General features: G+C 35.3%; 98 protein-coding genes, 1 tRNA gene, 1 other RNA gene, 1 pseudogene and 1 riboswitch (2 of these 102 cut by a window edge). Of the genes and pseudogenes, 20 read left to right on the top strand and 81 right to left on the bottom strand.

Annotation, left to right across the window (positions count from 1 at the left end):
- Window positions 1-981, bottom strand: the 5' portion of a protein-coding gene (locus tag ACIQ4I_RS15530; RefSeq protein WP_403097592.1) for a glutamate synthase subunit beta. 501 nt of this gene lie to the left of the window's left edge; 981 of the gene's 1,482 nt are visible here — the first part of the coding sequence; it begins with the start codon at window positions 979-981; its stop codon lies off the left edge, out of view.
- Between the two features lie 14 nt (window positions 982-995).
- Complete coding sequence (gltB, locus tag ACIQ4I_RS15535; RefSeq protein ID WP_403097594.1) at window positions 996-5,513, bottom strand: glutamate synthase large subunit; 4,518 nt, start codon at window positions 5,511-5,513, stop codon at window positions 996-998.
- Between the two features lie 123 nt (window positions 5,514-5,636).
- Between gltB and gltC the strand changes: the two genes are divergently transcribed.
- Window positions 5,637-6,539 carry a glutamate biosynthesis transcriptional regulator GltC gene (gltC, locus tag ACIQ4I_RS15540; RefSeq protein ID WP_403097597.1) on the top strand — a complete coding sequence of 301 codons (903 nt, stop codon included), beginning with the start codon at window positions 5,637-5,639 and terminating at the stop codon, window positions 6,537-6,539.
- 91 nt (window positions 6,540-6,630) lie between these two features.
- Here gltC and ACIQ4I_RS15545 read toward each other — a convergent pair whose 3' ends face one another.
- The 10 genes from ACIQ4I_RS15545 to ACIQ4I_RS15590 all read right to left on the bottom strand — a co-directional run bounded on the left by ACIQ4I_RS15545 (window position 6,631) and on the right by ACIQ4I_RS15590 (window position 16,917).
- Entirely contained in the window at window positions 6,631-7,464 is an 834-nt protein-coding gene (locus ACIQ4I_RS15545) for a MetQ/NlpA family ABC transporter substrate-binding protein (protein ID WP_403097599.1), read from the bottom strand.
- 53 nt (window positions 7,465-7,517) lie between these two features.
- Window positions 7,518-8,186 carry a methionine ABC transporter permease gene (locus tag ACIQ4I_RS15550; protein ID WP_403097602.1) on the bottom strand — a complete coding sequence of 223 codons (669 nt, stop codon included), beginning with the start codon at window positions 8,184-8,186 and terminating at the stop codon, window positions 7,518-7,520.
- A complete protein-coding gene (locus tag ACIQ4I_RS15555; protein WP_403097604.1) occupies window positions 8,179-9,204 on the bottom strand; it encodes a methionine ABC transporter ATP-binding protein in 1,026 nt (341 codons plus the stop codon). Before ACIQ4I_RS15555 ends, ACIQ4I_RS15550 begins: the two co-directional genes overlap by 8 nt.
- A 404-nt stretch (window positions 9,205-9,608) precedes the next feature.
- A riboswitch (SAM riboswitch) is annotated at window positions 9,609-9,713 on the bottom strand.
- A gap of 57 nt (window positions 9,714-9,770) precedes the next feature.
- Window positions 9,771-10,079: a thioredoxin family protein gene (locus ACIQ4I_RS15560; protein WP_403097607.1), complete on the bottom strand. Its 309-nt coding sequence runs from the start codon at window positions 10,077-10,079 to the stop codon at window positions 9,771-9,773.
- 12 nt (window positions 10,080-10,091) lie between these two features.
- On the bottom strand, window positions 10,092-10,433 hold the full coding sequence (locus ACIQ4I_RS15565) for a toprim domain-containing protein (protein WP_403097610.1): 342 nt from the start codon (window positions 10,431-10,433) through the stop codon (window positions 10,092-10,094).
- A 135-nt stretch (window positions 10,434-10,568) separates the two neighbouring features.
- Window positions 10,569-10,949: a glycine cleavage system protein GcvH gene (gene gcvH, locus ACIQ4I_RS15570; protein WP_403097612.1), complete on the bottom strand. Its 381-nt coding sequence runs from the start codon at window positions 10,947-10,949 to the stop codon at window positions 10,569-10,571.
- A gap of 80 nt (window positions 10,950-11,029) precedes the next feature.
- On the bottom strand, window positions 11,030-11,386 hold the full coding sequence (locus tag ACIQ4I_RS15575) for an arsenate reductase family protein (RefSeq protein ID WP_403097615.1): 357 nt from the start codon (window positions 11,384-11,386) through the stop codon (window positions 11,030-11,032).
- 125 nt (window positions 11,387-11,511) lie between these two features.
- On the bottom strand, window positions 11,512-13,296 hold the full coding sequence (locus tag ACIQ4I_RS15580; protein WP_403097617.1) for an acyl-CoA dehydrogenase family protein: 1,785 nt from the start codon (window positions 13,294-13,296) through the stop codon (window positions 11,512-11,514).
- Window positions 13,297-13,323: 27 nt separating this feature from the next.
- Window positions 13,324-14,499, bottom strand: a complete 1,176-nt coding sequence (locus ACIQ4I_RS15585) for an acetyl-CoA C-acetyltransferase (RefSeq protein WP_403097618.1) — start codon at window positions 14,497-14,499, stop codon at window positions 13,324-13,326.
- 30 nt (window positions 14,500-14,529) lie between these two features.
- Window positions 14,530-16,917 (bottom strand): 3-hydroxyacyl-CoA dehydrogenase/enoyl-CoA hydratase family protein, encoded by a 2,388-nt coding sequence (locus ACIQ4I_RS15590; RefSeq protein ID WP_403097621.1) that lies wholly within the window; start codon window positions 16,915-16,917, stop codon window positions 14,530-14,532.
- A 266-nt stretch (window positions 16,918-17,183) separates the two neighbouring features.
- On the opposite strand from ACIQ4I_RS15590, the gene ACIQ4I_RS15595 reads away from it, so the two are divergent.
- Together ACIQ4I_RS15595 and ACIQ4I_RS15600 are read left to right on the top strand one after the other, a co-directional pair.
- The gene (locus ACIQ4I_RS15595; RefSeq protein ID WP_403097622.1) at window positions 17,184-17,501 is read left to right on the top strand and encodes a thioredoxin family protein; all 318 of its coding nucleotides are present in this window, start codon (window positions 17,184-17,186) and stop codon (window positions 17,499-17,501) included.
- A gap of 416 nt (window positions 17,502-17,917) precedes the next feature.
- Window positions 17,918-18,439 (top strand): C39 family peptidase, encoded by a 522-nt coding sequence (locus ACIQ4I_RS15600; protein ID WP_403097623.1) that lies wholly within the window; start codon window positions 17,918-17,920, stop codon window positions 18,437-18,439.
- Here ACIQ4I_RS15600 and ACIQ4I_RS15605 read toward each other — a convergent pair.
- The 6 genes from ACIQ4I_RS15605 to ACIQ4I_RS15630 form a co-directional block, all read right to left on the bottom strand.
- On the bottom strand, window positions 18,428-19,270 hold the full coding sequence (locus ACIQ4I_RS15605) for a 5'-3' exonuclease (protein ID WP_403097995.1): 843 nt from the start codon (window positions 19,268-19,270) through the stop codon (window positions 18,428-18,430). The two genes, ACIQ4I_RS15600 and ACIQ4I_RS15605, sit on opposite strands and share 12 nt — an antisense overlap.
- Before the next feature lie 195 nt (window positions 19,271-19,465).
- Window positions 19,466-20,944, bottom strand: coding sequence for a histidine ammonia-lyase (hutH, locus tag ACIQ4I_RS15610; RefSeq protein WP_403097624.1), 1,479 nt, complete (start codon window positions 20,942-20,944; stop codon window positions 19,466-19,468).
- Between the two features lie 380 nt (window positions 20,945-21,324).
- The gene (gene hutI, locus ACIQ4I_RS15615) at window positions 21,325-22,587 is read right to left on the bottom strand and encodes an imidazolonepropionase (protein ID WP_403097626.1); all 1,263 of its coding nucleotides are present in this window, start codon (window positions 22,585-22,587) and stop codon (window positions 21,325-21,327) included.
- 3 nt (window positions 22,588-22,590) lie between these two features.
- Window positions 22,591-24,258: a urocanate hydratase gene (gene hutU, locus ACIQ4I_RS15620; RefSeq protein ID WP_403097627.1), complete on the bottom strand. Its 1,668-nt coding sequence runs from the start codon at window positions 24,256-24,258 to the stop codon at window positions 22,591-22,593.
- Between the two features lie 263 nt (window positions 24,259-24,521).
- Window positions 24,522-24,968, bottom strand: a complete 447-nt coding sequence (locus tag ACIQ4I_RS15625; protein WP_403097630.1) for an OsmC family protein — start codon at window positions 24,966-24,968, stop codon at window positions 24,522-24,524.
- Window positions 24,969-24,983: 15 nt separating this feature from the next.
- Entirely contained in the window at window positions 24,984-25,445 is a 462-nt protein-coding gene (locus ACIQ4I_RS15630) for a hypothetical protein (RefSeq protein WP_403097632.1), read from the bottom strand.
- A gap of 718 nt (window positions 25,446-26,163) precedes the next feature.
- Here ACIQ4I_RS15630 and ACIQ4I_RS15635 point away from each other — a divergent pair.
- From ACIQ4I_RS15635 to ACIQ4I_RS15645, 3 genes are all read left to right on the top strand, one after another.
- Window positions 26,164-26,793 (top strand): DUF2238 domain-containing protein, encoded by a 630-nt coding sequence (locus ACIQ4I_RS15635; RefSeq protein ID WP_403097634.1) that lies wholly within the window; start codon window positions 26,164-26,166, stop codon window positions 26,791-26,793.
- 110 nt (window positions 26,794-26,903) lie between these two features.
- Window positions 26,904-27,077 carry a Zn-dependent hydrolase gene (locus ACIQ4I_RS15640; protein WP_397539801.1) on the top strand — a complete coding sequence of 58 codons (174 nt, stop codon included), beginning with the start codon at window positions 26,904-26,906 and terminating at the stop codon, window positions 27,075-27,077.
- Entirely contained in the window at window positions 27,064-27,642 is a 579-nt protein-coding gene (locus tag ACIQ4I_RS15645) for a Fic/DOC family protein (RefSeq protein WP_403097637.1), read from the top strand. Before ACIQ4I_RS15640 ends, ACIQ4I_RS15645 begins: the two co-directional genes overlap by 14 nt.
- Before the next feature lie 41 nt (window positions 27,643-27,683).
- Here the strand turns inward: ACIQ4I_RS15645 and ACIQ4I_RS15650 are convergent, their stop codons facing one another.
- Together ACIQ4I_RS15650 and ACIQ4I_RS15655 are read right to left on the bottom strand one after the other, a co-directional pair.
- Window positions 27,684-29,246: a putative bifunctional diguanylate cyclase/phosphodiesterase gene (locus ACIQ4I_RS15650; RefSeq protein WP_403097640.1), complete on the bottom strand. Its 1,563-nt coding sequence runs from the start codon at window positions 29,244-29,246 to the stop codon at window positions 27,684-27,686.
- Between the two features lie 145 nt (window positions 29,247-29,391).
- The gene (locus ACIQ4I_RS15655) at window positions 29,392-30,270 is read right to left on the bottom strand and encodes a helix-turn-helix domain-containing protein (protein ID WP_403097642.1); all 879 of its coding nucleotides are present in this window, start codon (window positions 30,268-30,270) and stop codon (window positions 29,392-29,394) included.
- Between the two features lie 617 nt (window positions 30,271-30,887).
- Here ACIQ4I_RS15655 and ACIQ4I_RS15660 point away from each other — a divergent pair.
- Window positions 30,888-31,979, top strand: a complete 1,092-nt coding sequence (locus tag ACIQ4I_RS15660; protein WP_403097644.1) for a low temperature requirement protein A — start codon at window positions 30,888-30,890, stop codon at window positions 31,977-31,979.
- A gap of 580 nt (window positions 31,980-32,559) precedes the next feature.
- On the opposite strand, the gene ACIQ4I_RS15665 is transcribed toward ACIQ4I_RS15660, so the two are convergent.
- Entirely contained in the window at window positions 32,560-33,267 is a 708-nt protein-coding gene (locus tag ACIQ4I_RS15665; protein ID WP_403097997.1) for a DNA alkylation repair protein, read from the bottom strand.
- Between the two features lie 790 nt (window positions 33,268-34,057).
- Between ACIQ4I_RS15665 and ACIQ4I_RS15670 the strand changes: the two genes are divergently transcribed.
- The gene (locus tag ACIQ4I_RS15670; RefSeq protein WP_403097647.1) at window positions 34,058-34,552 is read left to right on the top strand and encodes a restriction endonuclease; all 495 of its coding nucleotides are present in this window, start codon (window positions 34,058-34,060) and stop codon (window positions 34,550-34,552) included.
- Window positions 34,553-34,622: 70 nt separating this feature from the next.
- On the opposite strand, the gene ACIQ4I_RS15675 is transcribed toward ACIQ4I_RS15670, so the two are convergent.
- The 7 genes from ACIQ4I_RS15675 to ACIQ4I_RS15705 form a co-directional block, all read right to left on the bottom strand.
- Window positions 34,623-37,817: an Eco57I restriction-modification methylase domain-containing protein gene (locus ACIQ4I_RS15675; RefSeq protein WP_403097650.1), complete on the bottom strand. Its 3,195-nt coding sequence runs from the start codon at window positions 37,815-37,817 to the stop codon at window positions 34,623-34,625.
- 11 nt (window positions 37,818-37,828) lie between these two features.
- Window positions 37,829-41,161 carry a helicase-related protein gene (locus ACIQ4I_RS15680; RefSeq protein WP_403097653.1) on the bottom strand — a complete coding sequence of 1,111 codons (3,333 nt, stop codon included), beginning with the start codon at window positions 41,159-41,161 and terminating at the stop codon, window positions 37,829-37,831.
- A 61-nt stretch (window positions 41,162-41,222) separates the two neighbouring features.
- The gene (locus tag ACIQ4I_RS15685; protein ID WP_403097655.1) at window positions 41,223-41,897 is read right to left on the bottom strand and encodes a hypothetical protein; all 675 of its coding nucleotides are present in this window, start codon (window positions 41,895-41,897) and stop codon (window positions 41,223-41,225) included.
- A gap of 750 nt (window positions 41,898-42,647) precedes the next feature.
- Window positions 42,648-43,931, bottom strand: a complete 1,284-nt coding sequence (locus tag ACIQ4I_RS15690; RefSeq protein WP_403097657.1) for an McrC family protein — start codon at window positions 43,929-43,931, stop codon at window positions 42,648-42,650.
- The gene (locus ACIQ4I_RS15695) at window positions 43,915-46,533 is read right to left on the bottom strand and encodes an AAA family ATPase (RefSeq protein ID WP_403097658.1); all 2,619 of its coding nucleotides are present in this window, start codon (window positions 46,531-46,533) and stop codon (window positions 43,915-43,917) included. Before ACIQ4I_RS15695 ends, ACIQ4I_RS15690 begins: the two co-directional genes overlap by 17 nt.
- A 482-nt stretch (window positions 46,534-47,015) precedes the next feature.
- Complete coding sequence (locus ACIQ4I_RS15700) at window positions 47,016-47,222, bottom strand: hypothetical protein (protein WP_403097660.1); 207 nt, start codon at window positions 47,220-47,222, stop codon at window positions 47,016-47,018.
- A gap of 21 nt (window positions 47,223-47,243) precedes the next feature.
- The gene (locus ACIQ4I_RS15705) at window positions 47,244-48,623 is read right to left on the bottom strand and encodes an MrcB family domain-containing protein (RefSeq protein ID WP_403097661.1); all 1,380 of its coding nucleotides are present in this window, start codon (window positions 48,621-48,623) and stop codon (window positions 47,244-47,246) included.
- Window positions 48,624-48,975: 352 nt separating this feature from the next.
- Between ACIQ4I_RS15705 and ACIQ4I_RS15710 the strand changes: the two genes are divergently transcribed.
- The 4 genes and pseudogenes from ACIQ4I_RS15710 (at window position 48,976) to radC (ending at window position 51,176) form a co-directional block, all read left to right on the top strand.
- The gene (locus ACIQ4I_RS15710) at window positions 48,976-49,179 is read left to right on the top strand and encodes a hypothetical protein (RefSeq protein WP_403097663.1); all 204 of its coding nucleotides are present in this window, start codon (window positions 48,976-48,978) and stop codon (window positions 49,177-49,179) included.
- Window positions 49,180-49,221: 42 nt separating this feature from the next.
- Window positions 49,222-49,614 (top strand): hypothetical protein, encoded by a 393-nt coding sequence (locus ACIQ4I_RS15715; RefSeq protein WP_403097665.1) that lies wholly within the window; start codon window positions 49,222-49,224, stop codon window positions 49,612-49,614.
- 7 nt (window positions 49,615-49,621) lie between these two features.
- On the top strand, window positions 49,622-50,392 hold the full coding sequence (locus ACIQ4I_RS15720; RefSeq protein WP_403097667.1) for a hypothetical protein: 771 nt from the start codon (window positions 49,622-49,624) through the stop codon (window positions 50,390-50,392).
- A 180-nt stretch (window positions 50,393-50,572) separates the two neighbouring features.
- Window positions 50,573-51,176 (top strand): annotated as a pseudogene (gene radC / locus ACIQ4I_RS15725) (RadC family protein).
- A 338-nt stretch (window positions 51,177-51,514) separates the two neighbouring features.
- Here radC and ACIQ4I_RS15730 read toward each other — a convergent pair.
- Window positions 51,515-52,288, bottom strand: a complete 774-nt coding sequence (locus tag ACIQ4I_RS15730; RefSeq protein ID WP_403097670.1) for a hypothetical protein — start codon at window positions 52,286-52,288, stop codon at window positions 51,515-51,517.
- Entirely contained in the window at window positions 52,285-53,109 is an 825-nt protein-coding gene (locus ACIQ4I_RS15735; protein ID WP_403097672.1) for a hypothetical protein, read from the bottom strand. Before ACIQ4I_RS15735 ends, ACIQ4I_RS15730 begins: the two co-directional genes overlap by 4 nt.
- Before the next feature lie 89 nt (window positions 53,110-53,198).
- On the opposite strand from ACIQ4I_RS15735, the gene ACIQ4I_RS15740 reads away from it, so the two are divergent.
- From ACIQ4I_RS15740 to ACIQ4I_RS15750, 3 genes are all read left to right on the top strand, one after another.
- Window positions 53,199-53,870, top strand: a complete 672-nt coding sequence (locus tag ACIQ4I_RS15740; protein ID WP_403097675.1) for a helix-turn-helix domain-containing protein — start codon at window positions 53,199-53,201, stop codon at window positions 53,868-53,870.
- A 54-nt stretch (window positions 53,871-53,924) separates the two neighbouring features.
- The gene (locus ACIQ4I_RS15745) at window positions 53,925-54,179 is read left to right on the top strand and encodes a helix-turn-helix domain-containing protein (protein WP_403097678.1); all 255 of its coding nucleotides are present in this window, start codon (window positions 53,925-53,927) and stop codon (window positions 54,177-54,179) included.
- 106 nt (window positions 54,180-54,285) lie between these two features.
- Window positions 54,286-55,455 (top strand): site-specific integrase, encoded by a 1,170-nt coding sequence (locus ACIQ4I_RS15750; protein WP_403097680.1) that lies wholly within the window; start codon window positions 54,286-54,288, stop codon window positions 55,453-55,455.
- Window positions 55,456-55,585: 130 nt separating this feature from the next.
- On the opposite strand, the gene ssrA is transcribed toward ACIQ4I_RS15750, so the two are convergent.
- The 5 genes from ssrA to secG form a co-directional block, all read right to left on the bottom strand.
- Window positions 55,586-55,943: a transfer-messenger RNA gene (gene ssrA / locus ACIQ4I_RS15755) on the bottom strand.
- 193 nt (window positions 55,944-56,136) lie between these two features.
- Window positions 56,137-56,604, bottom strand: a complete 468-nt coding sequence (gene smpB, locus ACIQ4I_RS15760) for an SsrA-binding protein SmpB (RefSeq protein WP_397539845.1) — start codon at window positions 56,602-56,604, stop codon at window positions 56,137-56,139.
- A 49-nt stretch (window positions 56,605-56,653) separates the two neighbouring features.
- On the bottom strand, window positions 56,654-59,044 hold the full coding sequence (rnr, locus tag ACIQ4I_RS15765; RefSeq protein ID WP_403097682.1) for a ribonuclease R: 2,391 nt from the start codon (window positions 59,042-59,044) through the stop codon (window positions 56,654-56,656).
- Window positions 59,045-59,086: 42 nt separating this feature from the next.
- Entirely contained in the window at window positions 59,087-59,833 is a 747-nt protein-coding gene (locus ACIQ4I_RS15770) for an alpha/beta hydrolase (protein ID WP_403097685.1), read from the bottom strand.
- Window positions 59,834-59,972: 139 nt separating this feature from the next.
- Window positions 59,973-60,200, bottom strand: coding sequence for a preprotein translocase subunit SecG (gene secG / locus ACIQ4I_RS15775; RefSeq protein ID WP_397539848.1), 228 nt, complete (start codon window positions 60,198-60,200; stop codon window positions 59,973-59,975).
- Window positions 60,201-60,500: 300 nt separating this feature from the next.
- On the opposite strand from secG, the gene ACIQ4I_RS15780 reads away from it, so the two are divergent.
- Window positions 60,501-61,154 carry an O-methyltransferase gene (locus tag ACIQ4I_RS15780; RefSeq protein ID WP_403097688.1) on the top strand — a complete coding sequence of 218 codons (654 nt, stop codon included), beginning with the start codon at window positions 60,501-60,503 and terminating at the stop codon, window positions 61,152-61,154.
- 164 nt (window positions 61,155-61,318) lie between these two features.
- On the opposite strand, the gene eno is transcribed toward ACIQ4I_RS15780, so the two are convergent.
- From eno to ACIQ4I_RS15840, 12 genes are all read right to left on the bottom strand, one after another.
- Window positions 61,319-62,614: a phosphopyruvate hydratase gene (gene eno, locus ACIQ4I_RS15785; RefSeq protein ID WP_403097690.1), complete on the bottom strand. Its 1,296-nt coding sequence runs from the start codon at window positions 62,612-62,614 to the stop codon at window positions 61,319-61,321.
- 19 nt (window positions 62,615-62,633) lie between these two features.
- A complete protein-coding gene (gpmI, locus tag ACIQ4I_RS15790; protein WP_403097692.1) occupies window positions 62,634-64,160 on the bottom strand; it encodes a 2,3-bisphosphoglycerate-independent phosphoglycerate mutase in 1,527 nt (508 codons plus the stop codon).
- Window positions 64,153-64,914, bottom strand: a complete 762-nt coding sequence (tpiA, locus tag ACIQ4I_RS15795) for a triose-phosphate isomerase (protein ID WP_403097694.1) — start codon at window positions 64,912-64,914, stop codon at window positions 64,153-64,155. Before tpiA ends, gpmI begins: the two co-directional genes overlap by 8 nt.
- Before the next feature lie 25 nt (window positions 64,915-64,939).
- Window positions 64,940-66,124 (bottom strand): phosphoglycerate kinase, encoded by a 1,185-nt coding sequence (locus ACIQ4I_RS15800; RefSeq protein WP_403097696.1) that lies wholly within the window; start codon window positions 66,122-66,124, stop codon window positions 64,940-64,942.
- Between the two features lie 574 nt (window positions 66,125-66,698).
- Entirely contained in the window at window positions 66,699-67,703 is a 1,005-nt protein-coding gene (gene gap / locus ACIQ4I_RS15805; RefSeq protein WP_403097698.1) for a type I glyceraldehyde-3-phosphate dehydrogenase, read from the bottom strand.
- Window positions 67,704-67,727: 24 nt separating this feature from the next.
- Entirely contained in the window at window positions 67,728-68,756 is a 1,029-nt protein-coding gene (locus ACIQ4I_RS15810; protein WP_403097701.1) for a sugar-binding transcriptional regulator, read from the bottom strand.
- Window positions 68,757-68,922: 166 nt separating this feature from the next.
- On the bottom strand, window positions 68,923-69,159 hold the full coding sequence (locus tag ACIQ4I_RS15815; protein ID WP_403097703.1) for a glutaredoxin family protein: 237 nt from the start codon (window positions 69,157-69,159) through the stop codon (window positions 68,923-68,925).
- 135 nt (window positions 69,160-69,294) lie between these two features.
- Window positions 69,295-69,990 carry a response regulator transcription factor gene (locus tag ACIQ4I_RS15820; RefSeq protein WP_403097706.1) on the bottom strand — a complete coding sequence of 232 codons (696 nt, stop codon included), beginning with the start codon at window positions 69,988-69,990 and terminating at the stop codon, window positions 69,295-69,297.
- A 13-nt stretch (window positions 69,991-70,003) separates the two neighbouring features.
- Window positions 70,004-71,434, bottom strand: a complete 1,431-nt coding sequence (locus tag ACIQ4I_RS15825; RefSeq protein ID WP_403097708.1) for a HAMP domain-containing sensor histidine kinase — start codon at window positions 71,432-71,434, stop codon at window positions 70,004-70,006.
- Between the two features lie 26 nt (window positions 71,435-71,460).
- Entirely contained in the window at window positions 71,461-74,043 is a 2,583-nt protein-coding gene (locus ACIQ4I_RS15830) for a YfhO family protein (protein WP_403097710.1), read from the bottom strand.
- Window positions 74,024-74,401, bottom strand: a complete 378-nt coding sequence (locus ACIQ4I_RS15835; RefSeq protein WP_403097712.1) for a GtrA family protein — start codon at window positions 74,399-74,401, stop codon at window positions 74,024-74,026. Before ACIQ4I_RS15835 ends, ACIQ4I_RS15830 begins: the two co-directional genes overlap by 20 nt.
- Complete coding sequence (locus ACIQ4I_RS15840) at window positions 74,398-75,420, bottom strand: glycosyltransferase family 2 protein (protein ID WP_403097715.1); 1,023 nt, start codon at window positions 75,418-75,420, stop codon at window positions 74,398-74,400. The genes ACIQ4I_RS15835 and ACIQ4I_RS15840 overlap by 4 nt, the downstream gene beginning before the upstream one ends.
- Window positions 75,421-75,871: 451 nt before the next feature.
- Between ACIQ4I_RS15840 and ACIQ4I_RS15845 the strand changes: the two genes are divergently transcribed.
- The gene (locus ACIQ4I_RS15845; protein ID WP_403097718.1) at window positions 75,872-76,513 is read left to right on the top strand and encodes a spore coat protein; all 642 of its coding nucleotides are present in this window, start codon (window positions 75,872-75,874) and stop codon (window positions 76,511-76,513) included.
- A 58-nt stretch (window positions 76,514-76,571) separates the two neighbouring features.
- On the opposite strand, the gene ACIQ4I_RS15850 is transcribed toward ACIQ4I_RS15845, so the two are convergent.
- The gene (locus tag ACIQ4I_RS15850) at window positions 76,572-78,098 is read right to left on the bottom strand and encodes an MDR family MFS transporter (RefSeq protein ID WP_403097720.1); all 1,527 of its coding nucleotides are present in this window, start codon (window positions 78,096-78,098) and stop codon (window positions 76,572-76,574) included.
- A gap of 166 nt (window positions 78,099-78,264) precedes the next feature.
- Here ACIQ4I_RS15850 and ACIQ4I_RS15855 point away from each other — a divergent pair, with 166 nt between their 5' ends.
- On the top strand, window positions 78,265-79,164 hold the full coding sequence (locus ACIQ4I_RS15855; RefSeq protein ID WP_403097723.1) for a TetR/AcrR family transcriptional regulator: 900 nt from the start codon (window positions 78,265-78,267) through the stop codon (window positions 79,162-79,164).
- Between the two features lie 96 nt (window positions 79,165-79,260).
- On the opposite strand, the gene ACIQ4I_RS15860 is transcribed toward ACIQ4I_RS15855, so the two are convergent.
- The 4 genes from ACIQ4I_RS15860 to ACIQ4I_RS15875 form a co-directional block, all read right to left on the bottom strand.
- Window positions 79,261-80,415, bottom strand: coding sequence for a Ger(x)C family spore germination protein (locus tag ACIQ4I_RS15860; RefSeq protein WP_403097726.1), 1,155 nt, complete (start codon window positions 80,413-80,415; stop codon window positions 79,261-79,263).
- Window positions 80,408-82,750: a spore germination protein gene (locus tag ACIQ4I_RS15865; protein ID WP_403097728.1), complete on the bottom strand. Its 2,343-nt coding sequence runs from the start codon at window positions 82,748-82,750 to the stop codon at window positions 80,408-80,410. The genes ACIQ4I_RS15860 and ACIQ4I_RS15865 overlap by 8 nt, the downstream gene beginning before the upstream one ends.
- Window positions 82,747-83,892, bottom strand: a complete 1,146-nt coding sequence (locus tag ACIQ4I_RS15870) for a GerAB/ArcD/ProY family transporter (protein ID WP_403097731.1) — start codon at window positions 83,890-83,892, stop codon at window positions 82,747-82,749. The genes ACIQ4I_RS15865 and ACIQ4I_RS15870 overlap by 4 nt, the downstream gene beginning before the upstream one ends.
- 262 nt (window positions 83,893-84,154) lie before the next feature.
- Window positions 84,155-84,226 (bottom strand) — tRNA-Arg (locus ACIQ4I_RS15875).
- 188 nt (window positions 84,227-84,414) lie between these two features.
- On the opposite strand from ACIQ4I_RS15875, the gene clpP reads away from it, so the two are divergent.
- On the top strand, window positions 84,415-85,008 hold the full coding sequence (gene clpP / locus ACIQ4I_RS15880; protein ID WP_403097734.1) for an ATP-dependent Clp endopeptidase proteolytic subunit ClpP: 594 nt from the start codon (window positions 84,415-84,417) through the stop codon (window positions 85,006-85,008).
- A 161-nt stretch (window positions 85,009-85,169) separates the two neighbouring features.
- Here the strand turns inward: clpP and ACIQ4I_RS15885 are convergent, their stop codons facing one another.
- The 23 genes from ACIQ4I_RS15885 to ACIQ4I_RS15995 form a co-directional block, all read right to left on the bottom strand.
- Window positions 85,170-85,427: an HPr family phosphocarrier protein gene (locus ACIQ4I_RS15885; protein WP_403097737.1), complete on the bottom strand. Its 258-nt coding sequence runs from the start codon at window positions 85,425-85,427 to the stop codon at window positions 85,170-85,172.
- A gap of 157 nt (window positions 85,428-85,584) precedes the next feature.
- A complete protein-coding gene (whiA, locus tag ACIQ4I_RS15890; RefSeq protein ID WP_403097739.1) occupies window positions 85,585-86,532 on the bottom strand; it encodes a DNA-binding protein WhiA in 948 nt (315 codons plus the stop codon).
- 36 nt (window positions 86,533-86,568) lie between these two features.
- Complete coding sequence (locus ACIQ4I_RS15895) at window positions 86,569-87,555, bottom strand: gluconeogenesis factor YvcK family protein (RefSeq protein ID WP_403097742.1); 987 nt, start codon at window positions 87,553-87,555, stop codon at window positions 86,569-86,571.
- A gap of 4 nt (window positions 87,556-87,559) precedes the next feature.
- Window positions 87,560-88,441, bottom strand: a complete 882-nt coding sequence (gene rapZ / locus ACIQ4I_RS15900) for an RNase adapter RapZ (RefSeq protein WP_403097745.1) — start codon at window positions 88,439-88,441, stop codon at window positions 87,560-87,562.
- Window positions 88,434-88,916: an NUDIX domain-containing protein gene (locus ACIQ4I_RS15905; protein ID WP_403097748.1), complete on the bottom strand. Its 483-nt coding sequence runs from the start codon at window positions 88,914-88,916 to the stop codon at window positions 88,434-88,436. Before ACIQ4I_RS15905 ends, rapZ begins: the two co-directional genes overlap by 8 nt.
- 445 nt (window positions 88,917-89,361) lie before the next feature.
- The gene (gene trxB, locus ACIQ4I_RS15910; protein WP_403097750.1) at window positions 89,362-90,309 is read right to left on the bottom strand and encodes a thioredoxin-disulfide reductase; all 948 of its coding nucleotides are present in this window, start codon (window positions 90,307-90,309) and stop codon (window positions 89,362-89,364) included.
- A gap of 92 nt (window positions 90,310-90,401) precedes the next feature.
- Window positions 90,402-91,922 carry a tetratricopeptide repeat protein gene (locus ACIQ4I_RS15915; RefSeq protein WP_403097752.1) on the bottom strand — a complete coding sequence of 507 codons (1,521 nt, stop codon included), beginning with the start codon at window positions 91,920-91,922 and terminating at the stop codon, window positions 90,402-90,404.
- An 81-nt stretch (window positions 91,923-92,003) separates the two neighbouring features.
- A complete protein-coding gene (gene hisIE / locus ACIQ4I_RS15920) occupies window positions 92,004-92,624 on the bottom strand; it encodes a bifunctional phosphoribosyl-AMP cyclohydrolase/phosphoribosyl-ATP diphosphatase HisIE (RefSeq protein WP_403097755.1) in 621 nt (206 codons plus the stop codon).
- Window positions 92,621-93,379 carry an imidazole glycerol phosphate synthase subunit HisF gene (gene hisF / locus ACIQ4I_RS15925; RefSeq protein WP_403097757.1) on the bottom strand — a complete coding sequence of 253 codons (759 nt, stop codon included), beginning with the start codon at window positions 93,377-93,379 and terminating at the stop codon, window positions 92,621-92,623. Before hisF ends, hisIE begins: the two co-directional genes overlap by 4 nt.
- Window positions 93,379-94,116, bottom strand: coding sequence for a 1-(5-phosphoribosyl)-5-[(5-phosphoribosylamino)methylideneamino]imidazole-4-carboxamide isomerase (gene hisA / locus ACIQ4I_RS15930; RefSeq protein ID WP_403097760.1), 738 nt, complete (start codon window positions 94,114-94,116; stop codon window positions 93,379-93,381). Before hisA ends, hisF begins: the two co-directional genes overlap by 1 nt.
- Window positions 94,113-94,760, bottom strand: a complete 648-nt coding sequence (gene hisH / locus ACIQ4I_RS15935) for an imidazole glycerol phosphate synthase subunit HisH (protein WP_403097761.1) — start codon at window positions 94,758-94,760, stop codon at window positions 94,113-94,115. The genes hisA and hisH overlap by 4 nt, the downstream gene beginning before the upstream one ends.
- The gene (gene hisB / locus ACIQ4I_RS15940) at window positions 94,757-95,347 is read right to left on the bottom strand and encodes an imidazoleglycerol-phosphate dehydratase HisB (protein WP_403097763.1); all 591 of its coding nucleotides are present in this window, start codon (window positions 95,345-95,347) and stop codon (window positions 94,757-94,759) included. Before hisB ends, hisH begins: the two co-directional genes overlap by 4 nt.
- Before the next feature lies 1 nt (window position 95,348).
- Complete coding sequence (gene hisD / locus ACIQ4I_RS15945; protein WP_403097764.1) at window positions 95,349-96,629, bottom strand: histidinol dehydrogenase; 1,281 nt, start codon at window positions 96,627-96,629, stop codon at window positions 95,349-95,351.
- Window positions 96,630-96,643: 14 nt separating this feature from the next.
- Entirely contained in the window at window positions 96,644-97,267 is a 624-nt protein-coding gene (hisG, locus tag ACIQ4I_RS15950) for an ATP phosphoribosyltransferase (RefSeq protein ID WP_403097765.1), read from the bottom strand.
- Window positions 97,260-98,429: an ATP phosphoribosyltransferase regulatory subunit gene (locus ACIQ4I_RS15955; RefSeq protein ID WP_403097766.1), complete on the bottom strand. Its 1,170-nt coding sequence runs from the start codon at window positions 98,427-98,429 to the stop codon at window positions 97,260-97,262. The genes hisG and ACIQ4I_RS15955 overlap by 8 nt, the downstream gene beginning before the upstream one ends.
- Window positions 98,430-98,548: 119 nt before the next feature.
- Window positions 98,549-99,073: an acyltransferase gene (locus ACIQ4I_RS15960; protein ID WP_403097768.1), complete on the bottom strand. Its 525-nt coding sequence runs from the start codon at window positions 99,071-99,073 to the stop codon at window positions 98,549-98,551.
- A complete protein-coding gene (ppaX, locus tag ACIQ4I_RS15965; RefSeq protein ID WP_403097770.1) occupies window positions 99,066-99,725 on the bottom strand; it encodes a pyrophosphatase PpaX in 660 nt (219 codons plus the stop codon). The genes ACIQ4I_RS15960 and ppaX overlap by 8 nt, the downstream gene beginning before the upstream one ends.
- Before the next feature lie 430 nt (window positions 99,726-100,155).
- Entirely contained in the window at window positions 100,156-100,965 is an 810-nt protein-coding gene (gene lgt, locus ACIQ4I_RS15970) for a prolipoprotein diacylglyceryl transferase (protein WP_403097772.1), read from the bottom strand.
- 45 nt (window positions 100,966-101,010) lie between these two features.
- Entirely contained in the window at window positions 101,011-101,940 is a 930-nt protein-coding gene (gene hprK, locus ACIQ4I_RS15975) for an HPr(Ser) kinase/phosphatase (RefSeq protein ID WP_403097999.1), read from the bottom strand.
- Window positions 101,941-102,341: 401 nt separating this feature from the next.
- Entirely contained in the window at window positions 102,342-102,701 is a 360-nt protein-coding gene (gene cccB, locus ACIQ4I_RS15980) for a cytochrome c551 (protein ID WP_403097775.1), read from the bottom strand.
- Between the two features lie 266 nt (window positions 102,702-102,967).
- Complete coding sequence (locus ACIQ4I_RS15985; RefSeq protein ID WP_403097777.1) at window positions 102,968-104,200, bottom strand: EAL and HDOD domain-containing protein; 1,233 nt, start codon at window positions 104,198-104,200, stop codon at window positions 102,968-102,970.
- 563 nt (window positions 104,201-104,763) lie between these two features.
- Window positions 104,764-105,411, bottom strand: a complete 648-nt coding sequence (locus ACIQ4I_RS15990; protein WP_403097780.1) for a DedA family protein — start codon at window positions 105,409-105,411, stop codon at window positions 104,764-104,766.
- A 156-nt stretch (window positions 105,412-105,567) separates the two neighbouring features.
- Window positions 105,568-107,541 (bottom strand): S9 family peptidase, encoded by a 1,974-nt coding sequence (locus tag ACIQ4I_RS15995; protein ID WP_403097783.1) that lies wholly within the window; start codon window positions 107,539-107,541, stop codon window positions 105,568-105,570.
- Window positions 107,542-107,749: 208 nt separating this feature from the next.
- On the opposite strand from ACIQ4I_RS15995, the gene ACIQ4I_RS16000 reads away from it, so the two are divergent.
- Window positions 107,750-109,099 carry an amino acid permease gene (locus ACIQ4I_RS16000; protein ID WP_403097785.1) on the top strand — a complete coding sequence of 450 codons (1,350 nt, stop codon included), beginning with the start codon at window positions 107,750-107,752 and terminating at the stop codon, window positions 109,097-109,099.
- 101 nt (window positions 109,100-109,200) lie between these two features.
- On the opposite strand, the gene ACIQ4I_RS16005 is transcribed toward ACIQ4I_RS16000, so the two are convergent.
- The 6 genes from ACIQ4I_RS16005 to lplA all read right to left on the bottom strand — a co-directional run.
- Window positions 109,201-110,757: a fatty acid--CoA ligase family protein gene (locus tag ACIQ4I_RS16005; protein WP_403097787.1), complete on the bottom strand. Its 1,557-nt coding sequence runs from the start codon at window positions 110,755-110,757 to the stop codon at window positions 109,201-109,203.
- A gap of 122 nt (window positions 110,758-110,879) precedes the next feature.
- Window positions 110,880-112,817, bottom strand: a complete 1,938-nt coding sequence (locus tag ACIQ4I_RS16010; protein ID WP_403097789.1) for an ABC transporter permease — start codon at window positions 112,815-112,817, stop codon at window positions 110,880-110,882.
- Window positions 112,789-113,562, bottom strand: coding sequence for an ABC transporter ATP-binding protein (locus ACIQ4I_RS16015; RefSeq protein ID WP_397539897.1), 774 nt, complete (start codon window positions 113,560-113,562; stop codon window positions 112,789-112,791). Before ACIQ4I_RS16015 ends, ACIQ4I_RS16010 begins: the two co-directional genes overlap by 29 nt.
- Window positions 113,563-113,582: 20 nt before the next feature.
- On the bottom strand, window positions 113,583-114,572 hold the full coding sequence (locus tag ACIQ4I_RS16020) for a sensor histidine kinase (RefSeq protein WP_403097792.1): 990 nt from the start codon (window positions 114,570-114,572) through the stop codon (window positions 113,583-113,585).
- Window positions 114,573-114,575: 3 nt separating this feature from the next.
- The gene (locus ACIQ4I_RS16025; protein WP_403097794.1) at window positions 114,576-115,280 is read right to left on the bottom strand and encodes a response regulator transcription factor; all 705 of its coding nucleotides are present in this window, start codon (window positions 115,278-115,280) and stop codon (window positions 114,576-114,578) included.
- Window positions 115,281-115,322: 42 nt separating this feature from the next.
- Window positions 115,323-115,343: the 3' end of a lipoate--protein ligase gene (gene lplA, locus ACIQ4I_RS16030; RefSeq protein WP_403097796.1), read on the bottom strand. 972 nt of this gene lie beyond the right edge of the window; the window shows 21 of its 993 coding nt (coding positions 973-993); its start codon lies off the right edge, out of view — the gene reads right to left on this strand; it ends in the stop codon at window positions 115,323-115,325.

Consider the following 115,343-nt stretch of genomic DNA (forward strand, 5'->3'; position numbering starts at 1 on the left):
TTGTGGATGCTTCCCAAATTGGAAGACCGTTTTACAATTTTGTCGAATAGCCGTTGCCACGCAGTCAGCACCTGTATCACCGCCACCAATGACAATGACATTCTTGCCTTTCATATCCAAGAATTGACCATCTTCAAAATTAGAATCTAGTAAACTTTTAGTTGTAGAAGTTAAATAATCCATTGCAAGAACAACACCTTTTGACTCACTCCCTTCCATACGAAGGTGGCGTTGTTTTGTAGCTCCTGTGCAAAGAATGACTGCATCAAATTGTGCTTTCAATTCATCCGCTGTTACGTCTTTACCGATTTCTGTATTTAAGACAAAGTGAATACCTTCATCTGATAGTAATTGTACACGTCTTGCTACAACTTCTTTTTCTAATTTCATATTCGGAATCCCGTAAGTGAGTAAACCACCAGCGCGGTCTGATCTTTCGTAGACTGTTACGGAATGTCCTTGCTGATTAAGTTGGTCTGCTGCTGCTAAACCTGCAGGACCAGAACCAACCACAGCTACTTTTTTTCCTGTTCGGTGTGCTGGAATACGAGGTGTAACCCAGCCATTTTCAAATCCTTTATCAATAATTGCACGCTCAATACTTTTAATTGCAACTGCAGGATCAGAAATAGCTAAAGTACAGGAGCCTTCACACGGTGCAGGACAAACTCTTCCTGTAAATTCCGGGAAGTTATTTGTTAAAAGAAGACGATCAAGAGCTTCTTTCCATTTCCCATGGTAGACTAAATCATTCCATTCAGGAATTACATTATGAATCGGGCAACCCGCAGCAGAACCACGAATCTCCATTCCCATATGGCAAAACGGTGTACCACAATCCATACAACGAGCACCTTGGATTTGAAGAGCTTCATCTGTCAAACGCGAAGCATATTCTTTCCAATTTTTTATACGCTCTAGTGGTGGCTGTTCCTTCCCTTTTTCTCGACTATATTCCATAAATCCAGTAGGTTTCCCCATCTAGAACCCCTCCTTTACTTATTGGAAAGCACTAAATCCTTTTTAGGAGAATTTGCTAAAAATGCTTTCATCGTTGCTTGGTCTTCTGATAATCCTTGTGCTTCAAATTCATTAATACGGTCTAACATTTTTTTATAATCTGTAGGAACTACTTTAATAAAGCGGCCTACATATTGTGACCAGCTATTTAAAATTTGTTTCGCTTTTGTACTTTCTGTGTAGTGAACATGTTGTTCTAGGATTTGGTGAACAATTGCCTCATCCTCTTTAGAATGAACACCTTCGAAACCAATCATTTCTGGGTTACATTTTGCTTTAAATTCTTGAATATTTTCTGGTAATACATAAGCAATACCGCCTGACATACCAGCTCCAAAGTTTTTACCTACATCACCTAAGATAACAACACGGCCACCTGTCATATATTCACAGCCATGATCTCCGATACCTTCAACTACTACATTTGCACCACTATTACGAACTGCAAAACGTTCTCCAGCACGCCCATTAATGTAAGCTTCACCACTTGTTGCACCATATAAGCACACATTCCCAGCAATAACATTCGTTTCTGCTTTTCCACGTAATGGTGAGCTAACAACGACTTTACCGCCCGATAAACCTTTTCCGAAGTAATCATTTGCATCTCCGTCAACATGCATTAACATTCCTCTTGGGATAAATGCTCCAAAGCTTTGACCGGCAGAACCCGTAAAGTTAAGTGTAATGGTATCGTCGGCAAGTCCTCTAGCTCCATAACGTTTCGAAATTTCACTTCCAACAATTGTACCAACAACGCGGTCAGTATTTTTGATTGGATAGTGTAGTGAAATTGGCTTTTCCTCAACAATTGCTTCTTCTGCTTTGCCAAGGAGCTCACGTAAATCAAGTGACTGATCAAGTTTGTGATTTTGTTCAGCTTGTTTTGTTCTTGGCCCTTCAACTTGATGTAAAATCGCTGTTAAATCCAATTGACCAGCTTTCCAATGTTTTTTCGCACGATTACTTACTTCTAATACATCCGTTCGTCCAACCATTTCTTCGAATGTTCTAAAGCCAAGTAGCGCCATATATTCACGTACTTCTTCTGCTACAAACATCATGAAGTTTACAACATGATCAGCTGTACCTATGAATTTTTTTCGAAGTTCAGGGTTTTGTGTAGCAATACCAACTGGACAAGTATCTAAATGGCAAGCTCTCATCATAACACAGCCAAGTACGATTAACGGAGCAGTTGCAAAGCCGAATTCTTCTGCACCAAATAGCGCTGCCATGACAACGTCTTTCCCTGTCATTAATTTACCATCCGTTTCAAGTGTTACACGATCACGAAGCCCATTTAGCATCAATGTTTGATGAGCTTCAGATAATCCTAATTCCCAAGGAAGACCTGTGTGCTTAATACTTGTTTTTGGAGAAGCACCAGTACCACCGTCATAACCACTAATCACAATGACATCAGCTGCACCTTTCGCTACACCAGCTGCAATTGTACCTACTCCTGATTTCGAAACAAGTTTAACGCTGATTCTTGCATCTCGATTGGCATTTTTTAAATCATGAATTAATTCAGCCATGTCTTCAATTGAGTAAATATCATGATGTGGTGGTGGTGAAATTAGACCAACACCCGTTGTTGAACCACGAACATCAGCAACCCAAGGATAAACCTTGTTACCTGGGAGTTGACCACCTTCACCCGGTTTTGCTCCTTGTGCCATTTTAATTTGTAACTCATCTGCATTGACTAAATAGTGGCTATTCACACCAAATCGACCAGAAGCAATTTGCTTAATTGAACTTCTGCGATTATCGCCATTTTCGTCAATTACATAGCGACTTGGATGTTCTCCACCTTCACCACTATTACTTTTACCACCAATTCTATTCATCGCAATTGCTAGTGTTTCATGTGCTTCCTGACTGATTGAGCCAAAAGACATAGCACCAGTTTTAAAGCGATTGACGATAGATTCTACTGATTCTACTTCTTCTAAAGGAATCGTATGTTCAGACTTTTTAAAGGTTAATAGATTTCTTAAGAAACCAATTTGTTCTTCATTTGCCATTTCAGCGTATTGATGATACAAACCAAAGTCTCCATTACGTGTTGCTTGTTGCAATGTGTGGATTGTTTTTGGATTGAACGCATGATGTTCACCTTTGCTACGCCACTGGAAGCTACTACCTGCTGGTAATACACGATCAATCGATATAACAGCTTCGTCATGCTTTTTCAAAGCTTCTTTTGCAATCGTTAGTAAGTCGATACCGCCTAGTTTAGATTCAGTTCCTGTAAAGTACTTTTCAATAACTTCTTTACTAATACCAACTGCTTCGAAGATTTGAGCTCCACGATAACTTTGGACTGTTGAAATCCCCATTTTGGACATTACTTTTACAACGCCCTCTGATGTTGCCTTTACATAACGTTTGACAGCTTCTTCATAGCTATAGTTGATATGTCCATCTTCAATTGCTTTCGCCAATGTGGCAAATGCTAAATATGGATAAATCGCATCAACGCCAAAACCAATTAATGCCGCAAAGTGATGTACTTCTCTTGTTTCTCCAGTTTCAACAATGATACTCGCCTTAGTACGTTGACCCGTTTGAACAAGATGTTGATGAACGCTACTCGCCGCAAGTAAAATTGGAATCATTGGCGTATTAACACTTAAAGCTTTATCTGATAAAACTAGCAATTGAACCCCTTTTGCAATTGCTTCATCCACTTCTTTCGCGATTCTAGCTAAATCTTTTTCCAAATCTTCTGACATCACGAGGTCTATAACTGCCATACCGAATTGATTCTGTGTTTTTAGCTTTTGGAATTGACTATTCGTCAACACAGGTGTTTCCAAAAAGATTCGATGACAATTTTCTTCGCTTGGATGTAGTAAGTCCCCTTCTGCCCCAAGAAAAGTCATCGTTGAAGTCACAATATGCTCACGAATCGAATCAATTGGTGGATTCGTTACCTGTGCAAATAATTGTTTGAAGTAATTAAATAACGATTGTGGCTGATCAGATAAGACTGCAAGTGGCGCATCATTCCCCATTGAGCCAAGCGGGTCTTTTCCTCCTGCCACCATTGGTACAATATATTTTTGTACATCCTCATGTGTATAACCGAACACCTTTTGTCTGAATAGTAAGTTATCTACAGCTTCTGGTTGTTCTTCTGAAGGCTCAACTACAACTAGGTTTTCTTCTAACCACCCAGCATAAGGTTTTGCCTGTGCCATTTCAGATTTTAATTCATCATCTGAAATAATCCGTCCTTGTTCTAAATCAACAAGCAACATTTTCCCCGGACTTAGTCGTTCTTTGTAAACAATATTCTCTTCCTCTATATCAACTACACCAACTTCTGAAGAGAAGATAATGTAATCATCCTTTGTGACATAATAGCGTGCAGGTCGTAAACCATTACGATCTAATATCGCACCAATTTGTTTGCCATCTGTGAAGCAAATAGCTGTTGGCCCATCCCAAGGTTCCATTAAACAGCTTTGGTATTGATAAAACGCCTTTTTCTCATCCGAAATATGTGGATTCTCTGTCCATGGCTCTGGAATCATCATCATTGCTGTTTGTGCAGGTGTACGACCCGCTAATACGAAAAATTCAAACGCATTATCTAACATTGATGAATCACTACCATTTTGGTCTACAATTGGCAACACTTTATCTAGGTCTTCCCCAAAGGCCTCAGAGATAAATTGTTGCTCACGTGCTTTCATCCAGTTAATATTACCTCGTAATGTATTAATCTCACCATTATGAATAATATAACGATTCGGATGTGCACGTTCCCAAGATGGAAATGTATTTGTACTGTAACGTGAGTGTACCATCGAAAAAGCAGAAGTGAATCGCTCATCTTGTAAATCTAGATAAAACTCAACCACTTCTTCTGGTGCCAATAACCCCTTAAACACCATTGTTCGACTTGACATGCTTGCACAGTAAAAGTCTTTGTCATTATTTTTTGCCCATAATTCTGTTTGTTTACGAATCAGATACAGTTTTCTTTCAAAAGCAAGAGAATCATTTGTATTCACAGCCTTGATAAACACTTGACGAACAACTGGTGCAGTTTCCTTCGCAATGTCGCTTAAAGGCTCAGGATTAGTCGGTACAGTACGCCAGCCAAGTAATTCTTGACCTTCTGCTGCGATGAAATCGTTTAGTTTATTTTCAATTTTCTGTTGTACTTGATCATCTCTGTCGAAAAATAACATCCCTACTCCATATTGCCCTACAGCAGGTAATGTCCAATTTATGCAAACGTCACGGAAAAAAGCATCTGGAATTTGGACCATTAATCCTGATCCATCTCCAGTTTTACCATCACTTCCGCGACCAGCTCTATGATCTAATCTACATAACATTTCCAAGCCTTTCATCACGATGTCATGTGTTGCTTTACCCTGCAATTGTGCGTAAAGACCGATACCGCATGCATCGTGTTCTAATTGTGGAGAGTATAAACCTTGCGCTGTTGGAATTTGGTGAAATGTCATATGATTCCCTCCTTATTAAATAAAAAATGACTTAAATATATTTTAGATTTCCAAATTGATATTAACAATATATAATTTGGATAGTATTAATCTATAAATTAGATAAGTGGGAGATGACATGACGTGGAATTACGACAACTGCGGTACTTTGTTGCTGTTGCAGAGAGAGAGCATATATCTGATGCTGCGGAAAATTTGCATGTAGCACAATCAGCAATAAGCCGTCAAATTGCCAATTTAGAGGAAGAATTAGGCATTGAATTATTTGAAAGGGTCGGACGGAACGTAAAACTGACACCGATTGGTAAGAATTTCCTTGAATATACAATTGCTGCGTTACAAGCAATTGATTTTGCAAAAAAACAAGTTGATGAATATTTGGATCCTGAAAAAGGAACAATTAAAATCGGGTTTCCAACAAGTCTTGCAAATTTTCTATTACCTACTGTCATTTCAGCATTTAAAAAAGAACACCCTAATGTTTCTTTTCATTTACGACAAGGTTCCTATCGTTATCTCATTAATGCCGTCAAAGAACGTGAATTGAATTTAGCATTCTTAGGCCCTGTTCCTAAAAAAAATGATTACATTAATACGAAAGTTCTTTTTACAGAAAATATCGCGGCACTTGTACCAGCTACTCACCCATTTGCAGACAGAGATGAAATCCAGTTAACTGAGTTGCGTAACGAAGGCTTCGTATTGTTTCCAGAAGGTTTCATTTTAAACAAAGTTGCGGTAGAAGCTTGTAAATCTGTTGGCTTTACACCAAAAATCAGCTCAGAAGGAGAAGATATGGATGCTCTAAAAGGTTTAGTAGCAGCGGGTATAGGGGTTAGTCTTTTACCAGAAAGTGCATTCTATGATGCCACACCACGTCGTACATCAAAGTTAACATTAATCGAACCGCCGTTAACACGTAACGTGGGTATTATTTATCCGATTAATCGCGAACTATCCCCTTCTGAACAAATTTTCTTGGATTTTGTTAGTAGTTTCTTTTCTAGATTAACTCAATTTAAATAAATCCGATTCGGGGCATTCACCTCCACTTTATTCACAGAAAAAGACGTTAGAGCAAATTTCCGCTCTAACGTCTTTTGTTTATAATTATCAATTATTTTGATACTGGAACGACTGAACCTTTCCATTCTTTGTTGATGAAATCTTGAATTTCTTTAGAGTGTAGTACATCAACTAATTTTTTCACAGCTTTGTTATCTTTGTTTTCTTTTTTAACTGCAACGACATTTACATAAGGAGAATTGCTATCTTCAAGAGCAATTGCATCTTTTGTTGGTGTTAGGCCTGCATCAATCGCGAAGTTAGAGTTGATAACAACTGCATCTCCTTCTTTGTGTTCATACATTTGTACTAACATTTCTGGTGTAGTTTTTGCATCGATTTTTAAGTGTTTAGGATTTTTGTCGATATCTTTAACTTCAGCAGCTGCTTTATCCACACCTTTTTTCAATGTGATTAAGCCTTTCGCTTCTAACAATGTAAGAATACGTCCTTGGTCTGATACAGAGTTACTAATTAGGATTGTTGCTCCATCTGGAAGTTTATCTAGAGATTTATATTTTTTAGAGTAGATACCGATTGGTTCGATATGGACTCCACCTGCACTAACGAAGTCATAGCCATTGTCTTTAATTTGTTGTTCTAGATATGGTTTATGTTGGAAAAAGTTTGCATCTAAACGGTCCGCTTCAAGGTCTTTGTTTGGTAATATATAATCTTGGTATTTTTCGATTTCTAAATCGACGCCTTCTTTTTCTAGAATTGGTTTTGCTTTTTCTAAGATTTCTGCGTGCGGTACATTAGAAGCACCTACTACTAATTTTGTTTCTTTTGAATCACCATTTGAAGTTGATTTATCACCAGTTCCGCAAGCTGCTAAGCTAAATGCTAGTGATGCTGTTAGAATTCCTGCTACAAGTTTCTTCATGTCTTTTGCCCCTTTTCTTTTCTTTATGTGAACGTTAAAACGTATACACCAAATTATCGTTTATCGGTTTTCGCTGATATGAAGTCTCCGATAAATTGAATGATAAATACAATAACTAACACTAATACTGTTGCGACAAATGTTACATCGTTACGACTTCGTTGGAAGCCATCCATGAACGCTAAATTCCCTAAACCACCTGCACCAATTACACCCGCCATAGCCGTGTAACCGACTAATGCTACAGCTGTTACGGTAATACCTGAAATTAACGCTGGTAATGACTCTGGAATTAAAACCTTCCAAATGATTGTCCAAGTTTTAGCACCCATAGAACGTGCCGCTTCAATAACACCTTTATCAATTTCGCGTAAAGCAATCAGAACCATTCGAGCATAGAATGGAGCAGCACCGATTATTAATGCTGGCAATGCTGCGTTTGCCCCACGAATAGAACCTAACAAAAATTCTGTAAATGGAATTAAAAGAATAACTAAAATGATAAATGGAATTGATCGGAAAATATTCACAACGGAGCCTGTTAATAAGTTAACAAGTTTATTGGCCCAAAGTTGTGTTGGACTTGTAAGGAATAACAAGATTCCTAGTAATAATCCAATGATAAATGTAAGAGCTGTTGAAACAGTTGTCATATAGATTGTTTCTCTGGTTGCTTCCCACATTAGTTCCCAATCTACATTCGGAAAGAGATCATTAAGCATTCTTGATCACCTCCGTTTTAATACCTTGCTCATCTAAAAATTGCACAGCCTTTGCAACATTTTCATCGCTTCCTTTAATTCGAACAATTAATGTACCGTATGGACCGCTTTTTGTAGGGGAGATATTCCCGTGAACGATATTAATATCTACACCAAACTGTCGAATGAGATGCGAAATGACAGGTTGTTCTGTTTTTGAACCGACAAAGAATAATTTAATTAGTTGATCATTTGGATAATTGTCAATCATCTGAGAAATCGACTCCTTATGACCCGCTGTTTCTGTCACTTGAGAAACGAATTTCTTCGTAACATCTGCTTTAGGAGATTGGAAAACTTCTAAAACATTACCTTGTTCTACTATTTTCCCAGATTCCATCACTGCAACGCGGTGACAAATTTTGCGAATTACATGCATTTCATGGGTAATTAAAACGATTGTTAGTCCAAGTTTTTCATTGATACTAACAAGTAAATCTAAAATGGCATCCGTTGTTTCGGGATCAAGCGCTGAAGTCGCTTCATCACAAAGTAACACTTCTGGGTTATTCGCTAATGCACGAGCAATCCCTACTCGTTGTTTTTGACCGCCTGAAAGTTGTGAAGGATACGCTTTTTCTCGTCCTCTCAAACCAACTAACTCTATTAATTCAAGCACTCGCTTTTCTCTTTCTGCTTTACTAATACCTGCAATTTCTAGTGGAAAAGCGATATTCTCCTCAACCGTTCTCGACCATAATAAGTTGAAGTGTTGGAATATCATACTGATCTTATGACGAGCATTTCTTAAGCTTTTTCCCTTAATCGCTGAAATATTCTGTCCATTTACTGTAACCGTACCTGATGAAGGTTTTTCTAAACCATTTAGTAAACGGATCATAGTACTTTTACCTGCGCCACTATAACCGATAATGCCAAAAATCTCGCCATCATTTATTGATAAATTAACATCATTAACTGCAGTTAGAGATCCATTAGCGGTCTTGTATTTCTTTACTACATTTTCTAGTTGAATCATTGTCAAAACCACCTTCTATATTAAATTCTATGTCAACTTTTTATAGTACAAATATGCTATAACATGAAGTGGAATCAGCTTCGCTTTCCGTGGGCGAACCGGCGAGCCTCCTCGCTTGTGCTCCTGCATCGCTTCGCTAGCTTCGTCGCAGAGACAATCTCGCTGTGGGGTCTCCCTGGCTCGCTTTCCCGCAGGAGTCTTCACTGATTCCACTTCAACAAATTTGCATAAAAAAATTTTATTATTAAAATTCATGCATTTTGCTAAATTGTGAGAACACCCCAACAAATTGGGTAGAGCCTATTTTCACACCACTACTAATCAACCATAATTGCCTGCAACGAACAAAAGACCCTTCTGCAAGATTCGCAGAAGGGTCTACCGTACAATATACGAAAACCGTTCTCTCATCTTCCAAAGTTAAACTTTGCGTGAATTGGCACCGTGTCACACACTGTGACGGTTGCCGGGCTTCATAGGGCACTTCCCTCCACCTCTCTAAATAAGAGCGACTTAAATATTTATTTAATTTATGTTTGATACTTTACCACTCTATGTGAGTATCGTCAATCCTTTTTATGAAATTTTTCGAATAAATAAGAAACGGATTGAAATGCATAAATCTTATCTCGAATTTTTCCGTCTTCAGCAATCAGTAAACATGGGACGCTTTCAATTTTGTAATCATATGCTATTTGTTCAACATAATTTAAGTTAGCTTTTCCCATTGGAATATCCGGTAATGTCTGATCCACCACTTCCATCATTTTGGAGGCGACCATACATGTACCACACATTGGGGTGTATAAATAAAATGCGCATAATTGCTCACTTTCCTTCATATTCTCCCATTGTTCTATTGTCCATTCTTGCATAAATTGTCATTCCTATTCTATAAGATACACTGGATGAATCTTGAAATCTGCAGCTAATAATATTCTAGCCAAATATTTTCTAGGCGTGGCCTCTACTTGCTTATATAAAGAAAGCGTACGTAAATGACACGCTTCTGGATATTCTTTTTTCATTAAAGCACGTAAACAGTCACCCGAATAATCTTCGTCAAAAAATGCATATAAATCATATTCTTCGTAGGGGTAAATCAGCTCTTCTAATTTACTCGCACTAATTGTCCCATTCGTACAAAGGATTGGAATATTTTCTGCTAATAGGGGTTGGATTTGCAATTTATCTTGCCTGCCTTCAACAATGAGCACTTTGTCAGACATGCCGATTCCTCCTTACAGTTAATCCCGAATTAACGGGCAGTAATACCCCCACTGATGGAAGTTTCACTTTATCCAAATCAAGGCATATATACATAAAAACGCCAACACAAAAGTGTGGCGCTTTTACTAGTATCGTTATTCTTCGATTAGTTCTGCGTATTTTTCAGCTGTAAGTAATTTTTCGATTTGAGAAGCATCAGTAGGTTCAAGAACGACCATCCAAGCTTTCTCATATGGAGATTCGTTAACGAATTCTGGGCTGTCTTCTAATTCTTCGTTGATTTCCACAACTTTACCTGAAATTGGTGCATAAAGTTCTGAAACTGTTTTTACAGATTCAACACTACCAAATGGCTCATCTGCTACTAATTCGTCTCCTACTTGAGGTAGTTCAACGAATACGATATCACCAAGTTCAGATTGTGCAAATTCTGTAATACCAATGCGTACTTTGCCATCTTCTGTTTTAACCCATTCGTGTTCTTCTGAGTAACGTAATTCTGCTGGTATGCTCATCAATTAACCCTCCAAATATGTATTAATATACACTTCAATTTTGACATATTCTTAATATAAAAACAAGTCATTCAATTCTCTTATTTCCACGTATTTTCAAATTCATTTTCTTTAAATCCCAATGTTATTTTTTGACCATCTGTGACAATCGGTCTTTTTATTAACATGCCATCTGAAGCAAGTAAATCTAACTGTTCATCATCAGACATTTCATTTAGGCGATCTTTTAATTGCAGTTCACGGTACTTCATCCCTGATGTATTAAAGAATTTTTTTAATGGTAAACCACTCATTTTCCAATAGTTTGCCAGTTCTTCTTTTGTTGGGGTTTCTTCTACAATATGCTGTAGAGTGAATTCAACGTCATTTTCTTTTAGCCAAGCTTGTGCTTTTCTACAAGTCGTGCATTTTGGATATTGAATTATTTTAATCGTCATCTAAAAGCTCCTTTTAAACTGGATTTCTTTCTCACTCAATTGTAGAGAGTCTTCCGTTTACACGCAAGAAATCCGATCACTATTTATAATGACCGGATATCTCTTTTTTATTCAAATTTTATTCATTAGACAGTATATTTTTCTGAAGCAATAAGTTTTACAGATGCTTGACGCTTTTTCGCAATCAAGTTATATGGAGTGAAGCGTGTAAGTTTGCGTAATGCAGATAACAACATACGTGCATCGTCGCCTTCTACCGAACCAATAATTGTTTCTTTCGCTTCTTTTTCAATTTCCGCAAATGCTTCTTGTACGAAGATTTCTGTATAAAGGACTTTTTGTGCCGATTTATCGAAACCATCACGAGCAATTGCTTTTTCTGTACGTAGAACTACTGACTCCATCGCGAATAATTGATTTGCAATATTAGCAATATTGACTAATATTTCTTGTTCTACTTCTAATTTTGGGCCAAATCGTTGTACAGCAGTTCCAGCTGCAAGTAATGCAATTTTCTTTGCCATTTTCACTAAATATTTTTCTTGTGCTAATGGTTCATCACTAATTTCTTCTGGCATCATCGATAACAATTCCGATTGTAAGCTTTGTGCTTGTTGTAGAAGTGGTAGCTCGCCTTTCATCGCTTTTTTCACGAAAGTACCCGGAACTATTAGACGGTTGATTTCATTTGTTCCTTCGAAAATACGGTTAATACGAGAATCACGATAAATACGTTCTACTTCGTATTCTTGCATATATCCATAACCACCGTGTAATTGTACTGCTTCGTCCGCGATATAATCTAATGTTTCAGAACCAAATACTTTGTTAATAGAGCATTCAATTGCATATTCAGCGATTGATGCTGCAATTGCTTTGCCATCATTTTTGTCTTCTTCACTTAATTGACTCATACGATCTTCAAAGTAGCCAACTGTACGATAGATCAAAGATTCTGAAGCATATAATTTAGAAGCCATTGTCGCTAGTTTTTCTTTTGTTAAATTGAATGATGAAATTGGTGTATTAAATTGTTGACGTTGGTTTGAATAAGAAATAGCCAATTCAAGTGCACGTTTTGAAGCACCGATTGAACCTACACCTAATTTGTAACGACCGATATTGAGAATATTGAAGGCAATGACATGGCCACGTCCTACTTCACCCAATAAGTTTTCAACAGGTACTGCTACATCTTCTAAAATTAGAGTACGTGTTGAAGATGATTTTATCCCCATTTTCTTTTCTTCTGCACCAGTTGATACACCTGGATATGCACGTTCAACGATAAATGCTGAGAATTTATCGCCATCGATTTTGGCATACACTACAAAGACATCCGCAAACCCTGAGTTAGTAATCCATTGTTTTTCACCATTTAAAATATAGTGAGTACCCTCTGCATTCAGTTTTGCAGTTGTTTTCGCACCCAAAGCATCAGACCCTGAACCTGGTTCTGTAAGAGCATAAGCTGCAATCAGTTCACCAGACGCTAATTTTGGTAGGTATTTTTGTTTTTGATCTTCATTACCGAATAATACGATTGGTAATGAACCAATTCCTACGTGTGCACCATGAGTGATTGAGAAGCCACCTGCTACAGACATTTTTTCAGCAATTAGAGCTGAAGAAACTTTGTCTAGACCAAGCCCTTCATATTCTTCTGGTACATCAGCTGCTAATAATCCAAGCTCACCTGCTTTTTTCAATAGACGAACTGAATTTTCAAATTCATGATTTTCTAATTTATCAACTACTGGTAAGACTTCGTTTTGTACATAATCTTCAGTCGTTTTCGCAATCATTTTATGTTCATCTGTGAAATCTTCTGGAGTAAATACCCGCCCAGGATTAATATCCTCTGTTAAAAAGCTACCACCTTTAATTAGGTTCAATGTATTTTCTGTCATATTATTTTCTCCCCTTTGTTTGAATGATTATGAAAGAATTTCAAATACCCCTGCTGCACCCATGCCGCCACCGATACACATTGTGACAACTCCATACTTTTTACCTTGTCGTTTTAACTCATGAATCAGTTTTAATGTTAAGATTGTACCGGTTGCACCTAGCGGATGTCCTACAGCAATCGCTCCACCATTGACATTAACCTTTTCTAAATCGATGCCTAGTTCACGTACGACTTGGATTGATTGTGATGCAAAGGCTTCGTTTATCTCCCATAAATCGATATCTTCAATTGATAGTCCTGCAATTTTCAACGCTTTCGGTACTGCAACAGTTGGTCCTATTCCCATAATTTCTGGTGGTACTCCACCTACTGCAAAGCCTAGGAATTTTGCCATTGGCTTCAACCCTTGTTTTTCCGCTTCTTCACGGTCCATAACAAGCACTGCACCTGCACCATCTGAAGTTTGCGAAGAATTTCCAGCTGTAACACTGCCTGTTACAGAAAAAGCTGGACGTAATTTAGCAAGTGTTTCTGTAGATGTACCTACTCGAACCCCTTCATCCATAGCAAAAATAAATTTCTTCGTTTGTGGTTTATTGTTTTCATCAACATAATGTCTTTCAATTTCCACAGGAACAATTTCATCGACAAATTTACCTTCTGCAATCGCTTTTGCAGCAAGCTCATGGGATCTTACAGCGAAAGCATCTTGCTCTTCACGGCTTACTTCATATTTCTTTGCGACCTCTTCAGCTGTATGCCCCATACTCATGTAATATCGCGGCGCTTCTTCAGCAAGCTTTACATTTGGACGAATCACATTTCCCATCATTGGCACCATACTCATGGATTCGATACCACCTGCAATAATGGCTGTTGAATGGCCAAGCATTACACGTTCTGTAGCGTAAGCAATTGATTGTAAACCAGATGAACAAAACCGATTCACTGTAACAGCAGGAGTAGTATCGGGTAAACCAGCCAATGCACCAATAATACGCGCAACATTCATTCCCTGCTCAGCTTCTGGCATTGCACAGCCTAAGATTAAATCATCTATTGGACCTTCATATCCTGCTCTTCTTAATGTTTCTTTTACGACTAAAGCACCCAAATCATCGGGTCTAACCGTCGCTAATGATCCTTTTTTCGCTTTTCCAATTGGTGTTCTTGCACCTGCTACGATTACGGCTTCACGCATATGATTTCCCCCTTTATCGCTACATAATGATTAGTTACGTAACGGTTTTCCTTTCATAAGCATATGTTGCATTCTTGCCTGTGATTTTGGATGTCCAACAAGGCTAATGAATGCTTCTCTCTCAAGATTTAGAAGGTATTGTTCATCCACTAATGTGCCGTACGGAACATTTCCCCCTGCAATGACATAAGCCAATTTCTTCGCAATCAATAAATCATGTTCGCTAATAAAGCCAGATTGTAATAGGTTTTGCGCCGCTAGTAATAACATTGCATAGCCCGTTTCGCCTACAACCGGAACTTTTTCACGTACAGGAGATTTGTATCCCGCTTCTGCCAATGCCAATACTGCCTGTTTCGCATCATATAGCTGATGATCTGGGTTAACACTAATTCCATCTGCAAAATCTAAGAAATTATTTTCTCTTGCTTCTTCACCAGACGTTGAAACTTTTGCCATTGCAATGGATTCAAATACTTTGTTTGCAACAGCTTGTAAATCAATCTCTACACCTTTCGGAAGACCTTTTAAGTGTTTGATATAAAGTTCTTTGTTCCCGCCGCCGCCAGGTATTAATCCCACACCAGCTTCTACTAGGCCCATATAGGTTTCCATTGTTGCTTGAATATGTGCAGATGGTAAGCAAACCTCTGCTCCACCTCCAAGTGTCATTGCAAATGGTGCTGTTACGATTGGTTTATCCGAATACTTGATACGAAGCGTTCCTTGCTGGAATGTCTTCACGATATGATCTAATTCAAATAAATTATCATCCTGCGCTTCCATTAAAATCATTGCTAGATTCGCACCAACTGAAAAGTTCTTGGCTTGGTTACCGATAACCATTCCTTTATAATCAGAATTACTCAATAAATCTAAAGCATGGTTTAAAATTTGCATAATATCTAAACCAAGTGCATTTGATTTTGAATGGAACTCTAATAACAGTACTTGATCTCCAAAGTCTATTAAACTAGCACTAGCATTACTTTTTAGTACGCCATGCTTTTTCTTATAACGTTTTAAGTCAATTGCTTTTTCATTGAATGGCACGCGTCTATAATCAGTACCATCAAAATAAGCTAAATCCCCTTCTAATTCTGAATAAAAGCTTGTATAGCCTTTATCTAGTAATGCTGTGACAAATGAAGGGATTTCTAATCCTTCCGCTTGCATTTTTTCTACAGATTCTTTCACACCAATTGCATCCCAAATTTCGAATGGACCTTGAGACCAACCGAATCCCCATTTCATTGCATGATCGATTGCGACAATGTCATCTGCAATTTCTCCAAGTAATTGTGCAGAATACAAAAGAGTTGGTGCGAATATACTCCATAGTAGTTCGCCAGTACGGTCTTTTGCATAAGTTAATGTTTTCACTTTAGCAGCTAGACCTTTTTGTTGTTTGGCTATTTCAATAGATGCTGTTTTTAGTTTTTTCACTGATTCGTATTCGAAAGTATCCAAATTCAATTCGAAAATTTCTTTTCCTTTTTTCACGAAGAATCCTTGGCCAGACTTCGCACCTAACCAGCCATTATCAACCATCTTTTGCAAGTAATCTGGCGTTTCAAATACCTTTTGCTCATCACCAGTTGTATTGTCATATACGTTTTTAGCTACGTGGACAAAAGTATCTAATCCAACTACATCAAGTGTGCGAAGTGTAGCTGATTTAGGTCTACCGATTAGAGGACCTGTTACAGAATCTACTTCACCAACTGAATAGCCTTTTTCTTTCATCACTTGTAATGTGATCAGTAACCCGTAAGTACCAATACGGTTACCTACAAAGTTTGGTGTATCTTTTGCCAGTACTACCCCTTTACCTAAGCGGTTTTCACCGAATTGTTGCATGAATTCAACTACTTCAGGTAGTGTATCTTGCGCTGGGATTACTTCTAATAACTTCAAATAACGTGGTGGGTTAAAAAAGTGCGTTCCTAAGAAATGCTTTTTAAAATCCTCTGAACGACCTTCTGCCATTGCGTTAATACTAATTCCTGAAGTGTTTGAACTGACAATTGCTTCAGGCTTACGGACTGCATCAATTTTTTCATATAAGTTTTTCTTAATATCTAAATTTTCAACGACTACTTCAATAATCCAATCAACGTCTGTTAACTTGTTTAAATCATCTTCTAAGTTCCCTACATTTATTAAATTTAAGCTTTTTTTCGTCGTTAATGGAGCAGGTTTTTGTTTCAATAGTTTTTGCACTGCACTAACTGCAAAGCGATTTCGAACACTAGAGTCTTCTAGTGTTAATCCCTTAGCTTCCTCTTCTTTTGAAAGCTCCTTTGGAACGATATCTAAAAGTAAAGTTGGAATTCCGATATTTGCTAAATGGGCGGCAATGCCAGAACCCATAACCCCTGAACCTAGTACAGCTGCTTTTCTAATATGATAAGCCATGAGCAAATCCTCCCTTTCCCCTTTTGAATGAATGCTCATTCATTTTATAGTTAAAAAAAATAAAACTTCCTTATCTGGAATTAATTTTAGACTATTTGGTGAAATTCTGCAACGAAAAAATCTAATTTTCATAATAAAATGTATAAAATAACTATATTAATAGAGAAATATGCTGGAACACACCATATCCACATTATTTTGCAAACAATTTACTAGCATCTAAACCAATAGAACGTGTAGACTATGTGGATAGGAGGGATTTACAAATGAAACCAATATTATCAGAAGAACATTTCAACGAAATTATTTCATCTTCACAACCAGTAATCGTCAAATTTTTTGCTGGATGGTGCCCTGACTGCACACGTATGAACATGTTCATCGATCCAATTATCGAAGAATACAATCAATTCACTTGGTACGAAATCAATCGTGATGATTTCCCAGAGATATCAGACAAATATCAAGTGATGGGGATTCCAAGTCTTTTAGTCTTCAAAGATGGAGAAAAACTTGCTCACTTACACAGTGCAAATGCAAAATCTCCTCAAGATGTAACAACTTTCTTGGATGCTCAAAAGTAATTTTTTAAAGGCCTGCCAAATTTTTTTGGTAGGTCTCAGACTGTAAACAAACTCGAAGAAATTTGAGTTTATTTACAGTCTTTTTCTTTTAAATTATTTATGAGTCAGTTTCAGTTTAAAAACACGAATATTTTTCTGAATATGCAATTTAATAATTCAAATACTACTTTTATTCATTATGCCGCTGCAGATGGCGCTTTCCGCGGGCGAGCGGTGAGCCTCCTCGTTCGCTTCGCTACCTGCGGGGTCTCACCTGTCTCGCTTTCCCGCAGGAGTCGCCATCTTCCGCTTAGTAGACAATGTTCTAATTGATATGGTATATAACAATGGTCCATTTTATGTTCGCTTTTTTGAATAAATCTATACTAAAATAATCTGTAAATCGTCTCCAAATCCAACAAACTCGGAGGTCAACAATGCGTATTCAACTACCAGTAGAAGGCCAATCTCAGTACGCAACATCAGTTAATAAAAAATATCAAAACTCCGCATGTGGCCCCACAACAGCATATGTCTTACTTAACTACCTACAACCAGAAAAACAGAAAAAAAGCATCAATCAGCTCTATCAATTGCTTGGTTGCACAAGAATTGGACTGTTTTCACATCGCATGATTCGAAATATGAAAAAAATTTTAGGTCCATCTTATGAGATTCGCAATTGTAGTCTAAATGATGCTCTAAAAGAAATTGAGGCTGGTCACCCTGTTGCTATGAAATTCGATCGATATTTCTCCCTTCACTTTTTCTTTAAAGGGGATTTCAACTATCACTGGGTACCACTAATCGGCTTTGAAAAAAAGGATGATGATATCCTCTTAATCATCCATGATAACGGTGGTCGTACGCGCGAAAGCCAAATTCGAGAAATTTCCTATCACAAAAATCGTAAAATACTAAGCTTTGTCAAAATTACATCTAAGTCATTACAGCAATGAACGTGCATGACGAGAAATAAGTGAGTACCCATCCATTGTAAGCTGTTCAAGTTTGGCTTCATCCCAAATCGGTAGCTCACAATCATCGATGGTTGCATCAATTTGTACTTCTGTATTGATTCTTGCTAATTGTAAAGAGAGCTTAAGCATTTCTTCATTTTCTTGAATCTTTGTACGTTGACCTGGCTTTAACTCATCTAATGCTCCTAATACGCCATCAACTGAGCCATATGATTGGATCAGCTTCAATGCTGTTTTCGGTCCAATCCCCTTCACGCCTGGGTAGCCATCACTTGAATCCCCCATAAATGCTTTCACATCTGCAAATAGAGGTGGTTCGATTTCATACTCTTCTTTGAAACGTTGATCTGTATACACGTTATATTCTGTATAACCTTTTTTCGTCAAAGCAATCGTAGTAGATGGGTTGAGTAATTGAAGTAAATCTTTATCACCACTTACTACAGTGATCTTCGCATCATCTTTCCATTTATCGATTATGGATCCGATTGTATCATCTGCTTCCATTCCAACGGTTCCAAAGTTCTTCCAGCCAATCATTTCAGATACTTCTCGTGCCATATCAAATTGTGGCTTTAACTCATCAGGTGGTGCTGGTCGATTCGCTTTGTAACCATCAAAAAGCTCATTACGAAATGTATTAGCGCCCATATCCCAACAAACAGCTATATGTGTTGGTCGCATTAAAGCTTGTGCACTTAACACATGTCTAGCAAATCCTTGTACGCCATTTGTAGGTGTTCCATCTTCTTTTCTAAAAAATTGATGCATAGGCGCTGTTGCAAAAAATGAACGAAAAAGAAGTGCCATACCATCAATTAATAATATATGAGGTTGATTTTCCAAAATAAAACTCTCTCCATTCGTAAACTATTATCAGTTGTTAGGTTCATATTATACCAAAAATAGTTTAGGAGAGCTTTTTAACTCTATTTTATTTTTAACAATAGTTTTAGTTTCATTATGCTCCGTCCTTACGAAGAAGGACAAACTGATGAAACTTCTTTATGGACATAAATAATCTGCCAATCGTTCAATATCTTGGCTAAACATTCGATCTTTTTTTATACTCGGCACAACATTCCGAACATCCTGCCATTTGCCTCCTAGCTTAGGAGCCATAAACTCAACCCCTCTATATTCAACTGCCTGTGCAGCGCAAATCGCTTCTATCGCTAATACCTTTCGGCAATTCTTAACAATTTGATAAGCATGCCTAGCACCAATCGTTCCCATACTTACGTGGTCCTCCTGGTTCGCTGAGGATGGAATTGAATCGACTGAAGCAGGGTGTGCCAATGTCTTGTTTTCAGATACAAGACTTGCTGCTGCATATTGCAAAATCATCGCACCTGATTGTAAGCCAGGTTCTGGGCTCAAAAACGGAGGCAGTCCATCATTTAAATGTGGATTCACCAATCTTTCAATTCTTCTTTCTGAAACATTTGCTAATTCTGCCACACCAATTTTCAAGAAATCCATTGCAAATGCAATCGGCTGTCCGTGAAAGTTACCTCCAGAAATGACAGTCTCCCCATCGTCAAAAATTAATGGGTTATCCGTTGCCGCATTCATTTCAATCTCTAGTTTTTCTTTTACATAATTCAATACTTGCCAGCTAGCACCATGAATTTGCGGAATGCATCTTAGTGAATATGCATCTTGTACACGAAGTTCCCCTTGTTCCGTTGTTAACTCACTATCTTTTAACCATTCTCTCATTCGTTTTGCTACTTCAACTTGTTCTTTATAGCCCCTTGCATCATGAACTGCAGGATGAAATGCATCCGTAATACCACGCAATGCTTCAATTGTCATAGCAGCAATCCATTCACTATCACAAGCAAGATTCTCTGCTTCGACGTAAGCAACTACCCCTTGTGCAGTCATTGCCTGAGTACCATTAATAAGCGCCAATCCCTCTTTTGCTTCTAATTCAATCGGCTGTAATTGATGTTCACGCCAAATTTCTGTTGAAGCTGCTGATTTTCCCTCTTGCCATACAAATCCTTCCCCAACTAGTACTAATGCCAAATGTGACAGAGGGGCAAGATCTCCTGATGCACCAAGTGATCCTTGTTGCGGAATAACAGGATGAATTCGATGATTAACCATATAAGCTAAACGCTCAAGTACCTCTAAGCGAATGCCTGAAAACCCTTTCAATAATGCATTTAATCGTAAAACGACCATTGCTCTTGAAATGATTTCGCTAAAAGGTTCTCCAACTCCACAAGCATGTGATCGAATTAAATGCAGTTGTAATAGTCGAGTATCTTCTCCTGCTATTTTCACATCGCTAAAATTACCAAAGCCCGTATTAATGCCATAAACTGTCTTTTTATGTTGGACAATTTGTTCAACTGCGCGTCTACTTTGCTCAACAGCAGCACGAGCTGATTCAGCAATTTCAACTTTTTCATCTTCATATAAAATAGCTTTCATATCTGCTATCGTTAATTGATTGCCATCCAATTGAATCATTGATGTCTAACTCCCTTCGAGTCTTGCCTTTTGAAAGTTTATAAATTTTATTGATATTATCTATACGCTAATTTTGACTATGTTCGTGAAGCATAAACTATTTCTTACTAATTTTTAAAGTACAAATTCGCTATCGCTTGAAGTGGAATTAGCTCCTCTTTCCGTGGGCGAACTGACGAGCCTCCTCGTACGCTTCGCTTCCTGCGGGGTCTCGTCTAGCTCGTTTTCCCACAGGAGTCTCCGCTAATTCCACTTCAACGAAGATAGCCATAATGACCGACTCTTGATTTCCTGGGTAATTTACTCATGCATACACTATTTTCTGAATGATTTACATTGAAATCATGATTAATCATCATAAGAGCTTTTGTAAATAATACTTAACCTATGACCTTTACACCTTTTTTCCAGACTTTTTGAACATGATTGACGCCAAAAAGATATTGGAGCTTTTGATAGTTTTCCACATTCCATAGCACAATATCCGCTTGTTTTCCTATTTCAATAGAACCAATTTTATCGTCCATTTGAATGGCACAAGCTGCATTAAATGTTGCGGCGCATAAACTTTCTGCAGGTGTTAATCTCATCGAAATACAAGCTAAATTCATTACAAGTGGCATCGATGTTGTTGGAGACGAACCTGGATTACAGTCTGTCGAAATAGCAACAGGAACTCCTTGGTCAATCATTCGGCGACCTTTTGCTGCTTCTTCTCTTAAATACAGTGCGGTTGCAGGAAGCAAACATGCAACGACTCCAGCTTCAGCCATTTTAGTTATCCCTTCATCTGATGCTTTTAATAAATGCTCTGCAGAAATTGCACCTACTTTTGCTGCAAGTTCTGCTCCTCCATATGGTTTGATCTCATCCGCGTGAATTTTCGGTATCAATCCTAATCTTTTCCCTGCTTCTAAAATCCGCTCCGCTTGCTCAGGTGTAAACACATCTACTTCACAAAAAACATCATTAAATTTCGCTAATTTTTGGTCAGCAACTACTGGCAATACTTCTTCGATCAAAAATTCAACGTATTCTTCTTCTCTCCCCTTATATTCCTGGGGTACAGCATGTGCTCCCATAAAAGTTGGCACAAGATCTATTACATGATGTTGCTGTAAATAGTTCATCACACGTAATTGCTTTAATTCGTTTTCTAAATCTAAGCCGTATCCACTTTTTCCTTCAACCGTCGTAACACCATGTGCTAAAAAGGAATTGAGGCGCTTTGCAGTTTGTTCGATCAGCTCTTCTTCTGTTGCTTCTCTTGTCATCCTTGTCGTAGCATGAATACCCCCGCCTGCGTTCATAATGTCCATATAAGTGGCTCCTTCTAAACGCATTTCGAATTCACGCTCCCGGCTCCCACCAAACGCTACATGAGTATGCGGATCGACTAGACCAGGCGTTACAAGATGCCCAGTTGCATCCACTACATCTGCTTCATGGACCCTTGTTTGATATATTTTATGAAGTTCTGTCGTCGTACCTACTGCTTCAATAACACCGTTTTCAAGCCAAACACTTCCATCCTCGATGAGGCCTAATTCCGACATTGCCTCTTTTGAACGTGGTCCCACATGATGCGGAATGTGCATCGTAACAAGTTGAGATGCATGTTGAATCCATACAGGTTTTGTCATGATCTATTCATCCTTTTTCATCATTGGTATTTTAACGTCTTTTTCTTTCGCCGTTTTTTCTGCTAATTCATATCCTGCATCTACATGTCGCACAATTCCCATTCCTGGATCTGTTGTCAAAACACGTTCAATTCTTTCGCCCGCCTCTTTTGTTCCATCTGCAACGATTACCATCCCAGCATGAAGTGAATAGCCCATACCAACACCACCACCATGATGAACAGATACCCATGTTGCACCACCAACTGCATTGATCATTGCATTTAATATTGGCCAATCCGCTACAACATCTGAGCCATCTTTCATCGCTTCAGTTTCACGATTCGGTGATGCAACTGAACCAGAATCAAGATGATCGCGACCAATTACAATCGGTGCAGAGATTTCACCAGATGCAACCATATCATTAATGATTTTTCCAAATCGTGCACGCTCGCCGTATCCTAGCCAGCAAATGCGCGAAGGCAACCCTTGAAATTCAATTTTTTCTTGTGCCATACGAATCCAATTACATAAATGTTCATTTTCTTTAAATTCACGTAAAATGACTTCATCTAATTTATAGATATCTTGTGGGTCGCCTGACAGTGCTACCCAGCGGAATGGACCTTTTCCTTCGCAAAACTGTGGTCGAATATACGCAGGTACAAATCCAGGAAAATCAAAAGCTCTATCGAATCCTTCATCCGCAGCTACTTGGCGAATATTATTACCATAGTCAAAGGTAATAGATCCTTTGTCCATCATCTGAACCATTGCCTCTACATGCGTTCTCATGGATGCTTTTGACTCTTTTACATAATCAGTTGGATTTTCTTTTCGGAACTTGCTTGCTTCCCCAATCTCATAACCTACTGGTACATAACCATTAAGCGGGTCATGTGCAGAAGTTTGATCTGTTAAGACATCTGGAATAAATCCTTGAGAAATCATAGCTGGCAAGATTTCTGTTGCATTACCCAGTAAGCCAATTGACAGCGCCTTTCCTTCAGCTTTTGCCTTTTCAGCTGTTTCGATGGCCTCATCAAGTGTATACACTTTAACATCTAAATAGCGTGTTTCTAGTCGTCGATCAATACGTGTTTCATCCACATCGATAGCGATACAAACTCCACCATTCATCGTTACGGCAAGAGGTTGAGCACCACCCATGCCGCCTAAGCCTGCCGTTACTGTAATGGTTTTTTGTAATGAACCCCCAAAATGTTGTTTTGCAAGTTCAGCAAACGTTTCATATGTTCCTTGCACAATCCCTTGTGAACCAATATAAATCCAGCTACCTGCTGTCATTTGCCCATACATCATAAGCCCTTTTTGATCAAGTTCATGGAAAGTTTCCCAGTTTGCAAACGCTGGAACAATATTTGAATTTGCAATTAAAACCCTTGGTGCATTCGCGTGTGACTTAAAGATCGCCACAGGCTTACCTGATTGTACGAGTAATGTCTCATCATTTTCTAATTCTTTTAGTGATTTAACTATGGCGTCAAAAGCATCCCAGTTGCGCGCCGCTTTGCCGATTCCACCATACACAACAAGCTCATCTGGATGCTCTGCCACTTCTTTATCTAAGTTATTCATCAGCATTCTTAACGCAGCTTCTTGAAGCCACCCCTTTGTATGAAGTTCGCTACCACGATAGCGAATCACCTTTTCATCTGCCATTCCCATAACAAAACCCCCTTTGCCTTATTGCCCTTATCATTACATATTTTTATGATATTTTTAAGTATTTTTGTACAAAAAGGAAAAATTTATAATATGCTAATAGACTGATTATTTAGCTTATTAAAGTAGAAAAATCTTGTTTTTTCTAGATATTTATTAACGAAACATCTTTTTGTTGTTATATAAAAATAGTAAATTACACCTTTTAACATAAAAAAAACCGATTACTCGGGTAAGGAGTAATCGGTCCATTTCAAATGTCTTTTCTATTCGTAATCTATTGTAATTTCTAATGCCATTTCTACATTTCCTTGAATAGCTTTACTAATCATACAAGTTTTCTCTGCTTTTTCAGCGAGTCGTACGATATGGCGTTCATCTTTCTCTGTATAATCACGCGGAATGATGATTCGTGGTTTATGTGTAATTTTCATATAAGTGAACACACCATTTGTAACATCAACAATTCCTTCTGATGTCATTGTCAACTCAGTTGGCTCAAATTTAGCTCGTTCAAGCATTGCTGCAAGCGTAATGATGTAGCAAGTAGCCGCTGCACCAAGAAGCATTTCATCTGGATTTGTGCCAATCCCTGGCCCGTCCATTTCAGGAGGAATTGATACCTTCGTTTGAAGTTGTCCCGCTGCAATTTCTCCAACAGAATTGCGACCACCCGGCCATGATGCAGTTAAAGTAAACGTATGCTCAGACATATTAAAGCCCCTTTTCTAATTGGCAAATGTATAGTATTTTTCTGTATTTGGATCAAATGCAAAGCGTTCAAGCTTACTATTCTTTTGCATTGTAATAATATATACCTCTTGTCCAGAATAATCTACAATGGTTCCTCCAAATTTACGATCTTTTACCACCTTGCCGCCTTCCGTACGCTCAATAATTTGCTTAGCATCATCCATATTAAAAGTTGGCACATGGCTCTTATATACAAATGGAGCGATCACTAACAAAGCGTAAGCAATCGTAATTAATATATACTTCTTGCGAAAATTGCCTCCTTCCACCAATAAGAAATAACTAATAAAAAAGAAGGCATTTCCTACAACGATATAAATCATCATATCGTCTAATCCATTCACAAATAAATAATCTCTACCTATAAAATAAAAGCACAGGATTTCAATTACAGAAACGACCAAAATCCCTTGCAATAAACGTTTTCTTTTATTCAACTTTTTTCACCTCTTAGTGCTTAACAACCTAAAGTGGCAATTCTACCACATTTCAGTCCTTGATGTATATAACAAATTATGCCATAACATCATACAAAAATGCTATTTTCTAAATCGTTGATCACATAAAAGACGGTAAGCTTGATATCATTGTTCCCGATGATATCATCGTGCATTTTGGAAAGTAGCGAATATCATATGTACTTTTTAAAATTTCATGTAAAATGATGGGTAATATTTTTCTCTTATTAACTCGTTCCGATTATTGCCCCTCCCTTTCCGCCGACTGACTGCCGAGCCTCCTCGGGGCAACAGGATGTTGGTCACGGAGTCGTTGCCACAGGACGTGGCGTTCTTAGACTCCGTTCCTTCAGCTCACTGCGGGGTCTCGGCTGCAAGTTTTTCGGCAGGAGTGTCGGGGCATTAATCTCCACTTTACTTCTGTTCTTACTAAATTGTGTAAACTTCTAACTAATAGCATAAAACTCAAATTCGTTTTACCCACATACAATCCTTTTTTTATCTAGTCAGTCAAGGAAAAAAGAAATTAAGAAAAGCTATCCAATAATTTGTTTGGATAGCTTTCTTTTAATTCATAAACTGCGTATAACGAAATTTATTTAACTGATGGTTTATTAATTACAATCCTAAATATGAATAGTAATTTGCCATTTCTCTAATACTATGAGTAGAAAATATATTAGTCGGAGTGAAAGCCATGTATAAAGATAAAGCGCATCATACCAAATTTCATTTATTTTTGTTATTCATTGTTCTTGGTGTACTAATCTGGTCTCTTATTAAACCAAAGACCTACTCGGACTGGTTAGCAGATGGAGGTCCTATCGTAGTTGGGTTGATTATCGTCATAGCAGTATATCCAAGATTTAAATTTACTTCTCTTTCGTACGTGATTATCGCTATTTTATCGATTTTAGAGTTTATAGGCGCTCATTATACTTTTTCAGAGGTTCCGTTATTTGATTGGATAAAAGAAGAGTATGGTTTAAAAAGAAATGACTATGATCGATTAGGACATTTTATGAAAGGCTTTGCTACGATAGTTATTCGCGAGATATTGGTACGAAAAGCCCATATCCAGATAGGCGCATGGTTAATATTCTTTACCATGAGCATTATAATGGCGATTGCTGCCTTGTACGAGATTGCTGAAATGCTTACTAGCGTAATAACTAGTGGCTCACAATTTGCTCAAGACTTTACTGGTACTCAAAGCGATCCCTTTGATTCCGAATGGGATATGACGATGGCTTTAATCGGATCGATTGTTGGCTTACTTTTACTTTCAAAATGGCATAATAAGTTGTTAAAACAGCTGAAAGAATGAAAAATTAAAACTACAGATAATAATTAATTGAATGCTGATATCCCTATATATATTAATCGCATTCCAACCATTAATTGAAGTATAATTAAGTTAAAGAAGGGAGTTATCAAATGAAGCAAATTCAAATGAATTCTAAGGAATTGAAACGTGTTACAAAAAACCTACAGTTAGAAAACATGTCATTACATCCTTCACTTCAGAGAAAAGCTGTTTCACTCGTTAACTCGGGGATTGATATTACTCCATCCGTTATTAAGAAAGCTCTACAAAATGGAAAAGTATAATACTGAAGATAATGAAGAATATCTTTTAAAAACGAATCTGTTAGGAATTCAAAATTTGGATCAACTCGAAGAAGCAGAAGCTTTTTCCTTCTCCATACGCGCTCTACAAATTGAACAAGGTTCTTATACAATTGGTGATTTCACATTAAATGCCTTTTTAGATCTTCACAAACACCTTTTTCAGGATATCTATACATTTGCAGGTCAATTTCGCGATGTTCAATTAATGAAGGGAACAACACGCTTTTGTCAGTTTCAACACCTTCATTCTTATTCAACGGATTTGTTCCAACAAATTATTGATGAAGCCCCATGGAATTCCCTTGATAACACTGCAAAACGACTAGCTTTCTTTAAATCTGAACTCAATATGTTGCATCCATTTCGAGAAGGCAATGGCAGAACCATTCGGATTTTCTTACGAGCCTTTGCATTATCGAAAGGAATAATTTGGAGTTATGATCACATAGATCGAGAATATTATCTCAAAGCAATGATTCACTCTGTGACGAACAATGCTCTGTTAGAAGAACTGTTTTTAGAGACCATTAAATTCGCAAAATAAAAAGGATTTGAATGAGCATTTTGCTGATTCAAATCCTTTTTTCATTGAGAGATAGTAATCATTTCTCTTACTTTATGTTGTAAATTACAAAGGTTATTGGATATTTGTTCAAAAGATATTGGCTTACTAATTAAATAACCTTGGATAAAATCACACTCTTTTTTCATGAGGTAATTTAATTGCGTTACTTCCTCTACACCTTCTGCAACCACATTTAATTTCAAATGTTTTGCCATTGAAATAATCATATCTACTAATGGTTCACTACTTGTGCTTTTCTGAATTTTTCTTACAAATGAGCAATCAATTTTCAAACAATCTATCGGTAAATCCCCCAAATAAGATAATGAAGAATAACCTGTCCCAAAATCGTCAACTGCTAATGTAATACCTAGTGATTTTAAATCATGAAGAATCGGAATAAGGTGAGAAGTATTCATCGTCATACTTTCCGTTAATTCCAATTGTAATGATTGTGGTGCCAAATCTGTTTTTTCAAGTATTTGTTGCACCGTTTGAACAAAATTCTCTTGAAATAGCTGACATAAAGATAAGTTAACAGCAATCTGGATTGGTTTGCCTAATTGAACTTGTAGTTTTTTTGTTTGATAACAAGCTGTTTCAAGAACCCATTTTCCGATTGGATTAATCAATCCCGACTCTTCAGCAACAGGTATAAATTCACCGGGGGAGATTAGTCCTCTTTTAGGATGCTGCCATCTAACTAACGCTTCCATTGAAATGACTTCGCCTGTTACCGTATCGATTTGAGGTTGATATTCCAAAAACAACTCGTTATTTTTTAGTGCGTTATACAGATCATTCTCTAATGTTACTTTTCCTGTTCGTACATCAGACATGGATGTTTCATAAAACGAAATATGATCTGGCGTATTTCTTGCTTCGTATATCGCAATTTGAGCAAAATTAATTAACTCATTCTCAGACTCTGCATCTTTCGGATAAAATGAAATTCCAATATTTAAACTATAATTCAATGAAGAATACTGAATTTCAAATGGTGTTTCCATCATTTTCTGAAGCTGCTTACAAAACTTTAAAACATCATCGCGATTTTGATAATGATCAATTAAAATAACAAACTGATCATCTCTTAACTTTCCTATGATAAATTGACTGGATAATTGACTTTGTAACCTTTGCGCAACCATGCTCAATAGGCGATCCGAATAAAGAGAGCCGAGTGAAGCCTTAATAGTAGCTAATCTATCAATTTCAAACACTAATACCGCTTTATCAAATGAATTAACATGTAAATTTTCTTTTATTTTATCTAATAAATATCGTTCGTTTGGTAATTTCGTAATATCATCAAAATACGCTTTATACTTCATTTCTTTTTTGGAATCCAAAAGACTGTTTTCCGTATCCACAAGTTTCTTTAATATATCTTGATGAAGAAACTTATAATACATAGCTAACCCTACTTGCACGATAAGCACTATGGAAAAAATGACAATATTGATAGCTGTTAATTCGACAGTAAAAAGAGCGATTCCAAATAAAATAATCAAAATCAAACTAAAACTGACATATTTAAATTGACCTTTAAATAAGTAAAAATCACTATCACTTTTCCCCATTATCACTACCCCACCTTATAATACTAAATACATGGTAACAAAAATGATAATAAGCAAGCATTTAGTATCAATTAAATATCTTCTCTGTTATATATATTTAATCTTATTGAGAGGCAATAATATTTTTTTGTGTATTATTTTATACCTATTTTTTATTTGCAGCCAGCTTCTTTTCTAATAGATTGTCTAAGTCTTCTTTTAATTTTGTATAAAAATACTCGTTCCCTAATGTTTGGAATATTCCCAAAGATTTATTGCACTTTTCAATTCCCTCTATAATGGTATCATCTACTATATTTAGCATTCCTTCATAAAACAGTGATAATGTTAGTTCAAAAAACTCTGTATTCTTTATTGTATATGCTTTCGTAGCATTTAATAACATTTTAGCAGATTGAAAGTCATTATTTTTTATACTTAATTCTAGAAGGTTAAATATTAAATAGCTTAATACTTTTGTATCTGAATTCAATTCCTTATATTTTTCTGCATATTTCAATAAATTTTTTGACATTAAAATAGCAGTAGCAGGAGGAATTATAAATAAAAAATTATTTAATACAACTAACTCATGGTAGCACCAATCATCAATGCTTAATAAATAATCAGCCATTTCCTTAATATATTCTTTATTTATTTTATTTACATCCAAGTCATTTTCCATACAATGGCACAAAATATATAAATGTCTTAAAAAAATATCGCCATTTTCTTTATATTTCTTTTCCGCTTCATTTTTTATTTTTGAGATCTCTTCTATATTTTTTTCATAGAATAATTTTATTACATCATTATAGGCATTCATTTTTGATGATTTTTTATAATCATTTTTAATATAGAAAAACTCATTGTAATTTACATTACAATAATCCAATATTTCAGTAAGCTTGTCTGATGAAATACTATTTTTACCGGATTCGATTCGAGCAATATAGGGACGAGTCATACCAATCGCATTGGCTAGTGATTGTTGTGTGATGTTTTTATTTGTACGTATTTTTTTAATTACTTGGCCAATTTCCATTTAATAGCCCCCTAAATTTAAGGATATGTATCATTTTGTTTACATTTTTTTTAAAATGTATTTTTTTTATTATAATTACTTATATAACATATAAGAAAGGAATGAGAAAATGATGAAAAAGAAATCTATTTTCGTAAATTGTTTAGTTGCAGCTGCTGTATTACTATCTTCTGCAGCAACTATTCAACTTCAACATTTTTTTGCTCAATACTAAAATTTATTTTTGAATACTTCTTTTCTTTTGTACCCCAAAATTATAATAGTCCTTATTCAATCCTCCTGATTATTAAAGGAGGATTTTTTTTGATGAAACATTAAGTTTTCCTAAACGGTTTCACAATTGATTGAATAGTTAAATTCTATCACATAAATTCGTTTACTAATCATTTTAGGATTATTTTGTACTATTCCAAAAGTAATAGATAAAAATTATTTCTATTATAACAGCGTTATTACACTAAATTGCAGTTTTGGTTGGGACATAGAAAAACACATGATACATTCACCATATCAGGGGGTGATGATCAAGTTCCTGATGCATCGTGCATCGGATACAATGAACATCTTACACCTTTTATAATACTATAATCTATTAGAGTAACAAAGGAGTGCTGAAAATGGAGGAAAAGAAAGTTACTTGGTTAGAACTCTTTTTTGACTTGCTATTTGTAGCAGCTGTTGCGACTACAACTCATGTTTTACTTCATGTTGAAAAAGGGTACATACATCCAGAATATTTATTAAAGTTTGCTCTAATGTTTATCCCAATATGGTGGTCTTGGGTTGGGCAAACGTTGTTTATTAATCGCTTTGGACAAGATTTTTTGCATCAACGCTTATTAATGATTCTTCAAATGGTGTTTGTCCTTACTATGATTTCCAGCTTATCGGTTGATTTTGATCAATACTATCTCTCTTTCCTTATTGGCTATATTGGAATAAGAACACTAACAGCGATTCAATATCTTGTTGTTCAAAGATTGGAAGAAGGGGATAGAAAAAAGGCAGCCTGGTTTTTAGGAACACGTTTTTGGATTGGGATCATCATTTCATTTCTCTCTATCTTTTTTGATTCATGGATTCGATACGCTGTGTTATATGCAGGAATTGCGGTCGATATTATTGTGCCTGTTTACGGACGAAAGTACTTGGTTAAAGCCCCGACCAATATAGCTCATTTATTAGAACGTTTTGCATTGTTAACATTAATCCTTTTTGGAGAATCGGTCGTCAGCACGCTTTCTGTACTACAGCCGCAAAAAGGTGATTGGGATTCAATCTCGTTTTCCATTGTTTCATTTATCCTTATTATTTCGATGTGGTGGCAGTATTTTGATAATGTAGAAAAGAAGGTAAACAAGTCGATCCAAACAGCAGGTCAAACCATTATTTACGGTCATCTGTTTATTTTAATTTCTTTGAGCATGATTGCAGCTTCAATCAAGCTGCTGTTTTTACATGAGGCCCATTATTCATTTATGTTATATTTTGTATTTAGTTCTGTACTACTCTATTTCCTCGCAACTACTACTGTTTTTCATCAATATAGGTATGAACAACACCGTTTGACTATTTATCATTTAGGGTTATTCTTAGGAATTTTAGCAGTCTTTTTTATTATTAATTTGATCATGGTTGTTCCAAACATTGTCATAATGGGGGAATTATCCTTGTTTTTTATCATTTATGCTAAATTAACAACCACTTAAAAAATCCGGTAGTTTTATAATAGGGTGCATACCCAAAAAATAATAATTTTCAATTGTTAGCGGTAAGCTTCAGAACTTTTTTAAACATCGCCATTTTATTTCAAAGCTAAGGTTAAGGAACCCGGCTAATCTTCGCATATGAAGGTAGCTGGGTTTTAAAGTTAGTTATGCAAAATAGTAGAACGATACGCCACACATTTTTGGTCTTAAATTATTTCTTGCTCATACCGTTTATCCGTATCGGGTGGTGACTGGCAACCAAAATTAAAATCGCATATTTTAAGGTACGACTTAGTTGTAATTAAGTGTAAGTTCAAGCTATTATCCAATATTGCACTTATCTAATTTTAAGTCGTATTGCAAAATGGTATATTCTTAATTTCTTTGTATATATGTTTTGAGGTAATTGTTTAAGTGTATAAATTTCTAAATTTGTGTGCATTAGATTTTATTAAGATACCAATAGAAACGCTGAATATTATGCTCAGTTAGTAAAATAAGCTCAACAAAAAAGGGCATCCATCCATTTTGGATCAACGCCCTCGATCATAGCATTTTATTCGTTATTTAAGGTGCTTGTTTAACATCTTACATGTTTCCGTTTGAAGCCAATTCTACCTTTATCTACTTCCTTTTGAATACTTTCATAAGCGTGAAGGAAACTACTTTTTTTATTGTCCTTTTTGACTTCTACTGGACCTACTTCTTTTGCAGTTTTGACCGCCTTGTCATGGAGCGGTAAATATGAAACTCCCACTGTGAATAGGAAATTGTTCATAGCAGATTTCGTTCGTTCAGGCGAATCGTGAATGGTATTTTTCACAATTTCAAGCATTCTGGCAATCTTGCTTTCGGAAAATTCAACATCTGAGCGATTCCCTAAAAGCCAGCAGTAGCAACTCCAACCCGCTGACATTCTCAACTCTTCACCACTTGCGATCCATTTATCAGCAACTTCTTGTGCAATATCCGCTTCAGCTAAAGTTACTGCTACCACAAAATCAGACAACATATAAAAATATGCCGAATCCATCCAACGATCAAAATCTGACTCAGTCATTGCTTGTGGATCGGCAATAATACCTGCAAAGTACATTGCATCGTAGTTCCCTGTGGCATAAAGCTCTTCAGCTAAAGGTTGATTGATTTTTATTCTCTTGGCTATTGGCTTCATCGCGCCTGTAGCCACGCCAAAAAGCGGCTCATGCGCACCATTGGAAATGTATATTTTTTTAGTTCGTTCCTTGCCAAGAGCTTCAAGCTCCTGAATCACCATTTCAAAATTCATTGTTTGCACTTCCTTCATTTTGGAGTCCCCCCTACTATTTTGCTCATTAATTATATTACCATTATCCTATAACAAACTATTCTTTGTCAGCTAAGATACAATTTTATCCCAGGAGTGTTAGGCAGAACTCTTCTAATTACATCGTGGGGCAATATTCTAGAACTGTTACTGTTCAAAACATTTATTAAAACTGTATATTAAGGAAATAGTATTTTTATCAATTAAGGATTGAATTAATGAAACTCATTGAAATCGTCTAATAAAATAAAAAGTGCCAAAACCCTTATATATCAAGGATTTTGACACTCATTGAAACCATATGATTTCACTCTATGGAGACGGTGGGAGTCGAACCCTACCATCTCAAACAGTTAATATATCAAGTATTATCGAACTTTAAATAATGTTTGACTACGTTTTTGGCTACGTTTGATAAAAATTACGTTGCGGGGCAAGATTTTTAATTATTATTTGATTAGTTATTAATTATGTATCTAATTAAATAAAAAAGTAGATATAGATTTTACTAAGTTAATATATTTTTGAAAAAGTAATAGGTAGAACTTTAAAATTTAAGAATAATACTATATAAACACAGATTATTATTAATATATTAATTTTTATGTAACTAAACCTACATGTAAATGTGTAAGTCTATACTACTTGGTTTCCTCAAACCACAAAAAAACTATTAAAACTCAAATAATTTGATAAAATAGGTATTAGTTAATGAAACTAGTAAAGACACCTCTTAACATTTATTACTACACAATATACTGGGGGATTTTATATGGCTATTTGGCTTTTCAGGGCCGGAGCCTCTGGAGAATACGAACAAAAATTTCTTTCTGATAATCGAATTTATCTAACTTGGGATTCCTTGAATATCGACTTAATATCATTTAAAGAAAAAGAAGATCTGTATCCATATTTAATCGAAAAATACAAATTGCCGAAAAAAAGAACTGCTTATAATTGGGCTTCACAATTATATCCAATGGCCAACTCAATGCAAATTGGAGATTGGATTGTACTACCTAGCAAAATCAATAAAACATTTCATTTTGGCGAAATTAAAAGCGAATACCGATTTGATGTAAATGCAAATAATCCATTTTATCATTATCGTGATGTTCATTGGTTTTCTATGAACGTTCCTAAAGAAGTTTTTAAATATGATATATTAAATTCATTTGGAGCTTTCATGACTATTTGCCAAATAAAAGCTAATGATGCCGAAGGAAGACTGATAAAGATGTATCAAAACAATTGGCTTTCTGAGTAAACAATTAAAGTGCCCCCCAATATCAACTGGGAGGCATTTTCCTTTTATATTTAATAATTACTTTATATGATTAATCTTCATCTGCACCTAATCTTACTTTAATTTCAAAGTTAATAATATATTGAAGTTCGAGTTCCGTTAAACCATAGTATTCAGCCAACTCAGTATCTATACGGTCAATAATATTTTTTGAATATCTTGGGTAAAACTCATCGTATTCAACTTTACCTGTAGCATAATTTGCTTCTTTTCGATGTGCATTTTTCTGATAATCTTTCATTAAAACATGGTTTAAATCAACAAAACGTGATTTCATCTCCTCGCTCATCGTGCTTAATCCTAATGGAAAATTATTTATTTCTCTAGCAGACAGGTCTCTACAGTTAGATAATAAAATGAACCACCAGAAAAATAATGAACTATTGATGGTTGCCGAAACAACATCTCCATCTTCTTTACTTTTCACCTTCAGAGGTTTTACATGTGAAGAAATTTTATGACCTTCTTTTTCGTTCCAAAAATATGGAATGAAGTTCATTGCTCTTATCCAATATCTTGGTGCATTATGATAATAAATAGTATAAAAATCAAGTGTAGTACCTAAATCGTTAGATAAAAGCTTCTTAGCATTAATTTTATTCCATATGTCGACTTCTATTTTATTACTCAATTTAGGAATAGAATTTTTATATTCAATTCCCTGGTTCTGCTCCACATACTTTAAGTTTTCAAACAAGAATGGTCTATATGGCTCCATCCAATGATGATATTTAGTTGTAAAGACCTTATTTGTGTTTTTACAAGGATGATACAACATAATAGCTAAACGTTGATCTACACCAACAAAAAGCTTAGAAGGCCTTATAGAATACGTTGAAATCCATAGCATTTTATCTTTTTTGTATAGCTCCATAAGAGGGGCCATTCTATCTGTACAGAAAGCTGAATGTGGAATAATCATTCCTATAATACCGTTTTCCTTTAAAAGATAATTACATCTTTCTAAAACAAAAGCATAAAGATTGTTTGTCCTAATCGTTTTATAATCGTACAGTTCATACTCAGATTTTATTTTTCTATATTCAACATAAGGTGGATTACCTATTAAAATATCAAATCCACCTTGTTCCATAATATCGTAGAAATCAACAAACCAATGGAATGGTAAATTTTTCTCTACCCACTCTGTATAGTCGACTTGTCCCGCATGAACATTTTTCAAATATCTATTTAGCTCTCTCTTTAATGAGAACAACTCTGTGTTTAATTCTTGCTTAATGTTATAAATTGTACTGCCGTTATTTATTTGTTCATCTTTATATTTTGCAAATAAATTTTTAATTAAATCAATCTTTACATTTAACGTAGTAGTAAACCCATCATAATCCAGTGTACTTTCTACTACTTGACGCGCTCTCTCAATGCTTTCAAACCCTACCAAAGTATTTCCAGATCTAATATTAAAATCAATATCAGGTAATGGTTCCAATTCTTCAATTGAATTGATTTGTGAAATTAGTTTCAAAAACAACCGTAGTTTACAAATTTCAGTAGCTTCTTCCATAATATCTACACCATACAAATTATTGATCATGATGGTTTTTAAAATGAAATAGTCTTGATTATTATGTTCTTGTATTTTATTCAACTCTTTATTTACTTTTTCATAGTGACGAGCTAAATTATTCGGTTCATTTAACCATGCTGTCATTCTAATAATTAAACTATGATAAATAGCTTCTAAAATATTTAAAGCTTCGAATAAAAAAGCTCCTGACCCACAAGTAGGGTCTAATACTTTGATTTCTCTAACCGCTTTATATAGTTCAACTATAATATCTGGATCTTCACATTCTTCTATGAAATCCTGCATAATTTGCCTAACATCTAAATTATTCGTAATCAAATCTTCAATTTTATAGATTTCACCATTCTTCATTTTCTTAAATATTTCACGATAATTATCAATACGAAGATTAAATTCATTCCATGTCTCTGTAGGTAATCCTATATCTCCGTCTACCTTCACATTTGACAAATTAATATCGACCTGTGATTCTATTCCTTTTTTTGTTGAACTATACATATATCGATCTGGGTCTCTAGATAAGATATCCCGTAAAAGCCTGCTAACATTAACTTTGTTATCTTTATTCCTTAATAAAGTTCCAAATAAATATGGAATAATTGAATTTTTACTAATGTAGTTAGTAATATCTTCTTTAGTATAATATGCGCCCATTTGTTTTTGATTAATGTATTTTTCAAATAAATAACCTAAAACATCTGGGTTAATTTCATTATCATTTTTATTGGGTCTATCATCTAAATGCCAATTATATTTCTCAAAGAAATCAAAGATCTTTTCAAATGCTTCATCTTTGATAACTATATCTGGATAAACTTCTTCAATATGGTGTCTTACAAATAAACCACCATTTAAATATGGAATTTCTCCGATGACATCCACAGTATGAGAAGATCGTTTTTCAGGAACTAGCGCAAAACCTTTAAAGAATAAAACACTTAAAAATTCTGTAAAAAAACGATCTCCCGATGTATATTTTTCACTAATTCCATTCAGATTATTTCTTAAATAATTAACATCACTATTTAAAAAGCCCTTCTTTTGAATAAAATAAGTAAACATTAAGCGATTTAATATTACTGATACATACCACTCTCTTAAATGCTTATCATCTATTCCATCTATATATTTAATAAATTGTTTGCGTTCTTTATTAAACTGATCAAAAAACTTCTTCGTTACTTTTTCAAGGTCAAATGCAGAACTCGCTCGTGTAGCAACTTCCATGATGTTGACATTTCCATCTTCAAAATCTTCAAATCCAAAATATATAGATCTTAATTTTTGAATAATTGCCTCTCCAGTCTGACCTTTATAAAAATTATATTCTTTAATACTTAGTGGTTCATCTTTAACTCTTCGAACCCATTGCCATATCTGACGCGTTTTTGCAGCATCGATATAAATAATAATATGTTCACGATAGCTTTTGGATAATTCACGTTCAATTTTCTTACGTACAGTAAAGTTTGAGATTGCTATGTTATTTTCATCAACAATTGTCAAAGCAGGCATTCCAGCAATTTCAGCTATCGGATTTAGCCAAAATACTTCTTTGTTCACTTCTACTTTAATATCTTGAAGATGACAATTGTTCCATCCTAAATCTTCAATAAATAATCGCTTAAAATCAAAACTATAAATGTTATTTCTTATTTCATTTACTGGGTACTTCATATTTTCTCCTTCTAGTTTAATCCCATAGAACACAATATTACTGGTTCAAACTGTTGTCGATCTTCTGAAATATTACATAGTCTATTTTCAAGTTGAATTGAATATAATGTGTCTATTAACTCTCTAATATCGACATTTGAACGTAATTTTGCATTTAAAATGTCTGCCGCATATCTCGTTAGGGGATACTTATATATTAAATTTAGTATATCATTTAAATTATCTAGTTCATCCATGAATATTGAATTTCTGATCTCTATAGTATAATTTTTTAACATTTCATAAACCTTAAATCGAGCCCCTGTTGCTTTTCCGAGTTGACCACCAATATTTTTTTGTTCGGATTTAAAATCTTTTAAAGCTTTAGCAACTATGCCATGATGATTCGCGCCCTTTTCAACAAAAGGAGTCTCCATTTGACATTCGATAGCTTTTATAATTTCATATTGAGATGTACTAATTTTCTCCCCATCTTCATTCATCCATATTAGCGCATCATTTCCTACCATATTTCGTAAATACACAATTACGGAATTAGCAGCAGTAAAATGTTGTTTCTTTTTGCTTGAATAGACTACGTGAGGTAACTCTCTAATGATTTTCTCTAAATCTGGATATTGTTCAGACTCACGTTTCCAAATCTCGTATGCATATGATGATAAATCAACTTCATTAAAAAAGTCTTGTTCTTCTAATAACGTCGATTTTTCATTATATAGATCACGTAAAGCTTCAATATCCCCCTGGTCTTCAAAAAATGTTTCATCAGTTCCAACTACTTCTGCGTTTTCTGATAAACGATTTAATAATCTATTTCTTAAATTAATAATATTTTCTATACCTTCTACTGGCATAAAACTATAGCATAATATTTCTTCAGCTTGTTGGCCAATCCTATCTACGCGCCCGGCTCTTTGGATCAACCTAATAATTGCCCAAGGCAGATCATAATTAATTACAATTGATGAATCTTGTAGATTTTGACCTTCACTTAAAGCATCTGTTGCAATTAATATTCTAATCTCTTTATCTACCTTTTGATGATTACTCTTGGGACTAAATTTCCACACTATTTCTGTTGGATTTTCACTAGAACCTGTTATTCGCTCTAATTCGGTTACACCATGTTTTTTTAGATTTTCGAACAAGTATTCTACTGTATCTTCAAACTGTGAAAAGATCAGCACTTTTTGTTTTGAATGGTGCACTGTCAATACTTCTAAGAGTTTTAAAAATTTCTCATCATTTTCTGCGACCCATTGATAATCTACATTCGAAGCTATTTGCAATAAAATTTTGCTATCTGATTCTAAATGTCCTACTAATTTTTTACTAAATAACACTGGCGAAATCCATTTAAAATTATTGCTATATTTATCTTTGATTTTTTCATAAATTTTCCTTGATTGTACTTCAATACCAGCAAGAGTTTTCTGAAATTGTGCTTTTTCCCCCACCTCATAAACTTCATCTTCTAAAAGAGAATGAAAATCTTCGTTAATTTTAATTTCAAGTAATTCCGAACTTTGGGAGCCAATTGGTACTGGTAATTGATTTTTTAATGCATACAATAGAACACCGTCTCTATACAAATATCTATAAATAGTTTTTAGAAATGCCTGCCCACTACTCTCCAATCTTTTAAAAACATTCGTTCTATAGAAGCCAATTAGATGTCTCGCAGATCCTAAATTCTCAACCAATTGAGATTCAACACTAGTTAATCCCTTTTTATTCTGAACACTAATATAATCTGCTAAAAGGTACCTTGGTAACTTTAATGAGTTGATTTTGTCTAAGACATCTTCCGAATATAGTTTACTGTAAGACGATTTCCCAGCTGATTCATAGGTAAGTGTTTTTGGAATTCTTTGAGGAAAATATGCCTTATTTCCATTTTTAAACTTGATATATTTTCTACTATCATCATCATCCTTCTTAGAATAATTCTCTAGTATAAAACTTCTCGTTCTCCTCACCATATATAACCGCATTAATTCCTGCCAATCTTCTGCATATGTGCTACGTTCGAAAGCTTCTAATGAGTTTAAAGAGCATTGATATTGTCTTAAAAACTCTGTTTCTCCCATTTCCTCAATTAACCTTTCTGGCCTTATACTGAACTGATAGCCTTCAGGAATAAATAACCGTAATTGATTAGATAAATCATAAAAAGTCTTATTATAAGGAGTTGCTGTCAATAAGACGACTTTCGATTCACTTCTATTTATATAACTTTGAACTGCTTTATAACGCTTACCATCTTTATTACGTAAATTATGACTCTCATCAATAATAACCAGACCATATCTAGTTTTTAATTTATCTAAATCTTCAATTACTGTTCCTAGAGATATAACTTTTGCATTTAAATCATAGCGTTTACAATAATCTTTCCACATAGGCACTAATTTTGCTGGACAGAGAATTAAGGTTTCGATAAAGTAATTTTCCTGATACAATCTTGCAATTGACGTCGCTAATATTGTTTTACCTAGTCCGACTACGTCACCTATTACTACACCATTTCTTTTTTGAATGTGCTGAACTGCAATTTTTAATGCTGTTTCTTGAAATTCTAATAATTCATTTTGAATTACCTCTGGAATCGATACATCTCTTACACCTTGCTGCGCCTCTTCCGACAAATGATAAATCATTTTCATATAAATGTTATAGGGAATAATTTTCTCTTCACGCGCCCAACTTTCGCTTAGGAGCTTAATTAAATCTTCAGTAATATCTAATGAATATCTATCTTCCCAGCGATCTGAAAACCACTTAGATAACTTATTACAAGCATCATAGTCTAAAACATCTACATTCAGCTCACCTTGACCTCTAAGGCCTGAAAACGTTAAATTACTACTCCCTAAATATCCTACAATCGGGCTAATAGGATCTTTCCTATACATTAAGTATAGCTTGGCATGTAAACTTGTACGTAAATATAGTTTCACACGTACTTTACCTTCTTTTAGTTGACTAACCAATCGCTTTAGGCCAGCTTCATCACTGTTAGAAGGAGCTCCAATAATTAATTGTTTTTTAAAACTATCCAATAGTTTATTTTTAATATCTAACGTTGTTTTTCGATCAAGATAGCTCTCCGTACTATCTGAAAATAGTTCCACTAATTCTTCTTCAGGTAATTTTTGCATCCCTATTAATAATCTACATTGATTATTAGTAGTACCTTGCATATCCTTAATATATTTATCTATTTGCTTCCATCCTCTTAAATTAAAATATCCTATACAAAAATCTGCTTTATATGAAGTTTCTAACGTTGTAGATAAAGCTTCAACCAGCTTTTGATCGATATTATCAAATATCCTAGGCATTCATTTAATCTCCTTTTAAAAAAATTAAAAGAGAGAAAAATTTCTCTCTCTAAAATCTATTCTATGGTCTTACTCTTAATATCGTTGTACTATGTAATACTTCATTAAGTGTTAATTCTGCTAATCTAACTGTAGCGACTTCCGGTATTAAATAAGCTTTTTGGCCATATCCTTCACCATATTCGCCAATTGGTTGACCATTCCACCCATTTTTTATAATTTTTGATATTTTAGCAGCACTAATTAAACGTGCATCACTAATATCTTCATTTACAAACGCTAGCCAAAAACTATTAGTCGGAATACTGTTTCTACTAATAAAATCACAAATATTATTCCAAACAGGAAAAACATCCAGATAATAACTTTCACATCCGTAATTAGGTATAACTGAGCCAGAAAGTGTAGTCCCACCACTAATTGTTTTGCGGAAAGTTTGTGTTTTGTATTTAATTTCTACATATGAAAAGACAGTATCATTTCCTGTTATATTTATATTCAGTAAATAATCTGAAGCTCCTTTTACCCACTCATTGGTTTTATCATTTATGTCATATTTTTCAAACCATTCTTCATCATATCTTGTAAAATCAGCTATTTTTTTCGGACTTTTTTGATTAATTAACTCTACTACAAGTTCAACACTTGGCTGTTCATATTTTTGTGCTGCCTTATGGCGCATTTGTCTTTCCTCATTATACCTTACTCTACGATTAATGTTAGCATCATTATACATAATAGAATTCCTCCATTTATTATTTTTAAAAATATATAAAGTATAATATTCAATAATTTGTTCATTACTCAAAAATAGTTCAAATTAACGATAAATTTATCGTGAATATATACCATATATACTATTTACAGTATAATATACCATAAATAATGACTTGATTTAAGAAAATCAATATGATGTATACTAAATAACTTTTCTTTTAACGGGTGTTGTATAACCATGGATAACAGAAAAATTTTCCTAAAAACCCCTTCTTGAATAATTTTTAGTGAAATAAAAAGCACAATCCTTAGAGGCTACGCTTACAATCCTTCATGAAAAATTTTACTTATCGATAATTTGGTTAATTAATGCTATTTCATTTAAATTTTTTTGATATAGACGATTATTAATAACATCCCCACACTCTTTTGAACAGAAGCGGATGCTAGTTTAAAAGAAGTTTAAGATCTTTTAATTCATAGTATGTACAAACTACAAAGAATATCTATTCTTGGTTGAAATTATATAAAACGATACAGACAAAAATAAAAAACCCTTGAATATCAAGGGTTTTGACAATTTATGAAATCCTATGATTTTCGATTATGGTGATACGGCAGTAGCACCTAACCGTCTAAAATATTTATATCAATGTGTTTATCGAAGATTACATTATTAGGTTATTTATTTAACTTTTATTTTTAATTCATTCGAAATTATTCTTTTTCCTTTTTAAAGCGTGACTCTGAAATTGGCTCTTCATACTATTTAAGTTGTATATCCAAACTTTAGCTTTAGTTTTTGCAGACTATTTTCTATCTGTTCACAGTCTAACATGAATACGTTTACTCTTACCCCATCATCACTAACAAACTGAATCTCTTTCATATTTTCAAATTGATCATTCATAGGATAAACTAGGTATATCTCATTTGTTTGATATTTCTTTGCATACGAATACATTTGATACATGTCTGCTTGCGATATACCATAATTCTTGTTTGATAAGTTAGATAATAGTTTCCATTTTGTATCAATGATAATGATACGTGATTTATTTAGTGCTCTTAGGACAATATCTGGGCGAAGCGCAAATTTATCCTCAAACAAATAAAAGCCCTTGTCTTGTAGTGAAACATCCCATTCATCTGAAAATTGCTTAACCATGTGTCGCCCAACATACGCTTCAAATACCTTATCCATAGGAAATAGAAGTGCTTTTCCAAACGTCCCACCAGAAAATGTTGTAAAACTACGATTGTTTAAAAAGACTTTTGACCATGCGATGATACTCTCATAATCCTTCGAATTTCGATTAATGACGACCAATTGAAAATCCTTTTCGTAATTATGAGAGGTTTCCACTAACTCAAAATGCATTAGTAATTGTCGGATTTCTTTTACATTTTCTGTATCAGTAGATTGTTTCAATATTTGTAATAATGTTGATTTAATCAGTCGATTCTCCGCCCGATTCATCCCGAATTCATCATAGTACATAAAAAATCGTTCTTTGTGCAAGAGGTTATGTTTGATTTGCGCATTGAATAGCATTTTTCCCTTATACACATTTAAATTATTTTCCACCTCATAATAGGCAGATTTAATGCCTTTCTTTACAAGCCGCTGCACTTCTTGGATATATAAATGAATAAATACTTCAAATAGCGGCATACGCTCTGTATTTAAGTTCGCTTCATTAAAAGTTTTAGTCGGAAAATCTTTAAGTGTCTTAAGCATCTTTAAAAAAATCTTTCGCGTATCTCCAGTCATATGTCGATGAATTTTAGGTAAAATTTCGATTTGAATCCCTGTTGCTAAATGAATCATACCTACATAGTTTTTCAGTTTAATGACCTTTCCTACTTCTCTCTTCGTGGTCACATTAAAGAATTCAATTGCATCCGCCTGTTCATCGTCATTAAATGTTAAGATGAGTTGTTCTAATTGTTGGAATGATCTTGGATCCATATAGATGTACCCTGAATGTTTTTCAAATTCGGGATTACATGTGATAACATCAAACTCTTTTGCTTCAATGATCTTCTTCATGTGCAACCTGCTCATAAATTCCAATGTAGCTTTCAGGCTTTAGGAATGCTTCTCGCTGAATGGCAAATGTTTGTTCAGGTATATCCAAATTAACCTTGCCAACAAATACATCTTTCATCTTTAATTTCTCATCTAAAATAAATCTAGCAGACTGACTTTTCCCATTATCTCCTAATATTAATTGAATCTTACTATAATCTTCATAGAAGTATTCTTGTAATAAAGGCAAAATGGCATTCTCAAAAATTGAAGCCAATTTTTCTATTTTCGGCATTTCTTTTAGGGCGGTGAAATACGCATGGCCAATCGTATGTTCACGATCATATAGTATTTCAATACGTTGATTTATTGCTTCCAACATTCGTTTTATATTAATTTCACCTACTAGAATATCTTGTAGTGTTGCTGTATCAGGCATAATTTCAATAAAATTGAAACGTCGTCTCAGTGCAGTATCCATTAAAGCAATCGAGCGATCTGCTGTATTCATCGTCCCCAAGAGATAGACATTTTGCGGTACACCGAAATCTTTTTTCGAATATGGAAGTCTTAATTTCATTTCTTCTCTTGCACCAAGTCGCTTTGTCGGTTCAATGAGGGTAATCAGTTCACCAAAAATCTTCGAGATGTTCCCTCGGTTAATTTCATCAATAATGAATACATAGTTTTTCTTATTTTCTTCAATTTCCAAATCAGCTTGTTGATCCGTAGAGTACTTCAAAATCAACTTATTAATTTCTTCCCTATTAATGTATTTTAATTCGTACACAGTAGCTAAAGTTAAATTGGTTTGCTGATTAAACTCATAAACGTATTCCCAAATATCCTTTGCAATCCATTCTACTTTTCTACTTCTTTTGTAATATGGCATTTCATCAAGCCATTTAGGTTCTCCCGTTACAAAGCCGATTGCATCAATATGTTTTTGATCCCCCAACGACAACACAATGTCCCCGATACTCATTTCATCATAAAAATTGGACAGAATATTTTTCACACTAGCGTTTGGAAACTCTGTTTCATCAGTAATGTCTTCTCCTAAGTCATCCCATCCAATGCGGATACGACTGTTATTAAAACAATCTTTTTTTGTTTTTTCATCTCCACGTCTACCTAGTGATACTTTCCAGATTCGCGTATCTGTAGAAAACTCTAGTTCTTTATTTGATGAAAAAATTTTCAATTGTTGTGTTTGTTCGCAAAACTGCTTAAAAATTCCTGCTTCAATTTTGTATCTCACTTGCTCCGATTGTTCATCATCTAAAACAGGTTTGATTCCTTCAATAAACTCTTCATAACCGTATGATTGATGGAATGTAATAAAGCCGACTTGTCCAGTTTTCCGATACGTTTTGTAACGGGAAAAGACCTGTTCATATGATTCTTCTTGCACGTCTTTTAATGGCTTATTTTCAATGATACTAACAGCAAAGTTGATTGTATTATAGGTTTTCCCTGTACCAGGCGGGCCGTATAGAATCATATTTTTTGGATAATCCATTGTCTGCTCTTCCTCTCTTAAAGAACTCACATCTAAAGCTTTTATTTCCTCTTTGCCATCATGAATGGCTAATTGATAATAAGGCAAAAGCTTTTCTACACCCTCTAGTACCCTGTGTAAAATTTGTTCGTTAGTCATCTGGTTTCGTTGAATTTCTTCATAAGTCAGTACATATGTTAATTGCACCTTTTTATACAGTTCATTTTGCAATTTTCTTTTAATTGTCCCTGGATCTTCGTCATAAACATGAAAATTATGATTTGTTGCACTTTCTTTTACATAATAGGAAAGCTCTGATGGAAGACTGGATTCATTTAAAAATTGATGGTGCCTGACATAATCTGCTTGTGTTGCAGCTTTCTCCTCCAATTCTACCGCAAGCCGAATACGTGCTTTATGTTGATCATCTTTTGCTGCTTCTGCAAATATTGAGAGACTCGTTGGATAATCCATAAATGGTTCAAGCTTTAATTGCTCCCAGAAATAACTGCGTATTCGATCATGACCACCAGTAAGCCATTTCGATTTCATTTTATTTTTCAGATTATATTTATCTCCACATAGACGAGCTACTTTATTTAATTCTGTAACTGCAATGCCTCCTAGTTCTCGCATCAATTCAAATTGCTGCTTTTCTTCACCTGTAGCCCTTTCTGGATTTTTGTACGGCATATTACTGTACTGTACAAGATAGTCTAAAATAGCAAAGAAATCGATTGTAAATAAAGCTGAATATTCGTGCTTTACAAAATTATAAATATCAGCGACTGTTACTACACCTATCGCTGTTTCTACCTTATCTGTTTCATTCAAATTAGGTCTCTCTTTAACACCTTGAAATTCTCCGTTAAACGAGAGGCGACGTGTTTTATTTTCTCCTGCACGTAAATAGTTAACTTGATTCGCTGGATGATCACCATTTGCCCATTGATTAACACGCGCGTGTTGTACTTCATTTACTGTATATTGTTGCGCTTTATGTTGAATATCTACTTGTCTAAAATACATATCATTTTCAGAAGGTTTCGTTTTACTATGATATGTCTCGTAAGCTAACACCGCAGCGCCTAACCAAACAGCTTCAATAACTGTTAATTTCATATTCCACCTCTATTTTTTTGTTCAACATAAAATTTTCAGTATTCAATAAATTAATTTAAAAAGCGCATTATTAGTATTTCATATTAAAACTCGTCAATAGCTGCTTGTCCTTGCACTTTCATGGTTCACTCATGCCATATGAAACACCCATTTTATTTTTATTCCAGGTACGTTGCGCTTCATCCAATAGTATTGTCGTTGGAATTTTACCATTAGCAAAAGGTTGCTTTGTTCGTTGATCAAAATAAGCTTTTTATACGCTAGTACTCCTTTTATTAATGCCTCTCCTTTTGCGCCAGTCACCTTCAACCGCAAATTTCATTTGCTGTGTTTGTTCATAATATTCTTCACAAAATCAAATAGCATCGTAGCTGATCTACATCTTAAATCAACATCTTTTCTTTTAAACTTAAGAACTAGCACTTTTCTGTTAAATAGCATAATACACTGGTCGTCGATATTTTGTAAAAGGTAGGCAGTATTCAAATAGAAGAATGCAATGGTCGTAAGTAAATGTTATATTCGAATTCATTTATTAGATAATAATAGCAGTCCCACCAGGATTTCTCCTGAGAAGTTCTATATTTAAGATCTAAACAAGTTGTATATGCCCCAAGCTCATTAACAAAATGTTTTCGAGACATTAATTTCAATTCACCAACTGTATATTCAACAATTTCTTTACTCATAGTTGCATCTCCCCTTTTGAATTATTTCACTTTAATACCGTAGAATTCTTTAAGCTGAGTCATAGTTACTTCTATACCTACTTTTTCAAGACGGACTTTTATCTTTTCAAATAGTTTTTCAATCATCGGTAATCTTACATCATCCACTCCATAGTGGATTTTCCGATGGCATGTAGGGCATAAACAAACAATATTAGCAGCACGGTCTATATCGACCTCCGGAAACTTTTCATAATGTGATATACCAACAAAGTGGTGAGCTTCTACATATGGTTTCATAGTAGATTTGGACATAAAAGTTTCATGACTCGGATCTATTTCACATTTATAATTTTCTCTTAATAAAGCTATTGCTGCCTCTTGAGCATTGCGTGGATAACTTCGATTTCCTCCTTCATCAATGATTACGTCTTTCGGCGGACGTGGAATCTCTTTATCAATTAATGAAACAGTGGTTTCAATTTCATCTACATAATGATTTACCGCATCTTGATAATTTTCTTCATCATTTTCTAAAAATTCTAGGTCATCTTGCAATAGTAGATAATCATTAAATTCTTTCACACTACGACCATTCATAAATACAACAATCTTCTTATACGCTTCTAAAAGCTCACGGAAGTCTGTTATAAGTTCAGCATCTGTTGGAAGGTTATTTGCGTCATAGTATTTTCCGTAAATGTGCCCCTTTTCATAACCCTGGGCTAAGTCAGCTTTAGACCCTAAATCAATACTTATTAATTTAAATTCATTCGGTACTTCAACTTTTGAGCGTATTAATTTTGCAGTATGTTGAAGTTTTACATGCCCTTCCCTTTTTCCATATTTTTCTTTAAAGAAAGTGTATCCTTGATTAAGACTTAGATAAAAACCAGACATATCCTCTTTAAATAGGTAAACGATGTAATAACCATTTGTTGCTGATGTAGTTACTGAACGATCAAAGCAACTTACCCAAGGAATTGCCGCCCAATTACCCACTCCAACTGATCCAGTTACCATATATATCTTCTCATCAAGTGGAATTTCTGTATTAATAATCTCTACTAACTCATTGCGAACAAAGCTGGCTAAGTGATTATTCTTCGAAGGTTTTGTTTTTTCTTGTAAATACTCATTTAAAACTCGTTTGAAAGCTGCAACGTACCGCGATCGTTGCTTGTTATTCTCTACAGTCTCTTGAATTTTCATTGAAGGATTAATGAAATAATCTGCAGGCACATCGAAGTAATTCACCAATTTGGCTAGTGTTTCAATATCTAATTTTTGTGTTCCATTTTCAATCTTGTTTAGCGCAGTATAATTCACTTTAATTTCTCGTGCTAAATCTCTCAAATTCACTTTTCTGTATTCACGTAAGTTTCTTACCTTTTTTCCTACTTGCTCAATTGTGTTTTCCATTTAAAATCCCCCTAAGCAAATCGATACGTTTGTTTCTTGTTTTCGCATTAGTTTGTTTCGATTTAAGATATCTATATTTTTACATATAGATTGCTATCTTGCAACAAAAAAACATCGTTTTTTTTTAAAATAAATTTCAGCTAGTGATTAAATCGCTATATATGTGGATTTTTCATAGAAATTTTTTCTTAGTACCTGTTCATTTATTTTAAAGGGGTACCATGCCGTTTCAAGCCCCACCCCTCTATACAAGCCGTTATCTGTCCTACTTGGATGGATGATGGCTTTTTTATTTTACAGAGACGACATGCGTAGTGAGAGGAACGCAATCATTGAAAGGAGGTGTAATAAGATGAATGATTCTGTTAAACATGTCCTGATACGTGCTAAAGAGATGAATAAGTGGGTTTCGCTAAAGCATTTTCCAGAACACCAAATGAATCGCTCGTTGTTAAGGAATCTTGAAGACGAAGGTTATCTATTAATTTATCGACATGTAGAAGAAGGTACGTTAATGAAGTTAACTATGAAAGGCTATCATCGCTTCAAACAATGATTCCTAATTATCTACACTAATAACTAATTGGAGGAAGAGAATGTGAGAAAACAATTTTGGAAAAGCACTCAAAATCTATCTCAAATCGAGAACGGGAAAGACATTTCATTAAAAGAAATACGAATCGACTACAACTTGCTTATTGAGGAGATGAATCAACTTTTAATTGAAATAAAGGAAGTCGTTGATAAAAATGACTATGTGAAATTAATGATTCTTGTTGATCGACGTAACCAACTACATGCGGCAATCCGTGCAATTGAATCTATATATGATGATGATGATTTGCATCAATCTTCATTCAATAACATTGTCGATGAAATCATGAAACACAAAAAAACAATTTCTCATTACCTACAAAAATCATCAGCAAGCTACACACACCATTTCATCAATATAATGCAAAAAACATTACGCTCAATAGAAAAGGAGTAATCACAAAATGGAAAAGAAACAAGTCAATGAAAGCAATATAATTCCTTTTAGCAACTCATCTGAATCTGTCACAGCTTCTACGGTACCAAATCTAGTGTTAACTTCTGAAGAATCTACACGACGCATTCAGGCATTAAATGAATTTGTACAATCATCCATGCATAGAGGCATTGATTATGGGTTGATTAGTGGATTCTCAAAACCAACATTATTAAAACCCGGTGCAGAAAAGTTATGTGATGCTTTTGGTTTCTCTAAAACAGTAGAAGTTATTAATCGTATCGAGCAGTGGGATATAGGTGTTTTCTCTTATGAAGTAAAAGTATCACTCTCTAACAAAGATAACGGTGTTGTAGAGGCTGAAGGTATCGGTTCCTGCAACAGTAGAGAAGCGGCTTATAGATTCCAGGATCCTTTTACAATAGTAAATACATTACTAAAAATGGCTAAAAAACGAGCATTAATTGATGCTGTATTATCTGCTACTCGGTCAAGTGGATTATTCACTCAAGATATTGAAAGTTTTCCTAAACAACAGACTAAGGGAGGTGATCAATACGCTACTAATGTACAACTTCATACATTATATCGAATAGTAGAAGATCTTAAAATTGGCAATGGCGTAGCAAAAGAATATATGAAACTAAATTACAATGTTGAACGCAGTACCATGCTTACAAAAAAGCAAGCGTATGAATTCACACAGGATTTACTACTAATTAAATACGCCAAAAAGGAGGGAAATGATAACAATTTAACAGAACAACAAGCAGACTAAAACCCATCGATTGCATCAGCATTCAATGGGTTTTTAATCTGTCTTGAAGTAAGTTCATCTGACCATGAATTTACTTCTGATTATCTGTATTACATTCATCTTAACACGTGCATTAAGGAGTGGCATCATTGCTGCTCCTTTTTTCATTCAAATAAAAATAACCATTGGAGGAATTTAACAATGAACACATTCAATAAATTAACATTCAAGCTATTACTTGCAACAACAATTCATGAGAAAGAGGATAGCTATGTCGTAAACGAAATCTTCAGCCGCTTCCCTTCTGTACAAGAACTATTAGACGTGACAGAAGAAGAACTTCTTAATATCAAAGGTATTGGCAAAGTAAAAGCTCAACAAATTATCGCAGCTCTTAAACTAGCTCGTATGAATCCAAATCCTATTGAAGATCGTTATACAATCCGTTCTCCGCAGGATGGTTATAATTATTTGAAAGACATGCAATATCTAACTCAAGAGCACTTTGTAGTATTAGGTTTAAACACAAAGAATCAAATCATGTTCCGCGAAACAGTGTTTATTGGTTCTCTTAATTCTTCAATCGTTCATCCTAGAGAGACGTTTAAAAATTTAATTCGTCGTAGTTGCGCAAGTGCAATTGTTGCACATAACCACCCTTCTGGTTACAACACCAAGTCATGAAGATATCGAGGTTACAAAGCGATTGATGGAAGTTGGAGAGATTGTTGGTATTCAAGTTATCGACCATCTGATTATTGGATTCGAAAGTTATATGTCTTTGAATGAAAAAGGGTACATGTAATATATAAAAAAGGAAGAGCCAGCATGTTTTCGCTGCCTCTTCTTCTATTTTTGATAATGGGCTTAAATTCACGGTGTTTAACTACTTTACTCCAAGCACCACTATTATCATTGAAAAATGCTTATTCTGAGCCACCTTAACTAACACATCTATTTAGAAAATACTGCTTACTTGTATATATCCGAAAATGTGTTGAAATGTAACATTGAAGTTTATTTACTTAATGTATTTTAAATGTATATTATTCATGAAGATTACACTCTTTCATTCCTTGAGAATCTAATGTATCTATACACTGGTTAAAGTATTGATATTATTACGTTTTCGAGGAATGCAGATTACTTGGCAACAAGGTTAATAATCACCTTCTCCTTTCCTTTCTCTACTACTCTTTTATACATACCAAATCCAATGTTATTCGAAATATCTAAGTATCCATTACTTCGTATAAAGTCTATATATGTTAGAAACATATTATCAACGTCTTTACTTAAATCGGATACACAGAAAAGCATATGGCATATCTCATATTGTCTTTTAGAAGTAAAGTTTTGGGCCAATATAGATTGTTCAATCATTGTAAGCTGCTTTGTAAATTGTTGATTATAATTAATCGCTCCTCCAATTTTATATACAAACGGGTTTTTCTTCTCAATACTTGGGGAATTTACTCTAAAGTAAATTTTATCACCCGTTATTGTATCCCGAACTTCTACTTCTACAATTGATTTTTGATAACGCTGATTACAATTCTTAAGCCATATTTGAGCATGAGAAACCAAAAAGTCGTCTTGAATAACCTGCTTATTCAAACCATCAAAAATAGCTTTCAAAATTCTTTCAAGTAACATTGATTGGGGAGAACTCAATGATGTTATTGTAATTTCAATAGATACCGGATTAATGAAAGCCTTCAGCGATTTTGCTCTTAATGCTGCTCTTGCCCTTTTCATTATTAGTTGTTGAAAAGTCATCATAGTTACATTTTGGAATACAGATTCTTTAGTTATAGGTCTTTGAAATACAACTGGAGTATCTTCTATCTGAATTATTATTCCTGAAGAGAACTCTGATATATTTACACTTTGGAATTGTGGAATTTGTTTATTCATATTGCTATCTTCCCACCTGTTCGTGCTAATGCTCTACTAAGTTTTAAATCAGGCATACATGTAAGTCTAATAGCTGTTATAGATATATCGTTTGGCTGAGTAATTACTAGCTTCGCATCTCCAATAAATTGCATTTCTTTATAGCATGAGTTTTGATTTGGTCGATATATGGTTTTAACTTTATATACGTACCCCTCATTAATTAGCCATTTAACAGTTTTGGCTACATCTTTCGGTGTACACCCTACCATTTGGCTAACAAATTCACTTACATACAATGAATTATTTTTGCCATGAATAACCTCAGGGTCTACTCCACCATATACATCAATCCAATGATTCATATAAAGCTGACCTAGTATTTTAATTTTGCGATCAGTCCATTTCGTTTTATCTCTTAAAATAGATCCCTGCATAACTTCTATTGGCAATTCGCAATATCCATTTAAATTATCCTTTGCATTAAAACGATCTCTAGAAATCTTTTCATTGGAGTAATAAGTGTTTGTTGTTTCATGATAATCTGGAACTGTTAAAACAACGTATTCATTTGCTTGAAATCTATTTCCAACTTTTTTAATAAAAAAATTCTTTGATAGAAAATCAAGTGCATTTCTTACATGATATTCTGACAAATTCACTTCTTGAGTAATTGTTTTTAATGACATAAAAAACGAACCATTTTTAGCACCAACTACTCTACACATTAATAAATAAATTCTTAACTTCTCAGCTTTTAATTCCGGAAAATAATTTGTGAAAATAGTACGATCAACAAAAAATGTATTTTGTGAAAGTACGATGTTTTGAATTTTAACCATATCGCATCTCCTAAAACTGAAATAATTGTTTTTATTATATAAAACTGATACAATAGTTGTAAAGTATAAAACTAAAGGAGTTGTTTTTTATGTCAACGAGCATTAACTCGATTGAATTTAATTTACTTAATAATAGTTCGTTAGGTGAACGTATCCGTTTTTTAAGAACTAAGTTAATGGATGAAGTTGATCCTGTACAATACACAACAAATGCTATCTCAAAAAGAACAGGTATAGCTGCGCAAACATTAACTTCAATTGAAAGAGGAGAATCAAAAAAACCTTCTTTTTCCGTCATTCATGCATTAGCAAAAGATTTCAATGTGCAGATGGATGTTTTTACTGACGATTATTATGAAGGAAGTGAAAAGCTGTTTTCATTAGGAGAATCCTCAATTACTGAAATTGATCTAGGTGACTTTGAAATCGATGAAGCAGATTCGCTTATTGTAGATGGGAAAGAATATCTTGTCGGTGAAAGTACTGTTTTAAGCAGAAGAAGAAATATTTCTGTTTATGTTGTTGAGAAGTTCGAAGACGATAATAGTACATTGCTATACCACCACCACAAATCTCTAAAAGAGGACGAATTAATTCAAGTTCTTAGTGTAATGATTCAAACTCTAGAACTTTCTCCATTTAATCTTTCTTATAATGAATGGTTACAAGCTCTGAAAAAATCTCCACTTCAAGAAGCAAATAATATTGTTTCAGAAATTAATATCAAGCACCCTAATATCACAATCTCACTAGAAGAATAGCAATTGATGTATAACCATCATTAATATTTTTATTACCATTAAGGAGAGATTAAGATGATTTATAATTTGAATTGCTCTGAAATTTACATAGAAGAAGTAATTTTAAAGGCTGTTAATAAGGCACTTACTTCATCTAAACAACAAAGTAAAGAATGGATGTCAATTACTGAAGGTGCAAAGTACGCAGGAGTTTCTCATAATACATTTATGAAGTTTCGTGAGATGGGATTAAAGATATTCCAAGTTAATGGTATTAAACGAGTCTCCCGTAAAGAGATAGACACATTTTTAGAAAGCAATAGTTTTTAATTATGGTCTTAGGAGGATTTTTCTTTAGTGTCGATTATAATAACACTAGAGGTAACTCCTCTTCTTTTTATATCTTGCCCCTGCAACTGATATAGGAGGAATTATCGTGGGAAAGAAAAAAGCATCGATTATTGAAAGCTATACACTTAAAAATGGGCAAAAAAGATACAAGTTTCAAATTTATCTTGGCGTTGATCCGCTAACTGGAAAACAAAAGCGTACGTCTAAAAGTAAATTTAAAACAATCAAAGAAGCTGAGTTAGCTTTAGCTCGTATAAAACTTGAAATTAGTAATGGCACATATCAAAAGCAACAACCTGAGACCTATCAAGATATATACGAGTTATGGTTAAAACAATATGAAAAGACTGTAGAAGAAAGCACTTTTGTTAAAACAACTGGTATTTTTAAAAATCATATTTTACCTGCTATGCATTCTTATAAGATTGAAAAAATTACAGTGGACGTATGTCAACGTCATGTAGATGAGTGGGCAGATAAATTGAAGAAATTCCGAATGATTAAATCATACGCCGCTAAAGTGTTAGATTTTGCAATCAAGCGTGGTTATATTCAAACAAATCCATTTGCTCTAGTTGATATGCCTACTGCTTTAAAAAAGAAACAAGCAAGTATAGAAGAAAAGAAAGAAAATTTTTATTCACGTGAACAACTAATTGAGTTTTTATCATGTTTTGAAAAAGAAAATAACGTTAAAGCATTTACTTTATTTCGTTTACTTGCTTTTAGCGGGATACGCAAAGGTGAGGCATTGGCTCTAAATTGGAAGGATTTAGATTTCAAATCAAATGAAATCTGTATCAATAAGGCCCTATCACGAGGTAAAGACAATAAATTATATATGAAATCTACAAAAACAGGCGTTGCACGAACAATAAAAATGGATGAACGTACGATGGCAATACTAAAAGATTGGCGTAAAAAACAAAAACAGGATTATTTAATTCTTGGATTTAACACTATGCGAGCAGATCAACTTGTTTTCAGTAATGAACAAAACGAATATTTACAACCAACAAAAACTCGTAAATGGATCTTACATGTACAAAAGAAATACAATCTTGATACGGTTACGACACATGGTTTACGTCATACTCACTGCTCCTTACTTTTTGAAGCGGGAGCAAGTATTAAAGAAGTACAAGATCGTTTAGGGCATAGTGACGTTAAAACAACTATGAACATCTACGCACACGTTACAGAAAAAGCAAAAGAAGCAGCCATTCAAAAATTTGAAAGCTATCTCAACATTTAAGATTGAATACTTTTGACTACGTTTTTGACTACGTTCAAATGACATTCATTGAAATTCAATGAAATTAAAAAGTGCCAAAACCCTTATATATCAAGGATTTTGACACTCATTGAAACTCTATGATTTCGTAATATGGAGACGGTGGGAGTCGAACCCACGTCCAGAAACTCTGATACTTCAGTTACTACGCGTGTAGTTTGTCTATTTAGGATTCGCGCAGCATTATGCCGACAAACAGGCGTCCTGTGCGCTAACTTGGAAATCTCTTGCTACTAGCTCAAGTGGCACTAGCAACCGTATCCCACTAAAGTTGAGCCTAGCTACGCTACATGGGCGATAGAGCAGTTAGGCAGTTTCGAGCTTACGCTGCGAAAGCTAAGTTATTGTTTGTTTTGCCAGTTATTATATAACTTCCGTTGGTGACGAAGCCGAGACCTCCGACGCGCAACTCAAGCTCAGACCATCCCTGTCGAATCCGTAACGTCCCCTTAATATATCGGATTTCTATACACGGCGCATTTCTTCGCCAACTTTACTCAGAAATTGCAAGCACGATATATATCATCCATTAAGGTGCTGATTAACAGCGTTTCGGATCAGTATGGTTATCATACTGTGAACTGGCTTATTTGCTATACATAGAGTATATGACAAATTAGGTCATACTTCAAGTGGTAGATTTTAGAATTGATTTTTTGCTTTTAGGGCGCGGCCCATTTCGCGTTTTGCTTCTTTTTTCTTTATGTCTGCACGCTTGTCGTAGTTTTTCTTACCTTTACCTAGACCGATTAAGACTTTTGCGTATCCGTCTTTTATGTACATTTTAAGCGGTACAATTGAATATCCATCGCGTTTGACGTCTATTTTCAATTGCATGATTTGCTTTTTATGTAGCAATAGTTTGCGGACGCGAAGTGGGTCGTGGTTGAAGATGTTCCCTTGTTCATATGTGTTGATGTGCATATTGGAAATCCATGCTTCACCATTACGGATTAAGATAAAGGAGTCTTTTAATTGAACTTTCCCTTGGCGTACGGACTTGATTTCTGTACCGTTTAATACGAGCCCTGCTTCAATCGTTTCTTCGATGAAGTAATCGAATCCAGCCTTTTTATTTTGTGCTAAAACTCTTCCAGTACCTTTTGGCATATGGAGTCACCTCTATAAAATGGATTGAGAAGAGCGGCTAGCCCTTCTCTTATTTTTTCTTTCTACTACGGCGTTTTTGCTGTTTCTTTGCAATTCCTTCGTAGAAGCCTTTTTTATTCCCTTTGCTACTTGAATTACCAGAAGCTTTACGTTCTTGTTTACGTGTTCTTCCGTTAACTTTTGCTCCACTTGGTTTATATTTGCGAGTTTTGCCTTTGCCCTTTTCTCTACCCTGTTCACCGTCTTTTGACTTTGCACGAATGACAACTGGTGCTTGGCGGCGAGTACGAGCTTGTGCTTTTGGCATACCAACAATTTCGAAATCGATAGCAGATTCGTCAATATTCACTTCTAAAACGCTGATTTCTACTTCATCACCAATGTGGAAGATACGTCCTGTTCTTTCCCCAATCATGACCATTTGACGATCGTCAAAGTTGTAATAGTCATCCGTCATATTGCTAATATGCACTAAGCCTTCAACTGTGTTTTCTAATTCGATAAACATACCGAAGTTCGTAATTGAGCTGACGATACCAGTGAACTTTTCGCCAATTTTGTCTGCCATGTATTGTGATTTTTTCAATGATTCTGTATCACGTTCAGCGTCTACTGCACGACGTTCACGACTTGATGTATGCTCAGCAATTTCATCCATGTGAGCACCCCAATAGCTAACCGTTTCTTTGCTCTTATCACCATTGATTAAATAGGTGCGAATTAGGCGGTGCACGATTAAGTCTGGGTAACGTCTAATTGGTGACGTAAAGTGTGTATAGAATTCTGTTGATAAACCAAAGTGTCCAAGACATTCTGGGCTATATTTTGCTTGTTGCATTGAACGTAGCATCATTGTTGAAATAACAGGATACTCAGGTTCCTCTTTTACTGATTCTAATATTTCTTGTAATGCTCTAGGTTCAACTGTATTACCTGTACCTCGAATGACTAAACCGAAATTTGTGATAAATTCAAAGAATCGTTGTAACTTTTCAGGTTTTGGGTCTTCGTGAATACGATAGATGAAAGGCAGATTCATACGATTGATATGTTCAGCTACTGTTTCGTTTGCGACAAGCATAAATTCTTCAATTAATCGTTCCGCAACAGTACGTTCACGAAGAAGAATATCTGTTGGCCATCCGTCTTCATCGACAACTACATAAGATTCTTTAAAGTCAAAGTCTACTGCACCACGGTTCATACGGCGGTTGTTAAGAATTTTCGCTAAGTCTTTCATATTTTCAAACATTGGAACTAACGGTGCATAGCGTTCTTTTAGTTCTGCATCGTCTTCTTCTAAAATTTTAAAGACGTTTGTATATGTCATACGTTCTGTAGTACGAATAACACTTTGGAAAATTTCATGGTCGATGACTTCACCGCTTCCGTTAATCGTCATTTCACAAGAAAGCGTTAATCGGTCTACTTGTGGGTTTAATGAACAGATTCCATTTGAAAGACGATGTGGAATCATTGGTATAACGCGGTCTGTTAAGTACACACTTGTAGCACGATCATATGCTTCACGGTCTAAAGCAGAACCATCTGTCACATAATGACTAACGTCTGCGATATGCACGCCCAATTTATAGGTGCCATCATCATTTTTTGTAACTGTAACGGCATCGTCCAAGTCTTTCGCAGTTTCTCCGTCAATTGTCACAATCATTTCATCACGTAAATCACGACGACCTTCTCGATCTTTGTCTGAGATTGTATCTGGTACTGCGCTCGCAGCGTCTAAGACCTCTTTCGGAAAATCAACTGTAATATCGTGTTTATGAATAATTGAAAGAATATCAACACCTGGATCGTTTTTATGCCCTAAAATTTGTGTCACAATCCCTGTTGCAGAACGGTGTACGCCTGGCCACTCAATAATTTCTGCCACTACTTTATGGCCGTCCATTGCACCTAATGTATTATCTTTTGCGATAAATAAATCCATCGATAGTTTTTTGTCATCGGGTACGACAAAACCAAATCCTCGGTTTGCTTGGAAAGTACCCACTACTTTTGTCGTTCCGCGTTCAATGATTTTAATGACAGCACCTTCACGACGATCTCCAGAAGATGTTTTGGATACACGAATAAGCACTGTATCTCCATTTACTGCACCATTTATATCCGTAGGAGGAATAAATACATCATCCATTCCTTCTTCTTCTGGCGCTACAAAGCCAAATCCTTTTGCATGACCGATAAAACGACCTTGTAAATAATTCATTCGTTCTGGCAATCCATATCGATTTGTTCGAGTACGTACAATATCTCCTAGTTGCTCTAATTTCACGAGTGTTTTTACAAGTTGTTTGAATTCTTCAGCATCGCGAAAGCCAAACTGCTCTTCAAACTCAGCGACTGTTAAAGGTTTATAGTCATCTTCCTTCATAAATTCCAATAATCTTAGTTCTAATGTTGATTCTTGTTTATCCATCGTTCTTCCCTCCTTCTATTAGCATTTGCAATCATTACTTTTTTACTCATGCCAATCAAGTGACTCTAAAAAGTTTAAAATATCTTCATGCAATTGTTTTCGTTCTTTATCTAATGTAATAACATGACCTGATTCTTCATAGAATTTAATCTGTTTTTCATTAGACTCTGCTTGTTCATAAATATAATTTGCAGATTTTATATCAATGACTTCATCTTTTCTTCCTTGTACAACAAAAAGTGGTGCATAGATTTCATCGACATGTTCTCGAACCTCATATACTAATTCACTTAATTGTTGTAGTGAAGGCATGCCATGTTTTTTAATATTTTCTAAACTCGCTTCAGATTCTTCTTCACTTTTACCAAAATGTTGATTAAACCGTTCCGCGTATTGAACTACACCTTCAAACATTAATTCTGTTGTCCGCATCGTCATTGGTGCACACATTGTTATGATTCCCTGAACTGGATAACAATAACCTAACTTCAATGAAAAAACGCCACCAAGAGATAGCCCTGCAACAGCAATTTCCTTGTATCCTGCATCTTTTAATTTTTGGTATCCATCAAGCACACTTTGCCACCATTGTTGTGGGTTTGTATGTATCAGCTCTTCTGGTGGTACTCCATGTCCTTTATATTGCGGAGCTAGTGAAGTATAGCCATGCTTTTCTAAGAAACGCCCTAGCATACGTACATCTGCTGAATTCCCAGTAAATCCATGTAATAGTAAAACTGCTCTGGGTCCAGCCTCAAAGAAAAAAGGTTCGGGTAAAGTAGGTTTCATGATGTAAACCTCCTAAGTATGAATTGAATCGATCTGCACGCCGAAATTTAAGGGTTTACGATCGTGTCCTGCTTTCTTCATTATAATCTATATAATAGAAAACGCCTAACCATTAGCGGCCAGGCGGATTTAGTGTGCATTAGAATTTTGCGATCGCAATAGTTAATACGAAGAATAAGATTGATAGCACAACCGTAATGCGGTGTAATATTAAATCTACTCCACGAGCTTTTGCTTTTCCAAAAAGTTGTTCAGCTCCACCAGAGATGGCTCCTGAAAGACCAGCACTCTTACTAGATTGCATTAATACTACGATAATTAATGCAACAGACACGATAAGAAGTAACGTCATAATTGCTGCATGCATATGTTCCACCTCCTGATTCGAAACATCACAATAGTCTTATCTTACCAAAAACTGTACGTAATGACAACGAAGTTCTACTTTTAGTAGTAACTAAAACCAATAAAATACACACTTTTCTATTATTTTATCATTCCTTATATATTTTGACGATAAAAAAATAAAAACGATAGCATCCACTAATACTCAAAAGGTTCTTCATAAAAAACGTTGTTTTTGTTCTTATTTTGAACTACACAGTCATAAACTGTATTTGAAAAAATCAATTTTTTATAAGGAGGAGCTACAATACAGGAGGCTTACATGATTTGGGCTTTTGTGGACGATTATATCAATAAAAAATTAATCCCCTCCGATTCCACCCTTGAGCAAGTTCAGGAATCAAACAAGCAAGCAGGTCTACCAAATATTAATGTATCATCAACACATGGAAAACTTTTATATCTTTTAGCTAAACTAAAAGGTGCAAAAAATATATTAGAAATCGGAACTCTTGGTGGATACAGTAGTATATGGATGGCTCGTGCCCTTTCCGAAACTGGAAAAGTATATACATTAGAATTTAATCCAGATTTTGCAAAAATCGCCGAACAAAATATCCATCTGGCAGGTTATCAAGATAAAGTGGAGGTTATTGTTGGAAAAGCATTAGATACATTGCCAATCCTTGAAGAAAAAGAATTATCATTTGATTTAATTTTTATTGATGCTGATAAGGTGAATTACCCTCATTATCTTAAATGGTCCTTAAAATTAGCAAACCCCGGCGCAGTAATTATAGCCGATAATGTTGTAAGAGATGGTAATATCCTTGATGTAAAAAGTAATGACGTGCATACAGAAGGACTACAACAATTTATGGACTTATTAGTAAATAATCCTGCCATTGATTCTACAGCGATTCAAACAGTTGGTATTAAAGGCTATGATGGATTTATGATAGGGATTGTAAAATAATTAAGGTTCGCTTTCTCACTGGAATCCCGCAATTCACACAATTAAAAATCATAAAAATAAATCATTTCAATTATAAAGCCGCTATCATCCCTAAAGGAGATAGCGGCTTATTAGATGCGTTATATGTTAGAAACAACTTTACTCGAAATTCTCGAGTTCTCTAATTATCGATTAATGTTGTAGAAAGATTTAATGCCATTGAATTGAGCTGTTACAGACAATTGATCTTCGATGCGAAGTAATTGGTTGTATTTTGCAACACGGTCTGTACGAGATGGAGCACCAGTTTTGATTTGTCCAGCATTTGTAGCAACTGCGATATCTGCAATTGTTGTATCTTCTGATTCACCAGAACGGTGAGAGATGATAGCTGTGTAGCCAGCACGTTTTGCCATTTCGATTGCATCTAAAGTTTCTGTTAAAGTACCGATTTGGTTAACTTTGATTAGAATTGAATTACCAACGCCTTCTTCGATACCACGAGATAACTTTTTAGTGTTTGTAACGAATAGATCGTCACCAACTAATTGTACGCGGTTTCCGATACGTTCAGTAAGCATTTTGTGACCTGCCCAGTCGTTTTCATCAAGACCATCTTCGATTGAGATGATAGGGTATTTAGAAGTAAGTTCATCATACCAAGCAACCATTTCTTCAGAAGTTTTTGCAACGCCTTCTCCATCTAAATGGTATTTCCCATCTTCATCTGAGTACAATTCAGAAGATGCTACGTCCATTGCTAGCATTACTTCTTCACCTGGTTTGTAACCTGCACGTTCGATAGCAGTTACGATTGTAGATAATGCTTCTTCGTTTGAAGTTAAGTTTGGTGCAAAACCACCTTCATCACCTACTGCAGTGTTATGACCAGATTCTTTAAGAACTGCTTTTAATGAGTGGAAGATTTCAGTACCCATGCGTAAAGCGTGACGGAATGATTCTGCTCCTACAGGCATTACCATGAATTCTTGAATATCTACGTTATTATCAGCGTGTTCACCGCCGTTTAAGATGTTCATCATTGGAACTGGTAGTTGTTTTGCATTAACACCACCGATGTATTGATAAAGTGGTAGGTCAAGGTAGTCAGCACCTGCACGAGCCACTGCTAAAGAAACACCAAGAATCGCGTTTGCACCTAGTTTACCTTTGTTTTCTGTACCATCTAATTCGATCATCATGTTATCTACCGATACTTGATCAAGTACTGAATAGTTTCCGATTAGTTCTGGAGCAATGACGTTGTTTACATTATCAACTGCTTTTAAAACACCTTTTCCAAGGTAGCGAGCTTTGTCTCCATCGCGCAATTCTACCGCTTCATATTCCCCAGTAGATGCACCAGAAGGAACGATTGCACTACCAAAAGCACCTGATTCTGTGAATACTTCTACTTCTACTGTTGGGTTACCGCGTGAATCTAATACTTCACGGGCTTGTACGTCTGTAATAATTGGCATTGTTTAACTCTCCTCAGTTTTAAAATAATGGTTTTCCTGTCATTTCGAGTGGTTGTTCCACTCCTAATAATTTTAACATGGTAGGAGCTAAATCGGCTAAAATTCCGCCATTTCTTACCACAATATTTTCTTTTGTGATGATAACAGGCACGGGATTTGTTGTATGAGCTGTCATCGGCTCTCCTTCAAGTGTTACCACTTCATCAGAGTTACCATGGTCAGCTGTAATAATTGCTGCTCCACCTTTTGCAAGAAGAGCATCTACCACTCTGCCTAAACATTCATCTACTGCTTCAATTGCTTTTACAGTTGGTTCAAGCATTCCACTATGGCCAACCATATCAGGATTAGCGAAGTTTAAGATGATTCCGTCAAAACGATCTGCTTCAATCGCTTCAACTAGTGCATCTGTTACTTCATAAGCACTCATTTCTGGTTTTAAATCATATGTTGCAACTTTTGGAGAATTGATTAGAATACGTTCTTCTCCTTCAAATGTTGCTTCACGACCACCACTCATGAAGAAAGTAACATGTGGGTATTTTTCAGTTTCTGCAATACGTAATTGACGAAGATTATTGTCTGATAATACCTCACCAATGGTGTTTTTCAAATCGTCATCATGGAAAGCAATCTCACCAATTACTTTATCACTATATTTTTTAAAACAAACAAATTTTAAGTTTTGTGGATGATTTTCACTTCGAGTAAAACCATCAAATGTTGGATTGGTAAAAGCAGTTGATAGTTCGATTGCACGGTCCGGACGGAAGTTAAAGAAAATCACGGCATCGTTTGATTGAATTGTTGCAACTGGTTTGCCATCATTTTTGATCACAAACGGTAAGACAAATTCATCTGTTACATCATTTGCATAAGATGCTTCAACACCTTCTATTGCATAAGATGCCTCTATACCTTGTCCATCTACTAATACTTTATAAACTTTTTCTTCACGATCCCAGCGATTATCGCGGTCCATTGCGTAATAACGACCACTGATAGAAGCAAATTGACCTACTCCGATTTCAGCCATTTGTCGTTCTGTTTCTTCGATATAACCTACAGCTGTTTTGGGACCAACATCACGGCCATCCAGGAAGCCATGTACATATACTTCTTCTAAGCCATGGTCTTTTGCTAATTTCAATAAAGCAAATAAATGCTCATAGTGACTATGTACGCCACCATCAGATAAAAGACCCATAATGTGTAATTTTGAATGATTTTGTTTTGCATGATTGACTGCATCTAATAGTGCTTCATTTGTAAAGAAATCACCATCTTTAATAGCCTTGTGAATTCTTGTTAAGCTTTGATAGACAATACGGCCAGCACCTATATTTAAGTGTCCGACTTCTGAGTTACCCATTTGCCCCGCTGGAAGTCCCACTGCTTCCCCTGATGCTGTCAGTGTGTTATGCGGAAAGGAATTCCAATAACGGTCCAAATTTGGTTTCTTCGCTTGCGCTACTGCATTACCAAATAGTTCGTCGCGTAAGCCTAAACCATCTAAAATAATTAATGCTACTGGTTTATTAGGCATTTGCCCCGGCCTCCAATAATTTCAAGAATGAGTCTGGTTTTAAACTTGCTCCACCAACTAGAGCACCATCGATATGCTCCATTGATAGTAATTCTACTACGTTTTCTGGTTTCACACTACCGCCGTATTGAATACGAATCATTTCTGCAGCAACTTCTCCTGCTACTTCTCCTACTGTTTTGCGGATTGCTGCACATACTTCGTTGGCATCTTGAGCTGTCGCTGTTTTACCTGTGCCTATTGCCCAAATTGGTTCATATGCAATCACAGTTTTCGCAACTTGCTCAGGTGTTAAACCTTTTAGTGCTGCACCAACTTGAGAAGAAACTTTTACAACTGTATTACTTGCTTCTCGTTCATCTAATGTTTCCCCTACACAGATAATCGGTGTTAAATTATGAGTAAATGCTGCATGTGCTTTTTTATTTACTTTTTCATCTGTTTCATTATCATATTGACGACGTTCGGAGTGCCCTAAAACAACATATTGAACTTTGACATCTTCTAATTGAGTGGGGCTGACCTCACCAGTAAATGCACCTTCATTTTCATAGTGCATTGTTTGAGCACCGATTGCTAGATCTGTACCTTCAGCTTTACTTACAAGTGAAGGTAAAAATAGAGCTGGTGCACAAATAACTGAGTCCACTTGATCTGTTGCTGGAACAGATGATTTAACTGCTTCTACAAATTCAATTGCTTCAGATAATGTTTTATACATTTTCCAGTTGCCTGCAATGATTGGTTTACGCATTGTGAACAACCTCCATTTATAAGTATTATTTGTCGCTTAATGCGACAACACCCGGTAATTCTTTACCTTCCATAAATTCAAGAGATGCACCGCCACCAGTTGAGATGTGATCCATTTTGTCAGCTACTTGGAATTTTTCTACTGCTGCTGCTGAATCGCCACCACCAATAATTGTATAACCATTTGTTTCTGCCATTGCATTTGCAACAGCCTTTGTACCATTTGCAAATGCATCCATTTCAAATACACCCATAGGTCCATTCCAAATGATTAGTTTTGAATTGTTAATCACATCTGCATATTCTGCAGCTGTTTTTGGTCCGATATCTAATCCCATCCAATCACTTGGAATTTGATCGATATCAACTACTTTTGTCTCCGCATCTTTCGAGAATTCGTTTGCTACAACAGCATCCACTGGCATATGTAATTTCACGCCTTTTTCAGCTGCTTTTTCGATAAATGATTTAGCTAATTCGATTTTATCTTCTTCTAATAATGATTTACCTATATCATAACCTTGTGCTTTTGAGAATGTATAAGACAAACCGCCACCAATGATTAAATGGTCAACTTTATCTAAAAGATTTTCGATTACACCGATTTTATCTTTAACTTTTGCACCACCGATAATTGCAGTGAATGGGCGTTCTGGGTTTGATAATGCTTTACCTAAAACATCAATTTCTTTTTCCATTAAAAGACCTGAAACTGCTGGTAAATTTTCTGCAATTCCTGCTGTTGTAGCATGTGCACGATGAGCGGCACCAAATGCATCATTGACATAGAGATCTGCTAATTTTGCGAAGCTTTCAGCAAGTGCAGGGTCGTTCTTCTCTTCACCTTTATGGAAACGAACGTTTTCTAATAGAACGATATCACCATCATTCATATTGCCTACAGCTTGTTCCACTGTTTCACCAATAGATTCATCTAATTTAGTTACATTTTTACCCATAAGTTCAGAAAGACGTTCACCAACTGCTGTTAAGCGTAGTTCTTCTTTCACTTCACCTTTGGGACGGCCTAGATGACTAGCTAAAATTACTTTTGCCCCTTTTTCTACTAAATATGAGATTGTAGGAAGTGCTGCTCGAATACGAGTGTCGTCGGTAATTTTGCCTTCTTCCATTGGTACATTGAAATCCACACGTACAAATACGCGTTTTCCTTTTACTTCAATATCATTCATTGTCTTTTTTTGATACATAATCGTGCTTCCTCCAATTGTCTATAACATTTTAATTATGATGAAAATAAGCATCATTCTTCACTTTTATTATGATGAACAAAAATAGCTTCTTCAAACGTTTTAGGTCAATTAAAAAATTGGCATTGTTACACGGAGAGCGCTGGAAAACTATATTATTCCAATTTATTGTACAAATAAGGCATTACTAGAAGTGGAATCAGCTTCGCTTTCCGCGGGCGAACCGACGAGCCTCCTCGCTTCGCTGTGGGGTCTCGTCTGGCTCGTTTTCCCGCAGGAGTCTACGCTAATTCCACTTCAACAAAAATTGTAATATAAAAATTTATTAAAGAAATTTTTTTCAATTAGATTTTCCAGTATACTCGCAAGCACAACTGCCTTATTTCGTGTAACCAATTTTTCATCCGCTACTTCTTCACAACAAATTGTAAAAAAACAGCAAAGCCAAAATATTTTGTTTTTATCGATGAAGCGCTTACTTATTTCATAAAAAAAGGAGAAGTACAAAACCGCTTCTCCTTTTTACCCTAATTCATTATATACGTATGGTTATTATATGGCTATGGTTTTTGAATTACAAACCTTGTTTCGCCATGTATTCAGCTAAATCTACTACACGAGTAGAATAACCTGATTCGTTGTCATACCAAGCCAATACTTTTACAAGGTTACCTTCGAGAACCATTGTAGATAGACTATCAACTGTAGATGAAGCAACATTGCCGTTGTAATCAATTGATACTAATGGTAATTCTGAGTATGCAAGAATACCTTTTAATTCATTTTCAGATGCTGCTTTTAATACTGCATTAACATCTTCTGGAGTTACGTCTTTTTCTAATTCTACAACTAAGTCAACTAATGATACGTTTGGTGTTGGAACACGAATTGCCATACCGTCTAGTTTACCTTCAAGTTGTGGTAAAACTTTTGCTACTGCAACTGCTGCACCAGTAGTAGTTGGGATCATAGATTGTGCAGCTGCACGAGCACGACGATAATCTTTATGTGGAAGATCTAAGATTTTTTGGTCGTTTGTGTATGAGTGAACAGTTGTCATCATACCTCGTTTAATACCGAATTGCTCATCTAATATTTTAGCTACTGGAGATAAACAGTTTGTTGTACAAGATGCATTTGATACGACAACATCATTTGCTGCATCGTATTTTTCGTTGTTTACACCCATTACATAAGTTGGCATGTTTTTACCTGGAGCAGATACGATTACTTTTTTAGCGCCTGCTTCAACGTGTTTATGTGCAGATTCATGGTCAGTAAAGCGACCAGTAGATTCTACTACGATATCGACATCTAATTCTCCCCAAGGAAGTTTTGCAGGATCTGTTTCAGCATAGACACGAACGTTTTTGCCATCTACTACAAGGTATTCACCTTCAGATGTTACTTCTGCATCGAATGTGCCATGAACTGAATCATATTTTAAAAGATGAGCAAGCATTGCTGCGTCAGTTAAATCATTTACCGCTACAATTTCAATATCTTGACGTTTTATTGCTGTTCGGAAAACTAATCGTCCAATACGTCCAAATCCATTAATCGCTAATTTTAAAGTCATAATCTTTTCCTCCATTAAATGAGTTTATTGTAGTAAGTGAAGCATTTCTTCCGCAGCAGCTGAATCAGTTATTAAAACAGATTGTTTTGCGCCGTGTTTGAAGTAAGAAAGAATGGCTTTAGCCTTATTCTTCCCACCAGCTACTGCAATAATACTTTTACATCTATTTACTTGCTCTAATTGGATTCCTACAGTACGAATTCTTTGTACTGCATTCCCCTGTTCATCGAAATAATAACCAAAGGCCTCACTGATAGCACCACTTTCAAGTAAAGCTTGTTTTTCCTGTTCACTTGAATCACGTCTTACTGCCATTTCTAAAGCAGAGCCAATGCCGTGAATAACGACATCTGTTTGATCATATAGCTCAATCATTTCTTTTACGATTGGTTCTTGAATAATTGCATTATAAGCTGTTTCACTTAAATGTTCTGGTAAATACAAAGTACGATATGTGTTGTCAGTATTCCCTGCAAATGTTGCTGCAATAGTGTTAGCTTGCAGCCTCATCTCAACTCCCATACCACCTCTAGCAGCGATAAAGGTTAGATCAGTTAGTTTTTCTGAAGGAGTAAGACTATCTGCTATGGCAGCTAATGTACTTCCACCTGTTACAGCGACGATTTTGCTAAGACCCGCTACTAATTCTAATTGTTTTGTCGCTTCCAAACCGAGCAATGATTTAATCGATGGAATTTCATCAAGATCTCCATCTACTATTATTACTTTTTGGATTCCAAGTATTCGTGTTAGTTGTTTTTCCATTGTGGAAATACCTGACCATTCATAAACGAGAGGCTTTAACACTTCTAATACTTCCATTCCTAATTCAGAAATTCTCATACCAGAACGACTAGCTACAATCAGCCCTTGCTCACGTAACAAATCCGTTTCCTTACGTGCTTCTCTTTCTGCTACAGAAAGATTATCCGCAAGTCCACGTCGACCAATGGGACCTAACATTTCAATCATTTGTAAAAAACGATATCTAGTATGAAGAAGCTCAGACACTTCAGGCATTATTTTCAATTGTGCTTCCGATAATGTAGTCATGTCGTTAACTCTCCTTAAGGGACATATTTCATCCCACCTTTTATTATTATGTCCCACTTACTACAAAAAAATTTATTTCTTGATTAGAGTATACAATTTCATGTCATCATATGCAACTTAATTGCACCAAGAAATGAGTAGAATAGACAATAAATTATTGCCTATCCTAGTCTGCACCGAGCCCTTCCAACAATGTTATATAATCCAGTACACCATACTGAATAATCTGCCCGTCCTTTTCAACAACAGGAATCATCATCATATATTTTTCATGAAGTGCATCATCCTGTTCAATATTCACTTCTTTAACCTCAAAAGGAATATCTTCACGCACTAAATTCAGCATTCGTTTGCCATCTTTGCAAAGTCCGCAGTTCGGTCTACTGTAGTATGTAATTTCCATATTGTAATGTTCCTCCCTTTTGATATTTCTTCTATTGTATAAATAAATTCTTACGTTGAATACTCATATGATTGATGGGCTCACGAAGAGGTTGAACGAAGTTTGAATCATGTGGTTGTAATTTTGCAAAAAATATCATATCAAATTCAAACGATATCCCGCTCCCCAAACAGTTTCAATGATTTTAGGATTATTACTATCCTCTTCTATTTTTTCACGAATCCGATTGATGTGAACCGTCACAGTAGAACTATCGCCTATATAGCCGTATCCCCAAATTTGTTCAACGATTTGTTCTTTAGAGAAAACAATGTTTGCATTTTCTGCTAAAAAAACAAGTACTTCAAATTCCTTATTAGGGAACTTAACTTCCTCGCCATTTACATAAACTTTCCAACTCTTTTTTAGTATTTTCATGTGACCAATTTGAATGACGCCATCTGTTGTCTCATTTCTATGATGTATTAATCGTTCATAACGATTGATATGAGCTTTGACACGCGCTACAAGTTCTGCAGGATCAAACGGTTTTGATATATAATCATCTGCACCAAGCCCTAAGCCCCTTATTTTATCTATTGATTCTGTCTTGGCTGTCACCATTAAAATTGGTATTTCAGATTCAGCTCGTATTTCTTTGCAAAGTTCATAACCATTTTTGCCAGGTAGCATGATATCTAGAATCAACAAATCAAAACGCTCTTGATTCAATACTTGGATGACGGAATTACCATTCTGAATGATTCGTGTTTCAAATCCATTAATCTCAAGGTAATCTTCTTCTAACATTGCAATTTCGATATCATCTTCTGCAATTAAAATTTTATACATATTCTTCCCTCTTTTAAAAAATGCTCGGCAATGTAATGATTATTTTCAGTCCATCCTGATTTGCAGCTGAAATTGTGCCGCCATGTTCTTCGATTATATATTTGGACGTATATAATCCTAATCCATTTCCTTCGGTTTTACTATTTCGACTATTTCGTGATTCATCACCACGATAAAATTGTTCAAATAGATGTGACAGTTTGGCTTCATCTACACCTTTACCATTATCCTTTATTTCAAGTACTTCTAAACGATTGATTTTTGATAATGTAAAGGAAATTTGCAAATGGTCATTTTCTGCATATTTTAGACTGTTCTCAATTAAATTGATTAATACTCGCTTAATCAAGACTATATCAATCGCCACGTTATGCTCTTCTTCTGTTAACGATAATTTAACCTTAACCTGTTGATTTGCCAAGTCATCACGCACTTCTTCTACAAATTGCTCTAGAAACAGATCAAAAGCTAGTTTTTTCTTTACAAATGGCATATTACCTGTTTCTAATTTTGAAAAATCAAAGAGACGTTGAAGTAACAAATCCATATCGCCAGCTTTTTTGTATGCAATCATTAAATACTGATGCTGCTTTTCAGGTGTCTTTGCCACACCGTCTAATAAACCTTTAATATAGCCTTTTACAGATGTAAGAGGTGTACGCAAATCATGGGAAATCCCTGAAATCATGTCTGTTCTAGCCTTTTCATACTTTTCGTTTCGTTCTCTTTCTTCCAGTAAATGACTTTGCATTTGGTTAAATGTGCTACATAGCATTTCAAACTCTTCAATTCCTTGATAAACAATAGGTTCTTGAAGATTCCCTGCTTCAATACGTTTTTCTCCATCCATTAACTGACTGATTGGGGCTTTAACTTTCTTCACCAAACGTTTCGTAAACAATTGACTACTCAATATTATGATCATAATCCCAACTAACGCAATGACAAAATACATCCCCAAAAACATTTTAAATCCACCATGTTCAAGGATTGTCCAAAACGAATTTTTTTTGACATTAATGACAATTAAATCATAGTGATGCCCATTAGAATCAAATTCTTTGCGTACAATTGTTGCATAATCCCAATGATAGACTGCATTATTTTGACCTTTTTTTATTTTTGGGAAATCTTCAATATAACTAGATTCGTGTTTGTTTAAATTGGAATAGATTTTCATTTGATCTTTTGCTACATATAAATGATAACCATACTTTGAAACATCTGTACTGATTTCATCCCAATCTGTATTAGGAGTTTTCATGTTATTAAACATCGTTTGAATTTTATAGACATCTTTATTTAATTGAACTTTCTCTATACGATTATCAATATAATATTCGTTAAAGGTACTTACAAGCGTTCCACCGACTATAAACAGTAGCATAAGGGGAAGTAGAACCATTATTGTATTTGAACGGAAAATCAACTTATTTATTTTCATTACATACTTCCCCTATCTATCTGTTTTTAATCTATACCTTTATTCCGTTTTCTTTGTCGATACACTCCAATACTAAAGAGTACAATTGAAATAATTGAAACCCATAAGCACGCTGTCCAGTAAGGTGGTTTATAGACCAGTTCAATTTCATTTTCCCCGTTCATTAATGGAATACCAATAAACGCATAGTTTACTTTCTCTATCGCTACTTTCTTCCCATTAATATGCGCTGTCCACCCTTTTTCATAAGGTATAGGTGTGACTAACATTTGGTGAGGTTGAGTTGTTTTTACTACACCACTTGCATGATTATTTTGCCATTGTATATCTGCACCTTTACTATATTTCAATGCATCAGATAGGATCGAATAGTCTTCTCCATAAACATGAATATTAGTTATGTGATACTCCCCTTTTGACAAACGAATATGAATGGTATTTGCTCGATTGATTGCAAACGTTAAATCATTATATCCTGTACGATAAATAGAATCTGATTTTTTTCGCATCGTTTGATCTTCATTCACTTGAAGATTATATGATTCCTTTTTATGAATTCCTTCAATATGAAATTGGACATAAAGGTCTTTCGTATTTTGAGAAGGAGCAATATGGAGATCAAATCCTCCGTTTTTCTTCTGTACATTTAAAACATCACCGTTCCACTTTGCATTGACTGTGCTTATTTTTTTAATGGAAGTCTCAGGAACCTTGGATTCCTTTGTGGTTTGTTCATTATCTGTTATAACACCTTGTAACATCGCATGTTCTTTAGCTAATACAGGCTGATTTTCTAAAGCTGTTGCAGAATATAAAGAATTCGTCACACGAAACGCAGGCAATAACTTTTTATTCTCATAAACATTGTAATTTTTTGAGTGCTTTACTAAATGATAGTGATATGGAATCGATTGATTTGCATTTTCGCGCATATAGAACTGTGTTTGCCATATAGACATTAAGTTTGTTCTAGCACCCAAAGTCGCATATCTACTAACACTTTCCCTCCCCATATCAATTTGAAGGTCTTTTTGATACATATTCAAAACATCACCGTTTAAAACACTGGAATAAACACTTACCCCTTTAAAATCTTGTACAATTGGCGTGTTATTTCGATCATCCACCATCCAGTCAATTCTTGCTCTATCATTTGTTAAATGACGTTTCATATATTGGATTAATCTTTTTTGTTCATTCGAATTGTATTTGTCTGATTCCATGAATTGGGTTGTTGAAGCATATGAGTTTTTATCCACTTCGGTTAAACGATTTACTTGAAACACATTCGCATATCCAATTACAAAGAAAATCACCAATAGGATAATTGTATTTTGTGATTTTCCCTTTGCCAATACATAGCTAATACTGATCGTCCATACAGCTGTCATAAGAAAAATAATGCCATCTTTTCCCCATTTAAAAGTAGGATCTACAAAGCTAACAATTAGCATGAGTAATAGAAATATAACGGATGTTCTATTAAATTGGCTTACTTTCCAATACTCAATGTGGTCTATAGCCACTGCAAAAACGCCTGCATAACCTAAAATCACGATTGCTTCCCAGCGATTTTGTGGTGCTGAAAATCCATTAAACATGCTACCAACGTGTGGAATAAAGTGCATAACAGTTCCACCAATTGCAATAATGGCAAAGAATCGGAATGTCTTGCTTTTATATAGCTTCTTTATACTTAACGCTATTACAATAAAAACTGGTAACCAAAGAATTCGTGGATTCGAAACAATATTATCCTGAATTTCTATCAATGGGATTGCATCTTTGTACGGTGGGCGAGCGTTATGTAGGAAACCTAGTGCAGCTGGAATAAATGCAAAACTACCGATTCCGAATCCTAATAACCCGCCACTTAAATAGTATTTCGATTGCTTTTTTATGGAAAGCTCTTGCTGTGAACAATGAACAAACCAACGAATGATTATATAAAAGAAACCTATTAGTAAGTTCACATATGCCAGATAAAAATTGTTGATAAAAATAAGCGCAACAGCTACTACGAAAGTAGTTGGTGATTGTTTACGCATAATTTTCTCAATACCTATTAATAATAAAACAAGCCAAAACATCGCATCTGTTAAGATATCCCAATACATTTCATGTCTAAAAAAGAAGGGACTTAATCCATAAATAACTGCTCCCACGTACGAAGCTTTTTTGGATATCTTGACCGTCTTAAAATAATAGTAGGCAACAACTAAAATAGCCGTTTGTTTTAAAATGCTCATAGGTAATATAAGTTGTACCCATGTATTTAAATTCACTTGATACTTTGTAATAGATTCCACTATAAACAACAGTGATGAGACAATTAAAAAGAAAATATTTGTGGAGAAATAATAAGCTAACTGAGAAAAAATCCCTCCACCAATTCCAAAATTATCTGCATAAAAAAAGTTCCCTTGGGAATAGTTTTTATAGATGAATTGCTTAAAAGGCAGCATTTGCGACAGACCATCATTAATGCCTTTCATTAGGAGTCCATTCGGCTGTTGCCAAATAAAAAAGCCATGTGCCACGATTGAAATGAAGAGCATACTTCCTATAAGCAACCCTCGTTGTTTCCATCTAGATTGGTTTTGAAACACGAACAACCCTCCTAGTCACAATAAATGTAATTGGCACACTGATTACTGCTGTTGCTAGCGGTGCAAGATAAGGAGACATATGCAATGTTTTAACAAATACAACAAGGCAAATTAATTGCACAACACTATTTGTTATTTGTGTGAGCGGAAATAGTAAAAACGACTTCCATGAAGGCTTTTCTTTATATGTAAAATATACATTAAGAAAATAGGAGCCGATCATACTTAAGACTGTCGCAATAATATGACTGGGTAAATAGCTGATAAGGCATATTGAGTAGAACAATACATACCACGCATAATAGTGGGCTGTATTAATACCGCCCACTATTATAAATTTAAACCATTCCTTATTCATCGTTGTTCCTCTTTCGTTCTGTACGCAAAACCATTTTTTCTAAAGATTTCTTCAACATCTTTTGAAGATACAACGCGTGGTACAAATTTGGACGTGCTAACCATATTTGATTCCTCAACAATATAATGAGGACGATGTTTTGCTTCATTATAGATTCGTCCAATATATTCTCCGATAATACCTAAACTTAAAAGCTGAACACCGCCAAGTAATAGCACGGCTGAAATGGTTGTAAAGTAGCCTGGTACTTTTATTCCTTCTGTAAGAATGCCAACAAAAGTTGTTGCGATATACATTAATCCACAAAATAAAATGAAAACACCCATATACAAGCAAAGTCGAAGTGGTTTTGTGTTAAACGATAATACTCCGTCCAGCGCATAGGAAAATAAGTCAGAAAATGACCATTTACTTTCTCCATATTGACGTTCAACATTTTCATAAGAGAATGTTTTTTTAGACAAACCAATCCATTCATAAAGTCCTTTAGAAAAACGATTATTTTCACTAAGCTGTAATAGTGAATCAACTGCCTTTCGACTTAACAAACGGAAGTCACCTGCTCCATTTTCTAACTGTACTTCACTTAACTTATTTACAGAACGATAAAATACACCTGTTAAAAAACGATGTAGTTTAGATTCGCCCTTTCGATTTCGGCATGCTACAACTTGATGATAGCCTTGCTCATATCCTTTAATCATTTCTTTTACTAATGATGCTGGATGTTGTAAATCACTATCCATTAATATGACTGCATCTCCTGTTGAGTTCTGAAGTCCCGCATAGATTGCGGCCTCTTTTCCGAAATTACGGGAGAATGACACATACTTTACTTGCTTATCATGAATGGCTATTTCTTTTATTTTTTCTAATGTCCCATCTGTACTTCCATCATTCACTAGTAATATTTCATATATATAATCTATTGTGTTAAACTCACCTACAATTGAATCATATAATTTATCAACGTTTTCTTCCTCATTAAACGCAGGAAGAATGAATGTTATTTTTTTCACTGTTTTGCACCTCAGTTAGAATGTCATTATAAATTTTGTCCATTGATTATCAAAACCATACGAATACATAACTCACCAACTGCTTTAGAAAGGAAATGAATTCTCTGAACATAAGCATTTTGTTTGGACAATAAAAATTGACCAAAGTTGCCATCCTTTAATTTGTTCAACCATTTCCTTTATCTGCAATAAACATTATTCTGATTTGACTATTCATCTGAACCATCTATTTGTTCATTCCCTTTGTGTACTTATCATTATAAAAAGCAAATCTTAACTGTTTAATGAAAAAAGATAAACAAATTATTAACAAATTGATAAATTCTTATAAATATCGATGCAACAATGCGTTTATATTTAATTTTTTATTTTCCATGTATTGAAGCCAACTCGAAGTCCATACTATCTCTGCGTGAACACAAGCGCCTAATTAAAAGGAGGAGGTTATATTTTGTCTCAACAACAATCACAAAATCAGATGAATAATGATCCAACATATCATGTAGATTCAGCAAAATTCAATCATGGTGGACATGAAGTAATGGATATGCATGAAACTCTTTCCACAATTGTTGGTGGATTAAACCAATGCGTATTATTACGTGACCACATCCAAGATACTGAATTACGAGATATATTAGACCGCCAGTACAAATTTAGCTTAGACGAATACAATACATTGGTGGAATCATTTAAAACAGGTCGTGATCCTTCTCGCCCAACTGGTCATTATGAAATGACGGAAAATAACAAATTCACTTATGGTGTACAACCTGGACAACCAAAAAAACCAATTACTCAAGCTAGTGAATTAAGTGATGAAATAATTTCCGGTTTCCTCCTTGGATGTCACAAAGAAACCGCTACTGTTAAACTTGCTACAGCATTGGAAACAACAAATCCAGTTGTTCGTCGCGTATTAGCAGACTCAATTCCAAACTGCATTGAAATGGCATACGAAGTGTCAATTTATCAAAACAGAAAAGGATATTACCAAGTCCCTCAACTATCCCCTCAAGATATGGCTACAATGACAAATAGCTATGGTGCGGCAACTATAAATACATCACACCAACCATCCCAATTAAGTTAAAATAAAACAAACAAAGCTCTCGACATGGTCTTGTCGAGAGCTTTGTTTGTTTTCTATATTATTTTTGAACTTGAGCTTCTTTATTTACTTGAACACGTTTTAGGAATAACGAAAGTATTAAAGCTACCGCTGAAATACATGTAGCTATCATAAACGTATAGTTAATACCATCTAATAACGCAGTTTGAGTTATATGTGCTTTTAATTGAGCAAGTTGTTCTGCTGATGGTGAAGAAGGAGTTTGACCAGCTTGTGCAGCTGCATGCGCTGCTTGAACCGCTTTTGCTTTTGCATCAGCTGCTAATTCAGCTGCTCTTGTTTTAATATGATTATCCATCACTGTTACAAGAATCGCCGTACCAATTGCACCAGATACTTGTTGGGCCGTATTATTAATGGCTGTACCATGCGGGTTTTTATTCATCGGTAGTGAGTTTAAGCCATTTGTCATGATTGGCATCGTCACCATAGACATACCGAACATACGAACAGTGTAAACCGAAATAATATAAGCGTAACTAGAATCAACTTTTAATTTAGTTAAGAAATAAGTAGCAACCGTCATAATTGATAGACCGACAAATGCTAAAATACGAGGTCCAAATTTATCAAATAGTTTCCCAGTAATTGGCGACATGAAAGCCATCAAAACTGCACCAGGTAACATAATTAATCCTGCGTGGAACGGAGAAATACCTCTTACATTTTGGACATATGCAGGTGTTAGAATCATACCCGAAAACATTGCTACTGATACAACGATTGAAATAACAGAACCTAATGCAAACATTGGATATTTATATATACTAATATCTAATAATGGTTCATCCATTTTCAATTGTTTGATAATGAATATAACTAAAGAAATTGCACCTACAGTAATTGTGCCATATACCCATGGATCACTCCAACCTTTATCTCCAGCTGAACTGAAGCCATATAAAAGTCCACCAAAAGCAAGTGTTGAAAGTAGTAATGATAAATAATCTAGTGAAACTTTACGAGTTTCCATGACATTTTGTAATTTCCAAATACCAAATAACAGACTAAGTACGGCAAATGGAATAATCATTTCGAATAACATACGCCAATCATGGTGTTCAATAATATAACCAGACAATGTAGGTCCAATCGCAGGTGCTGCAATCATTACTAGACCAAACATCCCCATAGCCGCACCACGTTTTTCAATTGGGAAGCTTGTAAGCATAACATTCATTAATAATGGAGAGATTGCAGCTGCACCTGCCGCTTGAACCATTCGTCCAGCCAATAAGGTACCAAAGTTTGGAGCAATCGCCGCGATAATTGTACCAATTGTAAAGATAGACATCGCTGTGATAAATAGATTACGGTTTTTAAATCGAACAACAAAGAATGCAGATGCAGGAACTAACACACCACTTACAAGCATATAGCCTGTTGTTACCCATTGTACTTGAGAATACGTAACATCAAAATCCTTCATAATTGTAGGTAAAGCAACGTTCATCAACGTATTATTTAAAAAAGCAACAAAAGCACCTATAAACAAAATGGCAAGCATGCCATAAGGTGGCTTTTTCTGTATAGAGTCATTACTCATAATTTCCCCTCATTCTTTCTATCAATATTCTTTTTTTGTGACTGATTTTTATTTTATACTGTCGGTCTATTTTTTTCAACACATAAATATTAACAGTATCAAAACGTTGATGTGTAAGCGTTTTTACTTTAGAATGGTAGTATAAATATTATAAAAAGGTGAATTTATGAATACGCGTAAAAGAAAAGTACTCGACGTTGCACGTAGTTTATTTATTGAAAAAGGCTTTAACGAAACCTCTATAATGGATATCATCCATGAAGCAAAAATCTCAAAAGGAACTTTCTATAATTACTTCACTGCGAAAAACGAATGTTTAATAGCTATTTTGCAGGAAAGTCGTGAAGATGCAAGTAACCGTAGACATGAACTTATTTTCGGGCAAGATCCTAAAGATATTAATATCTTTGCGAAGCAAATCGCCGTGCTCATGCATATTAATCGTGAACAAAACCTTTTGCAAATTTTTGAGTCTATTTACCATTCAAGAGATGTAGGCGTTAAAAAAGTGGTAATGAGGCATCATCTACAAGAACTTGATTGGCTCTCTACTCGATTAGTTGAAGTCTATGGTAAAGAAATCAGTGTAATGAGTTACGAATGTGCGGTTCAAGTATTCGCAATGATTCAACACACCATTCGAACATTACTAGTTGCTGAAGATCGTTGTGTGGACCCTGAAGCTGTTGTCAAAATGGCGCTTAGAAATATTGATGCTATTATCCCGCGCATGTTAGAAACGAAAGAGGTTCTAATAGGTGTAGAAACAATTCACTATATAAAAAATAGTGTTGAGCATATAGTGATTAATAAAAACATGATCATAAAACAACTAAAAGGTTTTATCGAAGGATTATCAAAGAGTGATCCAAAATCTGGAGTTGAATATGCAAATTATATATTAGCTGAATTTCAACAAACAGAACCCAAATTATTCATAATTGAAGCACTCCTTACACCTTTCCGTAAATCATTTACAAAAACAACGCATGCATCTGAAGCACGAGAAATCGCAAATTATATTTGGCGTCTTATCAAAGAAGAACAACCAATTGATGAAAATTAACAAAAAGCAGCTCACCCCCTAAAATAGAGGATGAACTGCTTTTTAATGTCTTTTGACATTATTTACTCTATCAAATAGAATTCATCATGTTATTCTTTACCTTCTAAGTGTTTCTTTAAAATTCTTTCTTCCTGAATTGACTAAAATATCTACTTTAATATTACGAATAGAATTCTCATTTAATTCAACTTTCCCGTTTTTTTGAAGTTTCTTCCACGCTTTTGGATCTTTGCGATATAGATATTCAGATAGATTGTAGACATCAGCATCAATACTTAATCCTTCTTTAAAAGTATCTCTAATCTCCTTTTTAACTTCCTTTTCCACTTCTTTTTTAACTGTTTTTTCTTTTATACTTCCTTGGAATCCCCCCAACTCTACTTCCATTTTTATATTTACATCAAAGGAAACCGAATTATTTTTAACGATTGGCGTAACTTTTACAGCATCCACTTTTCCGTTACCGGTAATATAACGCTTTCCCTCAGAGTCAAGCATAATTGACAATTCTGCTCTTTTGGTTTTCTTATCCATCCACGGTAATCCTTTTGCTTTATCGCCTGAGATGTTCCCTTTAAATCCCTTTGGAGTAACTACACTCACTCCATTTAGAGTAGTAATCATATTCTTTTCTTTTTCCGTTTCCCAATTATGAAGAAGTGACACGGAGGGGATAGCCACTTCATAACTCGGCTCGTCTAGTTTGAGTATTAACTGTCGAACATTCAAAGGCTCAATCGTAGAATCTTGTCTAAATGAATTTAAAGGATCTGATAATTTAGATAATGATATTGCTTTATTAAGAATAGGTGTTACTAACATGACCTCTTTCAAAGGCTCATTCGTGCTATACACCCAAGTTAGATATCTTGTATTTAGAAATCGGATAAAGGGATTAATAAATGAATCCATCTTTCCGGATTTAAGCAAATCTTCAGAAAAAACTATATATGCAAGATGCCCCCAATAAAGTTCTTCATCCATTGATTTGTACAAATTATAAAACGCTTCTTGTTCTGTTTTACCAGACGAATGTCCCACTTCAGCCTGAATATTATTAGGGTTAGGAGGTTGTTCAGATTTTGCTATGTTGGCAAAATCAATAATTTGAGTATATATTTCGATTTTTCCATCTTTATAACCAACACCTACTCCGTAAATATAGAGCATTCGCTCAGGTTCTTTTGTATCCCAACATCCTGAGATTAGCGTTATGAGCATTATAAGTACTATCAGTATTTTCTTATTCATTTTTTCCCTCTTGAGTCTTAGTTTGATCTTGAGTATTTGTCTGACCTTGATTATTTGTTTGATCTTGAGTATTTGTCTGAACTTGATTATTTGTTTGATCTTGAGTATTTGTCTGACCTTGATTATTTGTCTGACCTTGAGTAGTATTTGTCTGACCTTGATTATTTGTTTGATCTTGAGTATTTGTCTGAACTTGATTATTTGTCTGAACTTGATTATTTGTTTGATCTTGAGTATTTGTCTGACCTTGATTATTTGTCTGACCTTGAGTAGTATTTGTCTGACCTTGATTATTTGTTTGATCTTGAGTATTTGTCTGACCTTGATTATTTGTTTGAGCTTGAGTATTTGTCTGACCTTGAGTATTTGTTTGATCTTGAGTATTTGTCTGACCTTGATTATTTGTTTGACTTTGAGTATTTGTTTGATCCTGAGTATTTGTTTGACTTTGAGTATTTGTTTGACCTTGAGTATTTGTTTGACCTTGAGTATTTGTTTGACCTTGAGTATTTGTTTGATCTTGAGTATTTGTTTGACCTTGAGTATTTGTTTGATCCTGAGTATTTGTCTGACCTTGAGTATTTGTTTGACCTTGAGTATTTGTCTGACCTTGAGTATTTGTTTGACCCTGAGTATTTGTTTGACCTTGAGTATTTGTTTGACCCTGAGTCCCTGTTTGACCTTGACTATTTATTTGACCCTGAGTCCCTGTTTGATCTTGAGTATTTGTTTGACCTTGAGTATTTGTTTGACCCTGAGTCCCTGTTTGATCTTGAGTATTTGTTTGACCTTGAGTATTTGTTTGACCCTGAGTCCCTGTTTGACCTTGAGTATTTGTTTGACCCTGAGTATTTGTTTGACCTTGAGTATTTGTTTGACCCTGAGTCCCTGTTTGATCTTGAGTATTTGTTTGATCTTGAGTCCTTGTATTATCTAGAGTATTTAAAGATTCTGGACGCTTAGTATATTTCTTTGCGGGTAATCGAAATAAAGACTTAGTTATGGTTGACCAACTTAGATCTGCTGTAATATTCATATAAGGAACTCCAAATATCCTTATATTTGATAAAAGAGCAATTGTAAAGAATAATGATAAAAAAAAGCCGAAGAACCCGAATAATGCAGATACTAAAATAAATAAAACACGTAATGCACTGACCGCTGTTACTAGTGATTGGTTAACGAGTGTAAATGTTGCAATAGTCGAAGTAGCTATAATCACAACCATCGCAGGACTTGTAATACCTGCTCGAATAGCTGCATCTCCAATAATTAACCCACCTACAACACCAATCGTACCACCTAGGACAATTGGAAGACGTAAGCCCGCCTCACGAAAGAGCTCAAACATGGCCAGCATAACGAGCATTTCAAGTGCTGCAGGGAAAGGAAGTCCTGTACTTGCTTGAACAACGGTTGCTAAAAGTTGGAATGGCAATTGATTTTGATGAAAAGTTGTTAAGCAAAGCCAAAATGCTGGTAGAAGTGCACCAACTAATAGCCCAACAATTCGCATTACTCGTTGAACTGAACCAAAGACTACTGGATATTCATTATCCTCACTTGTCTTTAATAATAAAAATAGATTGACTGGGGTAACCATTGCATATGATGTTCCATCAACAAATATAATGAACCTTCCTCTAACAAGAGATTGAACAGCATAATCTGGTCTCCCCGAATATTCATGTCTTGGGAACATAAGGGCACCATTATTTATACGTTCCATAAATAAATCAGCACTCCATACAGCATCTGTGTCAACTTTACTAATCTGCTCTTTTATTCCATTTAATATATCTTTATTTGCAATATCATCAAAATATAGAATGGCAACTTTCGTTTTTGAACGTTTTCCCGCTTCTAATTTTTCGACGCACAAGGAATTGGTTGGCAAGCGTTTTCTTACTAAAGCAATATTTACAGCGATATCTTCTATAAAGTTATCCCTTGGTCCTTTTATGGTTACTTCTGTACGTGTCTCTTCAGGATTACGATTTGGTTTTTTGGCAATATTACTGGAAAAAAGGAGCTTTCCTTCTTCGAAATAAAGTAGAACAAAACCTGTATATACTAGTAATATCGCTTCTTGTTCATCCTTCACTTTTTTTAAATCTGGGACATACAATTGCGATTCCACTTGTTTTTCTAGGGATTCATCCGTCAAATTACTACATAAGAACCCAACACGTGGGACAATGACTTCATTTAATAACTGCAGATCAATCATTGATTCACATGTGATGAGATGTATTGTATGATTATCAAATTTATACTGTTGGAATTTAACATCTGCAGATTTCTGAAATAACTGCTGCAAGACATTCAAATTCATTGAGTTTTCACTTGGTTCGATTGTTCTTCACCACCTTTCTTGTCATTTTTATCTTTATCTTTTTTGGATGACTTTCCCGATGCTAATGCAACAATCGAAAGGAATAACGATAATATGATAAAGAAGAGAAAAGTACTTATTAAAAAATATTTTCCATTAATATCCAAAAAAACATTATCTTTCAAAAGAATTAACGATAAACAGATGAAAAAAAATGGCGGCGCAAGCTTAGTCCAAATTTGTTTTTTATCTTCAGACATATTCAATATGTCTGAACAAATATATAAGATAAGACTTACTCTTAGGAATGTCCCAGTTAGCCACTGATAAATAGAGAAGAAATCTATATGTTCAATAAAACGCCCAATTGTTGCTAGACCCCATTCTTCATAAGCTGGATACCTCTGCTTCGCTGCTTCCGATGGTCCAAACTCTGTAATAGCTCCAATGAGTGGACCTGTTGTTAAGCCCACTAATATGAGGAGCATTATTGCAAAATGATACCATCGCATACGATTTTGTATTTGATGATGAATAAAAAGTAGCAGCAGTAACTCAACAAATCCAGATGCAGGGTAAACAGCCCCCATTAAAACTGGTTCTAGCCCATGTTCAAAAAACGGTCGTAATAGCTCATAATCCTTCACTTTTATATTGACAAATGCCACAAAAAAACCAAAAATAACTACACCCGTTAATACAAATACGTTTACTATGACAATAGTTTGCAAACCCAATGTAGCAAGAAAAATAATAAGCGCTGCATAAATGACTAACAAAATAACAACTGGCGTCTTCTGTAAAAAGGTTGTAGAAACCCAAAGTAACGTTTCTCTCATCGTAAACGCTGCAAGTAAGAGTAAATAGAAAGCTGTAATATATAAGACAATCGATGATCCAACTTTTCCTATTTTTTGTTTTAACCAATCTTTAATCGGCTCTTGGTTAGATTTATTATGGACATAAACTATAAGAAACAACCATATAAAGGTTACAAATGCTCCAAGTAAAACAGATGCCCACCCATCTCTTCCAGCAGACTTTAATATTGATGGAATAACGGTTACATGATTTTTTAAACCAATGAACGTCATCGTCAAGAATACAACATGTAAAATACTAATGGTTCCCGCGTTCTTCATTTATTTACCTTCCATCATTTATTGATAAACGATAGTTTTGACAACAATTCATAATTTTATAAGTTATACATGGAGAATGGTTTTAAAAGATAGCTATTCATAACTCAGCTTATCTATATATTTGAGAATAAAAAAATCCTCTAATCAAAAAAATGATTAGAGGATGATTTTCCAAGGGAAAAATTGGGTATAACTAATACTAGTTCTACTCCCTTATATACACAAGCCCTTATATCATAAGGGTTTGTGCTTTGTTTTAGTACGCCCACGGAGGGAATCGAACCCCCAGCCTAAGAACCGGAATCTTATGTTTTATCCGTTAAACTACGTGGGCAAAAAAGTATTTGCGACTTATCTATTATACAAATTAAATAGGAACAATTCAATAAGGTAAAAAAATAATCGTAATATTTGACCTTTATTGACCATAATGTGTATGATAAGGTTACAGCTGAAATATATATAAAGAATTTCAGCATATTGAAGACGAAATTACCTTATTTAATTGAGGAGGCTATTCACATGAACTTAATACCTACAGTTATTGAACAAACAAACCGCGGTGAACGTGCTTATGACATCTACTCTCGTTTACTAAAAGACCGCATCATTATGCTTGGAAGTGCTATTGATGACAACGTTGCGAATGCAGTTGTATCTCAATTGTTATTCCTTGAAGCGGAAAATCCTGAAAAGGACATTTTCCTTTACATCAACTCTCCTGGCGGTAGCGTAACAGCTGGCATGGCTATTTACGATACAATGCAATTCATCAAACCAGATGTACAAACAGTTGGTATGGGTATGTGCGCATCAATGGGATCATTCTTACTTACAGCTGGCACAAAAGGTAAACGCTATGCTTTACCAAACTGTGAAGTTATGATTCACCAACCTCTAGGTGGTGCACAAGGTCAAGCAACTGAAATCGAAATCGCTGCAAAACATATCTTAAAAACACGCGAAAAATTAAACGGTATCCTATCTGAACGTACTGGTCAGCCTATCGAAGTCATCGCTCGAGATACAGATCGTGATAACTACATGACTGCCACACAAGCAAAAGAATACGGTTTAATCGACCATATTATGGAACGTAATGAATTAAAAAAATAAACAAGAAACAGCGGGAACGGCAAGGCTCGAATAGAGTCTTGTCGTTTTTTTGTTACTATCCATGAAATTTTGGGTACTATCCGAGGTTTCTGGGCCTCTATCCAATTAAAAAAGCGGTGTAGAACAACTAAATTGTTCCACACCGCACTTCTTGAATTACATTAGTCTTCGTCTTCAATTATTTTAACAAGTTTTTCTAATGCTTTCTCTTCGTCATTACCTTCTGCACTTAATGTTATTGAAGTTCCTCTAGCAATGGCTAAGCTCATAATTCCCATGATGCTTTTGGCATTTACCTTTTTATCATCTTTTTGTAGGAAGACATCGGCAGTGTGACGATTTGCTTCTTGTACAAATAACGCCGCTTGTCTTGCTTGTAATCCTGATTTAAGATTTACTACTACTTGTTTTTCTACCACAATTGCTCCCCCTTTTTTAATAAGTACATTTTACATTACTTTTACATTATCTTAAATAATAGGAATTTTTAAGTTCTTGATTTACTTACACTTTATAGCATAGCTGTTTATAAAAGCTAGCAATTCCTTCATATTGTAGAACGGTGAAATGATGTCACTAAACTTTTAGTTTTTCTCCACGTCTTAGCGCTTCAGCAATTTCGTCAATTTTGCGTAGACGATGATTTACACCTGATTTACTAACGACACCTGTTGATACCATTTCACCGAGTTCTTTTAATGTTACTTCTTGATATTCTACCCGTAATCTTGCAATTTCACGCAGTTTTTCCGGTAGTTGTTCAATACCAATCATGTTATCGATATAGCGTATATTATCCACTTGGCGAATTGCTGCTCCAATTGTTTTGTTTAAGTTGGCTGTTTCGCAATTAACTAGTCTATTAACACTATTGCGCATATCACGAACAATTCGTACATCTTCAAATTTTAGCATGGCTTGGTGCGCACCTACAAGACTTAGAAAATCTGAAATCTTCTCTGCTTCTTTTAAATAGGTAACAAAACCTTTTTTACGCTCAATTGTTTTTGCATTGAGTTCAAAATGATTCATCAAGTTCATCAACGCTTCCCCGTGTTCCTTATATAAAGAGTACACTTCTAAATGATACGAAGACGTTTCAGGGTTATTGACAGAGCCTCCCGCTAAAAATGCTCCACGTAAATAGGCTCTTTTATTTTCTTCAGTGTGGATTAACTCTTTTGAAATCGTATGATTAAAAAGAAAATTACCCGAGAGAATATGTAGCTCTTCTAGTAACTCTTTTGCACCTTCACGTACTCGACAAATATAAACATTATTTTTCTTAAGTCGCATTTTCTTACGCACTAAGAGCTCGATTCGATAGTTATATAATTTTTTCAAAATGGTGTACATTCTACGAGCAATTGCTGCATTTTCAGTTTGCACGTCAAGACTCAATTGACGATTAGCAAATGACAGAGAACCATTCATTCGGATAAGGGCAGATAGTTCTGCTTTTAAGCTTGTATCTTCTGCTTCAACTTGAGTTAGTTCTTTTTTTGTTTCCGAAGCAAATGACATATCGACTCCCCCTCTCTATCAATAATTTATTTTACGCTAATTCGACAACTTTTGCTTGTTTTGTTGATAATTTGTGGCATATTCTACTAACCATGCAGCAACACGGTTCGCTTCATGGCGCACAACACCATCATGAATATTTGCAATATCCTTTTTCACGACTTCTAGTCCCATACTTTCTAATCGCTCAACGTCGAATTGTACAGGCTCTGCAGACTCTTTAATATAAGCTTCCCTAATTGCTTTTGGTACCTCTTCATCGTTAATTAAAATGGTTTGAATAAAATTCTTACCAACATGGTCATACAGCGCTTGCACATGATCTCCTGCAGTATAGTTAGATGTCTCACCAGATTGAGTCATTAAATTACAAATATAAATCTTGTGACCTTTCGATTCCAATACTGCCTTTTTAATTCCCTCAACTAAAAGATTTGGCAGAATGCTAGTATACAAACTTCCAGGTCCTATAATAATAATATCCGCATTCTCGATGGCATTAACTGCTTCTTGTAATGGCAATACATCTGGAGGTGACAAATATACGCGTTTAATTCCTGTATTAAACGTTGGAATTTTTGATTCACCTTTTACGAGTGTCCCATCTACTAATTCAGCTAGTAATGTAATTCTTTGATTAGCTGCTGGTAAAACTTTACCATGTACATTTAATACTCGACTCATTTCGCGAATAGCATGCGAAAAATCCCCCGTTATTTCTGTTAATGCCGTAAGCATTAAGTTACCGAGAGAATGACCACCTAATTCTTCTTTCCCTTTAAAACGGTATTGAAACATTTCTTCAACTAACGGTTCCACTTCAGATAATGCAGCAATAACATTTCGAATATCACCGGGTGGCGGAATCGCGAAGTCATCACGCAGTCTCCCTGAGCTTCCACCATCATCTGCAACAGTTACAATAGCGGTCAAATCTACAGGATATTTCTTTAACCCACGAAGTAATGTAGACAGACCCGTGCCACCACCGATGAGAACAATCCGCGTTTGTTTTTTTTGCATAAGGTTATCCCTTTCTCTTTGCAATATCGCGATGGGTAATCACTGTCGGAGCATGTTGATCAAGGTGGCTGCCAAAGTATTCTGCTAAAGTAACCGAACGATGTTGTCCACCTGTGCATCCAAAGGCAATGATTAATTGCGTTTTCCCTTCTTTTTTATAAAGCGGTATCATAAATTCAAACAAATCCATTAATTTATCTATTAACGTGTTTGTTTCCTCATACTTTAATACATATGATGAAACTTCCTCATCTAATCCCGTTTTAGGTCGTAGTTCCTCAATATAATATGGGTTTGGTAAAAAACGGATGTCGAAAACCAAATCTGCATCGATTGGCATGCCATATTTGAATCCAAAAGACATGACATTCACTGTGAATTTTCGAGAATCTACACCTGAAAATTGTGCAATAATCCGTTGACGTAATTCTCTTGGTTTCATACTTGATGTATTATAAATATATTGAGCACGTTCTTTGACATCCGCTAAAAGCTCACGTTCATGATGAATTCCGGTTAGTGGTAAACCATTTTCAGATAGTGGATGTGAGCGACGCGTTTCCTTGTATCGACTCACTAACGTTTCATCATCTGCATCTAGAAATAATATCTTAGTTGCAACAAGGTCTTCTCGTTCAATACGATCCAATGCCTCAATTAATGATGAGAAGAAATCACCACCACGCAAGTCCATTACAGCCGCAATACGAGAAATTTCTTTTTTAGATTCTTTCATTAAATTTAAAAAAGTCGGTAATAAAGCTGGTGGTAAATTATCTATACAATAATAACCCAAGTCTTCAAAACTTCGAATAGCTACTGATTTTCCTGCACCAGACATTCCCGTTATAATAATTAACTCGTTTACTGACTGTGGACTAGGCATTCCATCCATCCCCTTCACACGATATCTGTATTTTTTCTTCTAACAATTGGAATTCTTCTGTATATGTAAAAGTTCCATATTGTGTACCAGATTGTTCAACTGCAAATAATAAGTTCGTGCGATCTCCTTCTGCCATTGGTAAATGCTTGAGATCCTCTATAGGGTGCCATTCTAATACACCTTCACGTGTTTCTTTATATGGTATTCCTTGTAAATCCTCTGCTACAAAAGTGAAAAGCATCCACTCATTCACTACTTCTTCTCCACGTCTAATGACCATTGTGTAAACGCCTTTTAGATGTGGTTTCATCGCAGTAGTGCCTGTCTCTTCTCGAAATTCACGACTTGCTGCTTCGAAAATAGACTCTCCACTTTCAATTTTCCCTCCAGGTGCAACATACCAACCGCGTCGTGGCTTCTTTAATAAAAGTACTTTGTCGTCTTTTTTGACTAATAAATTGGCGATTCTCTGCACACACGACACCTCATTTCTAACAATTCTTATAATCTTTATTATACATTTTTCCACTGTCCGAGTACAAAGGAATAATCTAAATACACAATTTCAGATGATTTAATTCAAATAATCACTGGAATGTTAACATTACTTAACTAATGTGTTTATTGCCACTCAGACGGGCATTCGCACTACTTGGATGGCCGAAACAGTGTTGAATACTTATGCTATACTTCTTACCACATTCGTTATCAATTAAGCTTCAAAGTAAAGCACGTTAAGGTTATAATAACCATTTTCTTACAGTTTAAGTAATAAAAAGAGGCTGTTTCTGTCAGTCGAGGGAACCGATAGAAACAGCCACAACAATATTCCTATAATAAAAAGGGGTTATTACCTTATTTACTATACACAATCATTATTTCAGCTATATGACAAGTGTATTAAGAACACGTTAAAAAGATTATTTGATTACAAATTTCTCTTTTAGTTCTTCAACGTATTGTTGAACAACTTGAGCAGCGATACTTCCATCACCAGTTGCCGTAACGATTTGTCGTAATGTTTTGTCACGTACATCACCAGCAGCATAAATACCTGGTACAGACGTTTCCATTTCCGCATTCGTTTTGATGTAGCCGGCTTCGTTTAGAATTCCTAGGTTTTCGAATGGTTTTGTAAGTGGCAACATTCCGATATAAATAAATACACCGTCAGCCTGTACTTCTTGTTCAGTACCATCAACAGTAGAAACAAGTGTTACGCTACCTACTTTACCGTCCTTTTCATTTACTTCTTTAACAGTATTATTCCAGATAAAATCTATTTTCTCATTTGCAAATGCACGATCTTGAATAATCTTTTGTGCACGTAATTTATCTCGACGATGTACGATTGTTACTTTGTCAGCAAAACGAGTTAAGTACATGCCTTCCTCTACTGCAGAGTCCCCGCCGCCTACAACGATCAGGTTTTTATTCTTAAAGAATGCACCATCACATACTGCACAATAGCTGACTCCACGGCCACCAAGTTCTTTTTCACCTGGTACACCCATTTTTTTATATTCTGCACCTGTTGTAATAATGATTGCACGTGTTTTATATTCTTTTGAACCTGCTTTGATGGTTTTGTACTCTTCTCCATCGATGATTTCAGTGACATCACCATAAGCATATTCTGCACCGAATTTTTTTGCATGTTCAAACATTTTAGTAGATAATTCAGGTCCTAAAATAGATTCAAAACCTGGGTAGTTTTCAACTTCTTCTGTGTTGGCCATTTGTCCACCTGGGATTCCTCGTTCTAACATTAAAGTAGAAAGGTTGCCACGTGAAGTATAAACTGCTGCAGTCATACCTGCAGGTCCGGCACCTATAATCACAACATCATAAATTTTTTCTTCGGTCATATCTGTTCCTCCTAAGTTGTTCCTGTTTCATTAGTATTAATCTTAGATTATAGCCACTGATTATGACAAGATATCTGCCTTAGAAAAAGGAATTACTTATCGAAAAGAGGTAAATACTGTATTAATTCGTTCACATATTTTGTTAATGTAGCTGGAGAAATACCATAATATGTTGCGATAGACTTTTTGGTAACATTTTTCATACGTGATGATTTATACATATATTCAGTAGCGGCAGCCAGCGCATTAGGATTCTTGAATGCATAGCCATCCTCTAATGCACGTTCACATAATACAAACCACATTTGGAATAAAAAAGAGTCATTTAATTTTAACGGTTTTACGTCATTGTATAAGATTTCTAAAACTTCTATAGAGCGCAAAAACGGCTTTAATGTGCCATCATCTTCAAGAAAATCATGGTCTAGTGTATAGGCTAAAAACAGCTTTTCAATCGCTGAATAATTATCGATTTGAACCCAACTTGGATGTGCGAGAATTTCTTGTTGATGTGGTGATTTTCCGACCAAAAATATCCCCAATAAACGTTCACTTCTATATTCGCTCTCTAATTTCCCCACGATAAAATCACGATTTACCTCAATCGAATCAGGATCAAACACTTCATCTTGCATAGACCAAGGTTCATAACCTACTTTTTCAGGGTCAATTTCTATTAATTTAGCCCAAGTTAATCTTGCTTCTTTTTCATATCCAGAGAAATAAGCTGCATGAGAAAGCCAAAAATAATAACCCGGATCTCCTTCAAAGCCCTGTCGTTTCATACTTTGCAACCATTTGTAAGCATCCTCATAACAACCAATCAGGGCAAGAGTTGCACCCAGCTTATATCGTTGTTCAAAAGAAAAAGGACTAAGTTTCACAAGTAATTCTGTTAATGCTTGTAATTCCTCTTCATCTTTTTCGTAATAAGCCATTACCGTTAAATTGCATAGAGCATGTAAATTCCCATAGTTCCCATGTAATACTTCATGTAATAATGCTCTCGCTTGCTCAGAATCACCTTTATAAAAAAAAGCAAGTGATAAATTATTATAGGCTGCCCAGAAGTCAGGTTGATCTGCTATGATGTTTTCTAAAATCTCAATCGCTTCATCTAGCTTCCCTTGCTCCATTAATTTCCTTGCCTTTTCTTGTAAGTAAACAGCTTCACGATTCAATGAATTTCCAGTGAATGTACTTTCCTCCATTGATGTGGCAAAATCGATTATTTCTATTGCCTCATCTGCATACTCTCCCATTTCATCAAGGCGTAAATATTCTTCAGCAAAATACTTTGCATCCTCAGTCAAACCTACTTGTGCAGATGCTTCCGCTAAAAACAATAATATTTCAGGCTCATTCGGATCAAGTTCATTTGCTTTTCTTAATAATTCTAGTGCGTGATCTATACGACCAGCATCCATCTCGACGATAGCATATTGTAGTAATATTAAGGAATCCTCTGGGCTAAGTTCAACTGCTCTGCGCAAATATTTTAGAGCTTTTTCTTCTTGATCACGATTTAAAGCTTGTACTGCTTTTTTATAATAAAATTCACCATTTGGAATAAAGGACACAACATTTTTTCGAGTATTTTTTTCACTTTTCATATCCTAAAATTTTCCTCCGAAAAACAATAAGGAACGTTATTAGACGTTCCTTAGACATAGTATCCTATATTATAACATAGTTTAGTGTTTTTCATGGCGTTTTTGAAGAACTCCTAAAACTTCGTACATATCTAATTTTTGCTCTTGTAGTAGCACTAATAAATGATAAATTAAATCCGCTGCTTCCCATTTTAATTCTTCAGAGTCGCGATTTTTTGAAGCAATTACGACTTCTGTTGCTTCTTCGCCGACTTTTTTACAAATTTTATCGACACCTTCATTAAATAAATACGTTGTATAAGCACCTTCAGGCATTTCTTCTTCACGGCCACTAATGACATTTTTCAATGTTTCCAAAATATCTAATGAGCCAATTGAAGGATCTTTTTCCTTAATAACTTCAGTGAAACAAGAAACTGTTCCGTTATGGCAAGCTGGTCCTTTTGGTAAAACTTCCACAACTAAAGCATCTAGATCACAATCTGCACGCATTGCAACTACCTTTTGAGTGTTACCACTTGTTTCACCTTTATGCCAAAGTTCTTGTCTTGAACGACTGAAGAACCATGTTTCACCTGTGTCGATTGTTTTTTCTAGTGATTCCTTATTCATATATGCTACTGTTAAAACTTCTTTTGTTTGTACATCTTGAACAACTACTGTGATTAAACCTTTATCATCAAATTTAAGATTTTCAATCATCTTACTGCCACTCCTTTTTGTCTTAGGCTGACTTTCACTTCTGCAACACTTGTCTCTTTATAATGAAAGATCGAAGCGGCTAATGCTGCATCGGCATCAACGTCATGTAACACTTCATAAAAATCATTCGATTTCCCTGCACCACCACTTGCGATAATTGGTACATTTACCGCCTCACGGATTGCTTTTGTTAATGGCAAATCGAATCCTTTCTTTTCTCCGTCCTGATCCATACTTGTTACTAGTAATTCACCTGCACCAAGTGCGACAGCCTCCTTAGCCCACGCTACTGCTTCTTTATCAGTCTTATTTCGTCCACCATGCGTATAGACCATCCATGTACCATCTTCTTCGCTCCATTTTGCATCAATGGCAACAACAATACATTGTGCACCGAAATAATCAGCGCCTTCTTTTATCAGTTCAGGGCGAATAATCGCTGAGGAATTAATCGATACTTTGTCTGCACCAGCACGTAGCAAACGTTTCATATCTTCGAGCGTTCTGATACCACCACCTACTGTAAATGGAATAGCAAGAGTTGACGCTGTTTTACGGACTACATCGACCATCGTTTCACGGCCTTCATGTGAAGCTGAAATATCTAGGAATACTAGTTCATCTGCACCTTGTTCGTTATAAAATTTTGCTAGTTCAACCGGATCTCCAGCATCACGAAGCGAAACAAATTGAACACCTTTAACAACGCGGCCCTCTTTGACATCTAGACATGGAATAATTCGTTTCGTAAGCATTATTCTGCCTCCTTCAAAGCCTCTTGTAGAGTAAAGCGTCCTGCATATAAGGCTTTACCTATAATAACGCCACTAACTGTCGAATTTTGCGCTGCAGCCTTAACCTTCGCAATATCTTCTAATGCACTAATACCACCAGACACAATGATTTCAGCGCCTGTTTTTTGTGCTAATTGAATATTTGCTTCAATATTTGGACCTGCTAGTGTACCATCTGTTGCAATATCAGTGAAAATAAAATACTTTGCGCCAGCTTTCGCAAAATTTTGACCGACTTCAATAGCTGATTGATCAGAGGTTTCAATCCAACCATGAGTTGCGACCATACCATCTTTTGCATCTAAACCAATCACAATTCGTTCTGGCCCAAATTCTTTGATAAAGCCTTTTACTAGTTCTGGCTCACGGATAGCTAAGCTTCCGATAATCACACGATCCACATCATTTTCTAGGTAATAACGAACATCTTCTTCGGAACGTATACCGCCACCGATTTGAACCTTTAGTGGTAACTCTTTTGCCACACGAATAACTTCTGCAGCGTGTGTACGTTTTCCATCTTTCGCACCATCTAGATCCACCATATGTACAAAGCTTGCACCTGCCTCTGCAAAACTCTTTGCCATTTCGAATGGAGAGTCTGCATAGACAGTTTCTCGTTCATAGTCTCCTTTAAATAGTCGTACACATTTTCCACCTCTCATATCGATGGCTGGAAATATTTGAATTGAACTCATGATACGGCAACCCCTTTCGCTACTGCACGAAGCCATTGTTGTAATAAATAAACGCCACATTCACCTGATTTTTCAGGATGGAATTGCATACCTGTCACGAATTCTTTTTGCACGATACCAGGAACTTTAATATCTCCATACTCCGCAAAAGCAACTAGATCTCCCTCGTCCATTTCTGTTGCGAAATATGAATGCACGAAATAGACATAGCGTTCCATTGGTAATTTCTCTAACCAAGTTGGGGTTTTAGCAAATTGCAAATCATTCCACCCCATATGAGGTACTCGATATGATTTTCCTGAAGCATCTTTACCTGAAAATTGTTTAATACAGCCATTAAAAATACCTAGCCCTTGCCAAAATCCATTTTCTTCACTTCTCTCAAATAAAAGTTGCATTCCTAAACAAATACCAAGGAGAGGTTTTTTCGTTGCGATTACTTCTTTAAATAGTGACACAAGACCCGTATCTTGCAATTTCTTCATAGCATCCTGAAATGCACCAACACCAGGAAGTATAAGTGCATCACATTGCAATAAGCTTTGTTGATCTGCAGAAATAACAACTTCACATCCTAAACGCTTAATCGCTTGTTCAACGCTAAAAAGATTCCCCATTCCATAATCAATCACACCGATTTTCATGTTAACAACCCCTTCGTTGACGGTACCCCTTTAACACGTGGATCAATTTGAACAGCATCATCAAGGGCTCTCGCTAATGCTTTGAAAATAGCTTCAATAATATGGTGCGAATTATGTCCATAAGGAACGATAACATGGACATTCATACGAGCTTCTAATGCAAATTTCCATAGGAATTCATGTACAAGTTCAGTGTCAAATGTGCCAACTTTCTGAGCTGGAATTTCTGCACGGAATTCTAAATGTGGGCGATTTGAACAATCAATTACCACTTGTGCAAGTGCATCATCCATTGGTACAAATGCATTACCATAACGTTTTATTCCTTTTTTATCACCTAGTGCTTGTTTAATCGCTTGGCCAAGCACAATACCTAAGTCTTCCGTAGTATGGTGATCGTCAATTTCTGTATCTCCATGCGCTTCGATTTTGCCATTAAAAAGGCCATGCTTCATGAAAAGGTCAAGCATATGGTCCATAAAAGGTACACCTGTTTCGACTGTGGCTTTTCCTTCACCGTCTAAATCGATTTCAACAGCTATCTGAGTTTCGTTTGTCTTACGTTCTATTTTTGCGTAGCGCGCCATCCTATTCCTCTCCTTTTCCCCATCCGCGTGATTCTACTGCTCTTGCATGTCCTTCTAATCCTTCCAAACGAGCTAGTCTTGCAATTTTCGGTGCATTTTCGGCCCATGTTTTTTCTGTATAATACACAACGCTTGTTTTTTTGATAAAATCATCCACATTTAACCCACTTGCAAAACGTGCAGTACTATTTGTTGGTAATACGTGGTTCGTACCCGCAAAATAATCACCGACTGGTTCTGAGCTATATCTCCCTAAGAAAATGGCACCTGCATTTTGAATTTGTTCACTCACTTTTTGTGCATCCGCAGTGACAATTTCTAAATGTTCAGGTGCTAATTGATTGATCGCTTGTATTGCTTGTTGCATTGATTCTGCAATATAGATTCGTCCAAAGTTTTCAACAGATTGTTTTGCAATAGCCATACGTGGTAATGATTGTAACTGTTCTTCCACTTGGGTTTGTACGTTCTCAGCAAGATGTTCACTTGTTGTTACTAGAATTGGACATGCCATTGCGTCATGCTCTGCTTGTGAAAGTAAATCTGCAGCGATTTCATCTGCATAAGCGGATTCATCCGCAATAATGGCAATTTCACTTGGTCCTGCGATCATATCGATTGCAACTTCGCCGAATACTTCTCTTTTTGCTAATGCTACGAAAATATTCCCTGGTCCAGTAATTTTATCTACTGCTTGAATCGTTTCAGTACCATAAGCAAGTGCTCCTATCGCTTGAGCTCCACCCATTTTATAGATTTCTTCAATTCCTAAAATAGAGGCAGCTGTCAATACTGCAGCTGGAAGCTTACCATCTTTATTACAAGGTGTCGCTAAAACGATTCGTTCAACACCTGCAACTTGGGCTGGAATAACATTCATTAAAACAGAGGAAGGATAAGCTGCTGAACCACCAGGAACATATAAGCCTACAGAAGCGATTGGTAAAATACGTTGACCTAGCCATGATCCATTTGCGAGATTTAATTGATAACCATTACGTTTTTGTTGTTCATGATATAATCGAATATTTGAAGCTGCTTCTGTTAAATCTTGTACTAACTGAGAATCTAATGATGCGACAGCTTCTTTAATTTCTTGCTCGGTTACACGTAAGTGATCAAGTGCGATACCATCCCATTTTTTACTATAGGCTTTAACTGCTGCATCTCCCTTTGCCCGTACATCGGCTAACACTTGACGAACTGTTTTTAACTGTTCTTCGTTACCACCTTCTAATGGTCTTTTTAATGAAATCGTATCTGTTAATGCTTCAATTTTCATAGCAAATCCTTCTCTCATTTCACACATTTTTTGAGTCGTTTCACTAAATCTAGAATCCGTTCATTTTTCATACGATAACTTACTGGATTAGCAATTAATCTTGATGAAACATCTGTGATAAATTCATATTCGATAAGTCCATTTTCCTTTAATGTTTGGCCTGTAGATACAATATCTACGATGCGATCTGCAAGACCAATTATTGGAGCTAATTCAATAGAACCGTTTAACTCAATGATTTCTACTTGTTCCCCTTTTTCACGATAGTAATCCGAAGCTACAGTTGGATATTTGGTCGCAATGCGAGGTGCAATGTCATTTAATGTTGTATCAGGTAATCCAGCAGAAGCAATATGACATTTACTAATATTCAAATCAAGTAATTCATGTACTTCTCGATGTTGTTCTAGTAAAACATCTTTTCCTGCTATTCCAATATCCGCTACACCGTGTTCTACATAAGTGGGAACATCCATCGGTTTGGCTAATATAAAGCGTATTTTTTCTCGCGGTATTTCAATCACTAACTTGCGTGACATTTCTACATTTTCAGGTAATTCGAAACCTGCCTCTATTAACATTTCATAGGCTTCCTCGAAAATACGACCTTTTGGCATGGCAATTGTTAACTCATTCATGAATGATTCCTCCTTGCCCAATTCGTACAACTTCTGCAAAATGATTTTCAAATGCTGTTAAATTATCTAAGCCTTCCATCGATTGCAATGTTGTACGTTTCCCTTGTGTACGCAGTTTTTCAGCTGTGGCAAGTGCTTCAGAGAGTTGTGGTGCTACAAATAATACAAGAACTTCATCGTTGTCTTCCTCTTTCTGAGAAATCACTTCCAATAAATGATCTACTCGAAGACCAAATCCAATGGCTCCAACTTCTGTGCCAAATTCCTGTAGTAATCCGTCATATCTTCCACCGTTTCCAAGAGGGAAACCTGACCCAGTTGCGAATACTTCGAAAAGCATACCTGTGTAATAATTCATATGACTTGCTAATGTAAAGTCAAAAGCAATATATGAAGTAGCATCCGCTATTTCTAAAATGGATGCTAATTGTTCCATATAAATAAATGCATCTTTTTCATATACATATTTTGCAATCTCTCGAATGCTTTTCATCTCTGAAGCATCTTCGATAAAGGATAATAATGTTTGCTCATTTTCAGTCGGTAAGTTATAGGATACAACTGCTTCCTCAAAACCTACGACATTTTTGTATACAAGCAAGCTATGTAATTCCGCAAACTGTTTTTCGTTTTGTACATTCTTTTTGATAACGGAATTCAAAATACCTGCATTGCCAATTGTTAGCTTAAATTCTTCTACTCCTAATGCTTTTAATAATTGGATAGCAGTTAAGATGACTTCAGCATCTGCATATACAGATGAATCGCCTATAATTTCAATTCCCATTTGTTCAAATTCTGCAGGACGTCCACCTTCTAATTGCTGTGCACGGAAGACATTGGCAAAATAAGAAAGACGTAATGGAATTTTCTCTTTTAATAATTTAGAAGAAGCTACACGTGCAATAGGTGTCGTCATATCTGGACGAAGTACTAATGTATTACCTTGACTATCTACTAGTTTAAAGAGTGAAGGATCCATAATTGCCGAAGCTTTACCAACTGTATCGTAATACTCAAGTGTTGGTGTCTGTATAAAGTCGAATCCTCTTAAACGAAGAAATTCACTACCAGTTTGTCGAATAACTTCTTTCTTTTCAAAAATCTTTGGAAATGTATCGCGCATTCCAAGCGGTTTTTCAAACTTTCGAATTGGTGACATTTTTACACTTCCTAATCCATATACTTTATCTTGCTAGAGTGTTAGAGTAATGATGTATGAAAGTATTCTATAATAAGAAAAACACGAAGTCAAGTACCCACGACAAACTTATCCATAAGTTATGACTTTTTAGAATTAACTGATTCTTTCAGAGCCATTTCTTCTTTTGTATAGATAATACGCATTGGGTTTCCACCTGCAAATGCGCCTGGAGGTACATCTTTGTTCACTAATGTCATGGCAGAAATAATGGCATCATCTCCAATCACAACACCTGGTAAAATTGTAGAATTTGCTCCTATCATGACACGATCCCCAATTACTACATCTCCTAGCCGATATTCATTTATCAAGTATTCATGAGCTAGAATTGTTGTATTAAAACCGATAATCGTATCACTTCCCACTTTAATTCGTTCGGGAAACATGGTATCGGGCGTTACCTTTAAAGCAAATGCTGTCTTTTCTCCCACTTCCATATTTAAAAAAGTACGATACAACCAGTTCTTTACAGATAGAAACGGTGTATAACGGGCAATTTCTATAACAATGAAACATTTAACTACTTTCCAAAAAGATACTGTTTTATAAATTTGCCATAATGACGTACATTCTGACACTGAATACCTTTCTGTTCTACGCATTGGCTTGCTCCTCTACGATTGTTATTAAATCAGACATGCGATGCAACATATAATCCGGTTTGAATTGCATTAAGAATTCTTCCCCTTTCATGGACCAAGCCACTCCTGCTGTTCTAACTCCAGCATTTTGACCACCAACTATATCATGTGAGTTATCTCCGATCATCAAAACATCATCTTTTTCTAAATGCATTTTTTTTAGAGCTAAAAGTATAGGCTCTGGATCAGGTTTGACATGTTTCACATCATCCATACTCACTACAACTTCAAATAAGTCTTCAATACCTAATAGACGAATCCCTTTTGATAAAGAGTCTAAACCTTTAGTCGAGACTATCGCTAATCGAATCCCTTTTTCTCGTAAAACGAATAATGTTGATTTCACGCCTTCGAATTCTTTTGCTAATTCATCATGGTGTTCGTCGTTCCATCGGTGATATTGTCGAACCCATTCCTCTGCTCTCATGGAATCAATTGTAGAAAATGATTCCATTAATGATGGTCCAATAAACGGAATCATGTCATCTCTTGTAAATTTCCCGGGAAATTCCGGTTCTAGCACATGGAAAAAAGTTTGTATAATTAGTTCATTTGTGTCTAATAATGTACCGTCAAAGTCGAATAGTAATCCTTTTATATTTTTAGTTGTCATCAGATACAACCCCTTTTTTGTCGAATAGAATATGGAAATATTATTACAAAGATAAAAATTTATTTCCATTAAATTGACTGATATATCACTTGAGTTTCATTATATATTTTCCTAAATAAACAAATCGCCGTATCACTACAGAGACCCTAAATCCTTGTAATCAAGGAAATCAGAGATATAACCCATAGCAATATCGGCGAATATTTCATATATGATTTTTATACCGCAGTAACGGGCAGTAATACCACCAACCTCAAGATTGAGAGAAAAGCAAAGAAGATAGGTGGGGGGATAACTACCCGTAAAAGTCAGATTGGTTCGGTCCAACAGGATGTTGGACACTCAGTTTTTGCCACAGGACGTGGCGAAATTAAACTGAGTTCTTTTTTCAGTGGGGATGAAGAAAACCCCCACTGATAGAAGTTTCACTTTATTGATCTTTATATCGAACTGGTGGTTTGATAGTTAGTCTGCGATAGATGATTAAAATAACACCTACTACTATGCCAACTAATGATACGATTTGTGCTATACGTAAATTACCGATTAGTAAACTATCTGTTCTCAAACCTTCGATAAAGAAACGTCCAAATGAATACCAAATAATATAAGTTAGGAATATTTCTCCACGACGTAAGTTCGCTTTACGAAGTAGTAGTAAAATAATTAAACCAACTAAATTCCATGAAGATTCATATAAAAATGTTGGTTGATGATAGAAACCATTGACATTCATTTGCTCAATAAGCCAGTTTGGTAAATGAAGTCCTTCTAAAAATGAGCGATCTACTATACCGCCGTATGCTTCTTGGTTCATAAAATTACCCCAACGACCAATAATTTGACCAATGATTAGGGATGGAGCTAATATATCAACGATTTTCCAGAAGCTAATGCCTCGTTTTTTAGTGAAAACAAAAGCGGTAATTAAGGCACCGATAATAGCACCATGTATTGCTATACCGCCGTGCCAAATCTTAATAATTTCACTTGGGTGCGAAGAATAATATGGCCATTCAAACGTAACATAATATATACGAGCGCAAATAATTGAAATTGGTACTGCCCAAATAAGTAGATCTGTTAAAAGATCTTCTCCAAAACCTCTCTTCACCATCTCTCTTTGTCCTACAAAGTAGGCAACAATTATCCCGCAGGCAATGATGACACCATACCAGCGTACTGAGATTGGACCAAGTTGCAGTGCAACTGGATTAATAGCCATTAAAATTGAATCCATAATAATCTGTTACTCCTTTCAGCCCTACTAGCAAAACAAATCTAGTTATACTTCATCTTTTGCTTCAATGACACTATCTAATCTACGTGAAAATTCTTCTGCTGCATTGATACCTAAATTCTTTAAGCGATGGTTCATTGCGGCAACTTCTATAATAACAGATAAGTTTCGTCCAGGTCGCACCGGAACTGTTAACTTAGGTAGCTCTGTATCAATAATTTTCATCGTTTCTGTCTCTAAGCCTAAACGGTCATACGTTTTGTCAGAATCCCATGTTTCTAAATCTATTACTAATGATATTCTCTTATGTTTTCGAACTGCACTAGCTCCAAACAACGTCATAATATCAATGATGCCGATTCCACGTATTTCGAGTAAATGAGCGATTAACGGAGGTGCATTTCCGACTAATGTATTTTCTCCTTCTTGGCGAATTTCTACACAGTCATCTGCAACAAGGCGATGTCCTTTTTTTACAAGCTCAAGTGCTGTTTCACTTTTCCCTACTCCACTTTTACCTGTGATTAAGACACCAATTCCATATATATCGACTAACACACCATGAACAGCTGTTGTTGGTGCTAAACGACTTTCTAAATAATTTGTCAACAAACTTGAGAAACGAGTTGTTGGCAATTTTGTCTTTAATACAGGTACATGATGTTCTTCAGAAGCTATTATTAAAGCTTCTGGTACTTCCATATCATGTGAGATAATAATTGCAGGTGTATCTTGAGAACATAGCTTATTCATTCGATCAAATTGAACTTCCCGGGATAACATATCAAAAAACGATAGTTCTGTTTTCCCTAAAAGTTGCACACGTTTGGCAGGATAATGTGTAAAATAACCCGCCATTTCAAGACCTGGGCGTGAAATATCGCTCGTTAAAATATGTCGACCGATTCCTTCCTCACCACTAATAAGCTTCAGATTCAATACTTCCATTATATCTTTCGTACAAACCTGATCCAAAGCCATCATCACTCCACCTTCCGAATAACCATAAATAGAAACAACATGAACATATTTTAGCATAAAATTTAAAGAGGAACACGCCCGTTTAGCTCCGACAGGTAAATGTTCTCAACCTGAAGATGCGCTTTTTCCTCAAATGGTTGAGTTATAGGAAAGTTGCCTAAGTTCGCCACCTCGTGTGGCAACGGCTATCGGGCCTCATCCTGCGGACCCCCGAGGAGCTGACGTGTGACTGGCATAAATTTAAAGCGGAACACTCTCGTTTAGCCCAGCACCCCACTATCTCTTTAATCATAATATCTAAAAAAGCCGGATAAGTTTCTCCTTACCCGACTTATCAGTAATCATCACAATAAAAAAACTAGCTTTCCCCTCAATGAAAGCTAGTTAAAAATATCTTATTTTTTTTCAGAAAGCCATTTAGCTACAGCGTCTAATTCATCGCCAGAAACTAAACCAGCAGGCATATTACCTTTACCATTTTTCAAAACATCTTTGATTTGACTTTCTGATAGGGTAGCACCGATTTTTCTCAAATCTGGACCTACAGAGCCTTCTAAATTGTTACCGTGACAAGAGATACATTTTTGTTTTGCCACTGCTTCGGCATCAACTTTTGTCGTTTCGGTGGTTGTTGTATTATTTGCTGTTTGATCCTTTGTAGTTGTAGTTTCGTTCGTTGTGGTTTTATTAGTAGTACCACAAGCGCCTAATACTAATGCAGAACCGAGTAACATTGCAAGTAGTGCTTTTTTCATGAAGAACCCTCCTATAAAAATTTGTAATAACTTACGTAGTAAGTATACCAAATTCAAGTATAAATTAAACCTGACTAATTTATGTATTTGTGTCTCTTTTATGCCGATGGAACTATCAAGAAAGTCTATTCGCAATATATTTTACACTTATTAAGGTTTTCACACCCTTAACATTGGAATATATATATAAGTATATGCCTTATTTATATACAATTTTTGTATTTATATTGTGTCGAATTGTTGTTTTATTTTTGAATCTAATTTCTCTAGCAAATTGTATTTGACCACTTATTTGCTGCTTTTGATATTTCTAAGACATCATCAATATTAATTTCCAAATCTTCAGCAATTTCATTAACCATTTTTATATCCATACGCTCTAAAGCAATCGTTAATTGAAGATAAGGTTGCATGATTGAGCTACTTCCTGATATAGTTTCTATCACTTCATCTGATAATGGTAACTTCATCAGAATATTATTCATCGGTCTTTGCAACAGCGCATCTATCAATGAAAACATTCCAACTAAAAAATACTCTGACGTATTTCGTTTTCTGTTATATTTCGCCAATAATTCACACATTTTCGCACGGCATAAACAAGTTTTCATTAGCTCATCAAACGTACCAGCTGAATTGTATTTTTGAGATTCACGATAGGTCAAAATGTATATCCATTTCTTTAAATCCTCTAATCCTAAATGCAATATTGCTTGCTTAATCGATCGAATTTTAGATTTCGAACGTTTTGATGAAGAATTGATTAATTGCATGAGTTTATAGGACAAAGCTATGTCGTGCTCGATTCCCTCAGCTATTTGATCAATATCAGGGTCTTCCATACGAAGCAACGCAATAACTCGGTAATATTGCAATAAATTCGCAGGAATTTCATTTCCGCGAATAATTTGTGGTTGCATGAAGAAATAACCTTGGAATAATTTATAACCTATTTGAATTGCCTCTTGATATTGTTCCCTAGTTTCAACTTTTTCTGCAAGCAATGCAATATGGGGAAATTCCTTCTTTACTCGTTCTTCAATTTGATGCCTTTTTTCTTTAGTAGAAATATAAAAATCGACTTTAATAATATCTGTATATTTAAATAATTCTCGATAATATTTGACATCATCTTGCATAATAAAATCATCTAAAGCAATTCGATAGCCTTTTTCTTTTAGTTCTTTCACGCGTCGTATTAACTTTTCCGTAATTGGTACATCTTCAAGAATTTCAACGACAACTTGCGAAGGATTAAGCTGATCGAAAATATCACTCATTAATAGATTTTCAGTAAAATTGATAAAGCATGGTCTACCATTTGCCAATTCCTCAAAGCCAATTGAAAAGAACGAATTGATAATGACATCAACTGTTGCTAGATCTGAATCAATGTCTGGAAATTCATTTTTCCCATTCCCATTTCTATATAATAATTCATATGAATAGACTTGTTCTAGGGTGTTGAAAATTGGTTGTCTGCCAATGAAAACCTCCATCGATTTTCTCCTTCACTACATTTTTACTAATATTATAGCATTTTTTTCAAGTAAGTTGATTAACTTATTTCAATTGAATCACTTTCATTAATTCATATTCAGATTTGATGTTCCGCTACAGACGGCGCTTTCCACGGGCTTGGCTTCAATCTCCTCGGGCCAACACGATGTTGGTCACGAAGCCGTTGCCACAGGACGTGGCGTTCTTAGGCTTTGTTCCTTAAAATCGTTCCTGCGGGGCTTTCAGCTCAAGCTTATCCCGTAGGAGTCGCCGTCTTTCGCTCCACAATGAACAAAATTGTATATAATTAGATGTTCGTATATTTTATATGAATTTTGCATTATGAAATTGACTCAATTATATAATTTTCAATTATATTAGTGATAAGTGAATTATTCCAACTTTTAAAAGAGGGATTATAAGCGAAAAATGTACTTTATAAGTAGCAAGAACACGTGACCATCGTATCGTTTAGCTAAAATTATTAAATAAATAAAAACATCTCTTTGCTAATATTTTGGAAACTAGTACCTAAAATAGTAGTAAGAGATGTTTAATTTACTTATGATTTTTTTATTTTTGTGCGTAGGATACCAATAATAGCTGGTAATATTGATACAAAAATAATAGCTAAAATAACTGTTGAGAAGTTATTTTTGACAAATGGTATATTACCGAAGAAATATCCACTTAATACTCCGACTAACACCCATAAGAATGCGCCCGTAATATTATATACAATAAAATGACGATAGCGCATCTTACTTGCACCTGCAATAAATGGTATGAAAGTCCGAATGACAGGCATAAATCTTGCTATCACAATTGTTTTACCACCATGTTTGTCAAAGAAATCTTGTGCTTTTTGCATACGTTCTTTATTAATAACGCGTCCTAAAAAGCTATTTTCTGGAATGGACTTACCTACCTTATGTCCAATTTCATAGTTTAAAGTATCACCTAAAACTGCTGCTACAAAAAATACAGCTAGTGTAATCCATAAATTTAATGCACCAAAAGCTGCTAGAGCACCACTTGCAAATAACAGCGAATCACCTGGTAAAAACGGCAAGATGACTACACCAGTTTCGATAAATACGATTAAAAATTCAATTCCGTATACCCAACCATGATATTGGGTAACTATGTCTTTTAAATGCACATCAATATGCATAATAAAATCAAACAGATTTCGTATCAGATCAAACATTACTTCCACTCACAATCCTTAATATTCTTATACATCATACAGTTATATCTATTTCCTGTCACGGTTTACAAACCTATTTACTTTAATAGTAACGATTGAGTAGAAGGAAAGTTGCTAAATCCAAATCAACTTTACACTAAATTTACAATTAAATTATTAAAGATATTTTTTAAACCAATCTACGATTTGCTCTAAGCGTTGTTGTCTTAAGTTTGGGATTCCTACTCTAGATAAGTTATGATCAGCATTTGGGAAACGCACAAATTGAGTTTCTTTCCCCATAGATTTCAGCGTGATATATAGCTGTTCAGCTTGTTCTATTGGACAACGGTCATCTTTTTCACCATGTAAAATGAGTAAAGGGGTTTCAATATTCTTAGCATACTTCAACGGTGAATGTTTCCATAATGTCTCTACATCGTTCATGTCTTTACCAATTTGCCACTCCGTAAAATAGTATCCAATATCAGACACACCAAAGAAACTAATCCAGTTCGAAATAGAACGTTGTGTGACAGCTGCTTTGAACCGATTTGTATGTCCTACAATCCAGTTTGTCATAAAGCCACCATAACTACCGCCGGTAACGCCCAAACGTGATTCATCGATCCAATCATTTTGTTCAAGAACATAATCTAATCCTGCCATAATATCTTCATAATCACCGCCACCATAATCATTACGACATGCATCAACAAATTGTTGGCTATAACTATGACTACCACGTGGATTTACATACAATATGCCATATCCTTGTGCCGCTAATACCTGTAATTCATGGAAGAATGTATTGGCATACATTGTATGTGGTCCACCATGAATTTCAACAATCAATGGATATTTTTCACCTTCTACATAATTAGCAGGTTTCATCAACCAACCTTGAATTGTCCAACCATTATATCCTTCATACGTAATCGGTTGTGGTTTGACAACGTTCACTTCATCTAACCATGCGTCATTAAAATGTGTAATTTGCTGTCTTTCTCCAAGTGCAATATCATATTTAATTAATTCCCCAGGGAAAACTGGATTACTTATAGCTAATAAGGCTGTCTTTCCGTCTCCTGACACATCATAACCATAGATATGTTCATCTTCAGGACTTGCAGGATAAATAGCACCTTCTAATGTTGCATAATATAAACGCACATCACCTGAAGTTGATAACTGGAAGTATAGATCATTTGCTTCAGTCCAAACTAAACTTGGAGCTGTCACACTTTGTTGGAGATCTCCCACTGAATAATCACCTATTGGTAAATCTAGTGATTCAGTTAAATTCCAGTAGTATTGTTGATCCACATCGTAAATGTAAAGTGATGCTTGGCCAGCATTTCTATATGTAAAGTTACTACCTTCAAATGCAATATAACGACCATCTAAAGAAAAAGTAGCACCGCCGAAATATCCTTCTTCATTAGCAATTACTGTTTCCTTCTTTGTTTCGATATCGATTAATATTATTGGCGAATGCCAATCATTGTCTTTATCATCTGCACGATTAACACCTACTACAAGAGAACGACCGTCATAAGAAATAGCTTGCAAACTATAATCATATGTATCTGTTATAAAACGTGATACATGATTATCTACAAGATTTACATTTCCAATTTGACTATAACTTTTTTGCGAAATCAAGCCAACGCCATTTCTTTTATATTGCATACCCTCTACAACATATGCTGTAGGAAACTCATCTTTTTTCTCTACTTTTTCATCTGTGAATTCCTTGCCCTCTTGAACATTTGCAGTAAACCAAACTTTTTCATTTTTTGGATCCCATAGATATGAATTTACGCCATCTGCAAACTTGGTAATTTGTTTTGCCTCTCCCCCATTTTTCGAAAGAATAAATAGTTGTTTTTGCTTATTTCTTGTGGATAAAAATGCAATTGATTTTCCATCTGGTGACCAGGTAAGTGCTGAAATTCGTTCTTCGCTGAATGTCCATTGAGTTACTTCATTTGAATCAACATCAATATGAATCAAATAGGATAGGTATTTATTTTTTTCTTGATCCATAATTGTGCGAATAGCAATTGCTTCCCTACCATTTGGTGACAATACAGGTGATGATACTGAAGTTAAATTGTATAAATCTTCTTTTTGAATCGTTCTTTTCATTCCATTTACTCCCTTTCTATAACTTTATTGGATACTGTAATTTCACTATAACTCATGCATATATATAACGTAAAATGTTATCATTTATAATATTAAACAATCATTCAGAATATTTCTTTCATTTAGTACCACATGTCCATTTTTATTATTTGGATTTTGTGGTACGATTATGAAGTTACAATTTTATAGCATCGAAGGAGTTTTATTTATGAACAAAAAACAACAGCTCCAACGTGGTTTGGAGTCGCGACATATCACGCTAATGTCGCTCGGTGCTGCCATAGGAGTCGGTTTATTTCTAGGTTCTGCAGGCGCTATTCAATTAGCTGGTCCTGCTATTTTAATCGCTTATGCCCTTGGTGGTATCGTAATTTTCATTATTATGCGTGCACTTGGTGAAATGGCGGTTGAAAATCCTGTCGCCGGATCCTTTAGTCGCTATGCCAAAGACTATATAGGACCACTTGCGGGATTTATAACCGGATGGAACTATTGGTTTTTGTGGATTGTGACATGTATGGCTGAAATTACAGCTGTCGGAATATACATGCAATTATGGTTTCCTGGTTCACCTAAATGGTTGTGGGCACTCGCTGCACTTGTTATTATGACGATTGTCAACTTAATTGCAGTAAAAACATTTGGAGAATTTGAATTTTGGTTTGCTTTCATCAAAATCTTCGCAATAATTGCAATGATTATCATTGGTTTAGGGATTATCTTATTTGGAATAGGTAATGATGGTATAGCTGTTGGCTTTAGTAATTTATGGAGTCATGGCGGGTTTATGCCAAATGGTATTAAAGGTATATTCATGTCATTACCGATTGTTATGTTTGCATATCTAGGGGTCGAAATGATCGGGATTACTGCAGGTGAAGCAAAAAATCCAAAAAAAGTAATTCCTCATGCAATCGATACTGTGCTATGGAGAATTTTAATCTTCTATATTGGCGCATTAACGGTTATTATGTCCATTTATCCATGGAATGAAATCAATCCCGACAATAGTCCATTTGTGTTAATGTTCAATCAAGTAGGATTGCGTTATGCAGCAGGTATTATCAACTTTGTCGTTCTAACTGCCGCTCTATCAAGCTGTAATAGTGGTATTTTTAGTACAGGCCGTATGTTATTTAACCTAGCTGAACAAAATCAAGCTCCTGCTATCTTTAAAAAGGTTGGACGAGGTGGAGTACCAACAGTAGCAATTCTAGCATCTACATTTGTACTTTTAATAGGTGTCGTATTAAACTACTTTGTAGCAGAAAAAGTATTTACTTGGTTAACAAGTATCTCTACATTTGGTGCTATATGGACTTGGATGATTATTTTAATTAGTCAACTCAAATTCCGTAAATCTTTATCTAAAACTCAAGTTTCTAAGCTTACTTATAAAGCATTTTGGTATCCGTTTGGCTCATACTTGGCAATGGCATTCCTTCTTTTAGTAATTGCCCTTATGGGAACTTTCCCAGATACACAAATTGCATTAATTGTTGGTCCAATTTGGATACTAGCGTTAGTTATTTTATATTTTACAAAATATAAAAAATGATAAAATGTCTATTCACCAAACAAAAGGTGGATAGGCATTTTTTTGCATACAAAAAAAGGGGATGTTCAAGTGGACATCTCCTTTTCTATAAAACTTTCAATTTATGTGCGAGAAAGAGCCTGGTCTTTCAAATTACGGCGCAAAATCTTACCAGTAGTATTCTTTGGTATTTCATCAAGTAATATAATTTCTTTTGGACATTTATATTTTACTAAGTGTTTTTTACAAAATTCATGCAAATTATCTACAGTAATCGATTTGTCTTTCAATACAACATATGCCAATACTTCCTCACCAAGGTTTGGATCAGGAATGCCAACAACTGCTGCTTCTAGAACACCTGGATTGGAATAAAATACTTCTTCAACTTCACGTGGGTATACATTAAAGCCGCCTACAATAATCATATCTTTTTTACGATCCACAATGAAGAAATAGCCTTCCTCATCCATTCGAGCTAAATCCCCTGTATATAGCCACCCATCACGAATTGTTACTGCCGTTTCTTCAGGCATTTTATAGTACCCCTTCATAACGTTAGGACCTTTTACTACAAGCTCCCCAACTTCACCTACAGGTACCTCTTCTCCAAACTCGTTAAACACTTTGTTTTCCACGTTCACAATGTTCGTACCAATTGATCCAGCTTTTCTCCCACGGTCTAATGGGTTAAAACAAGTAACCGGCGAAGCTTCTGATAGCCCATAACCTTCTGACACTTGAACTTTAAACTTCTCTTCAAAATTATGAAGTAATGCCACTGGCATAGAAGATCCTCCTGAAATAGCTAAACGCAATGATTTTAAATCATCAGGATCCCCTTCAGAAAATTGATACAAGAAATTGTACATTGTGGGAACACCTGCAAAAACAGTTGGTTGAAATTCTCTACCAATTCTAAAAATTTCTTTTGGGCTAAAGCTAGGTACAATGATTAGTTGAGCTGATGTTAACAATGGTGCATTTACAACCACTGTTAAAGCAAATACGTGAAATACAGGTAATGTTGTAATCACTCGATCCTTCGAATTAAATTGTAGGTAATCAGAAATATCTCGCGCATTTGAATATAGGTTCTTATGCGTTAACATTGCACCTTTTGGATGGCCTGTGGTGCCTGATGTGTACAATATAATTGCTGTCTCATCATCATCTATTTCGTCTGGTTTTACATTTGGTTCAGATTTTGCAAGCAATTGTGTAAACGAATATACTTTTTCTTTTACACTTTGTGGTAGCGCTTGCATTTTCTCGACTGTATCAGGTTTTGTTTCGCAAACGACATACGAGTGAACATCAGGAAATACCTGTACACATGCTTCTACTAATGGAAGTAAGGCATCTAAGGCAATCACTGCTTTAACATCACCATTACGTAAAATATATGTAATTTCGTCTGGTGTATAAAGAGGGTTGACAGGTATAGCCGTTGCTCCAATTCGCATTGTTGCATATAAAGAAATGATAAAATGAGGTGTATTGCCCAATAAGAACGCTACATGATCCCCCTTTTCTACCCCTAATCCCTTTAATGCTGATGCCAATCTAGAAACTGAATCTTCAAATTCTGCGTAGGTCGTATCTTTTCCCCCAAAATGATACGCTACTTTTTCTGCTTGTTCTGTAGATGTCTTATAAACCGCTGATACTAAATTCATCTCCCCATCCCCTTTTGTAAGAATATAATGAATAGTGATTCATTCCCCATCCAAATCTATTATATAGAATTCAGAAAAATAAAACAACAGACAGCCATTTTTAGCCATCTGTTGTATTTAAATCATATTGCACGAATATGTGATAAGTAACGCCAACGTATTAAATAGAAATAACATAGTTGCACACTTGTAATTGCTGCTAGTACGAGGAATGTTTCTTTTAGTATAGATAAATCTGCAATTCCTTTCCAGAACACTTGGAGCGCCATAAAAGCAAATGTACTATGGAACATCGCTAGTCCCCACGGCAAAAAGAACTGTGGTATTAACTGACTATTAACAATCTTACGTAATTCTTTATCTGTTATACCCATTCTACGTAATGCATCAAATTGCTTTTTATCTTCTTCAAGCCCGGTGTATAGTTTGAAGTATATGAAACTACCTGAAGCAAGGAAAAAGACTGTCGCAGCCAATAAACCGATAAATAATAACAAGGCAAACGTCGAACGTAAGAATGAATAATCTAGCCCTGGATTTTCAAAGTAAAAAGGCAAATCATTTTCGTGGTTAGTCATATATGCTTCTGTCATAATTGCATCTAAATTTGTACCAATATCTTTTGTTTCCGTCCATTGTGGCACATAGAATACAAATATGTGGTTGGTAGACTGCTTTGCATTCGCACCTATCATAGGCTCTTTGATCAAACGAAAATCCTCATCACTAACAACAATAACGTTAGTACCAAGCTCTGTTGGTGAAAATAGTACCTTTGGATACACTTTATCGATATAAAGTGGAACACTATTTTCTTGTAAAATGGTTTCTACTTTTTTATATTGAAGTTCATTTATGGAATCCTCTGAATATGGTAAAAACATCGCTTCTCCCGGTTTTAAACGAACTACTGGATATCCAAAAACAAGTGCTAATCTGTTTATATCAGACTGAGTAATAATTTTAACAGGCTTTTTTGTGTTGGAAGAAGTTTGACGCTTGATATCAAATTTATTGAGATGATAACTAAGCCCTTTCTCCTGTAATTCATCTATTAATCCTGTAATATGTTCTTTTTCATAAGGATTGTTTAATTTACTTGAATAGACCAATCCCAATGGATTCAATTGGTGATATTGATGCGTAAAAGTAGACATAGAACTCAATGTACCAATGGCTAAAAAAGCTAATGTTGATACCATGCAAGAGATAAAGAACATTCTTGCATTTTCTCGCATAATAGAAGAAATCTTGGCCATTGAAACAATATGATATTTATGCCAATACCATTTTTTATGTTTTCGAATACGAGATATTATAAATGGTACGGAATCTGTAAAAAACAGATATGTCCCTATTATTGCAAATGGCGGTGTCAAAGTTGCGAAAATAACAAGATATTCCTTTTGAATATTTGAGGCCATCACATACGCAGCAGCTAAAAAGAGAAGACCTGTAATCCCTTTCCACACAGAATACTTTGCAATTAGTTCATTTCGCCAATAACCACGCAATAAATTTACTAAATTAGTATCCTTGATAAACATTACACTGATTAATGAAATAATGATAAATAGACTAGTAAAAGTGCCAATTGTCAATGCAAATGGCTTCCATGAAAAATAGAGAGGTAGACTATCAATTTGTAAAATTTCTCGTACAATCATAAAGAAAAACTTTGAAAATGCATATCCGAAAACGATTCCGACAATAATCGAAGCAAACCCTATAATCATCGTTTCAAACAATATAAGCTTATTGAGTTGTCTTTTCTCCATACCTAAATGCAGTAATATACCAAATTCCTTCGAACGCGCTTCTAAAAAAGCTCGCATAGAGTAAAACAAGAAAAACAATGTGAATAGGACAAGAATAACTTCTGCTAAAAACATTCCTTGAAAGGCAATCTCGCGTAAAAATTCATCCTCAACTTTTGGATGAAACATTAACATGGAATAAATAAAAAACACCATAACAGATGACACACTTGATAAGAAAAAAGCCGCATAGACACGGGTATTTCTGATTACGTTACGGAAAGCGAACTGTCGAAAAGTCACCGACATGACCTCCCAGTAGGCTCAACACATTTAAAATGGCTTGAAAAAATGTTTGGCGGTGATTATCTTTATAAATTTCATTAAAATATTCTCCGTCTTTAATAAACAACACACGATCACAATAACTAGCTGCAATCGGATCATGTGTTACCATAACAATCGTTGTGTTATCTTGCTTATTAATACGCCCTAGAAGTTCTAGCACATCTTTTGATGAATTGGAATCTAAATTTCCTGTTGGTTCGTCTGCTAACAACAATGATGGTTTATGAATAATGGCACGTCCAATCGCTGTTTTTTGAGCTTGTCCACCAGAAATCTCATTTGGACGTTTATCAAGGATATTTTCTATACATAATTGCTTCGTAACGTCCTTTAACCGAGTTTGCATTGTTTCAAGGTCTTGGTCATCAAGCGTTAAGGGTAATACGATATTTTCTTCAACCGTTAACATTTGTAACAAATTGAAATCTTGAAATACAAAGCCTAGTTGACGTCTTCTAAAATAAGCTAAGTCGTTTTTCTTTAAGTCATGAGGCTTTACATCATTTACGATAATCTCACCTGATGTTGGTGTATCAATAGTGGAAATCATATTAAGAAGTGTTGTCTTCCCACTTCCCGATGGCCCCATCACTGCTAGAAACTCACCTTTTTCTACTTCGAAGCTTAGTTGATTGACCGCACGATGCGTAACTTTTCCTTCGTATACTTTTGTTACGTCTTGGATTTTCAAAATCGACATATACGATTACCTCAATTCTTTTACGAATGCTGGAAGTACACTTGAATCGATGTACCTCTACCTACTTCAGAGTCAATTTTCAATTGATGACCAAGCTTATCGCAAACCTCTTTTGCTAAATATAAGCCCATTCCAGTAGACTCACCTGTTTTACGTCCATTTTCACCCGTAAAGAACGCTTTTGTAACACGTTTCAAATCGGATGGAGGGATCCCTATCCCCTCATCTCTAATAGTTAGAATAATTTGCGAATCCTTAATTGTCGCAGATAAATACAATTTCTTACCATCTTCGAAAGTATATTTCACTGCATTGGTGATGAATTGACCGATAATAAACTTTATCCATTTTGGATCGGTTGGTACGATGCAATCCTCTGCGATATCAATATTAGGGTACACATGATTCGTTATAAATAATCGTTTATTTTCATTCACTAATGAGCTAACTAACGGACGTAATGCTACTTGCTCAATTTTCATATCCTCTTCAAAAGTATCTAGACGCGCATTCATCAAAACGGTTTCAAGCCCATGCTTCAAACGGTCCACTTCTTCTTGAACACTGACCTTATCTAGCTCACCATCTTCTTGTAAAAGCAATTCCAAAACGCTAATCGGCGTTTTCATCTGATGTACCCATTGATTCATAAATTGAAGATGGCGATTTTGCTGCGCATACAATGCTTGTGCTTCTAATTGATAAATTTTATAAAGTTCATGAATATATGTTTCTGTTGCAATATGTTCTGGGGTTTTCGCATTATGTTGTAATACATCTTCCATTTTGTTAGGCAGTTGAAGTACTTTTTTATAGAATGATTGTCGCATTATATAACGCGCACATAAAAAGGTTACTGTTAGTACGAGTGAAATAATAATGGAATATATAGCTGTGTCCATATTGCGAAAGCCATCTAACCGATATATTAAGAGGATAAATAGTACAAGCAATATATCAAAGAATATATAGCCAAAATGATCTTTTACAAATAGTTTTATAGACTCCATTCGTTATTGCTCCTCTTCACATAGAACAAAGCGATATCCAGCTCCACGTACCGTTTCAATAGTCGATTGAACATGATAATCCGAAAGCTTTTTGCGCACTCGCGTCATATTTACATTCAGTGTGTTTTCGTCTACAAAAGCTTGATCATCCCATAATTCTTCCAATAGCTTCTCTCTTGATACAACTTTTGGAGCTTGTCCCATTAATAACTCCAAAATAATACATTCTTTTTTCTGAAGAGGTATTTCTGCATTCTTCGTTTGTAATTCCATGCGTTCTAAAAATAGCTTTAGCTGGCCTTGCTTGATCGTTCTTTCTTCTTGCTTTGTTGCATATTCTCCATAGGACCTGCGTAAGTGGCTTTTGATCTTCGCTAAGACGATTTCATAGTTAAATGGCTTTGTGATAAAATCATCGCCACCATTCTCTAAAGCAAAAATTTGATCCATCTCGCCTGATCTTGCTGAGATAAATATTATTGGACAGGTCGTCAGCTGCCTTAGCTGACGACACCAATAATAACCATCAAATGAAGGCAAGTTAATATCAAGCAAAACAAGATGAGGATTGAACGCTTTAAAGTCATCAAGTATATTGTCAAAAGATTCAACTGCTATTACATCATAGTGATACTTACGTAGCGTATCTGCTAATAATGTAGCAATTTTCAAATCATCTTCTACGATTAATATTCGATGTGTATTCATTTAGTCTCCCCTCCATCTTATAGGTGCATTCGCACAAAAAAATTAATAAATAAGTTTTAAAAA

Source organism: Rummeliibacillus sp. NPDC094406 (assembly GCF_044763875.1).
Taxonomy (GTDB): Bacteria; Bacillota; Bacilli; order Bacillales_A; family Planococcaceae; genus Rummeliibacillus.

Bases quoted from the DNA above. Each gene is read 5' to 3' on its own strand.
- ACIQ4I_RS16020 (WP_403097792.1), bottom strand. From the start codon at position 114,572: ATGGAGTCTATAAAACTATTTGTAAAAGATCATTTTGGCTATATATTC.
- secG (WP_397539848.1), bottom strand. From the start codon at position 60,200: ATGCATGCAGCAATTATGACGTTACTTCTTATCGTGTCTGTTGCATTA.
- ACIQ4I_RS15955 (WP_403097766.1), bottom strand. From the start codon at position 98,429: ATGTCACCAATTCGAAAGTTTGAAAAACCGCTTGGAATGCGCGATACA.
- ACIQ4I_RS15745 (WP_403097678.1), top strand. From the start codon at position 53,925: ATGATTTATAATTTGAATTGCTCTGAAATTTACATAGAAGAAGTAATT.
- ACIQ4I_RS15710 (WP_403097663.1), top strand. From the start codon at position 48,976: ATGAATGATTCTGTTAAACATGTCCTGATACGTGCTAAAGAGATGAAT.
- ACIQ4I_RS15960 (WP_403097768.1), bottom strand. From the start codon at position 99,073: ATGCGTAGAACAGAAAGGTATTCAGTGTCAGAATGTACGTCATTATGG.
- ACIQ4I_RS15855 (WP_403097723.1), top strand. From the start codon at position 78,265: ATGAATACGCGTAAAAGAAAAGTACTCGACGTTGCACGTAGTTTATTT.
- hisH (WP_403097761.1), bottom strand. From the start codon at position 94,760: ATGAAAATCGGTGTGATTGATTATGGAATGGGGAATCTTTTTAGCGTT.
- ACIQ4I_RS15600 (WP_403097623.1), top strand. From the start codon at position 17,918: ATGCGTATTCAACTACCAGTAGAAGGCCAATCTCAGTACGCAACATCA.
- trxB (WP_403097750.1), bottom strand. From the start codon at position 90,309: ATGACCGAAGAAAAAATTTATGATGTTGTGATTATAGGTGCCGGACCT.
- ACIQ4I_RS15740 (WP_403097675.1), top strand. From the start codon at position 53,199: ATGTCAACGAGCATTAACTCGATTGAATTTAATTTACTTAATAATAGT.
- smpB (WP_397539845.1), bottom strand. From the start codon at position 56,604: ATGCCAAAAGGTACTGGAAGAGTTTTAGCACAAAATAAAAAGGCTGGA.
- lgt (WP_403097772.1), bottom strand. From the start codon at position 100,965: ATGGATTCAATTTTAATGGCTATTAATCCAGTTGCACTGCAACTTGGT.
- ACIQ4I_RS15595 (WP_403097622.1), top strand. From the start codon at position 17,184: ATGAAACCAATATTATCAGAAGAACATTTCAACGAAATTATTTCATCT.
- ACIQ4I_RS16025 (WP_403097794.1), bottom strand. From the start codon at position 115,280: ATGAATACACATCGAATATTAATCGTAGAAGATGATTTGAAAATTGCT.
- ACIQ4I_RS15985 (WP_403097777.1), bottom strand. From the start codon at position 104,200: ATGGAGGTTTTCATTGGCAGACAACCAATTTTCAACACCCTAGAACAA.
- clpP (WP_403097734.1), top strand. From the start codon at position 84,415: ATGAACTTAATACCTACAGTTATTGAACAAACAAACCGCGGTGAACGT.
- ACIQ4I_RS15550 (WP_403097602.1), bottom strand. From the start codon at position 8,186: ATGCTTAATGATCTCTTTCCGAATGTAGATTGGGAACTAATGTGGGAA.
- ppaX (WP_403097770.1), bottom strand. From the start codon at position 99,725: ATGACAACTAAAAATATAAAAGGATTACTATTCGACTTTGACGGTACA.
- eno (WP_403097690.1), bottom strand. From the start codon at position 62,614: ATGCCAATTATTACAGACGTACAAGCCCGTGAAGTATTAGATTCACGC.
- ACIQ4I_RS15565 (WP_403097610.1), bottom strand. From the start codon at position 10,433: ATGTCTGACAAAGTGCTCATTGTTGAAGGCAGGCAAGATAAATTGCAA.
- ACIQ4I_RS15625 (WP_403097630.1), bottom strand. From the start codon at position 24,968: ATGTCTGAGCATACGTTTACTTTAACTGCATCATGGCCGGGTGGTCGC.
- ACIQ4I_RS15560 (WP_403097607.1), bottom strand. From the start codon at position 10,079: ATGCAAGAATGGACAATAGAACAATGGGAGAATATGAAGGAAAGTGAG.
- ACIQ4I_RS15860 (WP_403097726.1), bottom strand. From the start codon at position 80,415: ATGAATAAGAAAATACTGATAGTACTTATAATGCTCATAACGCTAATC.
- ACIQ4I_RS15815 (WP_403097703.1), bottom strand. From the start codon at position 69,159: ATGGAAATTACATACTACAGTAGACCGAACTGCGGACTTTGCAAAGAT.
- hutU (WP_403097627.1), bottom strand. From the start codon at position 24,258: ATGGGAATGGCAGATGAAAAGGTGATTCGCTATCGTGGTAGCGAACTT.
- hisD (WP_403097764.1), bottom strand. From the start codon at position 96,629: ATGAAAATTGAAGCATTAACAGATACGATTTCATTAAAAAGACCATTA.
- cccB (WP_403097775.1), bottom strand. From the start codon at position 102,701: ATGAAAAAAGCACTACTTGCAATGTTACTCGGTTCTGCATTAGTATTA.
- ACIQ4I_RS15575 (WP_403097615.1), bottom strand. From the start codon at position 11,386: ATGACGATTAAAATAATTCAATATCCAAAATGCACGACTTGTAGAAAA.
- ACIQ4I_RS16015 (WP_397539897.1), bottom strand. From the start codon at position 113,562: ATGTCGATTTTGAAAATCCAAGACGTAACAAAAGTATACGAAGGAAAA.
- ACIQ4I_RS15780 (WP_403097688.1), top strand. From the start codon at position 60,501: ATGATTTGGGCTTTTGTGGACGATTATATCAATAAAAAATTAATCCCC.
- ACIQ4I_RS15810 (WP_403097701.1), bottom strand. From the start codon at position 68,756: ATGACTACATTATCGGAAGCACAATTGAAAATAATGCCTGAAGTGTCT.
- ACIQ4I_RS15640 (WP_397539801.1), top strand. From the start codon at position 26,904: ATGAAGCAAATTCAAATGAATTCTAAGGAATTGAAACGTGTTACAAAA.
- ACIQ4I_RS15650 (WP_403097640.1), bottom strand. From the start codon at position 29,246: ATGGGGAAAAGTGATAGTGATTTTTACTTATTTAAAGGTCAATTTAAA.
- ACIQ4I_RS15870 (WP_403097731.1), bottom strand. From the start codon at position 83,892: ATGAAGAACGCGGGAACCATTAGTATTTTACATGTTGTATTCTTGACG.
- ACIQ4I_RS15605 (WP_403097995.1), bottom strand. From the start codon at position 19,270: ATGGCACTTCTTTTTCGTTCATTTTTTGCAACAGCGCCTATGCATCAA.
- ACIQ4I_RS16005 (WP_403097787.1), bottom strand. From the start codon at position 110,757: ATGAATTTAGTATCAGCGGTTTATAAGACATCTACAGAACAAGCAGAA.
- ACIQ4I_RS15720 (WP_403097667.1), top strand. From the start codon at position 49,622: ATGGAAAAGAAACAAGTCAATGAAAGCAATATAATTCCTTTTAGCAAC.
- ACIQ4I_RS15835 (WP_403097712.1), bottom strand. From the start codon at position 74,401: ATGAATAAGGAATGGTTTAAATTTATAATAGTGGGCGGTATTAATACA.
- ACIQ4I_RS15705 (WP_403097661.1), bottom strand. From the start codon at position 48,623: ATGGAAAACACAATTGAGCAAGTAGGAAAAAAGGTAAGAAACTTACGT.
- rapZ (WP_403097745.1), bottom strand. From the start codon at position 88,441: ATGCCTAGTCCACAGTCAGTAAACGAGTTAATTATTATAACGGGAATG.
- gpmI (WP_403097692.1), bottom strand. From the start codon at position 64,160: ATGCCTAATAAACCAGTAGCATTAATTATTTTAGATGGTTTAGGCTTA.
- tpiA (WP_403097694.1), bottom strand. From the start codon at position 64,914: ATGCGTAAACCAATCATTGCAGGCAACTGGAAAATGTATAAAACATTA.
- ACIQ4I_RS15695 (WP_403097658.1), bottom strand. From the start codon at position 46,533: ATGAAATTAACAGTTATTGAAGCTGTTTGGTTAGGCGCTGCGGTGTTA.
- ACIQ4I_RS15800 (WP_403097696.1), bottom strand. From the start codon at position 66,124: ATGTATCAAAAAAAGACAATGAATGATATTGAAGTAAAAGGAAAACGC.
- hisG (WP_403097765.1), bottom strand. From the start codon at position 97,267: ATGAATGAGTTAACAATTGCCATGCCAAAAGGTCGTATTTTCGAGGAA.
- ACIQ4I_RS15685 (WP_403097655.1), bottom strand. From the start codon at position 41,897: ATGTATAATGATGCTAACATTAATCGTAGAGTAAGGTATAATGAGGAA.
- ACIQ4I_RS15645 (WP_403097637.1), top strand. From the start codon at position 27,064: ATGGAAAAGTATAATACTGAAGATAATGAAGAATATCTTTTAAAAACG.
- hisB (WP_403097763.1), bottom strand. From the start codon at position 95,347: ATGGCGCGCTACGCAAAAATAGAACGTAAGACAAACGAAACTCAGATA.
- ACIQ4I_RS15660 (WP_403097644.1), top strand. From the start codon at position 30,888: ATGGAGGAAAAGAAAGTTACTTGGTTAGAACTCTTTTTTGACTTGCTA.
- hisIE (WP_403097755.1), bottom strand. From the start codon at position 92,624: ATGATTGAAAATCTTAAATTTGATGATAAAGGTTTAATCACAGTAGTT.
- ACIQ4I_RS15555 (WP_403097604.1), bottom strand. From the start codon at position 9,204: ATGATTCAACTAGAAAATGTAGTAAAGAAATACAAGACCGCTAATGGA.
- ACIQ4I_RS15665 (WP_403097997.1), bottom strand. From the start codon at position 33,267: ATGAATTTTGAAATGGTGATTCAGGAGCTTGAAGCTCTTGGCAAGGAA.
- ACIQ4I_RS15670 (WP_403097647.1), top strand. From the start codon at position 34,058: ATGGCTATTTGGCTTTTCAGGGCCGGAGCCTCTGGAGAATACGAACAA.
- rnr (WP_403097682.1), bottom strand. From the start codon at position 59,044: ATGGATAAACAAGAATCAACATTAGAACTAAGATTATTGGAATTTATG.
- ACIQ4I_RS15825 (WP_403097708.1), bottom strand. From the start codon at position 71,434: ATGAAAATAAATAAGTTGATTTTCCGTTCAAATACAATAATGGTTCTA.
- hisF (WP_403097757.1), bottom strand. From the start codon at position 93,379: ATGCTTACGAAACGAATTATTCCATGTCTAGATGTCAAAGAGGGCCGC.
- ACIQ4I_RS15730 (WP_403097670.1), bottom strand. From the start codon at position 52,288: ATGAATAAACAAATTCCACAATTCCAAAGTGTAAATATATCAGAGTTC.
- hutH (WP_403097624.1), bottom strand. From the start codon at position 20,944: ATGATTCAATTGGATGGCAATCAATTAACGATAGCAGATATGAAAGCT.
- ACIQ4I_RS15770 (WP_403097685.1), bottom strand. From the start codon at position 59,833: ATGAAACCTACTTTACCCGAACCTTTTTTCTTTGAGGCTGGACCCAGA.
- ACIQ4I_RS15850 (WP_403097720.1), bottom strand. From the start codon at position 78,098: ATGAGTAATGACTCTATACAGAAAAAGCCACCTTATGGCATGCTTGCC.
- ACIQ4I_RS15585 (WP_403097618.1), bottom strand. From the start codon at position 14,499: ATGCGTGAAGCCGTAATCGTAGCAGGTGCAAGAACACCAATTGGAAAA.
- ACIQ4I_RS15915 (WP_403097752.1), bottom strand. From the start codon at position 91,922: ATGAAAAGTGAAAAAAATACTCGAAAAAATGTTGTGTCCTTTATTCCA.
- ACIQ4I_RS15865 (WP_403097728.1), bottom strand. From the start codon at position 82,750: ATGAATTTGAATGTCTTGCAGCAGTTATTTCAGAAATCTGCAGATGTT.
- ACIQ4I_RS15545 (WP_403097599.1), bottom strand. From the start codon at position 7,464: ATGAAGAAACTTGTAGCAGGAATTCTAACAGCATCACTAGCATTTAGC.
- ACIQ4I_RS15895 (WP_403097742.1), bottom strand. From the start codon at position 87,555: ATGCAAAAAAAACAAACGCGGATTGTTCTCATCGGTGGTGGCACGGGT.
- ACIQ4I_RS15735 (WP_403097672.1), bottom strand. From the start codon at position 53,109: ATGGTTAAAATTCAAAACATCGTACTTTCACAAAATACATTTTTTGTT.
- ACIQ4I_RS15995 (WP_403097783.1), bottom strand. From the start codon at position 107,541: ATGAAAAGAACGATTCAAAAAGAAGATTTATACAATTTAACTTCAGTA.
- ACIQ4I_RS15655 (WP_403097642.1), bottom strand. From the start codon at position 30,270: ATGGAAATTGGCCAAGTAATTAAAAAAATACGTACAAATAAAAACATC.
- ACIQ4I_RS15990 (WP_403097780.1), bottom strand. From the start codon at position 105,411: ATGTTTGATCTGATACGAAATCTGTTTGATTTTATTATGCATATTGAT.
- hutI (WP_403097626.1), bottom strand. From the start codon at position 22,587: ATGACAAAACCTGTATGGATTCAACATGCATCTCAACTTGTTACGATG.
- ACIQ4I_RS15675 (WP_403097650.1), bottom strand. From the start codon at position 37,817: ATGAAGTACCCAGTAAATGAAATAAGAAATAACATTTATAGTTTTGAT.
- gcvH (WP_403097612.1), bottom strand. From the start codon at position 10,949: ATGAGCATACCAGCAGAATTACGTTACTCAGAAGAACACGAATGGGTT.
- ACIQ4I_RS15700 (WP_403097660.1), bottom strand. From the start codon at position 47,222: ATGAGTAAAGAAATTGTTGAATATACAGTTGGTGAATTGAAATTAATG.
- ACIQ4I_RS15590 (WP_403097621.1), bottom strand. From the start codon at position 16,917: ATGGCTTATCATATTAGAAAAGCAGCTGTACTAGGTTCAGGGGTTATG.
- ACIQ4I_RS15820 (WP_403097706.1), bottom strand. From the start codon at position 69,990: ATGTATAAAATTTTAATTGCAGAAGATGATATCGAAATTGCAATGTTA.
- ACIQ4I_RS15635 (WP_403097634.1), top strand. From the start codon at position 26,164: ATGTATAAAGATAAAGCGCATCATACCAAATTTCATTTATTTTTGTTA.
- ACIQ4I_RS16000 (WP_403097785.1), top strand. From the start codon at position 107,750: ATGAACAAAAAACAACAGCTCCAACGTGGTTTGGAGTCGCGACATATC.
- ACIQ4I_RS15580 (WP_403097617.1), bottom strand. From the start codon at position 13,296: ATGACAGAAAATACATTGAACCTAATTAAAGGTGGTAGCTTTTTAACA.
- whiA (WP_403097739.1), bottom strand. From the start codon at position 86,532: ATGTCATTTGCTTCGGAAACAAAAAAAGAACTAACTCAAGTTGAAGCA.
- ACIQ4I_RS15690 (WP_403097657.1), bottom strand. From the start codon at position 43,931: ATGAAGAAGATCATTGAAGCAAAAGAGTTTGATGTTATCACATGTAAT.
- hisA (WP_403097760.1), bottom strand. From the start codon at position 94,116: ATGAGTTCAATTCAAATATTTCCAGCCATCGATATGAGAGGTGGAAAA.
- ACIQ4I_RS15680 (WP_403097653.1), bottom strand. From the start codon at position 41,161: ATGCCTAGGATATTTGATAATATCGATCAAAAGCTGGTTGAAGCTTTA.
- gap (WP_403097698.1), bottom strand. From the start codon at position 67,703: ATGACTTTAAAATTAGCGATTAATGGATTTGGACGTATTGGACGATTA.
- gltB (WP_403097594.1), bottom strand. From the start codon at position 5,513: ATGACATTTCACCAAATTCCAACAGCGCAAGGTTTATACTCTCCACAA.